This window comes from Salegentibacter maritimus, from assembly GCF_016236975.1.
Taxonomy (GTDB): Bacteria; Bacteroidota; Bacteroidia; order Flavobacteriales; family Flavobacteriaceae; genus Salegentibacter; species Salegentibacter maritimus.
This window is the reverse complement of sequence record NZ_JAEHNY010000001.1, coordinates 1-115,343: the sequence shown is the minus strand read 5'-3', so window position 1 is coordinate 115,343 and position 115,343 is coordinate 1. Positions and strand designations below refer to the sequence as shown.

Sequence of the window (115,343 nt, the reverse complement as noted above, 5' to 3'; positions counted from 1 at the left end):
TTAAATTACGTTTATTTGCAGCCGTTAAAACAACAAGCCATCATAAAGCTTAGCTGTGATAGCAGCTACGGTTCTATGAAATAGTGGAAAAATAAATTGGGGAGATACTCAAGCGGCCAACGAGGGCAGACTGTAAATCTGCTGTCTTTCGACTTCGCAGGTTCGAATCCTGCTCTCCCCACTTATCAATTCAAAATTCCGAATTCTTGATTCAATGTTAGCTTTGAATTTTTGAATTTTAGATCTTGAACTCAATGCGGGAGTAGCTCAGTTGGTAGAGCGTCAGCCTTCCAAGCTGAATGTCGCCGGTTCGAACCCGGTCTCCCGCTCTTAATTGAATATAGGGTTTTGATCCTGTTTTAATTTATTTTTCCGGTTTGAGAGTAATTTAGATATCCGTAAGCCAGTTTTGGTTTATGGTTTTTCTTGTTTGAACCGGTGAACTTTGAAGGTGTAACTTTCGGCTTGCCGACGTAGCTCAGGGGTAGAGCGTTTCCTTGGTAAGGAAGAGGTCACGAGTTCAATTCTCGTCGTTGGCTCTAGATTGTATTAAATTGAACACTAATATATAACTAAGATTAAATAAGTATTAATTATGGCAAAGGAAACTTATGATCGTTCCAAACCGCACCTTAATATAGGTACAATTGGACACGTAGATCACGGAAAAACTACTTTAACAGCAGCGATTACTAAAGTAATGGCTGATGCTGGATATTCAGAAGCTAGTGCTTTTGATCAAATTGATAATGCTCCTGAAGAAAAAGAAAGAGGTATTACAATTAACTCTTCTCACGTAGAGTATCAAACTGCTAATCGTCACTACGCTCACGTTGACTGTCCTGGTCACGCCGATTATGTGAAGAACATGGTTACTGGTGCTGCTCAAATGGACGGTGCTATTCTTGTGGTTGCTGCAACTGATGGTCCTATGCCACAAACTCGTGAGCACATCCTTCTTGGACGTCAGGTTGGTATTCCAAGAATTGTTGTATTCTTGAACAAAGTGGATCTTGTAGATGATGAGGAGCTTTTAGAATTAGTTGAAATGGAAGTTAGAGATCTTCTTTCTTTCTATGAGTATGATGGTGATAATGGTCCTGTAATTTCTGGATCTGCACTTGGTGCTCTTGAAGGTGATGAGAAATGGTCTAAGACTGTTCTTGAGCTTATGGAGGCTGTAGATAATTGGGTTGAGCTTCCTCAGCGTGATGTTGATAAGGATTTCTTAATGCCTATTGAAGATGTATTCTCTATTACTGGACGTGGTACTGTTGCAACTGGTCGTATTGAGACTGGTGTAGCTAACACTGGAGATCCTGTAGAGATTATTGGTATGGGGGCTGAAAAACTTACTTCTACTATTACTGGGGTTGAGATGTTCCGTAAGATTCTTGATAGAGGTGAAGCTGGAGATAACGTAGGTATCTTGTTAAGAGGTATTGAGAAAACTCAGATTTCTAGAGGTATGGTAATTACTAAGCCTGGATCTGTAACTCCTCACGCTAAATTTAAAGCAGAGGTTTATATCCTTAAAAAAGAAGAAGGTGGACGTCATACTCCATTCCATAATAACTATCGTCCTCAGTTCTACGTACGTACAACTGACGTAACAGGAACAATTAGTCTTCCTGATGGTGTTGAAATGGTAATGCCTGGTGATAACCTTACTATTACTGTTGAGCTTCTTCAGACAATCGCTATGAATGTAGGTCTACGTTTCGCTATCCGTGAAGGTGGTAGAACAGTAGGTGCTGGACAGGTTACTGAAATTTTAGACTAATTATAGTTTATAATAAATAGGTTTCCCGCGATGGGCGGGAAACCTTCCTTTATACATACGGGTTTAGCTCAGTTGGTAGAGCACTGGTCTCCAAAACCAGGTGTCGGGAGTTCGAGCCTCTCAACCCGTGCAAAATACCTTAAGAATCACATGGCAGGAATTGGCAATTATATATCAGAATCTTACAACGAATTAACAAACCACGTTACCTGGACAAGCTGGTCTGAAGCTCAAAGGTTAACGATATTGGTTGCGGTATTTTCTATAATCTTTTCCCTGGCTATTTGGGGTATAGACACCGTTTTTAGTTCGGCTATCGAGCAATATTTTGAATGGATTAAATCTTAAAAAATATTAGCATGGCAGAAGGAAAAGAAAAAAAATGGTATGTAGTTCGTGCTGTTAGTGGTCAGGAAAATAAGGTTAAAGACTATATTGAGAAAGAGGTGAACCATCTTGGGATGGAAGACTATCTTGATCAGGTTTTAGTTCCCACCGAAAAAGTTATTCAAATTAGAAATGGTAAGAAAGTAAATAAAGAACGTGTTTACTTTCCTGGCTATGTAATGATACAGGCTAATCTTGATGGTGAGATGCCTCACGTAATTAAAAATATAAATGGCGTTATCGGTTTTTTGGGTGAAACAAAGGGAGGAGATCCTGTTCCGCTTAGAAAGTCTGAGGTAAATAGAATGCTTGGCAAAGTAGATGAGCTTTCTGTGAAAACTGATAATGTTGCTATTCCTTTTACTGTAGGAGAAACCATAAAGGTTATTGATGGTCCGTTTAACGGATTTAACGGTACAGTTGAAAAGGTTAATGAGGAAAAGCGTAAGCTTGAGGTGATGGTGAAAATCTTTGGAAGAAAAACACCATTGGAATTAAGTTATATGCAAGTAGAGAAAGTATAAAGATTTTAGTTACATATTTTTTGATGGTTTTTTAAAGCTTCCACTCTAACAAACTATCACCTTAAAAATTTATAAAATGGCAAAAGAAGTAAGTAAAGTTGTAAAACTACAAGTTCGCGGAGGTGCTGCTAACCCATCACCACCAGTTGGACCTGCTTTAGGTGCTGCCGGGGTAAATATCATGGAATTCTGTAAGCAATTCAATGGTAGAACCCAGGATAAACAAGGTAAAGTATTGCCTGTTGCGATTACGGTTTATTCAGATAAGTCTTTTGACTTTGTGATTAAAACTCCTCCAGCTGCAGTACAATTGTTGGAAGCATCTAAAAACAAAAAGGGTTCAGGCGAACCAAATAGAAAGAAAATAGCAAGTGTTTCTTGGGATCAGGTTAGAACTATTGCAGAAGATAAGATGCAGGATTTGAATGCCTTTACCGTAGAATCTGCAATGAAAATGGTTGCTGGAACAGCTCGTTCAATGGGAATAACTGTAAAAGGTGATGCACCGTTTTAATCCAAAAAGAAATTAAAAATGGCAAAATTGACTAAAAAGCAAAAAGAAGCCCAGTCTAAGATCGAGAGCAATAAGGCTTACTCGGTTGCGGAAGCTTCTGCTTTAATTAAAGACGTTGCTAACGAAAACTTTGATGCATCTGTGGATTTAGCGGTTCGATTGAACGTTGATCCTAGAAAAGCTAACCAAATGGTGAGAGGTGTTGTAACCCTCCCACATGGTACTGGTAAAGATGTAAAAGTACTTGCGTTAGTTACTCCAGATAAAGAAGAGGAGGCGAAAGAAGCCGGAGCCGATTATGTAGGTCTAGATGAGTATTTAGATAAGATAAAAGGTGGATGGACAGACGTAGATGTTATTATTACAATGCCTAGTGTAATGGGTAAATTAGGGCCTTTAGGACGTGTACTTGGACCTAGAGGGCTTATGCCTAACCCAAAAACAGGAACAGTAACAATGGATGTTGCTAAAGCAGTATCTGATATTAAGGCTGGTAAAATCGACTTTAAGGTTGATAAAACCGGTATTGTTCACGCTGGAATTGGTAAGGCATCATTTGACGCCGAAAAACTTGCTGGTAACGCAAGAGAATTATTAACTACTTTAGTGAAGTTGAAACCTCAGGCAGCTAAGGGTGTGTATATTAAAAGTATCCACATGTCTTCTACAATGAGCCCGAGCGTTCAGGTTGATACTAAAAGGTTCACTGAGCAATAATAGTATAGATTATGACAAGAGAAGAAAAATCAATAGTAATTGAAGATTTAACTGCCCAGTTAACAGATAATTCTGTTGTTTATTTAGCAGATATATCTGGCCTTGATGCCGGAACAACTTCAAACTTGCGTAGAGCTTGTTTTAAAGCTAACGTAAAGCTGGCTGTAGTTAAAAATACATTGCTTGCTAAGGCTATGGAAGCTTCAGGGAAAGAATTTGGAGAACTTCCTTCAGTTTTAAAAGGCAATACATCCATAATGTTTTCTGAGACTGGTAATGCACCAGCCAAAGTAATCAAAGAATTCAGAAAGAAAAACGAAAAACCACTTCTTAAAGGTGCTTTTGTAGACGAAGGAATTTATGTAGGAGATGACTACCTTGACACCCTTGTGAATATCAAATCTAAGGAAGAAGTTATTGGGGATATCGTTGGCTTATTACAATCGCCTGCTAAGAATGTTATCTCAGCACTTAAGTCTGGTGGTGGTAAATTATCTGGAATCCTTAAGACACTTTCTGAAAAGGAAGGATAGATTAGTACGCACTTTTTAACAATTATAAATTAAAGAACTTTTTAAAAACGATAGAAAATGGCAGATTTAAAAGATTTCGCAGAACAATTGGTTAACTTAACCGTAAAAGAAGTAAATGAGTTAGCTGATATATTAAAAGAAGAATACGGTATTGAGCCTGCTGCTGCTGCAGTAGCTGTTGCTGGTGGCGGTGCTGCTGGTGGTGGTGAAGAAGCTGAGGAGCAAACTGAGTTTGATGTAATCCTTAAAGCTCCAGGTGGATCTAAACTAGCTGTTGTTAAGCTTGTAAAAGAGCTTACCGGTCTTGGTCTTAAAGACGCTAAAGCATTAGTAGATGGTGCTCCAGCTCCAGTAAAAGAAGGAGTTGCTAAAGACGAGGCAGAAGCGCTTAAATCACAGTTAGAAGAAGCAGGAGCCGAGGTTGAGCTTAAATAAGCTTGACGAAAGCAATATTATTTAGGTTTAGACCTCAGGATTCGCTCCTGAAGGTCTAAACCCTTTTGCGTATATAGGGGATTCCCTATAGCGCGCCCGTTTTTTTATAAATTATAATCCGTCCATTGATGTTAGCAAAGCAAACTGAAAGAGTAAGTTTCTCTTCTGTAAAGAACAGACCTGATTACCCGGACTTTCTGGATATCCAGATAAAGTCTTTTCAGGACTTCTTTCAATTAGAAACCAAATCAGAAGAGCGGGGAAATGAAGGTCTCTATAATACCTTCCTGGAAAACTTCCCAATTACGGATACCCGTAATCAATTTGTACTAGAATTTTTAGATTATTTTGTGGACCCGCCAAGATATTCCATACAGGAGTGTATTGAGCGTGGTTTAACATATAGTGTGCCGCTTAAGGCTCGATTAAAACTATACTGTACCGACCCTGAACACGAAGATTTTGAAACCATCGTACAGGACGTATATTTGGGAACTATTCCTTACATGACCCCTAGTGGTACCTTTTGTATCAATGGAGCAGAACGTGTTGTAGTTTCTCAGCTGCACCGTTCCCCCGGAGTTTTCTTTGGACAATCCTTCCACGCAAATGGAACAAAACTTTATTCTGCCCGTGTAATTCCTTTTAAAGGTTCCTGGATAGAATTTGCTACCGATATTAACAGCGTAATGTATGCTTATATCGATAGAAAGAAAAAATTACCTGTTACTACACTTTTCCGTGCTATTGGTTTTGAGCGCGATAAAGATATTTTAGAAATCTTCGATCTTGCTGAGGAGGTTAAAGTTTCAAAAACAGGACTTAAAAAAGTATTAGGTCGTAAGCTAGCGGCCCGTGTATTGAACACCTGGTATGAAGATTTTGTTGATGAAGATACGGGAGAGGTAGTTTCAATAGAACGTAATGAGATCGTTTTAGATCGTGATACAGAACTTGAAAAAGAGCATATAGAAGAAATTCTTGAAACCGGAAGTAAAACTATTCTTCTTCATAAAGAAGATAACCAAACCGGTGATTATGCTATTATTCATAATACATTGCAAAAAGACCCTACCAACTCTGAAAAGGAAGCGGTAGAACACATTTATCGTCAACTGCGTAACGCAGAACCGCCAGATGAGGAAACTGCACGTGGTATTATCGATAAATTATTCTTCTCAGATCAGCGTTACAGCCTTGGGGAAGTAGGTCGATACAGAATGAATAAAAAATTAGGTCTTGATGTTGCCATGGATAAGCAAGTGCTTACCAAAGAAGACATCATTACCATAATTAAATACTTAATCGAGCTTATTAATTCTAAAGCAGAGATTGATGATATTGACCACTTGTCTAACCGTCGTGTTAGAACTGTAGGTGAGCAATTATCTCAACAATTTGGAGTTGGTCTTGCTCGTATGGCACGTACCATTCGTGAAAGAATGAACGTTCGTGACAACGAGGTATTTACCCCGATAGATTTGATTAATGCGAAGACACTATCTTCTGTAATCAACTCTTTCTTTGGTACCAACCAGTTGTCTCAGTTTATGGACCAAACCAACCCTCTTGCAGAGATCACACATAAGCGTAGGCTTTCGGCACTTGGGCCAGGTGGATTATCAAGAGAAAGGGCAGGTTTCGAGGTACGTGATGTTCACTATACACACTACGGAAGGCTTTGCCCAATTGAAACTCCTGAAGGTCCAAACATTGGACTTATTTCTTCACTTTCAGTTTACGCTAAAGTGAACGGAATGGGCTTCATTGAAACACCATACCGTAAGGTGGAGAACGGAAAAATAGATGTTTCTCAGGAAGCTATCTATTTAAGTGCAGAGGAAGAAGAAGACAAGAAAATTGCCCAGGCTAACATTCCGCTTAAGGAAGACGGTACTATAAATACAGACAGGGTAATTGCACGAATGGAAGGAGACTTCCCTGTGGTAGATCCCAAGGAAATACATTATACCGATGTTGCACCAAACCAAATTTCGTCAATTTCGGCTTCTTTAATTCCTTTCCTTGAACACGATGATGCAAACCGTGCCTTGATGGGATCTAACATGATGCGCCAGGCACTTCCATTGCTTCAAGCCGATTCTCCAATTGTGGGAACAGGATTAGAGCGCCAAGTAGCTACAGATTCTCGAGTATTGATTAATGCTGAAGGAGAAGGGGAAGTAGAATATGTAGATGCAAGAAAGATTATCATTAAGTATGATAGAACGGAAGAAGATAGAATGGTGAGCTTTGATAGTGATTCAAAGAGTTACGATCTTATAAAATTCCGTAAGACTAATCAGGGTTCTTCTATTAACCTTAAACCAATTGTTAGGGTTGGAGATAGAGTAACCAAAGGCCAGGTCTTATGTCAGGGTTATGCTACCGAAGCAGGGGAACTTGCATTGGGTAGAAATATGAAGGTTGCCTTTATGCCCTGGAAGGGTTACAACTTTGAGGATGCGATTGTGATTTCAGAAAAAGTGGTAAGAGAAGATATTTTTACTTCTATCCACGTAGATGAGTATTCACTTGAAGTTCGTGATACCAAATTAGGTAACGAGGAATTAACTAACGATATTCCTAACGTTTCAGAAGAGGCTACAAAAGATCTTGATGAACACGGGATGATTAGAATTGGTGCAGAGGTTAAACCCGGTGATATTCTTATTGGTAAGATTACTCCAAAAGGAGAAAGTGACCCAACACCGGAGGAAAAATTACTTCGTGCGATTTTTGGAGATAAAGCGGGTGATGTTAAAGACGCATCGCTTAAAGCTTCTCCGTCTTTAAACGGTGTGGTAATAGAGAAAAAACTCTTTGCCCGCGCAATTAAAGATAAGCGTAAGAGAGCTCAGGATAAGGAAGATGTTGCGGCGCTTGAGAAAAAGTACGATGCTAAATTTGCCAATTTAAAAGCTGAACTTGTAGATAAGCTATTTGCTATTATAGGTGGAAAAACTGCTCAGGGAGTTCAAAATGATCTTGGGGAAGAGGTAATGCCAAAAGGTAAGAAATATACCTTGAAAATGCTTAACTCGGTAGACGATTATACGCATTTAACCCACGGTACCTGGACCACAGACGATCACTTAAATTCATTGGTAGCAGATCTTATCCATAATTATAAGATTAAGGAAAACGACCTTCAGGGTAACCTTAGAAGAGAGAAGTTTACTATTTCTGTAGGAGATGAGCTTCCTTCTGGTATTCTTAAACTAGCTAAAGTTTACATTGCTAAAAAGCGTAAACTAAAAGTAGGTGATAAAATGGCGGGACGTCACGGTAACAAAGGTATTGTTGCCAGAATAGTTCGCCAGGAAGATATGCCATTCCTTGATGATGGTACACCGGTTGATATCGTGTTGAACCCACTTGGGGTACCTTCACGTATGAACATTGGTCAGATCTACGAAACTGTACTTGGATGGGCAGGTCAAAAGCTAGGTAAGAAATATGCTACCCCAATTTTTGATGGGGCTACCATAGACCAGATTAATGAGCTTACAGACGAAGCCGGAATCCCAAGATACGGGCATACTTATCTTTATGATGGTGGAACAGGAGATCGTTTTGACCAACCTGCAACGGTAGGGGTGATCTATATGTTGAAATTAGGACATATGATTGAAGACAAGATGCACGCCAGATCTATTGGACCATACTCGCTTATTACACAGCAACCACTTGGTGGTAAAGCACAATTTGGTGGACAGCGTTTTGGTGAGATGGAGGTTTGGGCACTTGAGGCTTATGGAGCATCCAGCACCCTGCGTGAAATCTTAACAGTGAAGTCAGATGACGTGATAGGAAGGGCCAAAACTTACGAATCTATCGTGAAGGGAGAGCCTATGCCAGAACCCGGCCTACCGGAATCTTTTAACGTACTTATGCACGAATTAAAAGGTCTTGGTTTGGATATTAAATTAGAAGAATAAAATACTGTTTATAAAGGGGCGTTTAGGCGCCCCGTCAAACAGATTTTTCACAATAATTATAGCAGCAGTTATTATGGCTAGAAATAATGATAAGAATACAGTAAAGAGATTTGATAAAATCTCTATCGGTTTGGCTTCCCCGGAATCTATCCTCGCAGAATCTCGTGGTGAAGTTCTTAAACCGGAAACTATCAATTATCGTACGCACAAACCTGAACGTGATGGTTTGTTTTGTGAGCGTATTTTTGGTCCTGTAAAGGATTACGAATGTGCCTGCGGTAAATATAAAAGAATACGTTACAAAGGAATTGTTTGTGACCGTTGTGGGGTAGAGGTAACCGAAAAACAAGTACGTAGAGACCGTGTTGGGCACATTAATTTGGTAGTTCCTGTAGCACATATCTGGTATTTCCGTTCTTTACCAAATAAAATTGGATACTTGCTTGGTCTTCCGTCTAAGAAATTAGATATGATTATTTACTACGAACGTTATGTAGTAATTCAACCGGGTATCGCTAAGAATGAAGAAGGAGAAGCATTAAAGAAAATGGATTTCCTTACGGAAGAAGAGTATCTAAATGTTTTGGATAGCCTTCCGCAGGAAAATATGTATTTAGAAGATAACGACCCCAATAAGTTTATCGCTAAAATGGGGGCCGAATGTCTTATTGAAATATTAAGAAGAATAGATCTTAACGAACTTTCTTACGAGTTAAGACACAAGGCTAATAACGAAACTTCAAAGCAACGTAAAACCGAAGCGCTTAAGCGTCTTCAGGTTGTAGAAGCTTTCCGTGATGCCAATAACAATCGCGAGAACCTTCCGGAATGGATGATTATGAAAGTGGTTCCTGTAATTCCACCAGAATTACGACCTCTTGTACCTCTTGATGGTGGACGTTTCGCGACTTCAGATTTAAATGATCTTTATAGAAGGGTGATTATTCGTAACAACCGTCTAAAAAGATTAATGGAGATCAAAGCTCCTGAAGTGATTTTACGTAACGAAAAACGTATGCTTCAGGAATCTGTAGATTCATTGTTCGACAATACCAGAAAATCTTCAGCGGTAAAAACAGACTCTAACCGTCCGTTAAAATCGCTTTCAGATTCGCTTAAAGGTAAGCAGGGACGTTTCCGTCAAAACTTACTTGGTAAGCGTGTAGATTACTCTGCACGTTCGGTAATTGTTGTTGGACCTGAGTTGAAAATGCACGAATGTGGTCTTCCAAAAAATATGGCGGCCGAGCTTTACAAGCCTTTTGTAATTAGAAAACTAATTGAAAGAGGAATTGTAAAAACAGTAAAATCTGCCAAGAAAATAATAGATAAAAAAGAGCCGGTAGTTTGGGATATCCTTGAGAACGTTCTTAAAGGACACCCAGTATTACTTAACCGTGCTCCTACGCTACACCGTTTAGGTATTCAGGCTTTCCAGCCAAAACTTATTGAAGGTAAAGCAATACAATTACACCCATTAGCCTGTACTGCATTTAATGCCGATTTTGATGGTGACCAGATGGCGGTGCATTTACCGTTAGGGCCTGAGGCTATTCTAGAAGCTCAGTTATTAATGCTTGCTTCTAACAATATTCTTAACCCGGCAAATGGTTCGCCAATTACAGTACCGTCTCAGGATATGATTCTTGGTCTTTATTATATGACCAAGTCTAGAAAATCTACAGACGAGGTTAAGGTGAAGGGTGAAGGTCTTACTTTCTATTCTGATGAAGAAGTAGTAATTGCTTACAATCAGAAAAGAGTAGATCTTAATGCCGAAATTAAAATTCGTGCGAAAGATTTTAACGAAGTAGGTGAATTAACTTACCAAATTATAGAAACTACTGTTGGTAGAGTACTGTTTAACCAGGCGGTGCCAGAAAAGGTAGGTTTTGTAAATACTGTACTTACCAAGAAAAACCTTAGGGATATAATTGGTGAAGTATTGGCTAAAACAAGTGTTCCTGAAACCGGAGAATTCCTTGATGCAATTAAGGAAATGGGATATGGATACGCTTTCCGTGGTGGACTTTCCTTTAGTTTAGGTGATATTATTATCCCTGCTGAGAAACAAACCATGATTGATGAAGCCAATGAACAGGTTGAAGGTATTGTAGGAAACTATAATATGGGTCTTATCACCAATAACGAGCGTTATAACCAGGTAATTGATATCTGGACATCTACCAATGCCGGTCTAACCGAGTTGGCTATGAAACGTATTCGTGAAGATAAGCAAGGATTCAACTCTGTGTTTATGATGCTTGACTCTGGTGCTCGTGGATCTAAAGAACAGATTCGTCAGCTTACCGGTATGCGTGGTCTTATGGCCAAGCCTAAGAAATCTAACTCTGGTGGTGGTGAAATTATTGAAAACCCAATTCTTTCTAACTTTAAAGAGGGTCTTTCAATTCTTGAATACTTTATCTCTACTCACGGTGCACGTAAAGGTCTTGCCGATACCGCACTTAAAACTGCCGATGCAGGTTATCTAACCCGTAGGTTGGTAGACGTTTCACAAGATGTTATTGTAAATGAGGAAGACTGTGGAACTTTAAGAGGAGTAGAAGTTAAGCCACTTAAGAAAAATGAAGAAATTGTAGAATCGCTTGGAGAACGTATTTTAGGACGTATTTCTCTTCACGATGTTATAAACCCTTCAAATAACGAACTTTTAGTCGCTTCGGGTGAAGAAATTACTTCTGAAATTGTTAGTAAGATTGAAGATGCACCAATTGAGAGTGTAGAGGTAAGATCTCCATTAACCTGTGAGGCTAAAAAAGGAATTTGTGTAAATTGTTACGGACGAAACCTTTCTACCAATAAATTGGTGCAAAGAGGTGAAGCTGTAGGTGTGGTTGCTGCGCAGTCTATTGGAGAGCCCGGTACACAGTTAACGCTACGTACTTTCCACGTGGGAGGTATTGCCGGTAACATTTCAGAAGATAATAAACTTGAGGCTAAATTTGCCGGTATTGCCGAAATTGAAGACCTTAAAGTTGTAAAAGGAGAAGCTCCCGATGGAAGCCAGGCTGAGATTGTGATTTCAAGAACTGCCGAACTTAAAATTAAAGATGAAAAAACCGGAGTGGTATTGAGCAACAATAACATTCCATACGGTTCTCAAATCTTTATCGATAACGGTGCTAAAGTATCTAAAGGTGATGTGATTTGCCAATGGGATCCATATAACGGTGTTATTATTTCAGAATTCGCCGGTAAAATTAAATATGAAAACGTTGAGCAGGGTGTTACCTACCAGGTTGAAATTGATGAGCAAACAGGATTCCAGGAGAAAGTAATTTCTGAATCCCGTAACAAAAAGCTTATTCCAACTTTACATATTCTAGGTAAAAAAGACGAAGTAATTCGCTCTTATAACCTTCCTGTAGGGGCTCACCTTATGGTAGACAACGAAGAGAAAATTGGCGTTGGTAAGATTTTGGTTAAGATTCCTCGTAAATCATCTAAAGCAGGTGATATTACCGGTGGTCTTCCAAGGGTAACCGAGTTGTTTGAAGCTCGTAACCCATCTAACCCTGCTGTAGTAAGTGAGATTGATGGTGTTGTTTCTTTCGGAAAAATTAAGAGGGGTAACCGTGAAATTATCGTTGAATCTAAACTTGGAGAGGTTAAGAAATACTTAGTGAAGTTATCTAACCAGATCCTTGTTCAGGAAAACGATTATGTTCGTGCAGGTATGCCACTTTCTGATGGTTCTGTTACTCCAGAAGATATTCTTAATATCAAAGGACCAAATGCAGTACAGCAATATCTTGTAAACGAAGTTCAGGAAGTTTACCGACTACAGGGTGTGAAAATTAACGATAAGCACTTTGAGGTTGTTGTTAGACAAATGATGCGTAAGGTTAGAATTCAGGATCCGGGAGATACTATTTTCCTTGAAAACCAGCTTGTTCATAAATCAGATTTCATTGAAGAGAACGATAAAGTATTCGGAATGAAAGTGGTAGAAGATGCTGGGGATTCAGAAAACTTAAAACCGGGTCAAATCGTTTCACCAAGAGAGCTTAGAGATGAGAACTCTTTGTTAAGACGAGAAGATAAGAACCTGGCCACTGCAAGAGATGTAACTGCTGCAACCGCTACACCGGTTCTTCAGGGTATTACTCGAGCATCGCTACAAACAAAATCGTTTATCTCGGCGGCTTCCTTCCAGGAAACTACCAAAGTATTGAACGAAGCAGCTGTAAGCGGTAAGATCGATAAACTTGAAGGATTAAAAGAAAATGTAATTGTAGGACATAGAATCCCTGCAGGTACAGGTATGCGTAAGTACGATAGCATTATCGTTGGTTCTAAAGAAGAATTTGACGAAATGATGGAACACAAGCAAGAAGTTAACTATAACTAATACCAGTAAAAGAGCCGCATTTGCGGCTCTTTTCTTTTTATAAGATGAGGAATCCCGATCTAAAGTCGGGATTTTTTGTATTTTTATATATGCGATAAAGCAAGTGCTCCGGTGTTTTCGCCGGAATCTTTTAAATAAAATTCAAATTAATACTATGAGTGAAGAAAGTAAGAAACCTAAAAAAGGTCAAATAAATATAGAATTGGATGAAACAGTAGCAGAAGGAACTTATTCTAATTTAGCAATCATCAATCATTCAGTTTCAGAGTTTGTGGTAGATTTTGTAAACATTATGCCCGGGAAGCCTAAAAGTAAGGTGAAATCGAGAATTATTTTAACGCCACAGCATGCAAAGCGCTTATTAAAAGCTCTAGGCGATAATGTACATCGTTTTGAAAAAGCTCACGGTGAAATTAGAGATTATGAAAAGGCACCAATGCCTTTAAATTTTGGTCCTACCGGCCAGGCTTAAAAAATTCAATTTACTAAAAGAGGCTGTCTGAAAAGTCTATCCTCGTCAAGCTGATCTTGTTTTAGCTTCTAACATGTTTTTAATTAGCAATAGTTAGATCCCCGATAAAGAATCCGGGGCAAGCTCTGAAATAAATTCAAGATGACGGTTTTAAAACCTTTTCAGACAGCCTCTTTTTTATTGACTTCAAAACAAACATCACTTTGGTGATTTTTAAAAGTATTCATCAAAAAGGAAAAGTAAAATCCCGGTTAATCTCCATTTATTTTTTAGTTATATCAGTATATTGTGAAGAATATAAAGAATTGGCAACAAGCTGAAAAAACGACGACCCAAAATGGACATAAAAACAGATTGGAATAAAATAAGACAGCACTTTAATAAAAGTTTCAGTTCGAACTTTTATGTTTCGGTTGCATCCGTTGACACAGAAAATAATCCGACTGTGACACCAATTGGTTCGTTGTTCTTGAACGACAATCAAACAGGCTTTTACTTTGAAAAATTTCCGTCAAAATTACCTGAACACGCAAAGCACAATCCAAAAGTATGCCTGCTCGGAGTAAATAGTGGACGGATTTTTTGGATTAAAGCGTTGTTTAAGGAAAAGTTTTCGGACTTCCCAGCGATTAAACTCTACGGAGAGTTTGGCGAAAAAAGAAAGGCGACTGAAAAGGAAATTGCTCGACTGAACCGCAGAATGAAAATGACAAACGGACTGAAAGGCAACACGTATTTATGGAAAAAAATGGAGTTTGTCCGAGAAATAAAATTTACAAGAGCCGAAAAAATCAACCTCGGAAAAATGACAGCCGAATTATGAAAAAAGCCAGTTGCCAACAATATATCCTATGAAAAGCCCTAGTAGAGTTCTTTAAAGTTAATATTTTATTTTCAATTACTTCATATTGTTGATTTTGAGGTGTTGAATCGTTGATAATTCCGATAGGATTATCAATCATTCAATACCTGTATAACTTGCTCGGCATCCTATATGTGATACACGCATCTTGGCGGTTCACTGTAAGCTTCCCTTAAAATCCAACTGTTTAAAAGTTTAATATATTTTATAAATTTAAGCTTATATATTCCTTAAAAATGGAGAAAAAAGCTTTCACTTCCCAACCCACTAAACGAATAGCCGCTATAGACCTTGGCACCAACTCTTTTCACGCAGTTTTGGTAGATATCTATCCCGATGGAAGTTTTCGAACGGTTAATAAGCTTAAAGAGATGGTTAGCCTTGCCGAAAAAGGTCTGGAAGATAGATTGAGTGAAGAAGCCATAAACAGGGGATTGGAGGCTCTTAAACGAATTAAATTATTATGTGATAGCTATAAAGTAGAAAATATTCTTGCCTATGCTACCAGTGCCATTCGGGAGGCCGAAAATGGAGGTGATTTTATTAAAGAAGTAGGAGAGCAAATTGGAATTAGGGTACGGGCCATTTCTGGTAAAATGGAAGCTGAAATGATTGGCCTCGCTATAAAACACAGTATTGCTTTGACTAAGGAGCCGGTGCTTATGATAGATATAGGCGGCGGAAGTGTAGAATTTATTATTGGGAATCATAACGAATTTATTTATTACAATAGTTTAAAATTGGGGGTTGCCAGGATGACTGCCGAGTTTATAGAATCAGACCCTATTGAAGAAAATGATATTAAAAAGCTTCAGGATCATTATAAAAAAGAACTACCTGAAATATTGAAGTTGGCCAAAAAGCATAAAGTGAAAACTATTATAGGCTCTTCAGGAACTATGGAAAATATTGGTCAAATGGTTGCCGGCAGGTCATCTTTAACTGCCGAGAGGAGTCTAAACGAACTTGAATTTACGGCAAAAAACTTTCAGGAATTGTATTCCGATTTTATAAAACTCGATAGAAAACAGCGTAAAAAGGAAAATGGCCTTGAAGAAAAGAGGATAGATATTATTAATGCCGGGATGATTTTGGTGCAATTTCTTATTGAAAAATTAGGGGTTGAAAATATTAAAATTTCTGAAGCTGCACTTCGTGAAGGAATGATCTTAAATTTTATTGAAACCAAAAAAGACCAACTTAACCTGGATCTTGTCGCCAATTTTAAAGATCCAAGACGTAGAAGTGTTTACGAATTACTTAGAAAAACCAACTGGATTAAAGCACATTCCCGGCATGTTGCTAATTTCTCATTACAACTGTTTGATGTTTTTAAGGAAGAATTGGAGTTAAAGGAATCTGATAGGGAATTATTGGAATACGCCAGTTTAATGCATGATATTGGTTATTATATTTCCTATAGAAAGCACCATAAACACGCTTTATATCTCATTAAATATTCAGACTTACTGGGTTTTAAAGAAGATGAGATTAATATTATGGCCAATGTGAGCAGGTATCATAGAAAGTCTACGCCACATAAGCGGCATAAGCCATATAAACAATTAAGTAAAAAGCTACGAAAAAGGGTTAAAAAGCTTTCGGCAATTTTAAGGCTTGCCGATGGTTTAGATCGTAGCCATTATCAAAACGTACACAAGCTTGAAATAAATAATAAAAAAGAAACTATAGAGCTTTTACTTACTACCCATAGCGACCCCGAACTTGAAATATGGGGTGCTTTAAGAAAGGGCAGCTTGCTGGAGAAACTTACCGGTAAGAAACTTAAGATTTTTCAGGTGTTGGAAGATTGAAAATAAATTAGTCTTTATATTTTTTAAAATAAATCCTGGCTGCCTTCATCACACGCGGTGCAAGAATTAAGGTGGAAATCATGGTTGGAATGGCCATAAAGGCAAAGAAGCTATCAATTAGGTTAATCATCATACTTAAAGAAGTAGTGGCCCCAACAAGAATACTGGCAATGTAGAAATAGTTGTAATAATGTTTGTTTTCGGCACCGGCCAAATAGGAGAGACATTTTGTTCCGTAGTAAGAAAAAGAAAATAGAGACGAAATACTAAATGCCGAGATACAAAGCAATAAAAGATAATCTCCAACATAAGGAATAGAATCTTCAAAAGCCGCTGCTGTTAGGCTCACTCCATTCTCATCTGAGGTTTGCCATATACCTGTTACCAAAATGCAAAGCGCGGTTAAGGTGCATACTACTAGAGTATCTATGGCAGGTCCCAACATAGCTACCAATCCTTCTCTAACAGGTTCAGAAGTTTTACTTGCTCCGTGTGCCATTGTTGCGGTTCCTATTCCGGCTTCATTAGAAAAAGCACCTCTTCTTATTCCTAAAATAATCAAACCACCCAGCATACCGCCTAACATAGGTTCTCCTCTATAATTTTCGGCAGCAAAAGCATCTGTAAATATGGATGAAAAATAATAGGGGACTACATCATAATTCACAATCAAAATAATAATTACCGAAATAAAATAAAGCACTACCATAGACGGCACTAGTTTGGAAACGGTTTTACTTATTCGTTGCAAACCCCCAAGAATAACTACCGAAGTAAGAATAACCAGAATAAAACCTATTATAAGATTGGTGCCAAAACCTGTAGGAATATTATTGGGTTCTAAAAGAATGTAATTTATAGCTTCGGTAAGTTGGTTTACATTAAAGACCGGGAGTGCCCCAATAAGACCGGCAACACTAAAAAAGATGGCCAAAAACTTCCACTTTTTACCGAGGCCTTCTTCAATAAAATACATAACCCCACCTTGTATATTTCCCTGGGTGTCTTTGCCTCGGTACATAACCGCCAGGGTATTCGTGAAAAATTTGGTAGCCATCCCAACTACTGCGCTTACCCATAGCCAAAAAATTGCACCGGGTCCTCCAAGAGCTATTGCTACAGCCACACCGGCAATATTTCCCATTCCCACGGTAGAGGAGAGAGCGGTAGAAAGTGATTGAAAATGATTTATTTCCCCAGGATCATTAGGGTTGTTATATTTTCCTCTAAGTAGATCTAATGAATGCCCTAAATATCTAAACGGAAGAAAATTAGATAAAATAAGCAAGTAAAATCCGCCGCCAATTAATAAAATTACCAGGGGAAGTCCCCAAACTGCCGCTGCGAATTGGGAAATGAGTTCGTCTAATGCATCCATAAAGCTTGATTACGGCCAGAATATATGAAATTAAGTCCTATCTAACACAGCCCTTTAAAATGTTTCTTGAGAGTTTTGTGTTAGTTTTTGTAAATCAGTTATTTAAAATTCAGAGGTGAAATGAAATTTAATAGACGGATATTTATCGCGAGTCATTTGCAGCGAAAATTGAGAATCTGCCAAAAACACTAATTGTCCCTTCTTATCTTTTGCCAGAAATTTTGATTTTAGCCTTTTAAAATCTTTAAATTCTTCGCTTTTTTCATCTTCGGCTTCTATCCAGGTTGCTTTATAAACGTTTAGGTTTTCGTAGGTACATTTGGCGCCATATTCGTGTTCTAATCTATATTGAATAACTTCAAACTGAAGGGCTCCTACGGTTCCTATAATTTTTCTTCCGTTTAACTCAAGCGTAAAAAGCTGCGCAACCCCTTCATCCATCAACTGGTCAATCCCTTTAGCCAGCTGTTTAGATTTCATAGGATCGGCATTGTTTATATACCTAAAATGTTCTGGTGAGAAACTGGGGATTCCTCTATAATTAAGCTTTTCTCCTTCGGTAAGTGTATCTCCAATTTTAAAGTTTCCCGTGTCGTGTAGTCCAACAATATCGCCGGGATAAGAAACATCAACAATTTCTTTCTTTTCTGCGAAAAAGGCATTTGGACTGGAGAACTTTAGATTTTTATTTTGGCGTACGTGCAAGTAGGCTTTATTTCGCTCAAATTTACCCGAAACAATTTTTATAAACGCTAATCTATCGCGGTGTTTGGGATCCATGTTGGCGTGAATTTTAAAGACAAAACCGGTAAACTTATCTTCATCGGGTTTTACCAGGCGCTCTTCACTTTCTTTAGATCTTGGGGTAGGGGCAATATTAATAAAGCAATCCAGTAACTCCCTAACTCCAAAATTGTTTAATGCCGAACCAAAAAATACGGGTTGCAGGCGGCCTTCCAGGTATGCATCTTTATTAAATTCAGGATATACACCCTGGGCAAGTTCAAGTTCATCCCTTAAATTGTTTGCCGCGCTATTTCCAATTAGGTCATCCAATTCGCCAGAATTTAAATCGGAAATTTCAATAGTATCTTCAATATCCTTTTTAGGATCTCCGGTAAAAAGGTTTACATTTTTCTCCCAAATATTATAGATTCCTTTAAAGTCGTACCCCATTCCAATAGGGTAGCTTAAAGGTGTAACGGTAAGATTTAATTTTTGTTCAATTTCATCAAGTAATTCAAAAGCATCTTTTCCTTCTCTATCCAATTTATTGATAAAAACAATCATGGGGATGCTTCGCATTCTACAAACTTCCACTAATTTTTCAGTTTGTTCCTCCACACCTTTGGCAACATCTATAACCACAATCACGCTATCTACAGCTGTTAAAGTTCTAAAGGTGTCTTCAGCAAAATCTTTGTGTCCCGGGGTATCCAGGATATTGATTTTTATATCTCTATATTCAAAAGCTAAAACCGAAGTAGCAACCGAGATACCTCTCTGGCGTTCAATTTCCATAAAGTCACTGGTAGCACCTTTTTTTATCTTATTAGATTTTACCGCCCCGGCCTCCTGTATAGCACCTCCAAAAAGGAGTAACTTCTCGGTAAGCGTGGTTTTACCGGCATCGGGGTGGGAAATAATTCCAAAGGTTCTTCTTCGATTTAATTCTTTTTGAAAACTCTTCATCTGTAAAAATATTAATGGATTCTCCTTCTACTACAAGGTAAAAATGAAGAAGCCGCTGTGATAATTGTTAATTACCGGAGTTTACGCGATCATTGAAATTTAATGCTCCGAGATCTGTCTCGGGGTAATTTGCCTCCAAATACTTAAGCGCCGCAAAAGTACTATTATTTTGAGGAAAAGTAGGGATAATTTAAATGGTGGTTTTATAAAATATTTCCGGATGGGCATCAAAAAAACATTAAAAGCTTCCGGCTTTGAAAACATTCATTAATTTTACATTATGGGGCATTTTTTGAAAATAATAATGGTTTTTTTAGCCATTTTTTTAGTTAGTTTGAATTTTTATGGGCAATCTACCAGGCAGCAAATAGCAAAGGGGAGCTATGTTATTAATATGGGAGTTACCCCACAAACTGCCGAAAACTCTTTGCAAGCCTATGGGTTGCTATATACTTTGTTGAAAAATCAAAAACTTGAAGTAAAATGGGTTATTAATCCAAATAAGCTAAAAGATGGTACAGATTTTACCTATGGGGGCAAAAACTTTAAAGGTGGTACATTTATAATTCCGGTCTCCTATATAACCGAAGATGTAAAGAAATTAATTACTACCTGGGAAGAAAAAGGAATTGTAGGCCTATTTTTGGAAGAAGATATTCAGGTTCCCGTTTTTACCAGTTTATCCATAGCTCCACAATGGACTTTAGATAGAGAAAACGGTTATATTGCTGTACCTTTCTTTAAGGCTGCCAATATTCCTGAACAAGCTTATGGTGGGAATGATAGCCGAAATTGGAAAACACCGAAAGACCTGGGTGTTTGTGATGATATTTTTGTGATGCCCCACGCTGATCCGCGATTTCATTCTCATAAGAACCTGTATGTTTGGAACAGAAAATATAAAGGCGCAATTTGGGCTGGGTGCCACGCTGTAAGTATCCTGGAAAATCTTACGGGCAATATAAAATCAGAAGATAGTGACAGTACAGCATTTATTCAGCTGAACTTTTTAAGCGCCGGTTTTCCCGGAGCTCAAAGTGCTGGGTTGATTCCATATAGGAAGCATAGCCATGGAACTCCGCCCTTTCAAAACTTATTCCCAGCAGACCCGGTGGCGCAATATATGGGTAGCCCCGATAAAGCGCATCTTAATGGTTCAGAAAGAATCTTTTTGCCCAAAAAAATAAACAGATGGCGTAAAGAAACAAAGAAAATTGTAATAGATGCCGATGCTCCTGATATTCCTGAGATTTCTGAAGATACAGCGATAATTACTGCCTACGGACACGCATATGGGAACCCTAAAAATGGATTGGTAATGTATCAGGCCGGGCATAGTATATATGGTGAAAATCCCGAAAATATTGCTGCTATACGAGCCTTTTTTAATTGGAGTTTTTATGCAGCAGAGGTGAAAAGAAGGGAAAACGCCTTGGAATTTAAAAATAGTAAAGGTGTGCCAATATTGGATACTAAGGTTGGTGACGATCTTATTACAGCATTAAAGCTAAACCCCATTCATTTTGATTTGGATAAAGCTGAAATTAGGCTTGCTGATAAACCGGCCCTGGACAGTATTGCTGATTTCATGAAGGATCATCCGGCACTTTTGTTAGATATAAGATCCCATACCGATAGCCGGGCGAATGATGTTTATAACCTCCAACTTTCGGAAAAAAGGGTGAAGGCTACTATTCAATATTTAATTGAAAAAGGCATCTCGGGTTCACGTATTTCGGGAAGAGGCTATGGCGAAACGGCATTGCTTAATCACTGTGGGAATAATACCGAATGTAATGAAGCGGAGCACAGAAAAAATAGAAGGTCAGAATTCATTCTAAGTATAAATTGTGATGTATATTCCCGAAAAGGATTTTAGTAGTTTTTTATAATCCTATTTGAGAATTAAAATTGCAACATAATTTTAGGAAATGTGGACTTGTAAAAGCCAAACTTCATTTCGTACATTTGGCATTCAAAGAAAAACATGGGAACAGATAACGTAGTATTAGTTAACGAGAAAGGCGAGCAAATTGGCTTGATGGAAAAGATTGAAGCACACGAAAAAGCCTTGTTGCACCTGGCATTTTCGGTTTTCATTTTTAACAAAAAAGGTGAGTTGATGATTCAACAGCGCGCCCTGGATAAATATCATTCTCCGGGTTTATGGACCAATACCTGCTGTAGTCACCAACGCGAGGGAGAAAGTAATGTAGCTGCCGGAAAAAGAAGACTTCAGGAAGAAATGGGCTTTAGTACCGAGTTGAAGGAGGTTATGAACTTTATTTATAAAGCTCCTTTTGATAATGGGCTTACAGAACATGAATTCGATTATATCCTGATTGGAAACTATGAAGATGATCCTAAACCCAATCCAGATGAAGTAGCTAGCTGGAAATGGATGAGTCTCGATGAAATAAAATCTGATATGAAGACAAATCCGGAACTTTATACCGAATGGTTTAAGATTATTTTCGACAAATATTATTCAAGTATTAAATAATGAGGTTAAGTGTACATAGAAAAGCTCACTTTAATGCGGCACATAGGCTTTATCGAAAAGATTGGAGCGATGAGAAAAACCTGAAAGTTTTTGGGAAATGCAGCAACCCTCATTATCACGGGCATAATTATGATTTAATTGTAAAGGTTACCGGTGAAATAGATAAGGAAACGGGTTTTGTAATGGATTTAAAACGACTTAAAGATCTTATTTATGAAGAGGTGGAAGTGCCTTTTGACCATAAGAACTTAAATAAAGAAGTTAAGCCGTTTGATGAACTAAACCCTACAGCTGAAAATATAGCCGTGATAATTTGGAACAAGATCAGAAAACGATTGAAGCCTGAGTTAGATCTGGAAATAACGCTTTACGAAACCCCCAGAAATTATGTAACCTATAAAGGAGAATAAATGGCACTAAAACTTGGCGATAAATTACCCCGATTAACTTTAAAAGATCAGGAAGGAGAGAACTATCATTTTTCGAGATTGGAAAATACGGCACTGGTTGTATTTTTTTATCCCAAAGATTTTACTCCGGGCTGTACTAAAGAAGCATGTAGTTTTAGAGACCATTATCAGGAATTTCAGGATTTGGGGGCTGAGGTTGTTGGTATAAGTACCGATAATGAAAACTCCCATAAAAAATTTGCTTCAAAATATAAGCTTCCTTTTGTTTTGCTTTCAGACAAGGAAAAAAGGGCAAGAAAGGCTTTTGGTGTAAAACCGGGTTTACTTGGTTTGCTCCCGGGGCGTGAAACTTTTGTATTTAATAAAGATAAAAAGTTAATTCATAGGTTTAATAGCATGGGGGCTTCACAGCACATTCCCGAGGCACTTAACTCCCTAAAGAAAATTCAAGGAAAATAATTTTTGATTACCTGGTTATTTGTATCGAAAAATATACTAAATTCGCAGCCGAAATTTAAGTGATATGGCAAGTAAAAGATTATTGAAAAGAGATGTGAATTATGTAATGGGAGACATTATTGATGCTGCATATATACATCAAATGGCTAACCCTGACGACGCATCTAAGACGGAAGCGATTGTAGATGAAGCTATCTCTAATTTTGACGAATTGATCGTTAAGATCAATCAAAAAGATGTTGAGAATAAAAAACAGCATTTTAAGGCAATAGAAAAGGAGCTGGAAGTGAAAGCTGAAGCCCTTATTGCAAAGATTAATGCGTTATAGAATTAACCGGCCGATGTAGCTCAGCTGGCTAGAGCAGCTGATTTGTAATCAGCAGGTCGTGGGTTCGAGTCCCTCCATCGGCTCTTAAGAAAAAACCTCCCTTTTTCGGGGAGGTTTTTTTATGCAGTTTTTTCTGGGCGCGAGAGGTGGAGTTTTTTCGTTCTTAAATTGAACGCTTGTTTGGATTAAACTGAATTTGATCACTTGTTCAGTCCAGATTGTTTTAGCCTCCAAATCATTCATATCTTTAATCCCGAATCAAAAATATGGCAGGTTTTTGCGCAGCCCCAGTCATACTATTCTGAGACAGAAGTCTCATATTGTAATTTTTCCTGTTGTCCTTTTGCTTTTTTAATACTTCTATTTAATAAAATACTGATGACCAGCGCTATAATTATTAGCCCGGTGAAAACATAAAACACCGGAATATAACTTCCTGTTCTTGTGTAAATTTGCGATACCAGGGTAGGGCCAATAAGTCCGCCTAAAGACCAGGTGGTTAATAAATAACCGTGAATGGCACCCAGTTCTTTGGTTCCAAAGAGATCGCCTATAAAGGCAGGCAGATTAGAAAAACCACCGCCGTAACAACTTACCACCAAAAAGATAAAAATTTGGAATATAAACGCCGAAGTAATAACTGGGAGGGTGGTAAAAGCAATTAGCTGAATTATAAAGAAGACAATAAAAACTTTTGGCCTGGAAATATAATCTGAAGCCGCAGCCCAGCCTAATCTACCTCCGCCATTAAATATTCCCATGAGGCCAACCATAGTGGCAGCCGAGGCGGTTGAGAGGCCTGCAATACTTTGTGCCATGGGAGAAGCTACCGAGATCATCATAATACCTGCGCTGGTATTGATAAGCATCATAGTCCATAACATCCAAAAATGTTTGGTTTTAACCGCCTCTCCTGAGGTGGCCTGGGTTAAATCTTTTTTAATCTTTTTAGTTCCATCTTTTATAAGCTCCTTCATTCGGGCAGGCATCCAGTTTTTGGGTGGGGGAGCAATATAGGATGCGCCAAGCATCATTAGTGCAAAATAGGAAGCTCCCAATACATAGAAAGTGTAACTAATCCCTATAGACTCTATTAGATTTGCTGCTATTGGGGCGGTTGCTAAGGCACCGGTACCAAAACCAAGCACTGCCATTCCAGTTGCCAAACCACGTTTGTCTGGAAACCATTTTACCAGGGTAGAAACCGGTGCTATATAACCAATACCCAGTCCCAGGCCACTTAATAAGCCATATGATAACAGAAAACCTGTTAAGGAATTCATAGAGATAGCTAAACCGGAACCTGCCTGGCCTAAGCTAAATAGAACAGCGGCAAGCATAGCCGATTTTCTTGGCCCGCTTCTTTCTACAAATTTTCCGAATAAGGCTGCTGAACCTCCGCCCAAAACCATCATAATTGTAAAAGCAGTGGTAACCGAAGCCATAGACCATCCTTTAATATCTACAAGTGGTTGTGTATAGACGCTGTAGGCATAGGCGGCGCCAATAGAAATGTGAATAGAAACTGCTGAAGCTGCAATTAACCAACGATTTTTCTTAGTAGTGTCCATTTGTAGATGATGTTTTTAATAAAATGATTGTTTTGTATGTAATACGATAACAAGTATAAGTTTTTATTGTGAAAATCTATATGAAATGCGCTTATTGTTGAAAATTAATAATAAAAAAAGTCCGTAGTTAATTAACTACGGACTTTTAAAATGATTAGATGTAGACTGAATTAGCTCACTGTCTCCTCATCTTTGCTGGTTTCTTCAGACTTTATATTTTCAATCTCTTTTTGTTCAGTCTTTCTCTCCTTTAAGAATTTTTTTAATTCTTTTCCGTACATAGATTTTTTAACCTTTGGCTGTAAAGAATTATAAATAGTATCAAGGTATTTGATATTCGCATCAAAAACTTCAGACAATGCTAAATATGGAGCTACTTCAAGGTTATTATTATTAATGGCGAAATTAACGGTGTAGAGATATTTTCTTTTAAGAAGGCTTTCATACTGCTTGTTTAACTCAATCAACTTTTCCTCATTTTCTGATTGCTGTGCTTCAAAATTCTCTTTTATTAACTCCAGGTTTTTATCGTTAAAGCGACTCATCATTTTACGATACTCTTCCAACTTTTCCTGATTTTTTGCACCGCTTATTTTTGCATCGGTTACAAAATTCTCTAGTGTGGTGTTAATGGTTACCTGGCCTTCTTCTGCAAAGAAATCTATGCGATCGTCGTACTGCGAGTTATCTATTTTTTTAAGATAAAGGTACATTACCTGCGGACTTTCAATAAAAGTTTCAAGTGTAATATTGGAATTACCGCTAACTTCTACAGAGTCCACATCCAGCATTAGTGTATCTTCTATTTTCTGAAGATAAACGGTTCCTTTTTTAAGGCCTTCAATATTGGCATTTACAGTAAGATTACTTTTTTTATTGTTACAGGAAATAAGGGTTATAACAGCTATTAAAAGAATGCTTATTTTTTTCATCTTTTTTATAATTTTCTTTCTTCTATCCAGTGCTTGTTGTAAGCTGATATTTACTCAATAATAGAGGTTTATGCTTAAATGTTTGTCGCCAGGTAGCTAACTCAGCTCAGCTTTGGGCGGCAAATATCTTATAAATTTCTATTTAAAACTAACTCCCGGCGGCGATTTGCATTAAAATAGTAGTTAGAATTGCACCATAGGTTCCTACTACATATCCAAAAACAGCCAGCAATACACCTACTGTGGCAAGTGAGGGGTGAAATGCTGCTGCAACCACGGGTGCAGAGGCTGCGCCTCCAACATTTGCCTGGCTTCCAACTGCAAGGAAAAAGTACGGAGCTTTAATAAGTTTTGCCGTTGTAAATAGAAAAATAACGTGAATAGACATCCATATTAAGCCAATACCTATTAGCCCAGGATTGTCGAAAACCATTCCGAGGTCCATCTTCATACCAATGGTAGCTACAAGTATATAAATAAAAATACTTCCTATTTTACTGGCTCCTGCACCTTCATAAGTTTTTAGTTTTGTAAAGGAAAGACCAATTCCAATAGCTGTAGCAATGGTGATCATCCAGAAAAATGTAGAAGAAAAGGAAGAGAGTGCGCTTTTGCTATCCTGAAAAATTTCAAAATTAGAGGATAAGTATACCGATATTTCATCGGCACCCCAATGGGCAATTCCAACAGCAACAAAAGCAAGGGCTAACATCACCATGTAATCTGCTAAGCTGGGATTGCGGGTTACACTTTCAGCGTAAGTGGAGACTTTGTTTTTAAGTTCGGTTATTGCTGAATTATCAGCTTTTAGCCAGGTATCAATTTTTTCACTTTTTCCAATCCCCATTAGTAAACCTGCCATAAGTAAATTGGCAACTACTATATCTACCAGTACCATACCACCGTAGAGTTCAGGGTTGTATTCGTAAATTTCCAGCATCGCAGCCTGGTTGGCTCCCCCGCCAATCCAACTTCCCGCAATGGTAGATAGGCCACGCCAAATAGCATCGGGGCCAACACCGCCAACAGTTTCAGGAGAAATAGCTGAGACGATTAAAATAGCAAGTGGGCCACCAACAATAATTCCCACGGTACCTGTAAAAAACATGATAAGAGCTTTTGGGCCAAGATTAAAAATTGCTTTTAAATCTATACTAAGGGTCATTAAAACCAGGGAAGCAGGTAAAAGATAACGGCTGGCCACAAAATAAAGCTGGGAGGTGCTGTCGTCTATTAATCCTAACGAATTAAAGATTGCAGGAATTAAATAGCACATTAAAAGTGCGGGAACAATAGCATAGAATTTTTTCCAAAAACCCTCTTTTTTGGATGAAGTGATAAACACAAAACCCAGGGCGAGCATTAAAAGTCCGAATACTATAGCATCATTGGTGAAAATAGGAGTATCTTCCATTAATAAAAGGTTTTAAACGGCGGCAAAATACAATTTTTCTTAAACTCTTTTTAGGGATTATCGTTAATCCTGTAGATAGGATTTAAACAGTTCTTGTAAGCTTTTAGCAACCCCGTCTTCTTTGCCGTTATGGGTTACAATATTAGCAACTTCCAGAACTTCTTTTCGGGCATTTCCAACTGCTACTCCCATACCCACACCATTTATCATTTCTACATCATTGTAATTATCACCAAAAGCAACACTTTCTTCAATGCTCAAGTTAAAATGGTTTTTTAGTAAAAACTGAATCGCCGTAAGTTTTGATACTTCTTTGTTCGCAATCTCAAGATAGGTAGATTTAGAACGGTATAAATGTAACTGATCGGGGAAGTTTTGGGATAAAAAGTCTTTAATTTTATCTATGTGGGCTTCATCACCCATGGCCATAATTTTGTGTGCTCCTTTGTTTTCATTTTTCCATGAAGCAAGAACATCGGTATTGGCTTTTATCGCAGGTTTTACTTTGGTGTTGTTTTCTTCGCGCGCAGCCCATTGGTCGTATTCGGGAACATACCATTCATCTTTATGATACAGGCTTAAATGGCAATTGATGTTTTTGTTGAAATCACAAAGCTTATCTAATGTGTTAATTGGAATCTCAGTAGATGTTACCGCTTCTCCATTTACTAATATCAAGCCGCCGTTATAGCAAATTATGGGTTGCTCGTTTATATCCAGATCTTCCTGAAGGTGTCTCATAGCCGCCGGCATTCGGGCTGAAATAAGTACAAACGGCAGTTCGTTTTTTAAGCTTTTTATGGTTGAAATGGTGGTAGGAGATAAAACTCTATCGTGGTTTAGTAAAGTTCCGTCAATGTCAGAAAAAACTATTTTATATTGCATTATTCTTCTTTTTTATTCTTTGGATGTCTATTTGCTTCTTTTAGTGCTTTATTTAGCATCCACTCAATTTGCCCATTGGTGCTCCTAAATTCATCAGCAGCCCATTTTTCAATGGCTTTTAGCATCTTTTCATCAACTCTAAGTGCGAATGCTTTTTTATTACTCATTTCTCTTTTCTTTCCAGATTTTTAATAAAATCGTTTAAAACCGGAATTAATTCGGGATGCAAGGGTAATTCAGGATTATTATATGTCTGGTAGTTTTTAGTTAAATCATTAGAAGCTATTTCGCGAAAAACGTGGTTCATATTCTCCAATAATACTAATTCGGAATTAAGAGCTGCGTTATGTAGAATTTTGGCTTGTTCTTCTTTTACCTGGGCATCATTTGTTCCGTTTATCACCAAAACTGGAATTTTGAGTTTGGCAATTTCTTCTGAAGGATCATAATTTATCCAGGAGGCTAGAAACTTTTGTGCAGAAGGATTAAACATATTACTGAATATTTCCGGGTATTCTTTAGTGCTGCCCATTTTCTTTATTTCATCAAAACTCCTTTGCAGTTCAGCTTTAAATTGGGGCAATTGTTTAGTAAGTTGTTCTACCAAAATACGGTCTATACTTTCGCCGGCCCCGGCTAAAGAAATAAATGCATCAGCATGGTCTTTTGCAGCTATCATTCCAATTAAAGAACCCTGGCTATGCCCGGCAATAATATAATTCCTGAACTTGTTTTCTTTTTTGAAATACCTCAGAATATTTTCTACATCGGTTATAAAGTCGGCAAAGATAATTGATTCTAAGCTTAATTCCTGAGCTTTAAGGCTTCGTTTATCGAATCTAAAACTTGCTATTTCGTATCCAGCTAATTGATGTGCTATTTTTTTAGCAAAATCACTTTGCATCCCGCTTTGGTTACCGTCACGATTTGTTAAGCCCGAGCCTTGAATAAAAATCAGCAATGAAGGATTTTCAACATCAGAAGGCATTGTGAGAGTTCCATCGGTAAATTTATCTATAGCAATCTCTTCTTCAGAAAAGTTTGCCTCCTGGCCAAAAGCTACAGAGTTTGCGAGAAAAATTAAGAAAATGCTGAGTTTTAAGTTTTTCATTTTTTTTGGATAATCGAATGCTCCGAGGCTGGACTCGAAATAAAAAAATTTTGTATTCAAGACCTTGTGCGTTTGCCACGTGGTAATTTGCTTAGTGATTTAGTGTTCCGGCATTTACCACCGGGGTAGCATCTTTATCACCACAAAGTACCACCATTAAATTACTCACCATTGCGGCGCGACGTTCGGCATCAAGATCTACCAGTTCTTTTGCACTTAATTCGTGCAGAGCCATTTCAACCATTCCCACAGCGCCCTGTACAATTTTATGTCGAGCAGCTACAATAGCCGTAGCTTGTTGACGCTTTAGCATAGCGCTGGCAATTTCATTGGCGTAGGCCAGGTACCCAATTCTAGCTTCCAGAACTTCTATTCCGGCAATTTCTAGACGTTCTTCCAGTTCTTTTTCCAGGGCATCGCTTACTTCATTTACGCTAGACCGCAAGGTAATATCTTCATCTAAACCTTCATCTGCAAAATTATCATAAGGATAAAGGCTGGCAAGTTTTCTAACCGCAGCATCAGTTTGTACTACCACAAAATTTTCAAAGTCGTTTACATCGAAAGAGGCTTTGTAGGTATCGAGAACCCTCCATACCAGAATAGTGCTAATCATTACCGGATTTCCCAGTTTGTCGTTCACCTTTAAGCGTTCACTATCAAAATTTCTGGCCCTAAGCGAAATCTTTTTCTTGGTGTAAAAAGGATTTACCCAAAAAAGGCCGTTTTGTTTTACCGTTCCCTTATAATCTCCAAATAGTAGCAGTACCCTGGATTCATTTGGGTTTACCAGAATTAAACCGGGAAGAATAAATAATGCAACAATAATTCCCGCAATGAACCAGGGGTTAGTGGTCATAGCAAAACTTATAATGCTTCCAAAGAATAATAGTAAAAAAACAAACAGCATTATATAACCGTTTGATGCCTTGAGTTCTTTTTTCTGAGTCATGATATTTTAAAATTGGTTGATATTAAAATGATATCATAAAAGTATTTTTTTAATTTTAAACTAAAAAAGTTTTAACACATAAAAAATATGGCTTCATTATATTTGTAAAAATTCTACAGATGAAAAAAATAGTATTGTTTGTTTTTGTGTTATTTAGTATTAATGTGAGTTTTGCCAATGAAGCCGACTGGGGAAAAACAGGTCATCGTGCTACCGGTGAAATAGCTGAAAACTTTTTAAACAAAAAGGCCAAAAAGGCGATAAGTAAAATTTTAAACGGACAGGGTTTGGCCTTTGTAGCTAATTATGCCGATGACATTAAAAGTGATCCTGATTTTAGAAAATATGGTCCCTGGCATTATGTGAACCTGGCTCCGGATGAGGAAAAATATAACGAGAAAACTGCAAACCCTAAAGGAGATCTATATCAGGCTATTTTAAAATGTAAAGAGGTTTTAAAAAGCAAAGATGCAACCAAAGAAGAGAAACAGTTCTACTTAAAAATGCTGGTGCATTTTGTAGGGGATTTACATCAACCTTTTCATGTAGGAAGAGGAGCCGATAAAGGCGGGAACGATATTCAGGTGCGCTGGTACAATAAGGGCTCTAATATTCATAGGGTTTGGGATAGCCAGATGATTGATTCGTACCAAATGAGCTATACAGAGCTTGCTGCGAATAGTCGTAAACTTAGTAAGGCACAAATAAAAGAAATTGAAAAAGGCGAAATTATAGATTGGGTTTATGAGTCTAGAGAAATGGCAAATGAACTATATGATTCTGTCGAAATAGGAGAGAAATTAGGCTATAAATATATGTATAACTATATGCCAGAAGTGCTACAGCAATTACAAAAAGGAGGCATACGTTTGGCGAAAATTTTAAACGATATTTACGGTTAGATTACAATAAAACCATTAAAAGGCCATTGTATAACCTTGTTTACAATGGCTTTTTAGTTTATTTTTCTGAATGTAAGGTTAATTCTTGGTAGTACTTCTTTTTTAGTTTTTGGAAGTTGGTGTTTCCAAAAATGCTGCATCCTACCCTTCATAATTAACAGGCTTCCGTGGTTAAGATCAATACTTTCTTTTAAGTCTTTATTGGTTTTATGTTTAAGTTGAAATCTTCTAATACCTCCAAAACTAATTGAAGCGATTACAGGGTTTTTGCCTAAAACTTTCTCATCGTCGGCATGCCACCCCATACTATCGCTCCCGTCGCGGTAAAGATTGGCAAGGCAGGTGTTGAAGCTAAATCCTGAAAGCATTTCGGTTTTTTGTTTTAATTCCCATAATTCAGCTGAAAAATCCGTGGGATTTAATTGTAACCCGGAGTAGGTATAGGAAATTCCTTTTTCAGCATAAAATGCAGTTAAGCGGGGTTGGGGGATTTCTTTTCCAAATAATTTAATATTTTGCTGCTGCCAGCGAATTTCATTTACTAATTTTTGGAACAATAAATTAGCTTTCTCTTTATTAACAAAATTGGGGAAATACTCCAGCTCGGCATCTGGCAAACTAAAAACTTCAGACTTCATTTCTTAAAATTGTAAATAGAACCAGGCCCAATATATAAGAAAAAATTGTAGTGGGATTCTTAGAATTAAAGCCCATTTAGGGATTCCTGCTCCTGCTTTTTTAGAAGAAAGCATGTAGAAATGAACCAGTAGGAACACTAGCAGCATTAATATTATTCCATATATCGCAAGATCTTTGGTAACCGGAAAAAATAATGAAAAACCAAGAAATATTTCGGCCAGGCCGCTTAATAAAACCAATGCTTTGTGAGCAGGTAAATAGCGTGGCATAATGCGCATATACATTTTTGGTTTAATAAAGTGAATTATTCCGGCTACGATATACATCGTGCCCATAAGATAAAGGTGCCAGGGATATTGCATTTTTTAAAGATAAAAATATATCTGAAAGGATTGTAGGTTTTTATAGTATTATCTAACTTATACTAAAAATATTGCATATTTCCTAAAATTATAGTAGATTTATGGATTCTTCTATCTACTAACTTGCTGAAATATTGAAACATAATTATCCCTTAATTCTTTTTTGTTTACTAAGTGTTAATTTGCTTTTTGCGCAGAATACCGGGGCTATTTCTAAAGATAGCCTTGAGATTTTAGTTGATATTACCAGAGAAAACCTGCTTAAATATAATTATAAAGATGGGGTAGAGAATGCTTATCTTCTTCTTGAAGGTGCCGAAAACTCTGATGCCGATTATTATAAGTTTCACGCCCATAATTATTTGGGTAATGCTTATAACCAATTAAAGGATAATCAAAGAGCAAAATCTAATTACCTAAAAGCCCTGGATATTGCCCACAATCTCGAGAACGATACTTTATTAATTTATATTTACAATAACCTTGGCAATGTATATGCTGAAGAAAAAGGTAGTGCAAAAAAAGGGATAGCTTATTATAATAGGGTAATTGATTTGGCCGACAGTTTGAAAATTCCCGATAAAAAATTAGCACCTACCATAAATATTGCCTGGACTTTTATAGATGATGGTAAATACTCACAAGCTTATCCCTACCTTAAAGAGTCTCTAAGGCTGTTAGGGGACATTAAGAATAATAACACTCGTTCTCAACTGTATATGTTGTTAGGAAGGTATCATCATAAAACAAATAAACTAGACTCTGCTAGCTATTATTTTACCCAGGGATTACAACTAGCAGAAGCAGATTCTTTAATATTGCCGGCATCTTTAATTTGTAAAGATTTTGCGGCTATGTTGTTTGAGAAAGGTGAGTTTGAAGCGGCTTATAAAAGCCTGGAAAAATATGATAATTATAAGGCACAGTTATTTGAAAAAGATAAGCTGGCACAAATTGAAGCTGCTAATGCGCGTTTTGATGTAAATGAGTACCGCCGTAATCTTGAAATTTCCAAAAAAGAACAGGCTTACCAGGATGAATTAATAAGTAGATCTACCGAGAAGATCCTAATTATGGTGGTAGCTTCCCTAATACTTATTATTACCCTACTTATCTTAAATAAGATTAATCAGGATAGAAAAAAGCTTATCCATCAATTAAAAGAAAAGAATAACCAACTGGTAGACGCCCGTGATAATGCAGAACGTCTCTCTAAATTGAAAACCGAGTTTTTCTCTACAGTTAGCCATGAGTTGCGTACACCATTGTATGGCGTGGTGGGATTAGCCTCTTTATTATTAGACGATAAAAGCCTGAAAAAACATGAAAGTGATTTAAAGTCTTTGAAATTTTCAGCCGATTATCTGCTCGCCCTTATTAACGATGTGTTACAAATGAATAAAATGGAGTCTAAACAGGTAAAACTGGAGAATATTCCATTTAATTTAAAGGAATTAGTACTCAGTATTGTGAATACTTTTGAGTTTACCCGACTTCAAAATAATAATAAAGTACATTACTTTATAGATGAAGATATACCGGAAAATTTAATTGGTGATCCTGTGCGTTTGTCCCAGATACTTATGAACCTTGTTGGTAATGCGGTGAAATTTACCGAGAATGGAGATATTTATATTAGTATAAAATTGCAGGCCAGGGTAGATGATAGGGCTGTTATATATTTTGAGGTTAAGGATAATGGAATTGGTATACCAAAAAGTAAACAAAAATTAATTTTCGAGGAGTTTTCACAACTTAGGGCAGCAAATTATAATTATCAGGGCACTGGGCTGGGCTTGCCTATTGTTAAACGTTTACTGGAATTGTTTAACTCTCAAATTCATTTAAAAAGTAAGGAAGGTGAAGGCGCACTTTTTTGCTTTAGTCTTAGTCTTAAAGAAGATAAGGCTCCTTCTAAAGAAGCGGGTTTTGCCCATGAAGTTTATCTCGATAACCTAAAACGAGTACAAAAAATTCTTGTTGTAGATGACAATAAAATAAACCAGGTAGTTACAAGAAGGATTCTTGAAAAGCAAAATTTTGAATGTATTGTAGCTTCAAATGGGGTGGAAGCTATTGAAAAGGCCTCTGCTGAAAATTTTGATCTAATATTAATGGATCTAAATATGCCGGGAATTAATGGTATGGAAACTACCGAGCGTATAAGAGAATTTAATAAGTTAGTGCCAATTGTTGCCTTAACAGCTGTAGAAATAGAAGAGGTTAGAAATGAGATTTATGCTTCGGGGATGAACGATATTATTGTGAAACCTTATGATATAGAACGCTTCTACCAAATTGTTAACCGAAATTTGAGCGCTAATATTGAAGCTGTTTCTAAGAATTAAGCTTTTTATTTTCCATATATCTTCCCAAACTTCTGTAAAATAAAAAGGCCTGGAAAGCTGTTTCTTTCGTCATCCTGAACCCGTTTCAGGATCTAAGATGTTAGAAGCTGAAACGAGTTTAGCTTGACGATTACAAGACTTTCCAGGCCTTTTATAGAGTTTCTTTCTTAAAAGAAATTACTTTACCATTTCAAAACTGCGTTTTACGAAATTGGTAAGTTCTTCTCCTTTAAGTAAGTTTTGGGATAACCTGGCAAGATCTAACGAATGCTTAATTAAGCGATCCTGTTTCTTCTCGGTTTTAGTATTTAGAATCTCAGAGATTAACGGGTGATTGGTATTTACCACTAAATTGTACATTTCAGGCATATTGCCCATACCAAACATACCCCCACCACCGGTTTGCTGCATTTCCTTCATTCGGCGCATAAATTCTGGTTGGGTAATTAGTAATGGAGCGGCATCACTATCCATGGCTTCCATTTGTATGGTATATTTTTCCTTCGGAATAACCCTTTCAAAATCTCCTTTTAGTTTCTCCTTTTCTTCATCAGAAAGTTTAGACACTTTTTCTTCATCTTTTTTGATGAGGTTATCTACCTGATCTGAGTCTACACGAACAAAAGAAATTTTCTCTTTTTCACCTTCCATTTTTTGAAGCAGGTGAGATATAATTGGAGAATCTAATAACAATACTTCATATCCTTTGGCTTTGGCCGCATCAATATAACTATGTTGCTCATCCTGGTTTGAAGCGTATAATACCACAAGATTTCCATCCTTATCGGTTTGGTTATCTTTTATTTTCTCCTGCAATTCTTCAAATGTATAATAAGCATTGTCTACGCTTGGATAAAGGGCAAACTTCTGGGCTTTTTCATAAAATTTATCCTCAGAAAGCATTCCGTATTCAATAACAATTTTAATATCGTTCCATTTTTGCTCAAAATCTTCACGATTGTTATTGAAAAGAGATTTTAGTTTATCGGCTACCTTACGGGTAATATAGCTGGAAATCTTTTTAACAGCACCATCGGCTTGCAGGTAAGAACGTGAAACATTTAAAGGGATGTCTGGAGAATCTATAACTCCGCGAAGCATAGTTAAAAATTCAGGAACAATTCCTTCAACATTATCGGTTACAAAAACCTGGTTTTGATATAGCTGAATTTTATCCTTCTGTATATTCATATCCTGCGTCATCTTAGGGAAGTAAAGAATTCCGGTAAGATTAAACGGGTAATCTACGTTTAGGTGAATATGGAACAAAGGATCTTCAAATTGCATAGGATACAATTCGCGGTAGAAATTTTTATAATCTTCATCCTCTAAATCGGTGGGCTGTTTTGTCCAGGCCGGTGCAGGATTATTGATAATATTGTCTACCGTTTTGGTCTCTGGTTTTGCATCTTCAGGCGCATCTTCGGGAAGGGGTAAAGTTTCTTCCTTAGTACCAAATTTAATTGGAACAGGCATAAACTTATTATACTTTACCAATAATTCCTGAATTCTGTTTTCTTCCAGAAACTCTTCATCTTCTTCGTTTATATGAAGAATAATTTCTGTTCCCCGCTCTTTTTTGTCGGCATCTTCAAGGGTGAAATCGGTTGTTCCTTCACATACCCAATGTGCAGCCTGTTCGTCTTTATAAGACTTGGTGATAATTTCTACTTTGTTGGCCACCATAAAAGCAGAGTAAAAACCAAGACCGAAATGGCCAATAATTCCGCTGTCTTTGGCAGTATCTTTATACTTTTCAAGAAACTCTTCAGCTCCAGAGAAAGCTACTTCGTTAATATATTTTTCAACTTCATCTTTAGTCATTCCAATTCCCTGGTCTATAACGTGAAGTTTCTTGCCTTCCTTATCTACTTTTACCTCAATAACCGGGTTACCGTATGCTACATCGGTCTCGCCAATATCGGTGAGGTGTTTTAATTTTAAGGTAGCGTCAGTCGCATTAGAGATTAACTCCCTTAAAAAGATCTCGTGATCACTGTAAAGAAATTTCTTTATCAGTGGAAAAATGTTCTCTACAGAAACATTGATTTTTCCGGTTGCCATATATGTTTGTTTTAATAAATTTTAATGTTCTCTTTTTATAGTCAAAAAAAATACCATTAAAACTACGCTGACAAACTGGCATAAGTTGTAATGTGAAATTGATGAAAGCGTCTAAACTCCTGAACTACAAATTAACCAATAAGATTTTTAACAAACATTTTGTTTAATATTATGAAATAAAGATTAAACAAAATTATATCTTTGAAGAAAGAAAATTAATTATGGCTACAGCAAAAAAATCAACAACAAAAAAAACGTTAGATAAAGATAAGCTTATTTCCTTATATATGGATTACGTGCTGGAGGAAGAGAAGCGTCCAAAAACGGTTTATAAATTTTGTAAGGAGAATAAGATGAAGGAGGAGGAATTTTACAATTTCTACGGAAGCTTAGAAGGTTTGCAAAAAGGAATTTGGGAGCGTTTTTACGAGCATACTATCAATGTACTTCAGAAAAGCCCTGAGTTTGAAACTTTTTCTAGCCGCGAAAAAATGCTCACCTTTTTCTACACATTTTTTGAAATGCTAACCGCCAACAGAAGTTATGTTTTATTTTCTTTAAAGGAGCACGAGAACCAACTTAAAAACCTGCAGCAATTGAAAGGTTTAAGGAAAAATGTAAAATCTTTTGCGGCCGAGTTAATTGAGGATGCCAATGCAGAGAAAAACATTCAGGCATTGCAACAACCAGAAAAGATATTTTCGGAAGCGGCCTGGGTACAACTTATGTTCTTAATGAAATTTTGGATGGATGATAATTCTGCCCAATTTGAGAGCACCGATGTCGCCATAGAAAAGTCAGTGAATACGGTTTTTGATGTATTTGACAATACCCCGTTAGAAAGGGTAATAGATCTGGGGAAGTTTCTATGGAAAGAGAAAATGGCATAATAAAGCCTACATCTAGTAACTATGAAAACAATAGATAAAATACCAACAGGTAAAATTGGCCGTACTTCAAAACTGATGCAAACAGGGGTGAAGCTAGGGGGCAATTATCTTAAATATTACAGTAAAAAAGCTTTTAATCCCGATTATACAAGAGATGAGTTAGACCAAAGCAATGCCGATGATATTTATGATAGTCTTAAAAGCTTAAAAGGAAGCGCGCTTAAAGTAGCGCAAATGCTTTCTATGGAAAAAAGCCTTTTACCCAATGCCTACGTAGAAAAATTTAGTTTGGCTCAATTTAGTGTGCCACCGCTTTCTGCACCTTTGGTTAGAAAAACTTTTAAAAAATATAATGGGGCTTACCCTGAAGATTTATACGATAAATTTGCGAGTGAATCTGTTAATGCTGCCAGTATTGGTCAGGTTCATAAAGCCGAAAAAGATGGGAAAAAACTTGCTGTGAAAATTCAATACCCCGGTGTCGCAGATAGTATAAGTTCAGATTTGGCAATGGTAAAACCTATTGCTACCAGAATGTTTAATCTTCAGGGTAAAGATTCCGCAAAGTACTTTAAGGAGGTTGAAGGAAAATTATTGGAAGAAACCGATTATATCCTGGAGGTAAAACAGAGTAAAGAAATTTCTGAAGCCTGCGCACATATTCCCAATCTTAAATTTCCGAAATATTATGAAGAGTTGTCCAGTGAGCGAATTATTACGATGGACTGGATGAACGGAAAACATTTAAGTGAATTTGCAAAGGAAAATACCGACCAAAGCAAAGCAAATAAGGTAGGGCAGGCTCTTTGGGATTTTTATATGTACCAGATGCACGGTTTAAAAGAAGTACACGCCGACCCGCATCCCGGAAACTTCCTTATTGATAAAGAGGCTAATCTAATTGCTATAGATTTTGGCTGTATTAAAAAAGTGCCCGAAGATTTTTATGTGCCTTATTTTGAATTGGCAAATAAAGAAAATATTAATAATCCGGAATTTTTTAATGCTAAGTTATTTGAACTGGAAATATTAAGGGAAGACGATTCAGAGCGTGAAATTAAATATTTTTCAGCGTTGTTTTATGAAATGCTCAGCTTATTTACAAGTCCATTTCATGAAGAGAATTTTGATTTTGCAGACGAAATTTTTTGGAATTCAATTACAACTCTTAGCGAAAAATATAGCAATGATACCGAATTGCGAAAAATGAATGGAAATAGGGGAAGTAAGCACTTTTTGTATATAAACCGCACCTTTTTTGGTTTATACAATTTATTGCACGATCTCCAGGCGAAGATAGAGGTTAATAAGTTCCGCAATTATATGTCATAGTTGTTGGTTTTATTTATTGGTTAGGTTGTGGAAGAGCGTTGTTACCATCCCTACATGGTAATAGCGCTTTTCCTATTTCCAAACCTAACTGACTTATGAAATAAAAAGGCTGTCTGGAAAGCTTTTAAAAACGTCATCCTGGATTTATTTCAGGATCTAATAAGTCGATTACTATATTCAGGTTAGAAGCTGAAGACAAGTTCAACTTGACGGAAAAAAGCGTCCCAAACAGCCTAATTAAGCTATAGAGCCTAAAATTTTAATCTTTCATTTCCTCTGAAGCTTCAATATTTTCGGCTTCTTTTTTATTTTTCACATATTTTTCCAACCATTCATCCTGCTCCCAAAGCACATGCAAAACAGATTCTTTTGCGCTATACCCATGGCTTTCCTTTGGCAACATAACTAAACGTGCAGTAGCACCCAGCCCCTTTAAAGCGTTAAAATAACGTTCACTTTGCATAGGGTAGGTACCTGAGTTATTATCGGCTTCCCCGTGAATCAATAAAAGAGGTGTTTTCATCTTATCGGCGTGCATAAAAGGAGACATATTGTAATAGACCTCGGGGGCTTCCCAATAACTTCTTTCTTCACTTTGAAATCCAAACGGAGTAAGGGTTCTGTTATAGGCACCACTTCTGGCAATGCCTGCAGCAAATAAATTAGAATGTGATAATAAGTTGGCAGTCATAAATGCACCATAACTATGGCCACCTACGGCAACACGATCCCTATCTACGTAACCCATTTCGGCAACCGCATCTATAGCCGCTTTTCCGTTTGCTACCAACTGCTCTCTAAAACTATCGTTGGGTTCCTCCTTACCTTCTCCAATAATAGGAAAAGCCGCATCATCTAACACCACATAACCACGATTCACCCAATAAATTGGCGAACCATAATAAGGGTACGTGAAGTCGTTTGCATTTGAAGTATTCTGTGAAGCCGAATTTTTATCCTTGTATTCTCTTGGGTAAGCCCAAACGATCATAGGATGTTCTTCGGGATTTTCTTTGTCAAATCCGGCAGGAAGATAAAGTGTTCCGTTTAATTCTAATCCATCTTCGCGTTCGTAAGTAATTACTTCTTTGCTTACATTTTCAAGGCTTTTAAAAGGATTTTCGAAAGAAGTAATTTGGGTGATATCATCCTTTTTGTCAATATCCCTAATATAATAATTGGGATATTCGGTGGCCGATTCGATTCTTACCAGGATTTCCCCTTTTTCAATATCTAAAGCTTCTACAAGGGTTTCTTTTTTATCGTTATAATCAGATTGGTATAAACGTTCGGTTTTGCCATTTTCCAAATCTATTTTATCGGCAAAAGGGAATTGACCTTCCTCGCTATAACCTGCGCCCAGTAAGAAAGCATCTTCATCATCCAGTTTTAAAATACTTTGCCCGAATTCGTTTTTGGTAGTCACAAATCTTCCCGGGTCGCTGTAACGATCCTGATAGTTTCTATCAAAAATTATTTCAGGTGTTTCTGATGGTTTAGAGGGATTAAAGACGTAAGTCCTGGTATTACGGGTATTCCACCAATAATCGTTTGCTATGGCAATTTCATCATTGCCCCAGGTAATCCCTGAAAAACGATCTTTGGTTTTAAGGATTGAATTTCCTTCACCGCTAAAGGGCGCTTCTAAAACAAAAACTTCATCCCTAAATTCTACTTCAACCTCAGGATCTCCTTCGTCTAAGGCTTTTACATAAATCAGGCTGGCCGGTTTATCGCTACGCCACTGTAAATTTCTTCTTCCGGTTTGGGTAGCCATAAAACCTTTGGGAAGATCTTCCAATAAGGGCTCTTCGTTAACTTTGTTTACCAGTTCTCCGTTTGCAGTAAAAATGTTTGTTTCTGAAGGGAACCTGTAATAAGGAACCAAATAAGAAAATGGCTTTTTAATATGGTTCACCATTATATATTCCCCATTGGGAGAAAACGAAATGCTACTATACATTTTAGCATCCATCCATTTTTCTGAAGTACCGTCCAGGTTTACTTTTACCAATTCTGAACGTGCCAATTGCTCAAAATTATATTCGTCGTTTGGGTTTTTAAGTAAATCCTGGTAAGTTCGATTTTGCGCTTTTTCTCCATCGCTTACAGAAATAGTGGGACCCGTGGGAACCGCAGTTTCAGTATCTATTAAATCTTTACGATCTTCAGGAAGCATTTTCACCAAAATTGAAGAATTATCTTTAAACCAGTTTGTTGCATCCCGCATATTAGCATTAAGCTTTGCTTCGGTTAATTTTTGCGCCCTGGCATCTTTAAGGTGTAATACCCAAAGTTCTACTCCTTTATTGCTAGTATGGGTGAAAGCTATTTTCGATTCATCTGGAGACCAACTAAAATTAGCTAAACGAGCATTTTCTGGTAAGCCTTTTACCTGGGTGGCACTTTTTGCATCAATAGACTTTACCTTTAAGTTCTTATAATATCTTGCCCGGCTATTTATATTGGTAACGGGGTTAATTCGTAATCCGCCAAGTCTTAATTCTTCTTCGCTAAGCTCGGCGATAGACTTATATTGATCGCGATATAGAAATACCATCATTTCACCGTCACTATCTAAAATAGTTGAAGGGGCCAGGGGTACATCTACCAGTTCAAGAATCTCTTTGGGTGGTTTTTGGTAAGTTAAGTCTTCCTGGGCAATGAGTGCAGGAAAGCATAGCATAAAGCTAAAAATACTTAAGATAGTTTTTTTCATAAATGTGTGGTTTTTAAAATGGAATAAAAATGTGTAAAAGCATAATACTACTAATATTAACCCGATAATAAAGATTTAAATGTCTCATTAGCGCGGGTTATTTATTATATTGTATTCTTCATTTTTATTACATTTAATTCGACTAAAGTCTAAATATACTAAACAATAGAATATGTATCAATCTAAAATAGCCGGAGTTGGGAGTTATGTGCCAGAAAATGTTGTTACTAACGATGATTTGGCGAAAGTTATGGACACCAACGATGAGTGGATTCAGGAAAGGACCGGAATAAAAGAACGGCGTCATATTAAAAAGGGCGATGGTAATTCTACCGCTATCATGGGTGTAAAAGCTGCTAAAATTGCTATTGAGCGTGCTAAAATTGATAAGGATGATATAGACCTTATTGTATTTGCTACCCTAAGCCCCGATTATTATTTCCCAGGTTGTGGCGTTCAGGTACAGGAAATGCTGGATATTAATACCTGCCCGGCTTTAGATGTAAGAAACCAATGTAGTGGTTTTATATATGCGCTTTCAACGGCCGATCAATTTATAAAAACCGGAATGTATAAGAATGTACTGGTTATTGGTAGCGAGAACCATAGTGGTGGACTTGATTTTACTACGCGTGGTCGCTCGGTTTCTGTAATTTTTGGAGATGGAGCGGGAGCAGTGGTCCTAACCAGAAGTGACCATAACGGTGAGGGAATTCTCTCTACCCATTTGCATTCTGAAGGAAAACACGCCCTGGAACTTTCTTTAAAAGGACCAAGTACAGAGCATTGGGTTCCTGAGATTATAGCTGAAAATCCGCAGGGAGACGATATCCCTTATTATCCTTATATGAATGGTCAATTTGTTTTTAAAAATGCGATTCAGCGATTTTCTGAAGTGATTATGGAAGGATTAAACGCCAATGGCCTGGAAGTTAAGGATATTGATATGCTAATACCACATCAGGCAAATTTGCGTATTTCCCAATATATTCAACAGAAATTTAAATTAAGCGATGATCAGGTTTATAACAATATTCAGAAATACGGAAATACCACTGCGGCATCTATTCCTATTGCGTTATGCGAAGCCTGGGAGAAAGGAAAAGTTAAAGATGAGGATGTAGTAGTGCTTGCTGCTTTTGGTAGCGGATTTACCTGGGCAAGTGCGGTTATAAGCTGGTAAAGCTAATGTTGTTGATCTTAATAAATAAAAAAATGCTGTCTTTAAGCCTGTTTATTTAAAGACAGCATTTTTTATTGGTATGCATTTTTAGTTATACTTTTTTAAAGTATCTAAAAAGGTCGTAAATCCCAAAAACAATAAAGCCAACTGCCAGAATAGATCCAAAATTATCGGTTTCTGCGGCTGTTAAGTGGGTGTAGAGCCTATAAGTACCGTATACAAGAAAAATAATTCCCAATATTAAGTACCACTTGTTGCGTTTTCCTCCTTTGAGGTTACTCATCTTTATAATCTTTTGGGAAGGTTGTTTTTGCTATTTTTAAAGCTTCATCAAAATGATTTTTTACTACAAACAGCTGTACCTGCCCCGGTAAACCGCCACCAAATCCGGCGCGCAAGCCCGAATCAAAATCATTTCTAACCCGGGAAGAAATTCCGGCTTTATCAAAAATTTCCTGCAAGTATTGAACATTGGTTTCAGAACCTGTATACACGCGTACGTAAGATTCTTTTGAACTCATAATTTCTAGTTTTTAGTCCTATCTAAAGTACAAACTAAAATATAGCTCAAAGCTTATTTTAAATAGAGTTTAACGTTCTAGGCATTATAATACTTACTTTGCCAAATAGCTGAGCTAAAATTCTTTCCTTTCTTAATACCGTAAAAAATAGACAAACCCGCTACCCATTTAAATACAAAGAAAAATATAATAAAGAATTGTGTGGTGGTTTGCTGGGGAGAGAAAAGTCCGTCCGGGATGAGCAACGCAAGTAAAAAGCTAAAACCAAGCAAGACAAGTGTAAAATTTTCAAGATGCCTAAAAGGCCACATGATTAACTTTCTAAAAGGATGAAGATCGTTGCCCCATTTATGTACCAGGTAGAAATAATCGTTTCCCATGGGCACGAAAAGTAAGGGGTCGTCGGCATTTTCCAGTTTAAATAGCTTAGAAGGAGCTACAATTTTAAAGCCTTTTAAAGCAATTTGCTGTTCTTTTTCTAAAGCCTTGATTTTAGAAAGTACCTCATAAGGAATTTCCCCTTTAAAATAACTACTGTCTAAAAAGCGCAGGCGATAATCTATACATAATCTTTCAATATCTGAAAGATGAAATATTCTATGACTCTCCAATAAATCGAGGTTGAGGTTATTTATTTCATCATTACCTGTATAGATTTCATTTAGAATCTTGTCGTCTTTCTTTGCTTCTTTTTCAAAAATATCCTGTACTTGTTGTAATATATTTTCAGTAGAGATTCTTTTTTCACGAGACTTGTGCAATTGTACTTCAAGATTGGTACGTGGCAGATTTACTTTCAACTTCATTTTCTTTTTCTTTAGCATCTGTCACTAAATTAAGTAATTAAGATGATTTCTGCAATCCTATTTTCATTCTATAGTCTTTCGTGTTAAACCTATCACAATTAGATGTTTTTTAAAAATGTTTAATCTAAATAAAAATAAATTAGACAAATATTAAAACAAGCGGGTTCTTAAAGAAATGCTAAATCGTACATTCAAAAAAACCGAAGCATTTTTTATCTCGTTTATATCATAAACCATTTAAAAACTTTATTATGAAAAATTTAAAATTATTAGGATTTTTTTGTTTTCTATTTATTGGCGGGACTTTAATGGCCCAAAACGGAGCTACTATGGTGGGTGGTGCAGAGATGTATCCCAGCAAGAATGTTGTAGAGAATGCCTCGCAGTCTAAAGATCATACTACCCTGGTGGCGGCAGTGAAGGCTGCAGGTTTAGTTGAAACATTACAAAGTGAAGGTCCTTTTACCGTATTTGCCCCTACCAACACCGCATTCGAAAAATTACCTGCCGGAACTGTAGAAACATTGTTGAAGCCAGAAAACAAAGAAAAATTACAGGCTGTACTTACGTACCACGTTATTGCCGGCGATTTTAAGGCTAAAGATGTGGTAGCAGCTATTAAAAATGCCGATGGTAAAGCTACTTTTGAAACTGTACAGGGTGGAAAACTTTATGCAATGATGGAAAACGGTAAAGTAAAACTTAAAGATGCCTCAGGAAACGTAGCTACTGTGACACAGGCAGATGTTAATCAATCAAACGGAGTGGTTCATGTGATTGATACTGTAATTTTGCCCGGGAAATAGATTGTTTTTGAAAAAGAAAAATTAGGGCTGCCTGAAAAGATCTTAAAATCGCCATCTTAATTTTATTTCAATATCTAATTTGCTTACAATCAATAAGTAATTTAGAAGCTGAAAAATGTTAAGCTTGATCGAATTTGACTTTTTAGGCAGCTCTTTTTTGTTAATAAAATATCAAAGGAGCTAGAAGCTTTTTATAGTTCTCGGGGAAGATGTAATTTGCTCGCAAAATTGAAATTTATGAAGAAAATACAACTATTTATTACCTTAATTTTGGCGGGAGCCTTTATGATATCTTGTGGCTCTGGAAGCAACATTTCTAAAGATGCTGCCAGAAAATTAAAAGATTATAATACCTATTCTTTTTTGCCCAATAAAGATACAATTAAAGATAGATCGTATAATAACCATCGCATTCACGAGCTTATTATTTCTACAATTAACAATAACATGTCTGCCGAAGACTATGCCATAGATAATAGCAGGCCAGATGTGTTGGTGTATATTCATCCAATGTTTGATGAACGAGTAGCCGATGTTAATGCCGATCCTGTATATACAAATTTTTCCTATTACCGCCCGGGACTTTACATAGGTGATTATTATACAGATTATACCTACGATAATTACTTTACCATACAACGAATTACAGCAGGTGGGGAGATTAAACAAATACCTTACAAAGAGAAATCTATTGTTATAGATTTTATAGACAGAAAAACCAATCAAATTTTATGGCGTGGAACTGCCAATGAAGAAATTGGCTCAAAAAGATGGGAAAGGGATATAAGAAATTATATAGATGAAATTTTTAAAGAATTTCCTTAATTTTCTTTAATCCAGAATGAAAATTGGCTGTTTAAATAATTCGAACGTCATTCTAAACTTGTTGCAGAGTCAAAGTAAATGGCACTTGATTCAAATTAGAATCTGAAATAAATTCAGGTTGACGTAAGATCGAGACTTAAACAGCCAATTTTACATATAATTATCTCAATTCAGCCTGAAGTTCTTCTTCAAATCTATGCTGAAGTTTTTTCATCATTTTATCTACCTGTTTGTCGGTAAGGGTTTTGTTTTCATCTCTAAACTTGAAACTTACCGCATAACTTTTCTTCCCTTCAGGAAGGTTGTTCCCCTGGTAAACATCAAAAAGATCTACTTCTTTAAGAAGTTTCTTCTCTGTTTTTAGAGCGATCTCTTCAATTTCATTATAGGAAATATTATTATTTAATAGAAGGGCAAAATCACGTCTTACCTCAGGATATTTTGGAATGGCCTTAAAACTGGTCTTTCTATTCTTTGTTACTTCCAACAGGGCATCCCAATTAAAATCGGCATACAATACCTCCTGGTCAATATCAAAATGCTTTAATACTTTTTTCCGAATTACCCCAAAGGCAACCAAATTATTCTTAGCCGATGAGTAAACAAGCCCTTCAGAAAATACATCAGATTTTACTGCCGAAGATTTTAAACTATCAATTCCCAATCTCTGGAAAATAGACTGAATAACACCTTTTAATAAGAAGAAATCGGTTTTACCTAGACTAGAGTTCCAACGTTCCGCACTTCGGTCTCCGCTGATGAAAATAGAAAGATGTTTGTTTTCTACTCGGCTACCATTAAAATCGTGGTAAGTTTTACCGAATTCAAATAGTTTTAGGTTGCTGCGTTTTCTGTTTATATTATAGCTTACAGACTCCAGGCCCGAGTATAGCATAGACTGGCGTAGCACTGATAAATCCTGACTTAATGGATTTAACATTTCTACATTGTGAGAGGTGTTTAATTGTTCGCTTAACTCCGAGTAGGTTGGGGAAGTTAAAGAATTGGCCATAGTTTCGTAAAAACCCTGTCCTACCAGTTGGTTGGCAATTAAATTTTGAACCCGGTAATCTTCAAATTTAGAAGAATTGGCAACCGAAGCATTTAACTTGTCACCAAACTTAATATTGTTATAGCCATAAACCCTTAAGATTTCCTCAATCACATCGGCTTCTCTCTGTACATCTACACGATAAGATGGGATGGTAAGTCCCATTCCTGTTTCGGTAACATTGTTTACCCGAATTTCCAGAGATGCCAGTATAGATTTAATTGTTTCTTGTTGCAGGTTTTCCCCAATAAGCTTGTTTACCTTGTCAAAGGTTAGAAAAACCTGGAAATCTTCAATTTTCTTGGGGTATAAATCATCTATATCACTGGTAATTTCACCGCCCGCAATTTCCTTAATTAAAAGAGCAGCACGTTTTAAAGCATACTCGGTGATATTAGGGTCAATACCTCTTTCAAATCTAAAAGAAGCATCGGTATTAAGGCCATGCCTTTTTGCTGTTTTTCTAACACTAACCGGGTTAAAATAAGCACTTTCTAAAAATATTTGTGTGGTAACATCGGTTACCCCACTAGATGCCCCGCCAAATATACCGGCAATACAAAGTGGCTTTTCGGCATCACAAATCATAAGATCTTCCTCGTGTAGTTCTCGTTCTACATCATCTAAGGTGATAAATTTAGTCCCTTTTTCTAATGTTTTTACGTTAATTTCATTTCCGGCAATTTTTCCGGCATCAAAGGCATGCAGAGGCTGGCCCAGCTCGTGCATAACATAGTTGGTAGCATCTACCACATTATTTTTCGGGCTAAGCCCTATAGCTTTTAACCTGTTTTGAAGCCATTTTGGAGATTCTTCTACTTTTAGGCCTGAAATTGTTACTCCACAATATCTTGGTGCAAGTGCAGAATCTTCAACCTGAATTTGAATTTTAAGGCTTCTACTATCTACATGAAAACTACTAACTGATGGAGTAATAAGTTCCAGGTTTTTACCTTGTTGCGTATAACCGGCCTTAAGGTCTCTGGCAACGCCCCAGTGGCTCATGGCATCGGCACGGTTTGGGGTTAGGCCAATCTCAAAAACCTGATCGTTTTCCACTTCAAAAATTTCGGCTACGGGAGTACCTGGAATAAGGTCTTCTTTCATAACCATAATTCCTTCGTGACTTTGTCCAAGACCAAGTTCTTTTTCTGAACAAATCATACCAAAACTGGCTTCGCCTCTAATTTTCCCTTTTTTAATAGGCCAGGCATCTCCTTTTTCATCATACAGCACGGTGCCAATAGTGGCAACCGGAACTTTTTGTCCCGCGGCAATATTGGGTGCGCCGCAAACAATTTGTACCTGTTCTCCATTACCAAGATCTACAGTTGTAATTTGTAATTTATCGGCATTAGGATGACTTTTGCATTCCAGTACATGCCCCACTACAATTCCTTCAAGACCGCCTTTAATACTTTGAAAACTATTTAGGCCTTCTACTTCAAGACCAAGATCGGTAAGTAACTCCCCGGTTGCTTCCGGAGTTTCAGAAAGTTTAATGAATTGCTTAAGCCAGTTATATGAAATTTTCATGTCTCAATATTTTCAGTTGGCAAAGATAGTATTACGAATAGTTTTGACATAATTTCAAATTTTAATTTTATGACTTATTTCGTAATTTTTTAAATGAAAAAAGGAGCTTCCAGGTTGCTCCTTTTAACGCTAATTAAACTTAAACTAATAATTAAGCTTTTCTTTTAAACTCCATTTTATTTACGAGTTCCCAGTTCTGTGAACCTTCTTTTGGAATAAGAACTTGCCATTCTATGTGATCTTGGTCTTTTTTTGAGATTATATGTTTAGCTTGTTTTTGTTCGCCATTTTGGGTATAGTCTTCTATAAACTCATATTCCCCGTTGCCCTTTTCTTTTATGTGAATATCAGATACTTGAATTCCGTTTGGGTTCACAGCACTAATGTAGGCCATCTCGTAAGTGTCATCTAGCGCATCATAAGCCACGATTCTTTCGCAACAGGCAGTATTACCTTCTTTGGTATGTGTGACTCTTAAAACTGACTCGCCCGGTAAATAAGATATACTCTGCGTACTTTTTGGGATATCTACAGGTTGCCCATCTCTGTAGCCCGTTTGTGTTATTTCCCAGTCGCCCGTAAGAAAGTCTAATTTTCGATGCTTGTTTTCCAGACGTGCTAATTTTGAAAGTGAGGCCTGCTTCATTTCATTTCTTTCAGCTTCATCCTGTATATTTTCAGCTAACTCTGCTGCTTTTTTGAAATGTTTTTTGGCTTTTTCCTTTTCTCCTTTTTCCAACAATAAATCGCCATAAGAATCGTAAGGATTGGCCTGTTCAGGATATTCTTCTATTTGCGCCTTAAAAACTATTTCTGCCGTTTCAAGGTCTTTATTTTCCATCATTAACTTGTAGCCCAATAGATTTAAAGGTTCCTGCAAACCTTCATAGGCCACTGTTTTATGCTTTTCATACATTTTCATGGCTTCCTCAAGTCCATTACTTTTAATTTCCTGATACAATTTTTCGTCCAGGCTTGTTTTGTTTTCTTCCTGGGCAAATACTAATCCGCCACATAAAATAATGACCAGACTTATCAACTTTCTAAAAATTATTTCTTTTTTCATAATGACGTGTGTTTTGGTTTACACTTAAATTTACGCAATAATGGCTTTAAATAATTTTTGATCAATACAGTAAGTAGCTGTTAATTAGAGATCTAATTTTAATTTTATAGTTGGGAAGCCTTAGTTTTAGTAAGATGAAGGCCTATGGGAGGTTATGGGGAACTATTTTTAAATTTGGCAGGAATTAAGGGAAATTCAGTAGTATTTTTTCTGAAGTAAAGTTGATTTTTAGCTAATATAATTCCAGATATTTTTATGTTTTGCCAATTGTGCGTAGGTAAAACGAATCACTTTGTTCTTTTCCAGTGAAAGACTGGGATCTTCTTTTAGGATTTGCATTGCGTGATGCCGTGCTAGTTTTAGAACATCATTATCTTTTACAATATCCGCAATTTTTAGATTTAAAACCCCGCTTTGTTGGGTGCCCATAATATCACCGGGACCTCGTAATTTCAAATCAACTTCGGCTATTTCAAAACCATCATTAGTGGCGGTCATGGTTTCCAACCTGGTTTTGCTATCCTTAGATAATTTATGGCCGGTCATTAAAATACAAAAGCTTTGTTCGGCACCACGGCCTACACGTCCCCTAAGTTGGTGCAGTTGCGATAGGCCAAATCGTTCGGCACTTTCAATTATCATAACGCTGGCATTTGGCACATTTACACCCACTTCAATAACGGTGGTGGCCACCATAATTTGGGTTTCCCCGCGTACAAATCTATCCATTTCATAATCTTTGGCATCAGATTTCATTTGGCCATGTACTATAGAAATTTGCTCATTCGGGAATTCACGGGCTATACTTTCGTAACCATCCATAAGGTCTTTATAATCCATTTTTTCAGATTCCTGAATCAATGGGTAAACTATATAGATTTGCCGGCCTTTTTGTATTTCATCTTTAATAAATGCAAATACCTTAAGCCGGTTACTGTCGTAACGGTGTACTGTTTTAATAGGCTTTCTGCCGGGGGGTAGCTCATCAATTACCGAGATATCTAAATCGCCATAAAGGCTCATGGCCAGGGTTCTGGGAATAGGGGTGGCCGTCATGACCAAAATATGCGGCGGCACTTGGTTTTTTCGCCATAATTTTGCACGTTGTGCAACTCCAAATCGGTGTTGCTCGTCTATAACCGCGAGGCCTAAATTTTTAAATTTCACCTTATCTTCCAGTAAGGCGTGCGTACCAATTAGGATATCTATTTCGCCATTTTCTAATTTCTCGTGAATTTCGCGCCTGTCTTTCGTTTTAGTTGAACCGGTAAGTAAGTAAATACTGGTATCCAGGTTTTTACAGAGTTCTACAAGTCCGTTGTAATGCTGAATGGCCAGGATTTCGGTAGGAGCCATTAAGCAGGCCTGGAAATCATTATCTAAAGCAATAAACATAGACATAAGAGCTACAATGGTTTTCCCTGAACCTACATCACCCTGCAGCAATCGGTTCATTTGCGCCCCGCTTCCTAAATCGGCCCTAATTTCTTTTATTACCCTTTTTTGGGCACCGGTTAGCTCAAATGGCAAGTGGTTGTTATAGAATTCACTAAAATTTTGCCCAATCGCTTCAAAAACATAACCTTTTATTTTCTGTTTTTGCAACATATTTTTAATGAGCAATTGCAGCTGGATATAAAATAGTTCCTCAAATTTTAGACGGAATTGGGCTTTCGCCAATAATTCCTGGTTTTGTGGAAAATGCACATTAAATACTGCCTGTGCTTTTGGGAGCAATTTTAATTCTGAAGAAAGTTCTTCTGAAAGCGTATCATAGAATTTACCTTTGGTTTCAATAAAAAGCTGCTGCATTATTTTATGAACCACCCGGTTGCTAATTCCAGCTTTTGCAAGTTTTTCGGTAGAGGGATAAATAGGCTGCATTGCAGTGCGAAGCTGCTTTTTGTATTCCTCTACCAGTTCCATTTCGGGATGGGGCATGCTAAAAAGCCCGTTAAACCAATTGGTTTTCCCAAAAATAACATAAGGTGTATTTATCTTTAAATTCTCCCGAATCCATTTTTGTCCCCGAAACCAAACCAATTCCATTTTACCGGTTTCATCCACAAAGTCGGCTACCAGGCGTTTGCCACGTTTTTGTTCTACCGATTTTATATGCGTAATTTTTCCTACTACCTGTACTTCGGCCGAGTTGCGTTGTAATTCATTTATTTTATAAAAACGGGTTTTGTCCAGATAACGATTTGGGAAGAAATTTATTAAATCCTGATAGGTATGAATGCCAAGTTCTTTCCGCAGTAAATCGGCCCGGTTTGGGCCAACTCCTTTTAAGTAATCTATAGGCGTTTGCAGTATATTAGCATTCATGAAAACGAAGATATTAAAATCAGTTTTTTTAGGTTGAATTTCTTTTAAAAATAAATCTGAATTTTTCTAAAGCCTTCCTTTTCTATAGTTTTTGTAATTTGCAAGGGTAGATTTTTATTATGAAATACTTCCTTTTTAGTTGGCTATTTTGTTTTTCGTGGTGTACATATAGCCAGTCGCCAATAGCAGATTCGCTAGACCAAATAAACAGTATAAATTTTCAAAAAGCAGAAGCTGAAATCCTTGTTATTCCGAAGGAAAAAAGAATTACAGGCGTAGTAAAGTATAATTTTGAAATTTTAAAACCGCTAGATTCCTTTTACATAGATGCCAGGAGTATGATTGTAGATGAGGTATTGCTTAATGACGAGCCCGCAACATCAAGAAATAACGGAAAACGTATTTGGATAAAAAATAATTTAGCAGTTTCTGAAAAAAACACTTTGTCTTTAAAATTCTCGGCGCAGCCAAAGGAGGCCGTTTATTTTATAAATTGGGACATTCCGGAAGCAATAAATGCACCCAAACAAATCTGGACGCAGGGGCAGGGGAGATATACCTCTAATTGGCTGCCTTCCTTTGATGATCAGCGAGAGAAAATAGAGTTTGACATTTCGTACCGGTTTCCTGAAAGCCTGGAAGTAATGGCCAATGGAAAGCTTGTAGCTATTTCTAAAAACGATTCTTTAAAAAAGTGGGCCTTTGATATGCAGCGGCCTATGAGTAGTTATTTACTGGCTTTTGCAGCAGGCGATTATATAAAAGAAGAAACAAAATCTGCTTCGGGCGTTCCTTTGCAATTTTATATGCCGGTTAGCCAAAAGGAAAGGCTAGAGCCCACTTACCGTTATACCAAACAAATTTTTGATTTCCTGGAAAGTGAAATTGGTGTGGCTTACCCCTGGCAGAATTATAAACAGGCACCGGTATTGGATTTTCTTTATTCGGGAATGGAAAATACTACTGCAACGATTTTTGATAATGCTTTTATTACCGATTCTATAGCTTTTAAAGATAAAAATTATGTAGGCGTAAATGCGCACGAATTGGCCCACCAGTGGTTTGGAAATTTAGTGACGGCCCAAACAGCCAACGATCATTGGTTGCATGAAGGCTTTGCTACTTTTTATGCTTTGCTGGCAGAGCGGGAAATTTTTGGAGACGATTATTATTACTGGAAACTCTACCTATCTGCCGAACAATTAAAAGAGTTGAGCGATAAGGGTAAGGGTGAAGCAATCACCAAAGCTAAAGCAAGCTCACTTACTTACTACCAAAAAGGAGCCTGGGCTTTGCATATTTTGCGCGAAAAGGTGGGCAGGGAAGCTTTTAATACGGCCGTAAAGAATTTCCTTGTTAAATATAAATTTAAAAGCGCCACTACCAGTAATTTTATTGCTGAAGTGGAGGCAGCGGCCAATATTGATTTATCTGATTTTATATCAAATTGGTTAAATCAGACTGCTTTTCAGGGTTTTGTGGCCTTAAATTCTTTAAAAAACTCTGAATTTATAAAGAAGCATTTAGAAATCCTAGCATTGCAGGAAACACCCCTGGACAAAAAGGAGGCCGAACTGAGCAAGTCCTTAGATTTTCCGGTAAGCGATTATACCGGGCAGGAAGTGGTTTTTCAACTAGAGGGGCAAACTTCAGCAACAGCTATCAAGCTTTATAAAAAAGCATTTGCCACCAATAATGTGTATGTTAGGCAGGCTATTGCCAGTAGCATGGAGAGAATTCCGAAAGAACTAAAAAGTGATTTTGAATCTTTGTTAGACGACGAATCATACCTAACCAAAGAGATGTCCCTATTAAAGTTATGGATGAATTTTCCCAAAGAAATTGCTGCTTACTTAGATAAAACCAGGGATGTAAACGGCTTTAGTAATAAAAATGTACGTATGCTCTGGTTAACTTTAAATCTTATAAGTCCGGGTTATGAACCCGGGAAACAGCAGGAAAATTATCGTGAACTTTCAGGGTATACTGCAGTACATTATCCCCTGGAGGTGAGGGAAAATGCTTTTGGATATTTATATCAAATAAATAGTTTTACCACCCAGAACTTATTAGATTTATTGCAAGGAACCCAGCATCATGCATATAGATTTAGGGACTATAGCAGGCAATTGCTTACGGCTTTATTAAAGAAAGAAGAATATCGCCAAAAATTCTTAGCTTTAGATGAACGTCTTTCTCAAAAAGAGAGGGATTATTTGCAAACTAAATTTTAATCAATGCGGGCATTGGTGATATCTGGTGGAGGGAGTAAAGGCGCTTTTGCCGGCGGTGTTGGCCAATATTTGATAGAAGAATTAAAACGGGATTACGATCTTTACCTGGGAACTTCTACCGGGAGCTTATTAATTTCTCATTTGGCTTTAAATAAGTGCGAAAAGATTAAAAGAATTTATACTTCGGTAAACCAGGATAGTATTTTTAGTAACCGTCCTTTTCTTATAAAAAAACGTTACGGTTACGACCAAATTAGTATTAACCACTTTAGCGTAATTCGTAACTTTATTAAAGGCAAAAAAACATTTGGAGAAAGTAAAAACCTAAGAAAGCTTATAGCTGAAACCCTGACCAAAGACGAGTTTTTGAAATTAAAATTTAGTAAAAAAGATATTGTGGTTACGGTTTCTAATATTTCGCTTAATACGGTAGAATATAAATCTATTAAAGATTTTGAATACGAAGAATTTTGTGAATGGATTTGGATTTCCTGTAACTATACGCCTTTTATGAGCCTGGTACAAAAAGATGGTTGTGAATATGCCGATGGGGGCCTGGGAACCATGGTGCCTATCGAAGAAGCTATTAAGAGAGGAGCAACACATATAGATGCAGTTATATTACAAACCGAAGCCACTTTTTATAATAGAATGCCTTCCAAAAATGTGTTTGGTCTCATCACTAATTTATTTAGGTTTATGTTAGATAGAATAGAAAAGCAAAACATTCAAATTGGGAAATTTGCAGCAGCAAATAAAAATGCGACCATAAATTTTTACTTTACCCCTACGGTATTAACTACCAATTCCCTTATTTTTGATGAGAAACAAATGAAAACCTGGTGGAAAACCGGCTATACTTATGCCAGGGAAAAAAGCGAGGAAATAAACCAAATTGAACCTTAATGCGTGCACTGGTCATATCGGGTGGGGGAAGTAAAGGCGCTTTTGCTGGCGGCGTTGCTCAATATTTAATTCAGGAAGAAGGCAAGAAATACGATTTATTTTTGGGCACTTCTACCGGAAGCTTATTAATTCCGCATCTTGCCATGGGGAACATTGATAAGGTTTACGATATCTACACCAATGTAAACCAGCGTAAAATTTTTAGCATAAATCCTTTTGTGGTGAAGCGAAAGGAAGGGAGGGAGTATGTAACAATTAATTATTTTAATATGTTCTGGCAATTTATCAGGAAGAAAAGAACCTTTGGGGAAAGCCAGAATCTTAGAAAACATATTAAGCGTAATTTTTCTGAAGAAAACTTTAGCCAGCTTAAAAGCCAGGTGGGAGATGTAGTAGTAACGGTCTCTAATTTGTCTAAAAATCGCGTAGAGTATAAGTCTATCCACGATTTTACTTACGAGGATTTTTGCGATTGGATTTGGATAAGTTGTAATTATATCCCTTTTATGAGTTTGGCGAAAAAAGACGGATTTGAATATGCCGATGGTGGATTGGGATGCGTAGTGCCCATTCGTGAAGCCATTAAACGCGGGGCAACAGAAGTTGATGCTATAATCCTGGAAGCAGAAAATATGGAGTATAATAAAGTGCTTGGGAAAAATCCGTTTTCTTTAATGATAAATCTTTTTGGTTTTCTCCTGGATCAGGTAGAATATCACGATATCGTAGAAGGAAAACTTGCCGCTTTAAATAAAAAAGTAAAGCTAAACACCTATTATACCCCTACAAAACTAACGGAAAACTCCCTTGTTTTTAATAAAAAATTGATGGGTGAGTGGTGGCAACAAGGTTACGATCACGCCAAAGAAAAACATTTACAATTTTTGGCCACTAAAAGAAAAGGCTTTTTTGGTTTATTTTAAATAAAGCGTTTTACTTCATTTTTTAAATAAGCAAGTGCAGCTTCGGTTGGGGATTGCTTTTCTATCAGGTTTTTAAGGATTACTTTCCTTAATTTATCGGCATCGGTGACGCTTTCTTGTTGATTGGCTTTTCTAATAATGCCTATAGTCGCGTTTTTAGCTGTTTTTATATAGTCCCAGGTTTCAGTAGAAAGATAGATTTGTTGTGCTAGGTTATGCTCAAACTCCTGCTCAATAGTATGAATTAATAAGCGCTCGTAGGCTTCTTTATCATTAGAGTTTGGCTTTATTCTAAATAGTATTTTGCCGGGCGAAATCCTTTCTAAAAAGAGTGTCATTCTTTCGTAGGCTTGTAATTTTAGGGGTAGTGCCGTTTTTTGGGTTTCCCGGTGTAATAAGAAATTCCTTCTGTTTTGTTCATTTTTATTGTAAGAGCTAAAAAAATAAAAGGCTACTATTCCAACAATTAGGGCTGGAAGAATGGCTAATAGGATTTGCGAAAGTTCTATTTGATTCATTGGTTTTTATTATGGGGCGAAGTTTCTTTGGTTTCGGCCTCTTTAGTAATTACTTCTTTTCTTTTATAAATAGCGCCCAAACTGGGATCTTTCTTGTGAACATGAACACCCTCGAAAGGTACTTTTTCTTTATGATACGAAAAAGTACCTGCAAGGCTTTTTGCCAGGTTTTGGTCGCTAAGGTTTATTTCAACGTCATCCATGGTAAATTGGCAGGGATGTTCATAACCGCAGGCATGGGTCATTTCCAGCAGTTCCTTTCTGAATTTTGTGAAATAAAAATTAACACGCCGGGCTTTGTCTTTTATATTGATACCCGCCTGCAACCATTTGTTTTGTGTAGCAACACCGGTGGGGCAGGTATTGGTATGGCAGGATTGTGCCTGTATGCAGCCAATGCTCATCATAGCTTCTCGGGCTACGTTAATACAATCTGCACCCAGGGCAAATGCCATGGCGGCATTGGCAGGAAAGCCTAATTTTCCGCTCCCAATAAATACAATTCTATTAGCTATACCCTCATTTAGGAAAATTTGATATACATCGGTAAAAGCATAAATCCAGGGTAGGGACACGTGATCTGCAAAACTGGGTGGTGCAGCTCCGGTTCCGCCTTCACCACCATCAATGGTAATAAAGTCTGGACCTTTTTTTGTTTTAGACATAATAGAAGCTAACTCTTTCCATTGGTCCAGTTTTCCAACAGCCGATTTAATCCCTACGGGAAGGCCTGTTGCCTCTGCTATTTCTTCAATAAAGTCTACCAGCTCCTGGGTATTGCTAAAAGCAGAATGACTTGGTGGAGACAATACGTCCTTACCAATAGGAATATTTCTTATTGCTGCTATTTCTTTAGTAATTTTTGAAGCGGGTAAAACGCCACCCTTTCCAGGTTTGGCTCCCTGGGATAATTTAATTTCTATGGCACGAATCTCTTTGTTTTCATTTACCAGTTGCACTAGTTTTTCCATAGAGAAATTACCTTCATTATCTCTAACGCCAAAGTAACCTGTTCCAAAATGAAAAACCACATCAGCTCCTTTTTGATGATAAGGTGAGAGCCCTCCTTCGCCTGTGTTATGATAGGCACCTGCTTCTTTACAGCCTTCATTTAAAGCTGCAATGGCCCTGGCCGAAAGTGATCCAAAACTCATGGCCGAAACATTAATAATTGAGGCCGGCCTAAACGGTCTTTTTCTATTATTAAATTCGCCCATAACTTTTGCACAGGCAATAAAGCCCGGATCCAGGTTATTGGGATGATCTTCTTTAAGCTTTAAAGGAAGCATGGCATTGTTGATGAATATGTAGTGGGTAGAAAAAATATCCTGGTCGGTGCCAAAGCCTTCATAGTTGTTTTCATTTTTTGCCGAAGCATAGATCCAACCGCGTTCGCTACGATTAAAAGGGAGTTCTTCGCGATTACTTGCTACGATATATTGCCGTAATTCGGGTCCAATCCCTTCAAGAATATACCTAAAGTGACCAATAATTGGGAAGTTGTGTTTAATAGTATGTTTGCGGTTAAAGAATATATCTTTAATCGCTATGAAGGCAAAAAAAATTAAAACCCATCCCCACCAGGGAATTGAACTTAAAATATCTTCCATATAATTTATTTAAATAATCCGATACCGATTTAGAGCTACTTCTTCAACTTGGTTTTCCTAATATTTATTTAGGAAGAAAGCAGGCACTTCAGTTTAAATTGAATTGGCCCAAGCTAAAGTTTTTTCATTAGTAAAACAATAAAAACCCTTTAGATACTCGATTGTTTGTTCTTCTATTTCTTTTTCATAAGCTTTGGTTTGTATTCAAGGGGGATTGTAGGAATTTAAAGATATTAAAAACTAAGATAATCACTCTTCTAAATCTTGTTGTTTAAAACAAAGTAGAAATCGGGTTTATAATTTGTCTCATTTTGGTTAATTTCACGCATTTAAAAAATTAAAGAGATTGGAATCTTATATAGCCGAATTAAATGATGCACAACGCGCACCTGTATTGCAAAAGGATGGTGCCATGATTGTGATTGCAGGAGCAGGGTCTGGAAAAACTAGGGTACTTACATACCGTATTGCTTACCTAATGAGCCAGGGTGTAGATGCATTTAATATTTTGTCTTTAACCTTTACCAATAAAGCAGCTCGGGAAATGAAAACCCGTATTGCTAAAATTGTTGGAAACAGTGAAGCAAAAAATCTTTGGATGGGAACTTTTCACTCCATTTTTGCTAAAATCTTGCGTTTTGAAGCCGATAAATTAGGTTATCCTTCAAACTTTACGATTTACGATACCCAGGATTCACAAAGTGTAATTAGGTCTATTATAAAAGATATGCGCCTAGATAAAGACGTATATAAATATAAGCAGGTTTATAGCAGAATTTCTTCCTATAAAAACAGCTTAATTACCGTAAAGGCTTATTTTCAAAACCCCGAACTAAAGGAGGCTGATGCGATGGCTAAAAAGCCACGTTTGGGTGAAATCTACCAGGAATATGTAGAGCGTTGTTTTAAAGCCGGTGCTATGGATTTTGATGATTTATTGCTGAAAACAAACGAACTTTTAAATAGGTTTCCCGAAGTGCTTCAGAAATACCAAAACAGGTTTAGATACATTTTGGTAGATGAGTACCAGGATACCAACCACTCACAATACCTTATTGTAAAGGCCCTTTCCGATAAGTTTCAGAATATATGTGTGGTGGGAGACGATGCTCAAAGTATTTATGCCTTCCGCGGAGCAAACATTAACAATATCCTGAATTTTCAGAAAGATTACGAGAATGTGCAAATGTATAGGCTGGAACAAAATTACCGGTCTACCAAAAATATTGTGAATGCCGCCAACTCTATTATTGAAAAGAATAAAACCAAGCTGGAAAAAGTAGTTTGGACGGCGAATGATGAAGGACCCAAAATTGTAGTGAACAGGTTGCTTACCGATGGGGAAGAAGGCCGTTTTGTTGCCGGTTCTATCTTTGAAAATAAAATGCAAAATCAATTGAATAATGGCGATTTTGCTATTCTTTATCGAACCAATGCCCAAAGTAGGGCTATAGAAGATGCGCTTCGGAAAAAGGAAATTCCGTATAGAATTTATGGTGGGCTTTCATTCTACCAGCGAAAGGAGATTAAGGATGTGTTGGCCTATTTACGTTTACTTATAAATCCTAAAGATGAAGAAGCGCTAAAACGGGTAATAAATTATCCTGCCCGCGGAATTGGACAAACCACCATGGATAAATTAAGTATTGCTGGGAATCAATATGGAAAATCGATATTTGAAATTATTGAAAATATAGATCATCTTGATCTAAAGATTACTAAGAGTACTCGTACCAAGCTTGATAATTTCGTGAATATGATTAAGAGTTTCACGATTCTTGCTGAAAATGCCGATGCTTTTACCGTGGCCGATACCGTGACCAAAAAAACCGGTTTGGTTCAGGAACTAAAGAAAGATGGTACCCCAGAGGGGATTGCCAGGATTGAAAATATTGAAGAATTATTAAACGGGATTAAAGATTTTGTAGAGGGACAAAAAGAATTGGCAGATGCCAATGGGTCTTTAGCAGAATTTCTGGAAGATGTGGCGCTTGCTACCGATATGGATAAGGATACCGGTGATGACGATCGGGTTGCCTTAATGACCATTCACCTGGCAAAAGGCCTGGAGTTCCCGTATGTTTATATTGTTGGGCTGGAAGAAGATCTTTTTCCGTCAGGAATGAGTATGAACACCCGAAGTGAACTGGAAGAAGAGAGAAGATTGTTCTATGTGGCACTTACCCGCGCCGAAAAACAGGCTTATTTAACCTATACGCAATCACGCTATCGTTGGGGAAAATTAATAGATGCAGAGCCCAGCAGGTTTATAGAAGAGGTAGATGAGCAGTATGTAGATTATATGATTCCGCAAGATGATTATAAATACAAACCGCTTATTGATACCGATATTTTTGGCGATGAGGTTGATAAAAGTAAATTACGACAAACTAAACCTAAAAAGGGAACCCCGCCACCGGCCCATAAGCCCAGCGAATCTCAATTAAGAAAACTTAGAAAATTGAAGCCCGCCAGTCCCGAGCCTGAAAAAGCCAGAAATGAAATTAAACTGGAAGTTGGTAATGTTGTGGAACATATGCGATTTGGAAAAGGAAAAGTACTGGCTATAAGTGGTGTTGGACAGGATAAAAAAGCGGAGATTGATTTTGAAAATGGGGGGATTAAGAATTTGCTTTTAAGGTTTGCGAAATTAAAATTTATATCTTAAGCTTCGTTAAACTTCTGTTATATAAAGCCGCTTCAAGCGGCTTTCTTTTTATCTTCAAAAGAAAACTATGACTAGAGAAGGTAGTAAAGTTCAATGGAAATGGGGAAATGGTAAAGCGAGCGGAAAAGTGATTAAAACCTATACAGAAGAAATTACCAAAACCATAGATGGAAGTGAAATTACACGTAGAGGTGAGCCTGGGAATAAAGCCCTTTTTATTGAACAGAAAGATGGTAGTAAAGTGCTGAAGCTTGAAACTGAAGTTTCTCAAGAAGATTAATTAAAACCAATTTTAGAAATATCTGCTCGAAAATTTGTAAATTTTCGAGAATTAAAATTTATAACTATGGCTGAATTACTTAGAATTTATAATGAAAATCCAAGTCAGAAACATATTAATAAAGTTGTGGAGACTTTAAGAAACGGCGGACTAATAATTTACCCTACAGATACCGTATATGGTTTGGGGTGTGATATTACCAACACCTCGGCATTGGAGAAAATTGCACAAATTAAGGGGGTAAAGTTGGAAAAAGCTAATTTCTCGTTTGTATGTGAAGATCTTAGCAATCTTTCAGATTATGTGAAGCAAATAGACTCTGCCACTTTTAAAGTGCTTAAAAGGAACCTTCCCGGTCCTTTTACCTTTATTCTGCCTGGAAACAGTAACCTGCCAAATGTTTTTAAAAAGAAGAAAACCGTGGGAATTAGAGTTCCCGATAATGCTATTTGTAAAAGTATTGTTTCTACTTTAGGAAATCCTATTGTCTCTACCTCAATCTACGACGAAGATGAGGTACTTGAGTATACCACAGATCCCGAATTGATTAAAGAAAAATGGGACCATTTAGTAGATCTTGTTATAGACGGTGGTTATGGAGATAATATTCCTTCTACAGTGGTAGATTTAACTTCTTCCCAACCGGAAGTGATAAGAGAGGGAAAAGGTAGTATCGAAAACTTATAGTTTAAATATATTTTTTAGTAAGAATAAAAAAGGCCCTCTAAATTTTTAGAGGGCCTTTTCATATTTATTAGAAATTAGGTCTTATTTAGCAGACTTCATTCCTTCTTCGATCATTCCGTAGAATTGGTCTAACTTAGGAAGAACTACAATTCTTGTTCTTCTATTTTTAGCACGACCTTCAGCAGTTTCATTTGTAGCAACAGGAACATAGTAACTTCTACCAGCGGCAGTCATTCTTGCTGGCTCTACACCAAATTCGTCCTGAAGAACTCTAACTACAGAGGTAGCTCTTTTTACACTAAGATCCCAGTTGTCTTCAAACATAGCTGTTTTGATAGACTGATCGTCTGTATGGCCTTCTACCATAAACTCGATGTCTGGCTTGTTTTTAACTACAGTAGCAACTTTACCAAGTACTTCTTTGGCACGACTGGTAACATTGTATCTACCACTATCAAATAAAAGCTTATCTGAAATAGAAACATAAACTACACCTTTTTCAACATTAATTTCAATGTCTTCATCGGCCATATTACCTAAAGCACCTTTTAAGCTGGTTACTAAAGCTAATGTTACAGAATCTTTTTTGCTAATGGCATCACGCATAGATTGGATAGCCAAATCCTTTTCTTTAATGCTTTCTAAAGAACGTTCAAGGTTTTCTGCTTCTTTCTTAGAAAGAGTTGCCAGATCGCCAACGTTGTTAAGCAGTGCCGCATTGGTGTTATTAAGTCTTGAAATTTGTTGGTTAAGGTCTTGTTTGTCCTCTAAACATGCATTTAACTTAATAGTAGCAGTGTTTAACTCGTCTTGAGTTTGTTTTTGTTTTTCTTCAAGCTCTGCATATTTCTTGTTAGATACGCAAGAGGAGAACAAAAGAACGGCAGTAGCCGATAAAAGCATAATTCGTTTCATAATCTTGTAATTGTAATTAATGTTAGATGTTTCAAAAGTATCAAAAAAAGTAAAGCAGAAAAAGAAGCTTTAGCATAAGTTTGATTCCTTTTATTTTAATTTTAAAAATTCTTTTCTACGTAAGCAAAAATAAGACCAAATAATGGATTTTGTAAGGAAATAATGCTTGTTTTTTATTAGGTTCTTTCGTTTTGATCGAATTTTATTAAAGTTTGAATAGAATCCTGCATGGGCCTTAAGGATAGCGTAAAAATGAGAGAACTTACCTTCTGCAATAAATTTGATTCCTGCTACTCCATCAAGAACCATTCTAATAAACAATATACCATACACATTTGGTGTCGGTATGTTTTTTAAAAGCATATACAGGCTATTTCTAAAATTGAAAAAGGTTTTTTTGGGATTCATGCTGTCTAAGGTTGCACCACCCACATGGTAAACGGCAGAATTGCCACAAGATTTTATTTGATAGCCTAAATTTTGAATACGCCAGCATAAATCAATTTCTTCCTGATGCGCAAAAAAATCCTCATCTAGTGCACCGACTTCCCAATAAACATTTTTACGTATTACCAGGCAGGCACCACTGGCCCAAAAAATAGATGCATCGTCATTGTATTGCCCATGGTCTTCTTCCAAACTGTCAAAGATCCTGCCCCTGCAAAAGGGATAGCCGTATTTATCTATATATCCTCCCGCAGCCCCGGCATATTCAAAATAGTTTTTTCTTTTAAAATCCAGGATTTTAGGTTGAACAGCCGCGGTTTTAGGCTGATTTTTAAAAATTTCTATAATAGGTTTTAGCCAGTTTTCGGTAACTTCTACATCGCTGTTTAGCAATACAAAAATATCTTCATTTAATTTAGAAAGTGCCTCGTTATAGCCTTTGGCAAATCCGCCATTTTCTTTGTTCTGAATAATTTTTACCCCAGGAAATTTTTCCTTTAAAAGTTCTATAGAGTCATCTGTAGAAGCATTATCGGCCACGTATATATTGGCTTCTTCTGAAAAGCGAATTACCGAAGGCAGGAATTGTTCTAGCAAAGCGCGTCCATTCCAATTTAAAACCACTACCGCTATTGTCATTGTTTTTTATCTTTTTTCAGCTGTAAAATAATCTGGGATTTCGGGCAGAAATTGATACTTTTCTTCTTCGTAGTCCAGTTTGCAAAAATAATGTTGCAGGCCGTTGGTAAGCATTAAATAGTCTGCTTTTAAACTTAAATTGTACCGGGCAATTTGGTCAAAAACTTCCTGGGTAATTTTTATATGTGGAGCTTTGCACTCTACCACTACTTTTATTTTTCCGTTAGGATAAAAAACTACGGCATCATAACGTTTGCTTAGCTTCCCCAGTTTAAGCTGCTTTTCAACATTAATATGGTTTTTAGGATATTTCTTTTCTGAAATAAGGAATCTTACCACGTGTTGTCTCACCCATTCTTCAGGGGTTAGAATCACAAATTTTTTCCTGAGTTCATCAAAAACGGCTACTTTATTTTCACTATTTTTGAACCGAAACGAGTATTTGGGAAAATTAAGCGCTAACATAGGCCAAAAGTAAAAAAGAAAACCACAGCGCGGCAAGCTTCAGTATAATTTAAAATTAAAAAATCCTTCACCTACATGGAAGAAGCAAAAGAGATTGTAAATAATATTCAAAAAGGAACTGTATCTCCGCTTTATTTTTTAATGGGCGAAGAACCCTACTATATAGATAAGATCTCAGATTTTATAGCACAAAATTTACTGGCGGAGGAAGAAAAGGGTTTTAATCAAATTATTATGTATGGTCGAGATACCAACATAGATGAAATTGTAAGTAATGCCAAGCGCTATCCCATGATGGCCGAAAGACAGGTAATTATTGTAAAGGAAGCGCAAGACCTATCGAGAAGTATAGAAAAACTGGTAGGTTACGCTGAAAACCCGCAGGCTACCACTACGTTGGTTTTTTGTTATAAATACAAAAGCCTTGATAAGCGTAAAAAGCTTTCTAAGGTTTTAAAGAAAAATGCAGTTTTATTTGAGAGTAAACGTCTTTACGAAAACCAGGTGGCCGATTGGATTATGAAGACTTTAAAGTCAAGAAATTATACTATTTCGCCCAAAGCCGCACAAATGCTGGTAGAGTTTTTAGGAATTGATCTTGGGAAAATTGATAATGAACTTAATAAACTTCAACTTATTACCCCTGAAGGTACCCAAATAACTCCAGAGCTTATAGAGCAGAATATAGGAATAAGCAAAGACTTTAATAATTTTGAATTGCGAAAAGCTATTGGAATGCGAGATTCTTTAAAGGCACATCGCATTGTGAATTATTTTGCACAGAATCCTAAAGACAATCCAATGGTGGTAACCATTTCCTTGTTATTTTCCTATTTTTCTCAAATTATGCAGTATCATGGGCTACCCGATAAATCTAAAGCGAATGTGGCCAGGCAGCTTAAAGTACACCCTTATTTTGTAGGCGATTATATAGCTGCGGCAAAAAATTATCCTATGAAAAAAGTAAGCCAGGTAATTGGACTTTTGCACGAAAGCGATGTGAAGGGAAAAGGTGTGGGAGCGGTGAATATTTCTCACGGAGATTTGCTCAAGGAATTAATGGTAAAGATCTTAAACTAATATGAGTAAAATAAATACGTGGATTAGTGCTGCCAGGTTAAGAACATTGCCACTTTCTATATCAGGGATTATTGTGGGAACCACTATAGCAGTTAGTGAAGGTGTTTTTAACCTTGTCGTTTTTAGTCTTGCACTGGCAACAACACTGGGTTTGCAGGTGCTTTCCAATTTTGCAAACGATTATGGAGACGGTGTTAAAGGAACAGATAATGAGGATAGGGTGGGGCCACAACGTGCTTTACAAAGTGGCTTAATTACTCAAAAAGAAATGTTGCAGGGAATTATTATCACCACTATTGTTACCCTGCTTTTTGCTATACTACTTATCTATGCCGCTTTTGGAAAGGAAAATTTAGGCTATGCTTTGTTTTTTTTCTTTTTGGGAATAGCTGCAATAGCTGCCGCTATTAAGTACACCGTTGGTAAATCGGCATACGGATATCGTGGATTGGGCGATGTTTTTGTTTTTCTTTTCTTTGGAGTTGTGGCCGTGTATGGTTCTTATTTTTTATATGCACACCATTGGAGCTGGTTGGTATTGTTACCTGCTTTTAGCATAGGGCTTTTAAGCGTGGGGGTTTTAAACCTTAATAATATGCGCGATCGCGTATCAGATGAAAAGGCGGGGAAAATTACACTAGTTGTAAAATTAGGAGCTAAAAAAGCCAAGACTTATCACTATTCGCTTATCCTGGCTGCTATCTTTTGCCTAATTTTATTTACCGTGCTTAGTTTAGAAAGTATAAACGATTTTCTTTATATCCCGGCTCTCGTTCCATTAATCCTTCATCTTAAAAGAGTGGTGGAGAATGAAAATGCAATACTCCTGGATCCCGAATTAAAAGTTTTGGCACTTTCTACTTTTGCCACTTCCATACTTTTTGGACTTGGACAGGTTTGGTAGCAAGTTTAACAAAATTATATATTTGGTGATTTGAAGTAATTTTTATTGAATGCTTAAATTAGAAAAAACCATAAAAACTAAGTTATGAAAATCACTTTTTACGGACAGAGTTGTTTGGGAATTAAAATTGGGGATATCCATGTATTGGTAGACCCATTTATTACCGGTAATGAGTTGGCAAAGGATAAAATTAATATTAAGAATATAAAGGCCGATTATATCTTGTTAACGCACGCTCATCAGGACCATACCTTAGATGCAGAGGAAATTGCGAAAAATACCGGAGCTGTAATTGTAAGTAATTTTGAAATTGCCAATCATTACGAAGAAAAAGGCATAGAAGTTCACCCTATGAACCACGGAGGTAATTGGGAGTTTGAATTTGGAAAAGTGAAGTATGTAAATGCCGTACATACCAGTTCTTTTCCAGATGGAAAATATGGTGGCCAGCCCGGAGGTTTTGTGATAGAAGGGGAGCATAAAAATATCTATATTGCCGGAGATACGGCGCTAACCATGGATATGCAATTAATACCCCAACATACCACCCTGGACTTAGCAATTCTTCCTATTGGAGATAATTTCACCATGGGAGTAGAAGACGCTATTATTGCCAGTGATTTTGTAGAATGTGATAAAGTTTTAGGCTGCCATTACGATACTTTTGGCTACATTGAAATTAACCACGAAGAAGCTAAAAGAAAATTTTTTGATGAAGGTAAAGACTTAATGCTGCTGGAAATTGGAGAAAGTTTGGAGCTTTAGTTACAACTTAGCTAAACAATAAAAATATATGCAGGCAGAATACAAGAAGTATGTCTTAAAATTTAAACGCCCCAGCGGAACTTCGCGGGGCGTTCTTACTACTAAAGAAACCTGGTTCCTAAAAATTACCGATGCCGGTAAAACCGGGTATGGAGAATGTGGAATTCTTAGAAGCCTTAGCGTAGACGACAGGCCAGATTATGAAGAGAAACTACAATGGGTTTGTAACAATATTAATTTAGGCGAAACTATGCTTTGGGAAGAATTAAAAGAATTTCCCAGCATTCAAATTGGGGTAGAAATGGCTTTTAGGTCTTTACATTCAGCCAATCCTTTTGAGATATACCCTTCTGAATTTACCCGTGGGAAATCGGCAATACCAATTAACGGATTGATATGGATGGGCGAAAAGCCCTTTATGAAGTCGCAAATTCAGGAAAAAATTGAAGCCGGTTTTGATTGTATTAAAATGAAGATTGGTGCCATAGATTTTGAGGCCGAATTGGAACTTTTAAAATATATAAGAACCGAATTTTCTCCTGAAGAAATAGAGTTACGCGTAGATGCTAATGGAGCTTTTAAACCTACCGAAGCTTTGGAGAAGCTAAAACGCTTAAGTGAATTCCAGTTACACAGTATAGAGCAGCCCATTAAACAGGGGCAAGTGGAAGAAATGGCTCAATTATGCGAAGAGACTCCGCTTCCTATAGCTTTAGACGAAGAATTAATTGGTGTTTTTGATGTAACGAAGAAGAAAGAATTGTTACATACAATAAAACCGCAGTATATTATTTTAAAACCTAGCTTAATTGGAGGTTTTAAAGGTGCTCAAGAGTGGATTGATCTTGCCGGAAAGCAAGATACTGGCTGGTGGATTACCAGTGCCCTGGAAAGCAATCTGGGGTTAAATGCAATTTCTCAATTTACCTTTACCAAAAATAATAAAATGCCGCAGGGCCTGGGAACGGGGAGTTTGTATACTAATAATATAGCATGTCCGTTAGAGGTCACTAAAGGAAATATTCAATATAACCCAACAAAAAATTGGGATTTTAATTTTTAAACCATGTATATAGCTGAAGCTTTTAAATATCGCCACGAATTTTGGCGATACATCATTGGAACAATATTGGTTGTTGGTGGAGTTCTTATAGGCCAAATACCTTTAGGTGTAGCTATTTTTCTGGAGCGGGGAATGGAAATAGCATCGATGACTGAGGGAGAACTTATGCGGGTTTTAGATTCTAACTTTACATTATTTCTAATCCTATTAACTTTTGCTGCAGGATTGGGAGTCCTGATTTTGGTAGTAAAGTTATTGCATAACCAAACCTTAAAGTCGCTTACCACCAGCCGTAAAAAAGTTGACTGGGGACGCGTTTGGTTTGGTTTCGGGCTTGTAGCTGCTTTTACAATTAGTGTTACTTTGATAGAGTATATGCTAAGCCCTGAAGACTTTTTGGTGAATTTTAAACCGGTTCCTTTTGCTATTCTTGTGGCAGTTGCTTTAGTAATGATTCCGTTACAAACCAGCTTTGAAGAATATTTATTCCGGGGATATTTTATGCAGGGCCTGGGGGTATTGGTCAAAAATCGTTGGGTACCTTTACTGGTAACTTCAGTTTGCTTTGGAGGCTTACATTTTTTTAATCCTGAAGTAACCCAAATGGGAAACTTAATCATGGTTTATTACATAGGTACAGGGTTTTTACTGGGAATTATGACATTAATGGATGAAGGTATGGAATTGGCTTTAGGCTTTCATGCCGGAAACAACCTTACCGCAGCCTTGTTAATTACGGCCGATTGGACTGCATTCCAAACCGAATCTATTTTTAAGGATATTTCCGATCCAACTGCCGGTCTTGACGTGTTGGTGCCGGTATTTATAATATACCCTCTTTTCCTTTATATCATGGCCAAAAAATACGGTTGGAGCGATTGGAAAAATAAACTTTTTGGTCGCGTAGAAAAGCCTGAAGTAATAAAACCTGTTGAAGAAGTTTAAATTTATCATTACAATTTATTAACTTTCAGTATAGAGGAATGTAACATATTTGGTTTTAAATATGGCAGATAATTATAAATTACCGGAAACGCATCCAGATTTTAGGCTGAATAAGCGACATTTTACCAATGCCGAATTACATTCTATTGCTTATAGTTTTATAAAGGAAGGAGAAGCTTTTGAAGAAAAAGTAGGAAGTTTCCTGTTAGATTGGATCAAGCCTTCTAAGTATGTAGAAGTAAAAACATCGGGTTCTACCGGAACTCCAAAAGTGATAAGAATTAAAAAGGAGTTTATGATTAATTCGGCCATAGCTACTTCCCGGTTCTTCGACCTACCCGAAAAGACAACTGCTTTATTGTGTTTACCCGCTAGCTATATTGCCGGAAAGATGATGCTGGTGAGGGCAATGGTATTAGGTTGGCATTTAGATATGGTACCGCCTTCCTCCAACCCCTTAGATCAGGTTTTTAAGCGATATGACTTTTGTGCCATGACCCCGTTTCAATTAGATAATTCGGTGGGGCGTTTACATCTTATAAAAAAATTAATTGTGGGAGGTGGGGCAGTTTCCCCAAGATTGCAAAAAATGGTAAAAGATGTAGATACTAAAGTTTACGAAACTTATGGAATGACAGAGACGGTTACCCATATTGCCGCCAAAAGATTAAATCCGTCAAAAAACAAGAAAAAGTCACGCGTATTTAAGGTTTTGCCTAATATTAATATTTCAAAAGACGATAGGGGTTGCCTGGTAATTAAAGCTCCTAAACTTTCAGATGATATTATCGTTACAAATGATGTAGTTGATATTCTTACCTATAAAAAGTTTAGATGGCAAGGCAGGTTAGACAATGTAATTAACTCGGGAGGAATAAAACTGCACCCTGAGCAAATAGAGAAAAAGCTTTCAAAAATTATAGATCAGCGCTTATTTGTAATTGGGATGCCCGATGATTCTTTGGGAGAAAAATTGGTGTTATTTGTTGAAAACGAATTTTCTGAAGCTCTTTTGGCTCAATTACAGCAAGAGATTAAAGCTTTAAAAAGCCTGGAGAAATACGAACGACCAAAAAAGATTTATCTTATCGAAAAATTTGAAGAAACTCACACCGGGAAAATACATAGAGAAAATACGTTTAAAAGTAAGATGAATTAAGTATCTTAATTTAATACCAAACAAAATCTTCTTATTGCTGCATTTTCATTGAATAGTCCATAGAATGCTTACCAGAGCCATAAAATAGAAAAAACAGGCTTAAAATTAGTACGATGCTAGCTTCTAACAATCTGCCAGGCTGCATAACACCTATAAAGTTTATGGCAATGGCACCAAGAATAATTGGTAATTGAACAATAATGGCCCAACGTGTAAGTAGGCCAACCGCTATAAGTACACCGCCAATTAAATGGGCAAAAGCTACATAATGCACCGTAAACATGGTGCCTCCGTAACCTTCAAGAGGCTTTATAAGGGCTATAAGGGTTTCTGTTTGAGAAATAAAGTTGATTCCTTTTATAAAAAGAAAAACTCCCAGGGCAATTCTTAATATATCAATGAAATAATAAGTGTGCGCATTTGCCCACTTATTGAGGGATTTTACGCTTGTCATATCTCTAGCTTTAAAGTTATATAGCCTTAAGTTACTGAAAATTAATGATTTGTTGTGGTAATTATTTGTTATTATTTTATTGGCACCACTAAATTACTAAAGAATGTAATACCCCGAAGCTTGCCTCGAAATTAAAAATTTGTTTCCAAAGAATGCCTTGTGGGCTTGCCCTGGGTAGTTTACTTATAAGTATAGTAAATGGCTTGTTAAGAGGTCAAAAGTATCAATTTTTGAATCTAATCACTTCTTAATAAGCCATTTTTAAAAGTAGCTCGTGCTACTTATTTTAATTCACCTCGATATAAAACTCTAGGTCATTTACTTTAATTTCTTCGGGAGCTATTTTGTAGTTTAAGTTTTGCCATTGGTTAGTAGGATTAATCCTTATTTCTTTTCCATCTATAAAAATATCGACAGGCATTTTGAAATCTTCAACATCTGTCACCCATTTAACCTGTGTTTTTCCATTCTCTTTTCTGAACTGCAAATTAGGTAGGGCAGCATGTCTTAGATATTGGTCAAATATTGGTTGTAAATCTACTTCAGTTGCTTCATTAAAGAAATTTTCGGTAGTTCGGGTATCAATAATTTGATGCTTATAGGTTTCAGTATAATCCTTTAAGGTCTTCCACCATAATTCATCGTTATCATAAATACTACGAATGGTATTTAACAAATTAGCTCCTTTAAAATACATGTCTCCGGAGCCTTCGCTATTTACGCCGTAATCGCCAATAATTTTTGAGGTATTCCCAAGTCCGCTGCGGGTGCCTTTAAGGTATTCCTGCGCTTCTTTTTTACCCCAACGGCACTCTATATAAACTGCTTCAGAATAAGAAGTGAAGCCTTCATGAATCCACATATCGGCAATATCTCTAGCGGTAATACTGTTGCCATACCATTCGTGACCCGATTCGTGAATAATAATAAAATCCCATTTTAGACCAATCCCGGTCCCCGAAAGATCATTGCCTTTATAGCCCATTTTATATTCATTTCCGTAGGCCACAGCACTTTGGTGTTCCATACCCAGGTAAGGGGTTTCTATTAGCTTAAAACCATCTTCCACAAAAGGATATTCACCAAATTTTTCGTAGAAGCAATCCATCATGGGTTTTACCTCTTTAAATTGCTTTTTAGCTTTTTCCAGGTTGTAGGGTAAAACATAATAGTCTAAATCTAGATCTCCGTAGGATTCTGAAAAATGCTCGTAATTTGCGATGTTAATCATCACGTTGTAGTTATTAATAGGGTTTACGGTTTTCCAGCTCCATTCGGTAAAGCCGTTATCCAAATCTTTTTCACCTAAAAATTGACCGTTAGAAACATTCATTAGTCCGTTTGGAACGGCTATATCCAGTTGCACTTCCTCTGGTTCGTCACTTTGATGATCTTTATTTGGATACCAAAGGCTTGCCCCGGTTCCCTGCACGGCTACGCCAATCCAGGGATTGCCATTTTCATCTTTGTCCCATACAAAACCACCATCCCAGGGTGCATTTTTTGCCACAATAGGCTTTCCGGAATAATAGAACTGAATTTCGCCCTGTTCATCTGTTTCTACCAAATCATCTAATTCGATAAAAACCGCATTATGTTTACGTTTAAAATCTAAGGCTTTATTGTTTTGAAGAATAGAATCTACGTTCATGTTCTCAAAAAGATCTATTTGAATAGTCGAAAGATTTTCTTCAGCAATAAAGCTAATGGTGTTTGAGCCCGAAATAAATTGTTTTTCGGGTTCTACCTTAAGCTTTAAATGGTATTTCTGAACGTCAAAAGCACGTTCAGGTCTTAGAGAGCCCCTTAAGGAATCGGCTTCGGTATATTTACCGTCTTTGTTGCTTAAAACCTGGGCACTTAAATTGAGTGTAAGTGTTAAAAGTATAAAAGTTAATAGGCTTGGTTTCATTATTTGTTTATTATGATTTGAAATAAAAAAAAAGGAACTAATCTGTGTAAATTCGAAATCTGATTTTTGAATGATTAAAATTTGAATTCCTCTTTAACCCTTCAATAATTAGAAGTTTTTTTATCTCTTACTTTTCAGAAGCATTCCAGAAATATATTCCCCCTTTGAAGCCTGTCCTGAATTCACTTCGGGAGGGCAGGGGGCTTGTAATTTCATGTTTGTATCACTCCTAAGTTAAAATCCTTTTCAATAGGCGCATGGTTGGCGGCTTCAATCCCCATAGAGATCCATTTTCTGGTGTCTAAAGGATCTATTACAGCGTCTGTCCATAGTCTTGCGGCCGCATAATAGGGAGAAGTTTGTTCGTCGTAACGTGATTTTATCGCATCAAAAACTTCTTTTTCTTTTTCCTCATCAACTTTTTCGCCTTTTTTCTCCATGGCAGCGGTTTCAATTTGTGCTAAAACCTTTGCTGCCTGTGTGCCGCCCATTACAGCAAGCTCGGCACTGGGCCAGGCTACGATAAGTCTTGGGTCGTAAGCTTTTCCGCACATCGCATAATTTCCTGCACCGTAAGAATTGCCCATAATAACAGTGAATTTTGGTACTACCGAATTACTAACCGCATTTACCATTTTGGCCCCATCTTTAATAATTCCGCCGTGCTCACTTTTACTGCCTACCATAAAACCGGTTACATCCTGAAGGAAAACCAAAGGAATTTTTTTCTGGTTGCAGTTTGCGATAAAACGGGTGGCCTTATCGGCAGAATCGGAATAAATCACTCCACCAAACTGCATTTCTCCTTTTTTGGTCTTTACAATTTTGCGCTGATTGGCGACTATACCAACGGCCCAACCATCTATACGGGCGTAGCCGGTAATAATAGTTTGCCCATATCCTTCTTTATATTCCTCAAATTCAGAACCGTCTACCAGTCGGGAGATAATTTCCCTAACATCGTATTGATCGCTTCGCTTTTTAGGTAGAATTCCATAGATGTCTTCTTGCTTCTCTTTCGGTGCTACGGCTTTTTTATGGTTAAATCCGGCTTTATCAAAATCGCCCATTTTATCCATGATGTTTTTTATGCGGGTAAGGGCATCCTTATCGTCTGTAGCTTTATAATCTGTAACGCCGCTAATTTCACTATGTGTCGTTGCTCCTCCCAGGGTTTCATTGTCTATAGATTCTCCAATGGCAGCTTTTACAAGGTAACTTCCGGCAAGGAAAATACTTCCGGTTTTTTCTACAATAAGGGCTTCATCGCTCATAATAGGAAGGTAAGCACCTCCGGCAACACAACTTCCCATTACGGCTGCAATTTGAGTGATTCCCATACTGCTCATTACTGCATTATTTCTAAAAATCCTTCCGAAGTGTTCCTTATCAGGGAAAATTTCGTCTTGCATGGGAAGGTAAACCCCGGCGCTATCTACCAGGTAAATGATGGGGAGTTTATTTTCAATGGCTATTTCCTGGGCTCTCAGGTTTTTCTTTCCGGTAATAGGGAACCAGGCACCTGCTTTTACAGTAGCATCATTAGCGACTACAACACATTGATTCCCTGATACATAGCCAATCTTTACCACTACGCCTCCTGAAGGACAGCCACCGTGTTCTTTGTACATACCTTCACCGGCAAATGCGCCAATTTCTATAGCATTCGATTTATCGTCCAGTAAAAAATCAATACGTTCACGGGCTGTCATTTTCCCCTTGGCGTGGTGTTTTTCAATACGTTTTTCACCTCCTCCCAGCTTTACGCGTTTAAGTTTATGATTTAATGAAGAAACCAAAAGTTTGTTATGATCTTCATTCTTATTGAATTTCATATTCATATATTGTAAGTTTCGAGCTTTATTGTTATTAAATAAACTTGAATACTGCTAAAATTTTTATCAATTTTTCAGTAAAAAGCGAAAACTTCGTTCTCTTTTGGCTAAAATACAAAATAGGCTTTATTCTTAAAGTGGATTTTGAGGCTAAAATGTTCGATATTTGTACAAAACCTTTTATTATGGGAATGAATAAAAATACCATCTTCGCCTGGGCATCTTTTGCTTTGTTTTTAATTGGAGCCGCAATTATTTTATTAGGCGTACTTAAATATAGGGATTATGCTATTGGATTCTCGGTGGTGGGAATTGGTTTTTTTGCAATTTCCTGGGCTTTTAATGCTCTAAAAGGCAGGATTTAAGTTGAAATTATAAGCTATGAGTGCTGCAAAAGATCAACTGCTTAAGCATTTAAAAGGTGGAGAAGCTTTTGCTTCTTTAGAGAGTTTTATAGATGAAATTCCTTTTGAGAAACTGGGGGAGCGTCCCTATCAACTACCATATTCATTCTATGAACTTTTTTACCATGTGGTTTTTGCCCAAAAAGACATCGTAGATTATGCTATTTCAAGTGAGTACAAAGCTCCTAATTGGCCCGATGATTATTGGCCTGAACGGTTGGCGCCTGATAGCATGGAAGCCTGGGATAACCTCAAGAAGGAATATTTTGATAATAGGGTGTTGCTGGAAAAATTCCTGCTAGATCCCAAAAACGAGCTTAATAATCCGGTTATTAATTCTGAAGAGCATAGCTTGTTTCGGGAGGTGGTTCTGGTTATAGAACATACGGCCTATCACACGGGCCAAATGCTCATTGTTTTACGTCTACTGGGACTTTATAAATAGTGGGGTGGTGTGAGTTTTATTTTAGATATTTGCAAACTTAAACAGATTAAAAAAATAGTATATGGCAGATGATAAAAAAGTGATTTTTTCAATGTCTGGGGTAACCAAAACTTTTAAAAATGCGAATACCCCTGTTTTGAAAAATATATACCTTAGTTTTTTCTATGGTGCAAAAATTGGAATTTTAGGTTTAAACGGTTCTGGTAAATCTACTTTGCTTAGAATTATAGCAGGTGAGGATAAAAATTACCAGGGCGATGTGGTTTTTTCTCCCGGATATTCTGTTGGTTATCTGGAACAGGAACCAAAATTAGATGAAGAAAAAACAGTTCTTGAAGTAGTAAAAGAAGGTGTGGCCGAAACGGTTGCTATTCTTGATGAATATAATAAAATAAACGACCAGTTTGGTTTGCCTGAAGTATATGAGGATGCTGAAAAAATGCAGAAACTTATGGATAAGCAGGCGGCACTTCAGGATAAAATTGATTCTTCTAATGCCTGGGAGCTGGATACCAAATTAGAAATTGCGATGGATGCACTTCGCACTCCCGAGGCCGATAAAAAAATTGCGGTGCTTTCTGGGGGAGAAAGAAGACGTGTAGCCCTGTGTAGGTTATTGCTGCAGGAACCGGATATTTTACTGCTTGATGAGCCTACCAACCACCTTGATGCCGAATCTGTACATTGGTTAGAACATCATTTAGCCCAGTACAAAGGAACCGTAATTGCTGTAACGCACGACCGTTATTTCCTTGATAACGTTGCCGGTTGGATTTTAGAGTTAGATAGGGGAGAAGGTATTCCGTGGAAAGGAAATTACTCGTCCTGGCTAGACCAGAAGTCTAAACGAATGGCACAGGAACAAAAGCAAGCCAGCAAACGTCAAAAAACGCTTGAACGTGAGTTGGAGTGGGCAAAAATGAACCCTAAAGGTCGCCAAAGCAAGCAAAAAGCCAGGCTTAAAAATTACGATAAGCTATTGAGCCAGGATCAAAAGCAAATGGACGAACAGCTGGAAATTTATATTCCAAATGGACCAAGACTGGGTACCAATGTGATTGAAGCCAATGGCGTGAGTAAAGCTTTTGGTGATAAATTGCTATATGAAGCTTTAAATTTTAAACTTCCGCAGGCTGGAATTGTAGGGGTTATCGGTCCAAACGGTGCCGGTAAAACCACAATTTTTAAAATGATTATGGGAGAAGAGCAGCCAGATAAAGGAAGTTTTGAAGTTGGTGAGACTGCAAAAATCGCTTATGTAGACCAGGCACATTCTAACATTGATCCTGAAAAAACTATTTGGCAAAACTTTAGCGACGAGCAGGAATTAGTTATGATGGGTGGCCGCCAGGTAAACTCAAGAGCTTATTTGAGCCGATTTAACTTTAGCGGAAGCGAACAAAATAAGAAAGTAAATATGCTTTCTGGTGGAGAACGCAACCGACTTCATTTAGCGATGACGCTTAAAGAAGAAGGTAACGTGTTACTGCTTGATGAGCCTACCAACGATTTAGATGTAAATACCCTTAGGGCGCTGGAAGAAGGTTTAGAAAATTTTGCTGGATGTGCAGTAGTTATATCTCACGACCGTTGGTTCCTGGATAGAATTTGTACACATATTTTAGCCTTTGAAGGAGACTCTCAGGTTTATTTCTTTGAAGGAAGTTTCTCTGATTATGAGGAGAATAAGAAAAAACGTTTAGGTGGCGATATTATGCCGAAACGTATTAAATATAAGAAATTGGTGAGATAAGCCAATTTCACCCTGAATTTATTTTAGGTTCTAAAATGCTTAGTAACAATAACTTTGATCCTGAAACAAGTTCAAAATGACGTTAATTTGATTTATAAATAAAAGCCTCACAGTTTTTTAAATCTGTGAGGCTTTTTTATACTATTCTCTCTCTGGTTTCTTTTTCTTCTTTGGAGGCATTGGACCACGAAGGTGAATTATGAGTCCGTTAAGGAAATTCCGAAGAAATTGATCGCCACATTCTACATATTTTGGGTGGTCTTCGGCTCTAAAAATAGCACCCAATTCACTTTTGGTAACTTTAAAATCTACCAAAGCACAAATTTTTACAATATCGTCGTCTCTTAATTTGTGAGCGACCCGTAATTTTTTAAAAATATCGTTGTTTGTTAATCCCATAGTGCAAAAATAGTTTTTCCCGGGTTTAGTTTTTAGTTTTTCAGGTTTAATTGGTTTTCAATGGCAGTAATTTTAGCTACATCGGCTTTGTTTTCTATTGTTGATTTGGCGTCTGTAAGAAAATTTTTAGCCTCATTATCAATTATTTTATAATAGTCTTTATGAATAGCTTTTTGATTTTTCAGGTAATAAAAGAGCATCCCCACTTTTTGTACGATAATAATATCATGTTTGCAATACGCTCTTATGGGAGCCAGAACCTGGTATAATAATTCTTTGAAATCCACACTTCGCATCTTTATTAGCACCTGGTCTTCAGTTTTTAAAAATTCGGTGTCTTTCTTTTGCATCCTTAACGCAAGTAGCTCGGTTAAATAGTCTATGGCATTTAAGGCGGTTCCGGGATCGTTAATGCCCGGCGACATAGCTTTTACTATAACTTCGGTAATTTGTTTAAATGCTAAAACGTAGTTTGTACTAACCAACTCGCCGCGTGCAAGGCTAAAATTAGACAGTACTTTTTTTATGGTTTCTTCGTCTAACTCTTTTTTTGATTTAAAAAGGGGGATCCCGTTTAAAATAAAAATTCCTTTTACGGGTAAGATTTCAATTTGTGTTTCTTTTTCCTTGCAAATATCCAGGAGGTTTTTTGAAGATAAATTTTGAAAATATCCGCTTTCCTGTGAATGATACTCGTACCAGTTCTTGGTTTCCGGAAAATCCTGAACTTCTTTTTTTTCATTCTTCACTAACAAATTTAATCGGCTCTTAGCCTGACGAAAAATGCGATCCAGGATATTGTTAATTTGAATACTTTGCGAAATATTGTGAATAAAATAGATAAAAGATCCTATACAAATAACAGTAAGAATAATTCCTACCAATACTGAAAAACCTGGTATTTGATGTGAATCTCCTTCGGGTTGAATTGAAACGGCCACAAAAATACAATAGAGTATTGTAGCCAGGTAGATCCCCAGGATAATTTGATGATTTTTATCAGAGATAAGTCCGGGTAGTAGTCTGGGCGAATAATTACTGGAGGCCTGGTTTAGTAAAACCATTACCATAGAAAAGCTAAAAACCATCATAGAAATAAGTCCGGTAATACAAGCGGTTAATATGCTTAATGCTGTATTTCCATTATTTACTACCAGCATTGGGATATGTTCTATCAGGTATTTTGAAATGCCTTTATTTTCGATATAGATGAGTATAAAAGCGAATAAAAAACCTAGAATAGCAAATACACTGGGGTAAAATGCAATTTTGCTTTGCAGGTTAAAAAGGATGATATAAATGCGATTAAAAAAATGCTTCATAGAATTTTTTGGAAAGGTACTTAAATATGCTTTAAGATAGGTTTCTTTATTCATTTTGCCAAAATGGCATTTATTTTCACCGTATAGATGTCAAAAAGACATGTTATTTGAATTGGAATTTAATTTGCTAATAGATTATCAGAAGAAGTAAAAAAATAAAGTTTAACAAAAATTATAAAGCTATGAGTTTAATTAAAAGAAATGAGGCCAACTGGCTGCCATCTGTTTTTGACGATATGTTTAAAACCGATTGGTTAGGAGGAACTACAAATGTGAACAGTATTGGAACCAGCATTCCTGCTGTAAATATTCAGGAAACCGACGACCATTTTAAAGTAGAGGTTGCCGCACCTGGTAAAACCAAGGAAGATTTCAACATTGAATTAGATAATGATGTTTTAACCATTTCTTCTGAAGAGAAAAAAGAAAGTGAAACTTCAGAAAAAAATGGAAGATACACCAGAAAGGAGTTTAGTTACAGTACTTTTAAAAGAGCATTTGGCTTACCAGATTCTGTGAATAGCGAAAAAATATCAGCTTCTTATGAAGATGGGGTTTTGGCGATAGAACTTCCAAAACGAGAGGAAGCTAAAGTGCAACCTAAACGAATGATTGATATTTCGTAATTTTAATAGTTGATTTAGTTAGTTAAAAAAACGTCCCTTAGCGGACGTTTTTTTTATGCGGGTATTTTACGTATTTAAAAATGCTTTAATCAAAGCCGGAAAAGGGATTTATGGGGTAAAGATATACGCAATTGTATTTTTATTCGTTAAAAAGAAACCGGGAACTCTATAATTATTTTATATAATATGATATATTTACCCACAAGAACAGACCTACTAAATCTATTTTTATGAACAAATATGTTGTACTAATTTTTATTAGCATTTTTTGTGTCTCTGTCTCTCAGGCACAGGAATATAGTTTTGGAATAAAAGGAGGTGCCAATTACTCTATGACCGGCGAAATTGACGGTAGTTCCTCGGGAGGTGCAGGTTTTTTTGATGGAGTTGTTGAAGGGCAACCCAAAGTTGGTTTCCATGCAGGGGTATTTTTTGAATTGAATTTTGGGAAGTTTTTTGTGCGTCCTGAGGTGATATTCAATTCTATGGAGATGGAATTCGAATTTCCCGCGCAAAATTCAATATACGCGGTAGAAAAGTTAAGTATTCCCCTCTTATTTGGATATAATGTTTGGGGGCCTATAGATGTTTATGCGGGGCCTGCTTATCAAAACATTATGAATGCCACCATTGAAGGTACCGAGCCGGTGAACCAAACTATAATTGTGCAAAACACCCCTCTTGCTGTGCAGGCCGGAATTAAAGCTAGCATAGGAAGGTTTGAATTGGGCGTGAGATACGATAGGTCTTTGGCAAGTCAGGAATCACAAGGCCTTGACTTTAATAATGGACAGTATGGTATTAATTTGACCGAATATGATGATTTAAGGGTAAACCAATTTCTATTAAGCCTTAGTTTTAAGATTGGCGACAGCGAATCTAATACAGGCCGAAGGAGGGGAAGAGGTTGTTATTTTTAAATAACATGTTTTAAAATAAAAAAAAGCCTTAATTGTTAATTTTTCAATTAAGGCTTTTTTTGTTGGTGTTTTTTATAAATATGACGGTTAAAATTATTAAATTGATAGGTGTATTTATATGCTTAATTTATTAAAATGAAAGATTTGTATTCCATAAAGCCAAAAAAGCGGAAACGCCTTATTTTAATATTAAGTATATTCTTTGCTCTTTTATTAATTACAGAATTTATAGAAAAACAGAATTTAAAAAGTATAGACCAGGATTTTTCTTCCCTTTATCAAGATAGGCTTTTACCTGCCTCCCAAATGTATGAACTCTCCAGGATACTCCACGAAAAAAGAATGTTTTTTGAAAATATTGAAGATGGTGGTGATTTTGTGGCCAAATTAAACTTAGAGGAAATTGAAGCTTATAATGCCCGGATTAATCAGCTAGTAGAAGAATATGGGAACACTTATTTAGTAGATAGGGAAGCTATTTATTTTGAAGAGTTTAATAAACATTACCAGGAATATCTAATACTGGAAAATACCATACTTAAAAATCTACAGGAGAACGATTATAATACGGCGCGTTATCTTATTAAAAAGAATACCAACGAATATTTTAAAATATTGGATTTAGATTTACATAATATGGCGCGCATTCAGCCAGAGGTAGGAGAAGAACTTTTGGCTCACTACAAATCTAACTCAGGTATGCATACACTCCTAAACTATTTTAAAATTGCTTTAACCATTCTAATTGGCATTTTTATCCTGCGACTTCTTGGTTTAGAAGAACTGCTTCGCCGTCCTAAACAGAAGTTTGAATTAAATTAGGCGTTTTTATTAGTGTTAATTGTAGGAATTTTCTTTAAAATTTTCAAAATTGTCAAGTTTTTTAATTTTTTTTCTTTTGTTTTTCTTTAATTAAAATGCTTTCTTTTTTTGGATAAAGATTGATTTTTATCAATAAAACGTTTCGTTTTTACGTATGCTTTTTTAGGGAGTGCTTATTTTTATTTTGAATGATAATGCTGATTAACAATGTTTTAGGTATTATATCGAAAAAACATCAAGTGGATGCTAATTATATGTAAATTTATGTAGGAATAAGATGCCTCCACCTTCTATTCCTATTTTCCCCCCCCAGCTACCCTTAATTTTAAAAAAATAAAATTTACTATCCCAATAGAATAGCAATAAAGCTATGCTAACGTATAAAATATAGAAGTCCCCATTTTCTATTTTATCTAAAATTGAACTTATTATTTCAGAATTAAAGTGAACCCCCGGTATCATTATAAATGGGACTCACTGTGACGAAGTCATGATAAATTTTGAAGATTTAAAATACTCTTACCACCCCCCGCAATAGATGAATTTTGAGCATTTTACAAAATGTTCTTCATCTAAACAATTACACTATTAATCTAATATTAAAATTGTGAAGGGGTCTTATTTTATTATTCCATTATCAGTTGTTATTCATTTAATGATTATCAATCTGAGTTTGTATTTTCTAACACCCGAAACTTATACCGAAACCTTGGCTATAAGTATCAATATTTCCTGGTTGTTAATAGGTGTTGGGCTAAATTTTTACAGCATTGATAGAAAAGAGAAATTTAGACATAAATTTCACAAGTTTTTACGGCACTTTTTTGTTTTTGTGCTTTCTTACTTTAGTGTATTAGCTTTCCTAAAGATTGACTTTGATCCGAAAAAACAAATTTTAGTTTTATTGTCGTTGTTGTTTTTCCTGTTGTTTTACAGGTGGTTCTTTTTTGAGATTAGAAAATTCTATCGTCAGGGTGGTGGTAACTCCTTGAAAGTGATAATTCTAGGAAATGACTCGAATTTAACTCGGCTTGAGAATATTTTTAATGATCCGGATTATGGGTATAGATACCTGGGGTATTTCCACAATAAAAAAGAAAAGCGGGCTGTAGGTAATTATCTTGGTAGTTTTGAAGATTGTTTTCGTTTTATAATAAATCAGGAGGTAGATGAGATTTATTGTTCAGTTAGCCGATTTTCTAAAGAAGAATTGCTTAGAATTAGAGCGTTTTCAGACAATCACTTAGCTAAATTAAAATTAATTCCAGATAATAAAGGGGTTTATTCAAGTTCTATGGAATTTGAAATTTTTGAAAACTTGCCCATTCTTAATTTAAGAAAATCCCCACTTGAAAAAAACTATGCAAAATATGGTAAGCGCATTTTTGATATAGTCTTTTCATCTTTTGTAATTATATGTATTCTTTCGTGGTTAATACCACTGCTTTTTATACTAAACCTTTTTGAGTCTAAAGGGCCGGTTATCTTTAAGCAATTACGTCACGGGAAAGACAAAAAGATTTTTTGGTGCTATAAGTTTAGGTCTATGGCCGTAAATACTGAGGCTAATAGTAAAATGTGTACACGTAATGATTTAAGAGTAACTAAAATTGGAAAATTTCTGAGAAAGACCAGCATAGACGAATTACCACAATTTATAAACGTGTTTCTTGGCGATATGAGTGTGGTTGGTCCCAGGCCCCATATGGAGCTTCATACCATAGAGTACGAGCATAATGTAGATAAATACCTGGTAAGGCATTTTGCAAAACCCGGTATAACCGGCTTAGCCCAGGTAAGGGGATATCGGGGCGAAATTATAAGAAAATCAGATATTATTAATAGAACCCGAATGGATATTTTTTACCTGGAAAAATGGACGGCATTATTAGACCTGAAAATTATTTACCAAACTATTTATAATTGTTTTTACGGCGAAGAAAAAGCTTATTAAATGTTAGCAATCCTTTTTATAAAATTAGTCACCTCCTATGAAAAATTCAACTCCACCCTTAGCGCTTGTCCCTAAAAAAAGCTTTCAATTGAAGATATTAATCTTTATCTCCATAATTTCACTAAGCTCTTGCGTGAATGTTAAGAAAGCCACCTATTTTAATGATATTCCCGATACCGAATTCAGGTCTAGATTTGAAAATATGGAACCTGTAATTCAGGAAAACGATTTGCTTAGTATCTCGGTTAGTAGTTTAAACCCTGAAGCTACCGAAGTTTTTAATGCATCTAATGTTTCGGTAACGCAAACTTCAACAGCTACAGGAACTACTACTCAGGCTTCAGGTTACCTGGTAGACCACGAGGGATTTATTAGGTTTCCAATTTTGGGTAGCCTAAAAGCAGCAGGAAAAACAAAACAGCAATTACGGGAAGAAATAACAGAAGAATTAATAGACCGAAAACTTTTATTAGAACCAATAGTAGACGTTAGGTACCTAAATTACCGGGTTTCAGTATTGGGTGAAGTAAAAAATCCTTCGGTTGTGACTATTCCTAGCGAAAAAGTAACCTTACTAGAAGCATTGGGACTTGCCGGAGATCTTACCGTTTATGCAAAACGCGACAATATTTTGCTAATACGGGAAGAAGGAAATGTAAAAAAGTTAGTCCGGCTTGACTTAACTTCGGAAGAAATATTTACATCGCCATATTATCATCTTAAATCTAATGATATTATTTATGTGGAAGCTAACAAATCTAAGGTCGCTTCTACAAGTAGAATCAATCAATGGTTACCTATTATCATTAGTACCCTCTCCCTCGCTGTCATTGCTTTTGACAGGTTCCTATAATTAAATAGCAAAGCCATGAAATACAATTCTAAAACAGGAAAAGAGGATAATCTTTTCAGGTACATCATAAAAACATTTTTTCCTTTTTGGCCTTTATTCCTGGTACTCATTGTGGTTTGTATTGCCGCAGCCTGGGGATATTTAAAATATACCACTCCGGTTTATGAGGCATCTGCTTCCATTATGATTAAGGACGAAAAGAAAGGGGTAGATGATTCTAAAATAATGGAAAGTATAAATCCTTTTGATTCCAAAAAGATTGTTGAGAATGAAATTGAAGTTTTAAAGTCCAGGGATTTAATGAAAGGCGTAGTGAAAAACCTGGGGCTTTATGCACCTATTTATGAAGATGCCGGAATTAAAACGAAATCGGCTTACACTTCGAGCCCAATTAAAGTGATTGTTGAAAACCCTGGGAAGATAGGCTTTGCAGATGAAGAACCTGAAAAGCATTTTTTTGAATATAACATTAAGAAAGAAAAGGTTATTTATTTAGGAAAGGAGTATAGTTTGAATACTTGGTTAAATATTTCTGGTGGGCATAGTATTATGTTTACCAGGAATGAAAACGTCAATAAAACAGCACAAGACCCTTTGTTTTTTTATTTATTGAATCCTAAAATAATTACTGCAGGTTTAATTGATGAATTAGATATAAGTACTTCCAATAAGCTTTCATCGGTAGTTAATTTAAGCATAAAGGATCAGGTGCCAGAAAAAGCCGAAGATATTCTTAATCAATTAATTTGGCAGTATAATCAAAAGATTGTTCAGGACCAGAATGAACTTGCGTTAAATACAATGACTTTTATAGATGAAAGAATAGAAAATGTAGAAGAAGATTTAGCCGAGCTTGAGTATAAAATACAGGAATATAAATCGAACCAGGGGGTAATAGATTTGAGTGAGCAAGGTAGGTTATACCTTGAAGATGTTGGTGAGAACGATAAGCAAATTTCTGAACTCGAGCTTCAGTTGGCGGTATTAAATAATGTTGAAAACTATGTAATCTCGAAAGGTAGCGCCGGGGGAATGGTTCCTTCTACACTTGGAATTAGCGATCCCATATTATCGCAGCTTATCGAGAAGCTGTATGACCTTGAAGTAGAATATGAAAGATTAAAGAAAACAACTGGGGAGAATAATCCGATTTTAATTTCTATTTCTAATCAAATATCTAAAATAAGGCCCAGTATATTAGAAAACGTAAAAAGTCAAAGACAGAATTTAGAGTCAAGGCTAAGTAGTTTAAATTCTAACAATATAAGGTTTAACTCTACTTTGAGGAATATTCCGGGAAAGGAAAGAACCCTTTTGGAAATAAACAGACGAAAAACAATTAAGAATAATTTGTTCTCTTATCTTCTGCAAAAGAGAGAAGAAGCAGCCCTGGCCAATGTGCCAACAAATGAAAATAGTGCGATGATTGATAAAGCTGAGGCTTCTATAAAACCGGTAAGCCCTAAGCCACTTTTCGCCTATTTAATTGCGATGTTTCTTGCTGTGGGAGCAGGTAGTGGGTATGTGGTTGGAAAAGAAATTCTTAGCGGCAAAGTTTTGTATAGATCAGATATTGAGGATCACACCAAAATACCGGTGATTGCAGAACTGTTTCACGCTAAAAATTCAAAGGCGAAGAAATTTACAAAACCAAAGGAGTTTGTGCTAATAGAACAGTTTAGGCAGTTGGGTGCGCGGCTGGGCTTATACCGTCAGGATATCCATGATAAGAGAATATTGGTAACCTCTGGAATTTCTGGGGAAGGGAAGAGTTTTGTGAGTTCTAATTTGGCTTTTAGCCTGGCCCAAACCGGAAGGCGGGTAGCGCTTGTTGATATGGATTTCAGAAAACATCATACATCAGAATTATTTGATGTATCTAATTCTAGCGGAATTATTGGTTACTTAAAAGGTGAAGAAACTTATAAAAATATTATTCATCCCTCTAAGGTTAACCCCAACCTTTTTGTAATTGGTACCGGAGCCAAAGCAGATGATTATACTGAAATTCTCCTAAACGGAAACCTGGCTTCTTTAGTGGATACACTGTCGAATGATTTCGAATATGTTATTATAGATACTGCTCCTGTAAATATTTTGGCCGAAGTAAACCTTATAGCAGAGTTTTGCGAAAAAACCTTATTGGTTATAAGGCACGGCTATACTTCAAAAGAATCTCTTAAAAGGCTGGACGAATCTGCAGGCATACAGGCCCTTAAAAATGTTTCTATAGTTTTTAATGGTCTAAAAAATAGAGGAATGATTGAAACCGATTATGGCTATGGTTATGATTTAAAACATAGAATGGCTTCTTATGCTAAACAATAGCGAAAGCAATATGATTTTATGGATACTTCTAATTAACCAGAACTATAAAGAATAATAGCCAGAATTTTGATTTTGGTTTCTCGTATGATAAAAAAAATCCTGGGTAATATAGTATTTAAAAATTTCTCCTACCTAACCATAGGTACTATTATAGCTCAACTTATAAGTTTGGTTACGGTACTTAAAATTACCAGTATTTTAAATCCTGATGATTATGGCCTGTTTACTTTTCTTATAGCTCAGGGAATGCTGTTATTAAGAATTGGGGATTTAGGAAATAGAAATATTGTAATAAGAACCATTGCCAGAGATTCATCACATACTAATGATTTATTGGTTAATGGGGCAATTCTAAGGGTACTGGCCATAATGGCTCTATCGTTTATTTACTACATTTATAATTATTACTTCGGAAGTTTATCGTTTAATAACCTGTTTTTAATTTTTGTTTTCTCGCTGTTTGGTTGCTTTGCAAATTTATTTGAATTAATCTTTCATGGAAATCAAAAAATGCTGCCTTCTGCGGTTATTAATCTAACCTATAGCCTTATTTGGTTTGTAATTGTATTTTTTATTCTCGACGAAGGCATAAGTATTAGCTTCATTTTTTTGCTTTATATTTCAATAACACTGGTAAAGGCTATTCTTTACTTAGCTTTTATTAAATATTATAAGTTATTTAAAGGCAAGGTTCAGAACTTTAGGGTTTCTGCTAAGCAAATAATTAAGGAAAGTTGGCCGTATTTTGCGATGATTCTTATTCTATTGCCTTTAACCAGTCTTGCCAACAATTTTTTAGATATAAATTCTACCAATAACGAAATTGGATATTTTAATTTATCTGAAAGATTGTTAGGCCCTATATCACTGGTAGTGGGAATGTCTCTAAGTGCTATATTTCCAAATTTATCGGCCATGTGGAGTAATAACAGGTCTAGATTCTATAAGTATTTATCTATTGGTTTTGGGGTGTATATGATTGCCTCTATGCTTATTTGCTTCATATTTACCCTTTTCTCTAAAGAAATAGTGATATTATTATTTCCTGATGGATACTTACCCGCAATTAAAGTCTGCCAAATGCAGGTGTGGTATTTATTTTTTACATCGGTAGATAGTATGGTAGGCGTAGTACTGGGAGCAGCAAATAAAGAAAAGCTTATTTTAAGATTTAGTATTGTTTACTTTCTAGTATGTACTCCCGTACTCTTTTTTAGTAGTAAATATGGTGCGCTTGGAATTTCTTATGGCTATGTAGTTTCTTACGGTGCCTGTTTAATTTATGTATGGCTCACATTTAAAAAATCTTTAAATATAAAGATTAAGTACGACCTTAGAATTTGGTTACTCGCTATAAGTTTATTTGTAATATCATACTATCTAGCTTCAGGGATATCTTTATTCTATAAATTAATAATATGCTTTACTATTTTAAGCTTATTGCTTCCATATTCTTTTAAAATCTATAAGCCTTTATTTGTTAAATGAAAAGACATTTTGAAATAGCTTTTGTTTTCCTGCTGATTATTATTTCATTAAAATTTTTTGATGCACGTTTTTTAGATAATAGTCTTCTTAATTATTTATTGTTTTTAACCCTTATAGTTACAGTTTTTATTTCTGTTCCCTATGTATTACCGCCTAATAAAGGATTTGTTTTTCCTGTGCAGTTATTGCTTATAGCTATGTTTATTTCTATAATAATGGCGGGCTTATATTGGGATCAAAGCTTGTTGGATAGTCTAATAGCAGTAGCACCATATTTAATTGTATTTATTTTTTTTTATTTATGGCATATTCAATTTCCTGTAAATATTCTAGAAAAAATAATTGTATTTTATGGTTCACTGTACATCCTTTTATACGTATTCGAGTTTGTAACCAGTGGCACCGTTTATTTTGGAAAACCGCTGTGGGGAGATGAATTTTTAGTTTCTCGCGGAATTACAAGAATTATATTTCCGGGAGGCGGTGTGTTTGTTTTAACCAGTTTTATTGCGATTAATAAATTAACCTCCCAGGATAAAAACAGGTGGTTTTGGCTGCTTTTAGCAATTGCCGGAATTGTTATCCCGGTAATGCAGGTAACACGGCAATTTATAGTAGGAATACTTTTAATTTATCTATATCACGTAATAAGAAGTATTAGAATTTGGAAGAAATTAGTGGTATTTGCTTCTTTGGTTAGCATTATAATTTTTCTACAATATGTAAACCATCCAATTATTGATGGATTAATAGACTCTACCCGTAATGATGCTAATTTAGGTTCAAATTATATTCGTGTTTTGGCGGGAGAATTTTTTTTAACCGATTTCTCTCCGAATTTAAGCACTCAAATTTTGGGAAATGGGGTGCCGTATTTTGGAGTTTCAAATTTTGGCCTGTATGTAGACAGTTTAGGGGTAACACAGGAATATTTTTTATCTGATGTAGGTATTATAGCAGTCTATGTTATGTTTGGTGTACTCGCCATTATAGCATACTTACTTATTTTTATAAAAAGCTTTATAATTCCGCTTCCGGAAAATTTTCAATACTTAAAATACTATTTGTGGTTTATGCTTTTAACCAGTTTAACCTGGTATACTACTTACCACTATCACTATTTAATAATTACGGTTTACGTGCTATATATGTACCAGGCCGTTTATTTAGGGCAGGGAAATGATAAATCACAAGAGCCAGAGCCAGCTAAAGAGATAGATCGTGAAATGATGATTTCCAAATGAAAAATCCGGTTTTAACAGTAGCAATGCCAACCTATAATGCCGAAAGATATATTGGTGAAGCTATAGAAAGTGTGCTTAATCAAACATTCAGGGATTTTGAATTGCTAATAATTAATGATGGCTCTTTAGATGATACCCATAGCGTAGTTTCTTCATATAAAGACGCACGTATTAGATTGATTAATCTTGAAGAAAACAGAGGGGTAGCCCACTGTAGAAATCTTGCTTTGCAGCAGGCCAGGGGCGAATTTATTGCCTGGACAGATAGTGATGATCTTAACGAACCTACCCGATTTGAAAAACAACTGAATTTTCTACAAAATAACTTAGATTTTGGCGGCTGTGGTACCTGGCTTTCCAGGTTTAAAGACTCTAAAACGTATTATGTAACAAAGGCTTTTAAAAGTTCTGAAAAGATAAAAGCATCACTTCTATTTAAACCGGCCAGTGTTCCAAATGCAACCGCAATGCTAAGGTTATCGGAAATAAAAAAGTACAATTTAAAATATGATGAGGGGCTTCAAATAAGTGAGGATTACGATTTTATTTTTAATTGCTCTCAATATTTAAAGTTTTCTAATATCCAGGAAGTTCTATATCATTATCGCGATTCTGAAACCAGTATTATGAAATCCTTTGAAGATAGAGAAGAACAAACTTTTCATATTTTAAAAACAGTTTATAAGAAGGCTTTGGTAAATTTGGATATTCGTGCTTCCGAAAATGAATTGCGTTTACATCATGCTATTTGTTCAAGAAAAATGTTCTCTAAGTTTTCTCGTTTTCAGGAATGTTGTTCGTGGTTAGAAAACTTACAACTTGCAAACCATCAAAAAATGGTATATGATACTCAGGTATTTAATGATATTGTGGCCGAGCAATTTTTCTTTTTATCTAAAAAAGCTTCTGGTTTTGGTTTAAAGACCTTATCCTTCTTTGTTAAAAAATCACGAAAAAATTGCTGGTCTATAAAACCAATAGCCTGTTCTAAGCTAGCCCTTAGATGTGTTTTGAAATATGATAAATTTGAATTTAAATTAACATGAAAAGCTTATGGAAAGTTTCATTTAAGAGGAAATATTAGTTTTTTGATGATTGATATACTGATCTAATTTGTTGAGAATAGCACTATCCTGTGCAACATCAAATTTTCTTGCAAATAGATAATTTTTACTGGCTTGTTTTAATTCTTCAAAATCATTTTCTTTAAAAGTTACCGGTAGTTCAACATCATTTCTAAGCCAGTTAGTATAGGTATTTGTAGTTTTTATTTGCTCTTTTTCTTTTAGTTTATTTACAATACTCGCAAATAAAGTTTCATCGGGAACATGGGTATAAGCATGGTACTCTAAAAGGTCTGGGTTTTTCTTTAAATAATTAATTATTTCAATAACTGTTTCCACGGGGAGGGCCCACCAGGTGTCACCGCCTTTAGGTTCCAGGTAATTTGGGTGAATTCTTTTAGGCTTAAATACTGTATTAACTGTAGTTGTAAAACCAAGGTTTCTTAGTAGATAAAATATGTGTTTAAAATTACGAAGTGTTAAGAACCTGGAGTCGAAAATAGGAAAGATACCTCTATTTAAACGTTTATTGGGAAGGTGGAAATTATATCTTTCAAATCTATTTGCCCATTCCGGCCAAATATCTTTAATCTCTTCCGCTACAATGTAATTATTACCATAATTTGATTGATAAAAATTATAGATGTGTTTATTATTATTAAGTGGATAATCCTGCCCAGATAGAAGCACACAATAAGTGTTGGAAGTAAATTTTTTAATTACCTTATTAAGAAGAAGAAGTGTGACTTTACAGATCCCAATACTGGACCAGGGCGTTATCATTCTCTTTTCTTCTTCGATGAAGAAAACATTTTTATAATTTATAAATGCCTGTTTAAAAGGAACATCATCTGCAGTTTTGTCTATATGAACAAAAAAATAAACATTTTCTGCATCTAGTTTTTTTACCATTCTATGAAATTGAGATGGATTTTTGTGAGCGAGAATTAGGTAGCTTATGTTCATGGGTATTACTCTAAAGGCAATAGGTTTTATTATTTAATTACTTCTTTTCACTTAAGTAGGCGCTTTGGTAAGCTATTTAAATTTATAAAAAAAGGGGGGTATCTCAAATTATTTCTCTGATTAATAATAAGATATGATTTCCTTATTTAAGGTTTTTGTATAATTCTATAGATACCTGAACATTGAATTAAACATGTTAGAAATAGATACGGTTGGTGAATTTCGGCTAATACTAAGGCACTTTTAATTTGAAAAAGGAAAAGAAAAAAATACTTATACTGGGGTCTGCGCAGTTTGGTTATTCTACAACAACCTATAAATATTGTGAATATGCTAGGCATGATTTTGATATAACCTATGTAGGTTGGGATTACAAATTACCAAAAATAGAATTATCTCTTGTTAAAGTGAAATATGTAAGCAGAAAGGGCAACCTGTTAAAAAGAAATTTTAAACTTTTAAAGGCTTTTTATAAAGAGATTTCGCTGGGATATAACCTTGTGCTAACAACTTATGTAAGAGGAATTTCTTTGGTGAAACTTCTAAATCCGGGAGCTAAGGTTTTAATGTATGTAGATACTTTTGGCGTGATGCCAAATGCCAGCAAAAGATATGTCTATGATCTTATGCTAAAATTTGAAACCTCTTTCTTTAAAAATGTAGCAGTGATTAATAGTGGGCTCGGCAAACTTTTAAATAGAAACAAATATGAGATACTTCCGCTGGGTGGGGCAGTCTTCAATACAAATCATAAGTCTTTTGATAGCTTAAAACTATTATACGTGGGCACTTTTGATAATAGAAATATGATAGACTGCGTGAAAGGTTTCCACAAATTCCTGGAGAAAATAGGTTATAAGAATGATAGTATTAAGTTTGAAATTATTGGGGACGGGCCAAATAACGAATTAGAAGAACTAAAGGCTTATGTAGAGTCTTACAAGCTTTCACCTTATATAAGTATACTGGGGTATATACCTCAAAAAGATTTAAAACCTTATTTTGAGAATGCAAACATAGGTGTGTCTTATGTGCCCATATTGCCATATTACGAATATCAAACCCCCACCAAAACTTTTGAATATTTAATTTCCGGTTTGCCCGTAATCGCAACCGCGACTTTTGAAAATAAGAAAATTATTAGACCCTGGTCTGGAGTTATTGTTAAGGATACGCCAAATTCGTTTTGTGAAGGAATTATAAAGCTTCAGGAGAAAAAAAAGGAGTTTTGTAGTGAAAGAATTATAAAAGCATATTCCAACAATACCTGGGAGAATGCCGTGAAAAATCATTTTATTCCTTTGGTGAGAAAGCTTGCCAATTAGCATTCTTAAGAAGAAAGTAACAGATAATTATAGACCTTTTGAGAAATAATATTAAAAATTTTTACGCCTCTATCATTTCGAGGTTGTTTATTTTTTTGGGGCTTTCAAAAAGGCTTAAAAACAAGGCGCTTCGTGGGGATTTTATAATTTCGATTTACTTTCATGCACCTGATGCCTCCCTATTTGAGTTTTGCATTAAATGGTTGAAAAAAAACAAATTTATTTTTCTATCTGAAAAAGATATTTTGGCCATTGCAAATAACGAGAAATCCTTTCCGAAGGGGGGAGTGGTTATAACTGTAGATGATGGCTGGTTAAGCAATGAAAAAAATGTTATTGAAATAGCTCAAAAACACCAGGTGCCCATTACAATTTTTGTAGCTACAGATGCTATTGAACATGGGAATTATTGGTGGCCATATATTACAAAAGCCCGGGATTTAGGAATGGATTTTCCTTCCGTCAAAAAGTTAAAGCAGGTTTCAAATAAGGAACGAGAAAGGGTAGTAACCAACATAAAAAAGAGAATTAGTTTAGAAAGGCAGGCTTTAGATTTATCGCAACTAAAAAAGGCATCGCAATCCAGGTATATAAATATAGGTGCCCACACGGTTCATCATCCTATTCTTATAAATTGTGAAGATGGGGAGTCTTTCAGGGAGATTAAGAATTCTAAGTTTCAAATTGAAGAATGGTTGAACAGAAAGGTTGTTTCTTTCGCTTACCCCAACGGAGATTATTCCGAAAGGGAAATCAATTATTTACAAAAGTTGAATTTTTCTTCAGCATATACTACAAAGCCTGAATACCTTACTAAAGAAAAGCTTCAGAAAATTTATGAACTACCGCGATTCTGCATTTATGAAGGAATATCTAAAGCTGAAGCTATTTGCCGAATGATGGGGGTATGGCAGCGGTTTTTTAAAGATTAATAATTATAAAATACCATTCTGTAGAAGTTTATGAATGTTCTATATGTAACCAATATGTATCCTTCAGAAGCTACACCTTTTGAAGGAGTGTTCATCAAAGAACAGGTTGAGTATTGTCATAAAGTATATGGTATCAACTATAAACTGTTTGTTATTAATCGTTCCCGGCACAAATATTTAAATTATTTCAGCAGTATTTTTAAAATTAAGAATGTTATTTCTAAAGGTAATTTCGATCTTATCCATATACATTTTGGCCTGGCCGGGATTTTCTTACTACTAAATCCTTTAATTAAAGTACCTGTAATTGTAACCTTTCATGGTAGCGATATAATTTCATTTAAAAAAAGGGAGGGATTAATGCAGAAAATTAGCCAAATGGTTGCTGCCAGGGCCGATAAGATTATTATTCTAAATGATAAAATGGCCTCTAAACTCGGGAAATATCAAAATAAATCGGTTAAAATTCCCTGCGGAATAAATACAGAAATATTTAAAGTAACACGCAATAACTTAAAGAACAAAAAACTAGTAATTGGATTCCCTTCAGATAGAAACAGGGAAGTGAAAAATTACCCTTTGTTTAAAGCCGTGGTCAATATTTTGCTTGAAAAGGGATTTCAAATAGAAACTTTAGAATTTGCCAATTTCAGTAGAGTAGAAATGGCTCAAAATTTAAGCCGATTAGACTGTCTCTTAATGACCTCCTTTAGTGAAGGCTCTCCCCAAATTGTTAAAGAAGCTATGGTTTGTGGTGTACCCATTGTTACCACCAGGGTAGGGGATGTAGCAAATTTATTAAATGGAGTAAAAAACTGTGCCGTAGTAGATTCTTTTGATGCTTGCCTGCTGGCAGAAAAAGTATGTGAAATACTAAAATTAGCTCCCAAAGACAGGTTTACTAATGGTAGTGAAAAGATAACACAGTTGGCTTTAGATCAAGAAAAAGTTTGTTCTAGTATTTATGAGGTCTACCAAAGCCTTTTGGTTCAATAAATCAGCTTGCGGCAAACCAGGGCTTTTTAAAACGAATTTTCCAGTAAAAACTTGAAATTATGGGAGATAAAAAGAAAAAAATTATACTTATTTGTTCTGATGGGGGACATCTTGCCCAAATTTTAGAGTTAAGGGATATGTTTTTAAACTACAATTACCTAATTGTTACAGAAAAATCCCAGGCTACAATTCCATTAAAAGAAAAGTATAATATTAGATACTTAAAAGGCAGGTCCAAGGGACAAAAAAGAAATCTATCTTTTATTTTTAGTTTACTTGTAAATACTTTTCTCTCCCTAAAAATTTTAATGCAACATTATCCTAAAGTTATTATTACAACCGGAAGTCATACAGCCATTCCCATGTGTTTTTTAGGGAAATTGGTAGGAGCTAAGATTATTTGGATTCTTAGCTACGCCAGAATAAATTCAAGGGCTTTTTCGGCAGATATAATTTATCCGATAGCCAATAAATTTATAGTTCAATGGCCGGGAGTACAGAAATTTTATAAGAAAGCCATCTATCTTGGAGGGATATATTAATTATTCAGACTAACATTTTTACTATGATACTTGTACTATTAGGCACTTTTCCAACTGCTTTTAAACGGCCACTTGTTGAAATAGACAGGCTTTGTAGAGATGGCATTATAAACGAAAAGGTAATTGTACAAAGCGGGCATACCCGGTTTGATTCGAACTATTTAGACATGCGACCTTTTATTGCCCCCGATGAGTTGACCGAACTCTATAAACAAGCCCGACTTGTAATTACACAGGCCGGTACAGGATCTTTAATTAAAGGAATGAAGCTGCAAAAAAAGATAATTGCTATTCCCAGACTGGCAAAATATAAAGAAGTGGTAGATAACCATCAGGAAGAGATACTACAAGAGTTTGCTAAACAGAATTATATCTTACCCTGGACCGAAGATATTGCTTTGGAGGACATACTCCCCAAAGTAGATGCTTTTGAGCCAACAACCTACGTTTCCACGAAGCAAAATATAATAGATCATTTAGAAGAATATATCGATTCTTTGTAAAGATTTATAACCTTAAATAATTAGAACCTTATGATAAAAGTCGGCTTAATAGGTGCGGGAAAAATGGGCATCTCTCATTTATCAATTTTAGGTGCTCATCCAGATGTAGAGGTGGTTGGGGTATGTGAAACTTCTAAACTTGTGCTTAGTGCATTGGAGAAATATAGTAGCTTCAGCTGTTATACAGACTATCAACTAATGCTGGAAGAGGAAAAACCCGATGCAGTTTTTGTAGCTACACCTACCAAATTTCATTTTGATTTTGTGAAGGAACTTTTAGCCAGAAACATTCATGTTTTTGTTGAAAAACCTTTCTGCTTAAGTTCGGAACAAGGACTGGAGCTAGCTAGCCTGGCATCGAAGAAAAATGTAGTAAACCAGGTAGGTTATCACAATAAATTTATAGGCACTTTTAAAGAAGTCAAGAAATTGGTAGAAAATGGTGCCATAGGAGAAATTAACCATTTTCTGGGTGAGGCCTATGGGCCGGTGGTTACAAAGAAGAAAGAAGGAACCTGGCGTTCTAGTCCAACCGAAGGCGGAGGCTGCCTAATGGATTATGCCTCTCACGTAATAGACCTAATTAACGATATTCTATCGCCTGTAACAGCCTGTAAAGGAAGTATTCTAAAATCTGTTTACTCTAAAAAAGTAGAGGATGCCGTCTATGCTATATTGGAGCTTTCCAATAAAACCACCGGAGTACTTTCTGTAAACTGGAGCGACGAAACTTACAGAAAAATGTCTACTTCAATTACCATAAATGGCAATAAAGGAAAAATAATATCTGATGCCAACGAACTAAAAGTCTATTTTAAAGAAAATCAATGCCCTACAGGCTACTCTAAAGGTTGGAATGTAAAATATGTAACCGATTTAACCGAGCCGGTAAATTTTTACCTCAGAGGAGAAGAATATTCGGCACAGGTCGATTATTTTATAAAAGCCGTAAAGGGAACGGTTCCTAATAATGTAAATAACTTTCAAAGTGCCTGGCTTACCGATAGGGCTATTTCAATAATAAGGAATCAAAACTAAAATAGGATGGATAGAATATTATACGGAGACAATCAGTTTTTTGCGGTAAGTCATATTTCTGATGCCAAATCTATGGCGCAATCTATAAAATTTAAAACCGATGAAGCTATTATAAATACTATAGATACTGCCAGGGCATCGGGTCTCAATACCTTTATGTGTACAACTCATGATAGGATAGCCACTATTTGTGATATAATTAGGGCTAATCCCGGGAAATATGAAAACTTTAAAATTTATCCTTGTATGCCTTATGCCCATAAATATGCCAATGCCGTAACCGAATTGGGGATTCAAGGCACTATTAAGCAATATGTTCCCGGAAATTTCTTTGGTACCCTATTTAAAGGAGGAATGGCATTTGTGTCAAAAGATTTTCTAAAAATTATGGAGCTGCTTATCGATGCCGAAATGAAAATGTTTAAAGGAATTAATACCCCGGTTATTTTTCTGCAAAACGTAATCACCGATCTACTCTTAGGGTTGGGAATGGTTGAGGTGTTGAAAGGTTTTTACGATTATATCTTGAAAAAATACGATGCAGAGCCCGGATTTATCACTATGAATATGCCCAGGTTGCTAACTATGCTTGAAACCGCCGGAATAACAAATCCTATTATTTGTTTTTCCATGAATAAGCTTAATTTTAGAATGAGTGGAGGAAAAGGTTTATACGAAGAAACACTTAAAACTCGAAAATTTAGGGCCATTGCCATGCAAGTCTTAGGTGGTGGGGCAATCCCACCCAAAGAAGCCTTAGAGTATGTTTGTAAATTACCTAATATTGAGGCCATTCTTTTTGGAGCATCTTCCAAAGCAAATATTGAAAATACGGTAGCTACAATTCATCATTTTGACAGCCGGAAAGTAAATTTTTAGATAAGAAAGTTAGTAGAACAAGGGCATAACCCTTGCCAATTAATTGGCTCCCGGCTTTACTTCATCGTAGCTGCTATTTTCATTTCCTATACGCACCTCATCATAATAGATTACCTTTTGGGAAGAGGTTGGTGTCCATTCCCATTTATAAATACCAAATTTAAAATAAGGGTATTTTTCATCGTTATAAGTATTCGGCATATTTTGTCTGTCAATTACTTTTTTACCATCTTTCCACACCTCCAATACTCCGGTATTGGTATGGGAGTATTTAATATGCACTACCCAATCAACCCATTTATCTTTAGGTATAGTTCCCATATCTATATAGATAAGTCCGTCTGAATGTCCATTCTCCATAATACGATCGGTATCCCATCTTAACATCCATTTTAATTTACCTTCGGAAGCGATTAATGCATTGGAAGGGCTTCTGTTGGTAGCTTCTCCTTCATCGGCTTGAACATGCCATTGTGCAATAATTTCCCCGGTAGCATCAGTAGTATAGCTAGTTGGGAAAAATTGTGAAAAACCATACCAGCCCTCTTTCTTTGTTGTACTTTGAGCCTGGGACATTTCTGATCTATGACCACCCCAAATTTGAGGATCATTTTTTCTGATTTCAAATCTACCGGCAGTAGCACCTTTCCTTACAATATCTTTTTCAAGCTGAAAACTATGATTTTTGGCATATTCCAGGTAAAAATTTCCCGCCTGTGGATTTGTTTCCAGGACAATATTTTCAAAACTTTCCTCTAAAATTAAATTTGAGGAAATTTGATCTATAGGTAGGGGAGGGAAAAAAGTAAGCGTTTGCTTTTTACCAATGCTAAACTGATATCCCTGTAAAAAAACAAAGACCGAAAAAAGTAATAAATAGCAAATGTATTTCATGACAACATAGATAGTACCCGATAATCGTGATAATACACACAGACTTATCTCAAAATCGAAATGAAATCATTTAATACCGCTCGTTGGCTTGCTAACATTTTTCTAATGAGAAGCCTATAATAAATGGAGTTCTTCTGCTATGAAATAGGCATTAGCCCATTCTAACTGCATCTACATTACCGGTTTTTAATCAGTTATAGAAAATTTTGAGCTTTGAGGCTAAAGCTGTCTATAATCAATTATATAATTTCAAATCTATAAGTAAGATACTAAAAAAATAAATGACTTAACTGATAGTCAGTGCTTTGTGATTCGTTGAAGCGAGTAAAATTTAGGAAAGAAATGGCTAAACCTATGTTATTGTTGATTTGCTATTTAGAAAGCTTATGTGGGAATTTAAATTGGTAGGAACCGGCACGTGAACAGTACCGGTTCTTAGTTACCAAATATATTATTTACCAAATAGCTATTTTGCTTCTTTAGAAACGATTTCCACCAGCTCGTATCTAATAGAAGAACCACCGGCCGGAGGGTTTTTTATTTCTGTTTTTTTCACTTTAAGACCATATACAAAACCGGGCTCATAGTTAAAACCTTCAATACCATCAACAAAGTAAAAATTCTCCCAGTTTTCGGTACCAATCATATTACCTTCCTGAACAAGTAAACAGGTGCCTTCCATTTCTGCAACACAATTAACGGTATAACTGTTTACCATCATGTTAATTCCATTGTCTATTGTACTTGTACTAGTTGCAACCTCATCGTAACTACTATATCTATTACCTATTTTAACCTCATCGTAGTAGATGGTTCTTTGTGTTGAAAGATTTCCCCAAGACCATTTATAGACACCAAATTTAAAATAAGGATATTTTTCATCATTATAAGTATTTGGCATGTTTTGCCTATCAATTACTTTCTCGCCATCTTTCCATACTTCCAATATACCGGTATTGGTATGTGAATATTTAATGTGTACAACCCAATCAATCCATTTGCCTTTAGGTATGGCTCCAAGATCTATATAGATTAGTCCGTCTGAGTAACCATCTTCCATAATACGATCGGCATCCCATCTTAACATCCATTTTAATTTCCCTTCTGAAGCGATTAATGCATTGGAAGGGCTTCTGTTGGTAGCTTCCCCTTTATCTGCCTGTACATGCCATTGTCCAATTACTTCTCCAGAGGCATCAGAAGTATAATTAGTTGGGAAAAACTGTGAAAAGCCATACCAACCTTCACTTTGTGTAGTACTTTGTGCCTGTGACATCTCAGTTCGGTTACCACCCCAAATTTGAGTATCACTTTTTTTGATTTCAAATCTACCTGAATTAGCACCTTCTCTTACAATATTTTCCTCTAGCTGAAAACTATGGTCTTCGGCGTGTTCAAGGTAAAAATCACCCGATTGTGGATTCTTGTTTAAATCGGGGTTTTCAAAATTTTCTATATAAATTAAATTGCCAGAATCTTGATATAAAGGTGGTTCCGATTCTAAATCTATAGACTCCAGAGAGTCTTCGGCAGTAGTTTCTTCTAAGGTTTCATTATCCGGTGAACAGGCAGCTATGGCAAGTAACAAGACATAAAAAAGTTTTTTCATTATAAATAATTTAAATATTACTAATAGTTTCTAATCTTACACAGGTATTGCTTTATCAATAGACGAATAATTGGCTAATAGAACAATGGTATCATTTTCTAATATGCACTGAAAATTATCATCCATGATGTTAATTACTGTGTATGTTTTTAATTTTTGGATTATTTGATTTGTGCTATTTGATTTTTACACAATAAGAAATTGGTACAAAAAGTACGGTAATTAAGCATTTCATAAACTTGTAGGGATAGGGACATTTTACTATATTTTTTTTGCGAAAAATTTTGCGCGAAACTAATTATTAAAACCGATAAAACAAGTGATTTAATCATTTAAAAATGCTGTTAACATCTATAAATCAATTTTTTATGAAATATGTAAGAGAATACTTATGCTTCGGTATGTAAAGATATAGTCAATATTATGCCAGGAAATTTTAGCTTAATAATTACGAAATAAACCCGCTGAATTTAGAAGCATAACGCGGATAATTTTATTTACTAAGTTTTGTGTTTAATGCCGCAAAGGATAATTATTGTGTAGAGTTTTTGACTTTAGTGTGAGTATTTTCCACAGAAAAAAAATATGTATCGACAATAGCCGAAAAAATGTTGAGAGAAAGTAGGCTACAAAATAAAAATTTATTTGAAATTAACGTCTGAAGCTTTGTGTTGGAATTGAGCAAAAATAGATTCGGTAATTGAGCTGAAGGGTTAACCTGAGATGGAATGGACTTAATTAACCAATTTCTTTCTTAGCAGGCACTATATGTACTTTGTTAGCCAATTAAAATAATCCTTTAAAGCTCTTTAATTCGGGATTAAAATTATAGTCTATTTCTTCCTGATTCTTTTCGTTATAGCATACATCTAATAGCATCATCCCCAATCTTTTGTTTTGATATTCCAATATAAAATCAAAGGGATAATCTTCATGAAAAATTTTCTTAGAGTTTGCTACAGCTTTTAATAGGTTTTCTGAGTCTACGGGCAAGTCTAATATTTTTGATAGTACGAGTTTTATCTTTTTATCAGCTACAATATTTTTTTCAGTTTTTAGAATGCTACTTATCTCTGTATGGGCAGCTTGAGGAAAGTTTTTGGGTGTAGCTACCAGGCGATTCCAGAAAGAAATCAAAACGCTAAACAAGTTTGATTTTTTACTGTTATTGTTTTCGTGTGGCTTTTTGAGCTCTTCTTCTTTTTTATTTTCTAAAACCGAATTTAGATCCTTAAATGAATATGAGTTGGGAGCGGGCTCATTAACCAGATAAGAGTTGTTTCGCATAGGTACTAATCTGTTTTATAGTGGTTTAATATATGAAAAAAAGTGCAAGATTAAGATTTTTTATAAAATTAAATGATAAAGTTCCAAATTATTTATAGAAAAATAGATCTAGTTTTTAGTAAATAAACTTATTTTAAAATACCAGTAAGGTCTTATATTGTATAAAAAAGAGGTTGTTTGAAAAAAATGTTATTAGAAAATCTCACAGCTCACTAAAGACGAAATATTTTTTATCGTATAGAGTAAGCAGACTTCATTTCAATACTTATTAATTTATTGAAGCTTCAGTTTCAATATGGAGATACTAATTTTCAAAATTCTTCAAACATCCTCTTCCTTTTTATATAGTTTAATAGCTTACTCTAAATCAAACCTGTCCAGGTTCATTACTTTATCCCAGGCTTTTATAAAGTCTTTGATGAATTTTTCCTCTGAATCCATAGTTGCGTATACTTCAGCCAAGGCCCTAAGCTCCGAATTTGATCCAAAAATAAGGTCGGCACGGGTACCAGTCCACTTAACCTTATTAGTAGCACGATCGCGGCCTTCGAAAACGGTTTGAGAATCTGAAGTTGCTTTCCAGGTGGTTTTCATATCAAGGATATTCTTAAAGAAATCGTTGGTAAGCTGTCCCGGTCTCTCTGTGAAAATTCCATGCTTAGATTGATCAAAGTTTGCATTCAAGGAACGTAGGCCACCTACTAAAACTGTCATTTCGGGAGCAGTTAAAGTTAGCAATTGAGCTCTATCCACCAGCATTTCTTCAGCTGAGGTAGAGATTTTATCTTTCTTCTTAAAATAGTTACGAAATCCATCAGCATTTGGCTCCAGAGGTTCAAAAGCTTCAACATCGGTTTGCTCTGCTGTAGCATCAGTTCTCCCCGGAATAAAAGGTACATCTACATTGTGACCCGCTTCCTTAGCGGCTTTTTTAATTGCAACACAGCCTCCAAGTACAATAAGATCGGCAAGGGAAACTTTTTTATTTTCAGATTGAGCACTATTGAATTCCTGTTGAATACCTTCAAGTTTTGTTAATACCTCTTGTAGCTGCGGAGGATTATTGACTTCCCAATTTCTTTGTGGTTCTAAGCGAATACGTGCGCCATTAGCACCGCCACGTTTATCCGAGCCTCGAAACGTTGAAGCAGAAGCCCAGGCAGTTGATACTAATTGAGATACAGATAAGCCTGAGTTTAGAATCATTTTATGAAGCTCATCTACGTCTTTATCGTTTATTAAATCATGGTCTACAGCAGGTATTGGGTCTTGCCAAATAAGTTCTTCGGTAGGTACTTCCGGTCCCAGGTAGCGCGAGGTTGGTCCCATATCACGATGTGTAAGTTTGTACCAGGCTTTTGAAAAAGCTTCGGCAAATTCATCGGGATTTTCATGAAAATGTTTAGATATTTTTAAATATGCGGGATCTTCTTTTAAAGAAAGGTCGGTGGTTAGCATAAAAGGTGCGTGTTTTTTATTGGCATCGTGCGCGTCTGGAATAGTTCCGGCACCTGCACCATCTTTTGGTTTCCACTGGTAAGCACCGCCTGGTCCTTTGTGACATTCCCAATCGTATTTAAAAAGATTATCAAAAAAACTATTGCTCCATTTTGTGGGGGTTTGCGTCCAGGCCCCTTCAATTCCACTGGTTATTGTATTCTCTGCATTTCCGGTACCAAAACTGTTTTTCCAACCAAGTCCCATTTCTTCTATACCGGCTCCTGCAGGTTCAGCAGCCACATATTCATTGGCATCTGCAGCACCGTGGGTTTTTCCAAAGGTATGCCCGCCGGCAATTAATGCTACTGTTTCATAATCGTTCATCGCCATTCGGCCAAAAGTCTCTCTAATATCTTTAGCCGCTCCAATAGGATCTGGCTTTCCGTTGGGTCCCTCCGGGTTTACGTAAATTAGTCCCATGTGGGAAGCTCCTAATGGATTCTCCAGGTCATCCCCATTCTGGTATCGCTCTTTGTTTCCCAACCATTCACCTTCAGACCCCCAATAGATATCTTCTTCAGGTTCCCAAATATCTTCACGCCCACCGGCAAAACCAAAGGTTTTAAGTCCCATAGACTCAAGGGCCACGTTACCGGCAAGGATCATTAAATCGGCCCAGGAAATTTTATTACCATATTTTTGTTTAATTGGCCATAGTAAAAGTCTGGCTTTGTCCAGGTTGGCATTATCTGGCCAGGAATTTAAAGGAGCAAATCTTTGGGAACCAGAGCTTGCTCCACCACGGCCATCGCCAATACGGTAGGTACCAGCACTATGCCAGGCCATACGAATAAAGAACGGTCCATAATGGCCATAATCTGCTGGCCACCATTCCTGGCTGTCAGTCATAAGATTGGTTAGATCTTTTTTAACTGCTGCCAAATCAAGACTTTTAAAAGCTTCGGCATAATTAAAATCTTTATCCATAGGACTGGATAGATTGGAATGTTGCCTTAGTATATTCAGGTTTAAAGCATTTGGCCACCAATCTCTGTTAGTAGTGCCCATGCCCGCGGTTTTTTCTACTGCCCCTCCCATAAATGGGCATTTACTGGATTCATTTACGTCCCAAACTTTATGATTATCAGGATTTTTTGATTGATTTTTCTCCATAATTGAAAAGATTTAATGTTTAATATTTTAAAAATACTATAATTTTTACTTATGGTTATTTTATTTCTATATTAAATAACTATAGTGGTTAAGCGAAAACTATAGTAGACCATCGTACTGAAATTTATTCCAGTATTAAATACATATCAATATACTAAACCTAATCGTTTATTTAAAGGCGTATGTCCGGTAATTTGGATTGGGGAAAATAATTAAAGATGTTTGCTTTTTCTTATTAATTTAAGGGCGAAGTGGCTTATTCTATATCAAAGCTGAAATTGTTTTGGGTATTATACTTTTCCTGCTTTCCTATAGCTAATAAATAACGATCACAGGCAGCTTTTCTTAACCATTGTACTTTATAATCATTTTTTAGAGAGCTGTGGAGGGCAGCTTCTGTCGCTAGTTTTGAAGCTATCTTATAATCAATACTATCCTTACCATGATGATAAATGAAGGCTGCATAGAATTTATCTTGTGGCTTTTTTATGGTATATATTTTTCTAATATTTTTTACCTGGTTTAACCTTTTTAAGTCTCTGTGTTCTAACTTGCTAAAATAACTCAGAAAAGACCTAAGTTGCATTCTATCTTTTTGGTCGCTTTCGTAAGCAAATTTTAATTTCTCACTTAGGCTTCCCTGGTGAATTACAGCTTTATCATAAGGTCTAATAAGTGAAATGCACACTCCAGAGATACAAATCAGCATAAGCAATAAAGAGTTTCTAAAATAGTACGCTTTTATTGGCACCGCCAAAGGGTGTAATACTCCGAGGCTTGCCTCGAAATTAAAAATTTGTTTCCAACGAATGCCTCTTGAGCTTGCTCCAAGGTAGTTTACCTTTCTAAAAAGCTGAAGAAGTCTAAGCAGGATTAAAAAAACAGCAATTACTAAAATGACTGCTATTAAAATAAACTCAAAAGAATTGAAGAGATAAGAAAGCGTGGTAACTATTATTAGGCCTAAGAAAATAGTAAGTTTTCGCATAAGTTTGTTTTGCTTTAATAGAATAGTTATTTAGCAGAAATATGGATAGTAGTTTATAGAATGACGTTAGAGTTTTGTAAATGTTGCAGATGGTATAGGTCGTAATTTCCTGAAAACTTTACGAAATTATTTTAATTTCAGTTTGTTAATTACACTTATCTTGGCCCTTTAAACAAAAAACTATGGCTTCAGGAATATTTGCCCTTTTAGATGATATTGCAACTTTAATGGACGATGTTGCGGTGCTGAGTAAAGTGGCAGGAAAAAAAACAGCTGGTTTATTGGGGGATGATTTAGCCGTTAATGCCGAAAAAGCTTCAGGTTTTGTGTCTTCTAGAGAACTACCTGTGTTGTGGGCTATAACAAAAGGCTCTTTTTTAAATAAACTTATTATCTTACCACTGGCTTTCTTGCTTAGTGCATTTCTACCTTCAGCTATAACTATTATACTGGTTATTGGAGGTCTTTACCTGGCTTATGAAGGTGCCGAGAAAATTTACGAATATTTCTTTCCACATGCTCATAAAAAAGAGAAGCCAAAACTGGAAAAACTAAGCAAAGAAGAAGCATTAAGCCAGGAAAAAGATAAAATAAAATCGGCTATTTTAACCGATTTTATACTTTCGGTAGAGATAATTATCATTGCTCTTGGAGCTGTGGGAAATGAACCCTTATTAACAAAAGTGCTGGTAGTTAGTGTGATAGCTGTTGTAGCTACAGTAGGTGTTTATGGAATTGTAGCTTTAATTGTAAGAATGGATGAATTTGGTACTAAACTTATAAACCTGAATGAGGAAGATAACAGCTTTTCAGATAAATTTGGACGCTTTTTGGTTAGTGCATTGCCCAAGGTAATTAAGGGCTTATCTATTATTGGGACTATAGCCTTACTTTTAGTTTCGGGAGGTATTTTTGTACATAATATTCATTTTTATCATGATTTAATTGAAAATATACCCTTTCCCGGAATTATTGTAGAATTTTTAACCGGCCTGTTTGTTGGTTTTATAGTGCTACTACTTATAAATATAGCAGTAAAAATTTATAAAAGTTTTTCGCCGGAGTCCAACCAGTAGGTTAATTTAAGTTCTAGAATAGCTCTATAAATTGAATGCTAATAAAAAAGCCGGTTTACATTTTGTGTAAACCGGCTTTTAGTTACCTAATAGTTTGTATTATTTTTCTTGAAGTTCCAGTTTTGTTGCCGGAATTTCACTTACACCTTCTTTAAGGTAGCTGTCAAACCAACGCATCATTCTAAGCATAAAGTCATACCTGGCGGTAGCTTTTCTGTTTCCGTGGCCTTCGCCGGGGTAAAGTACCAGTCTAACAGGTGTTTCTGTTCTGGTTTTAAGATGGCGGTACAACTCAAAAGATTGTCCGGGATCTACACGGGTGTCTTCTTTACCGTGTAGTATAAGAAGTGGGGTTTCACCCTGATCTGCATAAAAAATAGGGCTACGTTCAAGGTAGAACTTATAATCCTCCCAAATTCGCTGACGACTATGTACAAGAAACATTTCTTCAGGAATATCACTGGTGCCCCATTTTGAAATATTGTTGCTAATACCTACCGACATTACCCCGGCAGCAAATCTTTTTGTATGTCGGGTAGACATCCAGGCAGTAGCATAACCTCCATAAGAACCACCGGTAACTCCTACTTTATTTTTATCAATATTATAATTTTCAATAAGATAGTCTATACCGTCTATAATATCATCAAACTCTTTTCCGGCAGGATCACCCTGACTGGATTTAGCGAACTCGGCACCTCTACCTGTACTTCCTCGGTAGTTAGGATAGAAAACTGCATATCCATTTGCCGCACCCACCTGTCCGGGCATACTGTATGCTGTAAGCCAACCATTGTCATAATGAGCTTCAGGACCTCCGTGTACTACAGTAATAAGGGGAGTCTTTCCCGATTTTTCTAAAGGATGAATTAAAATTCCCTGTAATTCAAGACCATCTTTAGCCTTGTAAGTAATCACTTCTTGTTTTCCTAACTTCCTGTCTTTTAACCAGGGATTAGAGTCTGTAATTTTATTAATTGACGAGTTTTTGGTATTTAAAACAAAAAGCTCTCTCGGATGTTCGGCTGCATTTGCAGTAAAAGCGATATGCTTATTTGTAGCCGCAGAAAACCCGGTGATATTTAGGTTTTGAGATGTGAAAACCTTGCTAATTTTATCATTAATATTCAGGTTGAATAAGCTACTATAAACTCCTTCACTTCCAAGTAAAGTAAGGTTTTTATTATCTTTCCAGCTAAGCGAGTGAAATTGCCCCTCAAAATCTTCCTGAAGCATCTGCGGAGTATCACCTGAGGTCTCAGCTATAAAAATACGACCATCAATAGGATCGTGCTTATCTTCACCGGCAATAAAAGCTATTCTTTTACCATTGGGACTCCAATCTATGGCTCCTAGTTTACCTTTATGCTCAACCTGGGCAGTAACTTTTAAAGTATTGGCGTCTACAAAATAAATCTTCTGGCTTGTATAAAAATCGTCAACCAAAGAAGAAGGTGCAGCGGTTACCATAAGATTAGAAGCTTCCGGGCTCCATTGTACCGAAGTTACATGGCCTTCTACTTCTAACTTGTTAGCATTCTTATTAGTAAGATCTACAATATATCCAGATGCCTGCTTTAAATTGGTTTCGTAGATCTCGGGTTGATAGGGAAGCATATTGTCCTCGTCTTTTTTAACTGCAGATACGAAAGCAAGCTTATTTCCGTTGGTCTGCCAGTTATAAGAAGAAATATTTCCTTCAAATTCATAAACTTTTTGTGCTTCACCTCCCTGAAGGCTAATTTCATATAAAGCCGTAGTCTTATCGTTTTCTTTTTTAGTGGTAAAACTAATACTATTATGTCCCGGTCTCCATTGTAGATTAGAAACGCTATATTCGGTTATAAATGGTGTAGTTGTTTTGGTTTCCGTATTATAAACGTATAGTTGGGTAGATGCAGGTACATTTTCTTTTTTAGGATTTGCCGGCACCAAAAGTTGGTAGGCTATATGTTCTCCGTCGGCAGAAATTACTGCATTTGAAATTTGACTGATGTTTGCTACATCTTCTGGACTAAGCCCACTTTGCTGAGCGAACAGTCCCTGAAAAACAAAGAATAAAACAAACGTAATAGATCTTTTCATGTTAGATTTTATTTTTTTAAAATTGTGTCTAAAGATATTGCAAAATGGCAAATTGCACAAGTAAACATTTAGTGGCTAAAGCTGCTTTTATGCTTATAAAACAGGCGCTTATTTGCTTATTTACTATCTCGATTTTATTTGCTTTTAAGCTTTAAATTTTATTTAAATAATTGCCTTTTGGGGTTTCTGGAGGATTAAAAGAATGATATTGTTATTTTAAATTGAAAAAAAGCTAAGAATTCTTTAAAAGTATAGGCTGTTAAGTTTAGGAATTTTTATTTTCGATTTTTTAAATTAAATAGAATAATACAAATTTATTTATTAAAAATTGATGAATAACAAAAGTGAGCCTTTGATTGATAAATGCTTAGCTTTTGTGTAATTTTATAAAAACCTCAATCTTATGAAGAACTTACTTGTGGCTATAGACCGACGTAAAGACGCGGAACAATTAATTGGACATGCTATAAAAATCGCAAAACTTACAGACGCAAAAATTTGGATTATCCATGTAATGGAGGGAGAACCTGATGATTTTTTAGCCAGGGAAGCGGGGCCGCAATATGTTTACGAGAAAAGGGCAAAAGAGCGTAAAGACTCCCAATTACAGATTGAAAGTTGGGTTGAAGAGGTAAAAGAAAAATATAGTATAGATATAGAAGGTTTCTTGATTCAGGGGGAGGTAGTAAAATCTATAAAGAAGATTGTTGCAGAGCGTAATATAGACCTGGTTTTGGCTGGTCATAAAAAGAGGAACTTGCTTTACTCATTATTTACAGCCAATAAGAAGAAAGACCTTATAGACGATCTTAGGATTCCGTTGTTGGCAATTCCTTTGCCTTAAACTAGTTTTAGTTTTAATTAAAAGATAAGGCTGGCCATTATTTATTTTTGGCCAGCCTCTATAATTGATTCACTTTTAGAAGTATAGAATACATTTTAATCTATCTTTCTAAAATTTCCCTGTCCATCAAACTCCAGTTCAATACCATTGGCTAATTCAATTTCCTGCTCTTTTTTCTGTTTTTCCCATCCAATTACCTGTACATCAGCATAATTTTTTTCTAAATAAGAAATGATTTTTGAAGGTAGCGCTTCAATTGGTATAACGGTGTTATCCTGACTTTCTATCTCAATAATATTTCCATCTTCATCAAAATCCAGTTCAACGCCGTTTGCGAGTTTTACTTCATATTTTTCGTCCTCCCATATTTGCCAGTTACTATTTTCCTTTATTTCCACCGTATTTGATGAAAAGTGTTGTTCAATAAAACTCTTAGATTTTGAAGGTAAATTTTTGGCGTCTGCCTGTGCAAACATTCCAAAAGAACAGAGTGCGAAAAATCCTGATAAAATTACTTTTTTCATAATAATTGTTTTTTAAATTCTATGCGAAGTAAAGGTTGAAAACTGGAAAGAATTAGGAACAACCGGAGGTGTAATCTTAAAATTTTCTCAAAATTTGTAACTCGATAATAGAGGTTTGCCACCTATAATTATTGAGAAATAGAGGCCTGCCTTAAGATAAAAAAACTTCTATTTATTAATGCCTTGTTGGCTTTCTGTAGATAATTTATCTTTAGAAAAAGATCAAAATAGGGTAAAAAAATAATGTTTCCCATTTCTTTTCAGTTTTGTTCTTCATATTTGCATTCTATGGAGAATTGCAAAAAAAGATGCAATTTTGAATTTTTTAATTTATATCGCCTTTTTATATGTCTTATATCTTTAAAATGTCAAACAGAAGAATGAAGCTTAAATATTTAGTTTTTACTTGCATATTCCTAATTTCTGGTTTTTGTCTTAGTGCTCAGGAAACAACTTCAAATAGTTTTGGGAATGGAATAATTAATTCAGTGGCAAAAGATAGTTCCTTCAGTATTAAATTTGGAGCACGTTTCCAGTCATTATATATAAGCAATTGGAAAAATTCTGAATTGGAAGGTTTTAAATCGGAAAGTTCGAATTTTCTTATTCGTCGTGCCCGTTTAAAATTTAATGGATTTGCTTATTCTCCAAAGTTAGAATATAAGATCGAATTAGGTTTATCTAATAGGGATATTTCAGGAGCTTCTAAATTTACAAGTGATGCCCCAAGGTATGTGCTTGACGCTGTTTTAAAGTGGAATTTCTACGAAAATTTTGTGCTCTGGGCAGGACAGGCAAAACTACCGGGAAACCGTGAAAGGGTGGTTTCGTCTGGGAACCTTCAGTTTGTAGATAGATCTTTGTTAAATGGCCAGTTTAATATAGACCGGGACCTTGGTTTACAATTGCACCATAAAATAGACCTTGGTAACCAGGTAGTGATAAAAGAGGCTTTTGCTCTTTCGCAGGGGGAAGGAAGAAATGTGGTTACAGGAAATTTGGGCGGTTATCAATACACCGGCCGTTTAGAGGTTTTACCATTTGGAGAATTTAAGGATTATAGCGAAGCCTCGTTGGAAAGGTACGAAACCCCTAAACTAGCAATGGGAGTTACCTACGATTATAATGATAAAGCCGTGAAGACCCGTTCTAATATGGGGGAATATATGTTTACCGAGAATGGCTTGCACCGTACCGATATTACTACCTTTTTTGCAGATTTTATGTTTAAGTATAAAGCTATTTCGGTACTTGGAGAGTTTGCGCATAGGGATGCCGATAATCCAATTGCAATAGAAGAAGATGGCACGCCTACCGGTGCCGTTGTAAATGTTGGTAATTCCTTTAACCTCCAGGCAGGCTATTTATTGGACAATAACATTGAGTTTGTAGGGAGGTTTACCAATGTTCATGAGACTATTGCCGGGGCTCATTTTCCAAATTTAAATCAATATACATTAGGTGTCTCTAAGTATATATCAAAACACAAGCTTAAAGTACAAACAGATATAAGTTTTAACGATAATCCAGATCCGGGAATGAATCAGGTGGTATATAGGTTGCAAGTAGATTTGCACCTGTAAGATTAAACTTATCTGTATTTGAATGTAATTCGTATTCTTTTTTGTTGAAACCTCATTAAAATTGACTTTATATCATGAAAATTTTAATTATTGAAGACGAACTGGATATGCTGCAGAACATGAAAGATTTTCTGGAAAAAGAAAATTTTGTTGTAGAAACTGCCACTAGTGTCTTTGAAGCACAAAATAAAATTGGGGTATATGCGTACGATTGTATTTTGCTTGATATAAACTTAAAGGATGGAAGTGGTTTTAGCCTTTTAGAAGATCTCAAAAAAAAGGAAATAGAGGATGGGGTAATTATCGTTTCTGCAAGAAATTCCCTGGACGATAAACTCGAAGGACTTAACCTGGGGGCCGATGATTACCTGGCGAAACCTTTCCATATGTCCGAATTAAACGCGAGGGTAAAGGCAGTACTAAGAAGGAGCCATTTTAGGGGAAATAACATAATTAAGCTTGGAAATCTTTGTATAGATATAGACGAGCATCAAGTAGATATAGATGAAGAGGTATTGGCTTTGAATAGAAAGGAATTTGAAATTTTGTTATTTTTTGCATCCAATAAAAATAGGCTTGTTAACAAATCGGCACTGGCAGAGCATGTATGGGGCGACCATATAGACCAGGCTGATAATTTTGAGTTTATCTATTCCCAAATTAAAAATTTACGCAAAAAACTAAATGCCGCCGGAGCAAATATAGAGATTAAAGCGGTTTACGGTATTGGTTATAAATTGGTAGAAGGGTGAAATTATTAAATTATACTACCAGTTATTTTTCAGCAATACTATTAATTCTTTTAGCAATATGGGCTGTGATATTTTATGTAGAAATGCTAGATGAAATATACGATAGCCTGGATGATGGTTTAAATAACCAGAAGATGCTAATTATAAACCGCGTAAAAAATGATCCCGAAACTATAAAGCAATTAGATTTTAAAGAAGCTAGTTATAAGATTAAAACAATTAATAAGGAGCAGGCATTAAGGTTTAAAGATTCTTATCGCGATACGCTTATGTATATGCACAACGAAGAAGATTTTGAGCCGGTAAGGTTGTTAGAAACTGTGTTTAAAGAAGGGGATGGGTTCTATAAGTTGCAAATTTTTACTTCTATGGTAGAAGAAGACGACCTGATAGAAGACCTCTTATTTTCACTTATATTACTTTATATAGGTCTAATTTTAAGTATTGTTTTACTTAACAATTGGATCCTTAAAAGAGTTTGGAACCCCTTTTATAATCTTTTACAGCAACTTAAAAATTTTAGACTCGAAAAAGATCAAAAAATACTTACTATTTCCTCTAATATAGAAGAATTCAATTTACTGAATACGCGCATAGAACAAATGCTGGAAAAATCTATATCTAGTTATAATAGTCAAAAGCAATTTATTGAAAATGCAGCGCACGAGCTGCAAACCCCTTTGGCCATAAGTATTAACAAACTGGAGCTACTGGTAGAAAATGAAGAGCTTAATGAGCAGCAAATAAAGTTAGTGGCTTCGGTTTTAAATAATTTGGAAGGATTAACCCGAATGAACAAATCTTTGTTGTTACTTTCTAAGATAGAAAATCGGCAATTTCCCGATGAACAGGAGATAGACTTTGTAGATTTGGTAACCAACCTTAAAAAAGATTATAAAGACCTGGCCAGCCATAAGGAAATGGAGATTAAAATAGAAGTGACTTCATACTTAAAGCATACCATGAATAAAGATCTGGCAGGAATTTTAGTCTCTAATTTACTTAAAAATGCCATTATACACGGTAAAGAAGGGAGTGAAATTATTATTGAGATCTCTCAAAATAGTTTTAGAATAAGTAATGTTTCCAACCGGAAAGCCTTAGATGAATCAAGGTTATTTTCACGTTTTCAGAAAAATTCTGAGTCTGCAAACTCTAATGGAATTGGATTGGCTATTGCACAAAGCATTGCCGAAAAACACCAAATTGAACTAAGGTACTCCTTTACAGAAAAGCATAATTTTCACCTTGATTTTTAAAGTCTCTGCTACCTTGTTCTTCATAGTTCCAGTTTTTTCGGTTTTTGTGTTTCATTTTTAATTGAAAATATTAAAAATGAAAAGACGATTTTTATAGCCTGGATTATAGCTTTGAGGTTTATAGCTTGCAGAAATGATGATTTAAGCAATGCTAATATTCTTTCTAGCTAAAACTTAAAAGAAGCAAGTGCTTGTTAAACTGGGGGCTGAAGATTTTTTATAGGTCGAGGTATGTAGTTTTCAATAAAAATGAATTACATAGATAGACTAAAAAAGGCTGTCCAATTTTTTGGACAGCCTTTAATTTTCCCCTATAAGCTAATCAGGGCAGGTTTCTATCAAAAATAATAAAGGTTTAAAGCTCTTTTACTGTAATATTTTTCCAGTAAACCTTAATACCACCACCATCATGTATTTGAAGGGCTATTTTTCCATTTGCCTCTCCAATTTTCTCATCAGAAAAATCAACCATTTCCACGCCGTTTAGCCAGCTGGTTACCTGGTCGCCTTTTACTTTTATTTTTAACTTGTTCCATTCACCGTATTTAAGGGCATCTTCTTTTTCCTGATCTGGCTTAATAAGCCAACCACGACCGTAAGATTCATAAATCCCCCCTGTGTGTAGGTTAGGTGGGGCTACTTCTACCTGCCAACCGGCTATTTTTGTACCTTCAATTTCAGACCTTATAAAAACACCGCTGTTACCATCGGCCTCTTGTTTAAACTCCAGGTTTAGTTCAAAATCTTTGTAATTGTTATCTGTAGCAAGGTATCCATACTCTTTATCTGGACCACTTTCAGAAATCAATAAACCATCTTCAACATACCATTTTTCGGTACCGTGTATTTTCCATCCATCCAGATTTTCTCCATTAAAAAGTTCCTTTCCAGATTGACAACTTGTAAGTGCGATGCTTAGTAAAATAGCAACTAAACTAATTTTTTTCATGTTCTATTATTTTAATACTTAATTAGCCATTTAGTACATGGCAGGGGTAAGGTTATAATTTTTTAATTTTAATATTTTTAAACCAAATTGGGCTGGCGTGATCTTGTAAACCAATATAGCCAGATTTAAATTTTGCATAGTCGGGACTATCTTTCCATTTTCCGGAGTCTCTTTTCTTCTGCCATTCTTCAGATTGTGGATTAAAAGAAAGCAACATTTCTCCGTTTAGCCAGTGTTCTACACGTTCTGGGGTATATACTATTTTACTGGTATTCCACTCTCCTACAGGGTTTAATTGTTTCTTAGTTGTATCAGGTTCATACATGGCATAATCGGCTGCTGTTTTGTTGAGCGGTTTTAATTCTGAAAGATTTTCAGTATGGCCCAGGCTCTTGTTGTAACCGGTAAGATCGTGTATGTTTTCGTAGTTTTCGTCGTCTATAAGCTGGTATTCCGGAGCTACTTTTGCCGGATTTGCATAGCCTTCTTTTACGTGATAAAAAATACCACTATTACCACCTTCTGGAATTTTCCACTCTAGGTAAAGTTCAAAATTATCAAACTCTTCGGCACCATAAATAATATCTCGCCCTCCTGTGTAGTCTTCTTCTTTGCCCAATTTGGTTTTATAGGTTAATACACTGTCTTCTATTACCCAACCCGGTGGCATTTCTTCTTCACCATATCCTCTCCAGCCGTCCAGGCTGCTACCGTCAAATAAATACTGCCAATCTTGATCTTTTTGCTGAACTTCAGCAGTATTTTCCTGGCTCTTAGTTTCGGATTGCTCCTGTTTTTTATCTGAATTTTTACAAGCTATGGTTGAAGCTGCCAACAGCATGCATATCATTATTTTTTTCATTTGGTATTTTTTAAGTTGAAATCGGGCAGGGAATACTTTTAAGATTCTACTACCCGTTTCTATTTTATTCCAGTTTAATTAGTGTTATTGGTTTAACCTAATTTCATTTTTTCCGGATCCCAGTTTATAAATTCATTCTTTTTATAGCTTTCATTACATAATAAAGCCGGTGCGGCTGCACGGAACCCAAAAGCAGGATCTTGGGCTACCGAGCCATTTTCACGAATTGCCATAAAGAAATTGGCAAAATGGTCATAATGCGCTCCTTTGTAGCCATCTTCTGCCCGGTAAACGGTTTCTAAAGGTGGAACCAGCTTTTTACGATCTGGCCTGCCTGAATTTTCTTTTGCTTTTTCTGCCAGGAAAGGATCATCACTTCCTCCACCGGCATTGCGCTTTAATGTAAGGCTGTCCCAGGCTATATCCATAGAACCTTTACTTCCTACCAGTTTTAAGAACGTACTTCCGCTGGTACCGTCAACAAAATTACAACGCAAGGAAAGGTTAAATGCCGGGTGTTGTTTTGTATCGGGGTAATCAAACATTCCTAAAAGTACATCCGGTACTTCACGCCCGTCATCCCAGTGGCGCAATCCACCGGTTGCCGCAATTTTATTGGGGCCATACGAATTGGTAATAAAATGAAGACTGGAGAATAAATGCACAAATAGGTCGCCGGCCATACCCGTACCGTAGTCAAGGTAATTTCTCCATCTAAAGAACCTTAAAGGGTCAAAAGGCATGTCTTTGCTTATAGAAGTATACTTCTCCCAATCTACGGTTTGGGTAGAGGCATCTTTGGGGATTGGATACTGCCAGGCACCCAAGGCCGAATTCCTGGCCCAAAAGCCTTCAGCATAATTAAGCGTTCCTATAGCACCGGCTGCCAATAGTTCTCTGGCCTTTTCATTACCCAAAGAAGACATTCCCTGGCTACCTACCATGTAGATTTTTCCAGATTTCTTCCAGGCTTTTATGATATCGTTTCCTTCTTCTACACTATGTACCATTGGTTTTTCACAGTACACGTGTTTACCTGCATTAAGCGCATCAACACTCATTTTTTTGTGCCAAAAATCGGGGGTGCCAATTATTACCGCGTCAATATCACTGCGGTTTAGCACTTCCTTATAATCTTTGGTAAGGAACAAACTGCTGCCCCAACGTTTTTTAGCATCTTCTAAACGCCCATCGTATAAATCACATACGGCCACAAGTTCTATATTCTCGTGCTTTAATGCCGTATTGGTATCGGCAACACCCATTCCCCCGGCACCAATTAAAGCGATTTTAAGGATTTTGTTTGTTGAAGTCTTTGCAGCTCTATTCAATAAATTTACTTCTTTCGCTTCTGCAGCAAAACTGGACGGGATTACGGCCGCAGTTGCGCCCACTATTCCTAAATTCTTAATAAAGGAACGTCTGTTATTTTTCAT

General features: G+C 36.2%; 100 protein-coding genes and 5 tRNA genes. 65 read left to right on the top strand and 40 right to left on the bottom strand.

Annotation, left to right across the window (positions count from 1 at the left end):
* The first annotated feature begins 98 nt into the window (after positions 1–98).
* From I6U50_RS00525 to I6U50_RS00450, 16 genes are all read left to right on the top strand, one after another.
* A tRNA-Tyr gene (locus I6U50_RS00525) sits at positions 99–181 on the top strand.
* Positions 182–256: 75 nt separating this feature from the next.
* Positions 257–329, top strand: a tRNA-Gly gene (locus tag I6U50_RS00520).
* Between the two features lie 138 nt (positions 330–467).
* Positions 468–539, top strand: a tRNA-Thr gene (locus I6U50_RS00515).
* A gap of 56 nt (positions 540–595) precedes the next feature.
* Entirely contained in the window at positions 596–1,783 is a 1,188-nt protein-coding gene (gene tuf, locus I6U50_RS00510) for an elongation factor Tu (protein ID WP_198637472.1), read from the top strand.
* Between the two features lie 57 nt (positions 1,784–1,840).
* Positions 1,841–1,913: transfer RNA gene (locus I6U50_RS00505), tRNA-Trp, on the top strand.
* 20 nt (positions 1,914–1,933) lie between these two features.
* Positions 1,934–2,131: a preprotein translocase subunit SecE gene (gene secE / locus I6U50_RS00500; RefSeq protein ID WP_193710512.1), complete on the top strand. Its 198-nt coding sequence runs from the start codon at positions 1,934–1,936 to the stop codon at positions 2,129–2,131.
* 11 nt (positions 2,132–2,142) lie between these two features.
* Positions 2,143–2,694 (top strand): transcription termination/antitermination protein NusG, encoded by a 552-nt coding sequence (nusG, locus tag I6U50_RS00495; protein WP_193710513.1) that lies wholly within the window; start codon positions 2,143–2,145, stop codon positions 2,692–2,694.
* A 76-nt stretch (positions 2,695–2,770) separates the two neighbouring features.
* Positions 2,771–3,208 (top strand): 50S ribosomal protein L11, encoded by a 438-nt coding sequence (gene rplK, locus I6U50_RS00490; RefSeq protein ID WP_057482053.1) that lies wholly within the window; start codon positions 2,771–2,773, stop codon positions 3,206–3,208.
* A gap of 18 nt (positions 3,209–3,226) precedes the next feature.
* Positions 3,227–3,925: a 50S ribosomal protein L1 gene (gene rplA / locus I6U50_RS00485; protein WP_198637471.1), complete on the top strand. Its 699-nt coding sequence runs from the start codon at positions 3,227–3,229 to the stop codon at positions 3,923–3,925.
* 11 nt (positions 3,926–3,936) lie between these two features.
* A complete protein-coding gene (rplJ, locus tag I6U50_RS00480; RefSeq protein WP_193710515.1) occupies positions 3,937–4,458 on the top strand; it encodes a 50S ribosomal protein L10 in 522 nt (173 codons plus the stop codon).
* 57 nt (positions 4,459–4,515) lie between these two features.
* Positions 4,516–4,893 (top strand): 50S ribosomal protein L7/L12, encoded by a 378-nt coding sequence (gene rplL, locus I6U50_RS00475; protein ID WP_057482050.1) that lies wholly within the window; start codon positions 4,516–4,518, stop codon positions 4,891–4,893.
* Between the two features lie 128 nt (positions 4,894–5,021).
* Complete coding sequence (rpoB, locus tag I6U50_RS00470) at positions 5,022–8,834, top strand: DNA-directed RNA polymerase subunit beta (protein WP_198637470.1); 3,813 nt, start codon at positions 5,022–5,024, stop codon at positions 8,832–8,834.
* A gap of 73 nt (positions 8,835–8,907) precedes the next feature.
* Entirely contained in the window at positions 8,908–13,209 is a 4,302-nt protein-coding gene (rpoC, locus tag I6U50_RS00465; protein ID WP_198628254.1) for a DNA-directed RNA polymerase subunit beta', read from the top strand.
* Positions 13,210–13,363: 154 nt separating this feature from the next.
* On the top strand, positions 13,364–13,681 hold the full coding sequence (locus tag I6U50_RS00460; protein WP_198628253.1) for a DUF3467 domain-containing protein: 318 nt from the start codon (positions 13,364–13,366) through the stop codon (positions 13,679–13,681).
* Between the two features lie 337 nt (positions 13,682–14,018).
* Positions 14,019–14,504: a pyridoxamine 5'-phosphate oxidase family protein gene (locus I6U50_RS00455; RefSeq protein ID WP_198637469.1), complete on the top strand. Its 486-nt coding sequence runs from the start codon at positions 14,019–14,021 to the stop codon at positions 14,502–14,504.
* Positions 14,505–14,779: 275 nt separating this feature from the next.
* Positions 14,780–16,357, top strand: a complete 1,578-nt coding sequence (locus I6U50_RS00450) for a Ppx/GppA phosphatase family protein (RefSeq protein ID WP_198637468.1) — start codon at positions 14,780–14,782, stop codon at positions 16,355–16,357.
* A 7-nt stretch (positions 16,358–16,364) separates the two neighbouring features.
* Here the strand turns inward: I6U50_RS00450 and I6U50_RS00445 are convergent, their stop codons facing one another.
* Together I6U50_RS00445 and I6U50_RS00440 are read right to left on the bottom strand one after the other, a co-directional pair.
* A complete protein-coding gene (locus I6U50_RS00445; RefSeq protein ID WP_198637467.1) occupies positions 16,365–17,735 on the bottom strand; it encodes an alanine/glycine:cation symporter family protein in 1,371 nt (456 codons plus the stop codon).
* A 102-nt stretch (positions 17,736–17,837) separates the two neighbouring features.
* Positions 17,838–19,427 (bottom strand): peptide chain release factor 3, encoded by a 1,590-nt coding sequence (locus I6U50_RS00440; protein ID WP_198637466.1) that lies wholly within the window; start codon positions 19,425–19,427, stop codon positions 17,838–17,840.
* Positions 19,428–19,707: 280 nt separating this feature from the next.
* On the opposite strand from I6U50_RS00440, the gene I6U50_RS00435 reads away from it, so the two are divergent.
* The 6 genes from I6U50_RS00435 (at position 19,708) to I6U50_RS00410 (ending at position 23,210) form a co-directional block, all read left to right on the top strand.
* Positions 19,708–21,306, top strand: coding sequence for an OmpA family protein (locus I6U50_RS00435; protein ID WP_198637465.1), 1,599 nt, complete (start codon positions 19,708–19,710; stop codon positions 21,304–21,306).
* A 108-nt stretch (positions 21,307–21,414) separates the two neighbouring features.
* A complete protein-coding gene (gene idi, locus I6U50_RS00430; RefSeq protein ID WP_198628247.1) occupies positions 21,415–21,930 on the top strand; it encodes an isopentenyl-diphosphate Delta-isomerase in 516 nt (171 codons plus the stop codon).
* Positions 21,930–22,340 carry a 6-pyruvoyl trahydropterin synthase family protein gene (locus I6U50_RS00425; protein ID WP_193710526.1) on the top strand — a complete coding sequence of 137 codons (411 nt, stop codon included), beginning with the start codon at positions 21,930–21,932 and terminating at the stop codon, positions 22,338–22,340. Before idi ends, I6U50_RS00425 begins: the two co-directional genes overlap by 1 nt.
* Positions 22,341–22,799: a peroxiredoxin gene (locus I6U50_RS00420; RefSeq protein WP_198637464.1), complete on the top strand. Its 459-nt coding sequence runs from the start codon at positions 22,341–22,343 to the stop codon at positions 22,797–22,799.
* Positions 22,800–22,863: 64 nt separating this feature from the next.
* Positions 22,864–23,127 (top strand): hypothetical protein, encoded by a 264-nt coding sequence (locus I6U50_RS00415; protein WP_193710528.1) that lies wholly within the window; start codon positions 22,864–22,866, stop codon positions 23,125–23,127.
* 9 nt (positions 23,128–23,136) lie between these two features.
* A tRNA-Thr gene (locus tag I6U50_RS00410) sits at positions 23,137–23,210 on the top strand.
* 213 nt (positions 23,211–23,423) lie between these two features.
* Here the strand turns inward: I6U50_RS00410 and I6U50_RS00405 are convergent.
* From I6U50_RS00405 to I6U50_RS00375, 7 genes are all read right to left on the bottom strand, one after another.
* On the bottom strand, positions 23,424–24,698 hold the full coding sequence (locus I6U50_RS00405) for an L-lactate MFS transporter (protein ID WP_198637463.1): 1,275 nt from the start codon (positions 24,696–24,698) through the stop codon (positions 23,424–23,426).
* 170 nt (positions 24,699–24,868) lie between these two features.
* The gene (locus I6U50_RS00400) at positions 24,869–25,630 is read right to left on the bottom strand and encodes a DUF4369 domain-containing protein (RefSeq protein ID WP_198637462.1); all 762 of its coding nucleotides are present in this window, start codon (positions 25,628–25,630) and stop codon (positions 24,869–24,871) included.
* 148 nt (positions 25,631–25,778) lie between these two features.
* Complete coding sequence (locus I6U50_RS00395) at positions 25,779–27,044, bottom strand: DUF819 family protein (protein ID WP_198637461.1); 1,266 nt, start codon at positions 27,042–27,044, stop codon at positions 25,779–25,781.
* A gap of 63 nt (positions 27,045–27,107) precedes the next feature.
* A complete protein-coding gene (locus tag I6U50_RS00390; protein WP_198637460.1) occupies positions 27,108–27,929 on the bottom strand; it encodes an HAD family hydrolase in 822 nt (273 codons plus the stop codon).
* Entirely contained in the window at positions 27,929–28,096 is a 168-nt protein-coding gene (locus I6U50_RS00385) for an Arc family DNA binding domain-containing protein (protein ID WP_070053311.1), read from the bottom strand. Before I6U50_RS00385 ends, I6U50_RS00390 begins: the two co-directional genes overlap by 1 nt.
* The gene (locus I6U50_RS00380) at positions 28,093–29,040 is read right to left on the bottom strand and encodes an alpha/beta hydrolase family protein (protein ID WP_198637459.1); all 948 of its coding nucleotides are present in this window, start codon (positions 29,038–29,040) and stop codon (positions 28,093–28,095) included. The genes I6U50_RS00385 and I6U50_RS00380 overlap by 4 nt, the downstream gene beginning before the upstream one ends.
* Positions 29,041–29,131: 91 nt before the next feature.
* Positions 29,132–29,992 carry an SPFH domain-containing protein gene (locus I6U50_RS00375; RefSeq protein WP_198637458.1) on the bottom strand — a complete coding sequence of 287 codons (861 nt, stop codon included), beginning with the start codon at positions 29,990–29,992 and terminating at the stop codon, positions 29,132–29,134.
* Positions 29,993–30,111: 119 nt separating this feature from the next.
* Between I6U50_RS00375 and I6U50_RS00370 the strand changes: the two genes are divergently transcribed.
* On the top strand, positions 30,112–30,894 hold the full coding sequence (locus I6U50_RS00370; protein WP_198637457.1) for a S1/P1 nuclease: 783 nt from the start codon (positions 30,112–30,114) through the stop codon (positions 30,892–30,894).
* Positions 30,895–30,947: 53 nt separating this feature from the next.
* Here the strand turns inward: I6U50_RS00370 and I6U50_RS00365 are convergent, their stop codons facing one another.
* Together I6U50_RS00365 and I6U50_RS00360 are read right to left on the bottom strand one after the other, a co-directional pair.
* A complete protein-coding gene (locus I6U50_RS00365) occupies positions 30,948–31,532 on the bottom strand; it encodes an alpha-ketoglutarate-dependent dioxygenase AlkB family protein (protein WP_198637456.1) in 585 nt (194 codons plus the stop codon).
* Positions 31,533–31,535: 3 nt separating this feature from the next.
* A complete protein-coding gene (locus I6U50_RS00360; protein WP_198628238.1) occupies positions 31,536–31,895 on the bottom strand; it encodes a DoxX family protein in 360 nt (119 codons plus the stop codon).
* A 182-nt stretch (positions 31,896–32,077) separates the two neighbouring features.
* Here I6U50_RS00360 and I6U50_RS00355 point away from each other — a divergent pair, with 182 nt between their 5' ends.
* Positions 32,078–34,243 carry a response regulator gene (locus tag I6U50_RS00355; RefSeq protein ID WP_198637455.1) on the top strand — a complete coding sequence of 722 codons (2,166 nt, stop codon included), beginning with the start codon at positions 32,078–32,080 and terminating at the stop codon, positions 34,241–34,243.
* Positions 34,244–34,420: 177 nt separating this feature from the next.
* Here the strand turns inward: I6U50_RS00355 and htpG are convergent, their stop codons facing one another.
* The gene (gene htpG / locus I6U50_RS00350) at positions 34,421–36,307 is read right to left on the bottom strand and encodes a molecular chaperone HtpG (RefSeq protein ID WP_198637454.1); all 1,887 of its coding nucleotides are present in this window, start codon (positions 36,305–36,307) and stop codon (positions 34,421–34,423) included.
* A gap of 221 nt (positions 36,308–36,528) precedes the next feature.
* Here htpG and I6U50_RS00345 point away from each other — a divergent pair, with 221 nt between their 5' ends.
* Entirely contained in the window at positions 36,529–37,197 is a 669-nt protein-coding gene (locus tag I6U50_RS00345; RefSeq protein ID WP_198637453.1) for a TetR family transcriptional regulator C-terminal domain-containing protein, read from the top strand.
* A 21-nt stretch (positions 37,198–37,218) separates the two neighbouring features.
* Positions 37,219–38,529, top strand: a complete 1,311-nt coding sequence (locus I6U50_RS00340) for an ABC1 kinase family protein (RefSeq protein WP_198637452.1) — start codon at positions 37,219–37,221, stop codon at positions 38,527–38,529.
* Positions 38,530–38,788: 259 nt separating this feature from the next.
* Here the strand turns inward: I6U50_RS00340 and I6U50_RS00335 are convergent, their stop codons facing one another.
* Positions 38,789–41,248 (bottom strand): S9 family peptidase, encoded by a 2,460-nt coding sequence (locus I6U50_RS00335; RefSeq protein ID WP_198637451.1) that lies wholly within the window; start codon positions 41,246–41,248, stop codon positions 38,789–38,791.
* 172 nt (positions 41,249–41,420) lie between these two features.
* Between I6U50_RS00335 and I6U50_RS00330 the strand changes: the two genes are divergently transcribed.
* Complete coding sequence (locus tag I6U50_RS00330) at positions 41,421–42,431, top strand: 3-oxoacyl-ACP synthase III family protein (protein WP_193710542.1); 1,011 nt, start codon at positions 41,421–41,423, stop codon at positions 42,429–42,431.
* A gap of 91 nt (positions 42,432–42,522) precedes the next feature.
* Here I6U50_RS00330 and I6U50_RS00325 read toward each other — a convergent pair whose 3' ends face one another.
* The 3 genes from I6U50_RS00325 to I6U50_RS00315 form a co-directional block, all read right to left on the bottom strand.
* Positions 42,523–42,714 (bottom strand): hypothetical protein, encoded by a 192-nt coding sequence (locus tag I6U50_RS00325; protein WP_193710543.1) that lies wholly within the window; start codon positions 42,712–42,714, stop codon positions 42,523–42,525.
* On the bottom strand, positions 42,707–42,952 hold the full coding sequence (locus I6U50_RS00320; protein WP_198637450.1) for a putative signal transducing protein: 246 nt from the start codon (positions 42,950–42,952) through the stop codon (positions 42,707–42,709). Before I6U50_RS00320 ends, I6U50_RS00325 begins: the two co-directional genes overlap by 8 nt.
* Before the next feature lie 77 nt (positions 42,953–43,029).
* Entirely contained in the window at positions 43,030–43,758 is a 729-nt protein-coding gene (locus I6U50_RS00315) for a hypothetical protein (protein ID WP_198637449.1), read from the bottom strand.
* A 251-nt stretch (positions 43,759–44,009) separates the two neighbouring features.
* Between I6U50_RS00315 and I6U50_RS00310 the strand changes: the two genes are divergently transcribed.
* Both I6U50_RS00310 and I6U50_RS00305 read left to right on the top strand, forming a co-directional pair.
* Positions 44,010–44,564: a fasciclin domain-containing protein gene (locus tag I6U50_RS00310; RefSeq protein ID WP_198637448.1), complete on the top strand. Its 555-nt coding sequence runs from the start codon at positions 44,010–44,012 to the stop codon at positions 44,562–44,564.
* A 237-nt stretch (positions 44,565–44,801) separates the two neighbouring features.
* Positions 44,802–45,389 carry a DUF4136 domain-containing protein gene (locus I6U50_RS00305; protein ID WP_232804666.1) on the top strand — a complete coding sequence of 196 codons (588 nt, stop codon included), beginning with the start codon at positions 44,802–44,804 and terminating at the stop codon, positions 45,387–45,389.
* A gap of 160 nt (positions 45,390–45,549) precedes the next feature.
* Here I6U50_RS00305 and pheT read toward each other — a convergent pair whose 3' ends face one another.
* The 3 genes from pheT to recG form a co-directional block, all read right to left on the bottom strand.
* A complete protein-coding gene (gene pheT, locus I6U50_RS00300) occupies positions 45,550–47,976 on the bottom strand; it encodes a phenylalanine--tRNA ligase subunit beta (protein ID WP_198637447.1) in 2,427 nt (808 codons plus the stop codon).
* Between the two features lie 151 nt (positions 47,977–48,127).
* Positions 48,128–49,042, bottom strand: coding sequence for a hypothetical protein (locus I6U50_RS00295; protein WP_198637446.1), 915 nt, complete (start codon positions 49,040–49,042; stop codon positions 48,128–48,130).
* Between the two features lie 228 nt (positions 49,043–49,270).
* A complete protein-coding gene (recG, locus tag I6U50_RS00290; RefSeq protein ID WP_198637445.1) occupies positions 49,271–51,370 on the bottom strand; it encodes an ATP-dependent DNA helicase RecG in 2,100 nt (699 codons plus the stop codon).
* Between the two features lie 119 nt (positions 51,371–51,489).
* Between recG and I6U50_RS00285 the strand changes: the two genes are divergently transcribed.
* From I6U50_RS00285 to I6U50_RS00275, 3 genes are read left to right on the top strand one after another with little or no spacing between them, the layout of a single operon-like run.
* Positions 51,490–53,604: a M1 family metallopeptidase gene (locus I6U50_RS00285; protein ID WP_198637444.1), complete on the top strand. Its 2,115-nt coding sequence runs from the start codon at positions 51,490–51,492 to the stop codon at positions 53,602–53,604.
* A 3-nt stretch (positions 53,605–53,607) separates the two neighbouring features.
* Positions 53,608–54,510 (top strand): patatin-like phospholipase family protein, encoded by a 903-nt coding sequence (locus tag I6U50_RS00280; RefSeq protein WP_193710552.1) that lies wholly within the window; start codon positions 53,608–53,610, stop codon positions 54,508–54,510.
* Entirely contained in the window at positions 54,510–55,433 is a 924-nt protein-coding gene (locus I6U50_RS00275) for a patatin-like phospholipase family protein (RefSeq protein WP_193710553.1), read from the top strand. Before I6U50_RS00280 ends, I6U50_RS00275 begins: the two co-directional genes overlap by 1 nt.
* Here I6U50_RS00275 and I6U50_RS00270 read toward each other — a convergent pair.
* Positions 55,430–55,951 (bottom strand): DUF7935 family protein, encoded by a 522-nt coding sequence (locus tag I6U50_RS00270; RefSeq protein WP_198637443.1) that lies wholly within the window; start codon positions 55,949–55,951, stop codon positions 55,430–55,432. The genes I6U50_RS00275 and I6U50_RS00270 overlap by 4 nt on opposite strands.
* Positions 55,948–57,561 carry an FMN-binding glutamate synthase family protein gene (locus tag I6U50_RS00265; RefSeq protein WP_198637442.1) on the bottom strand — a complete coding sequence of 538 codons (1,614 nt, stop codon included), beginning with the start codon at positions 57,559–57,561 and terminating at the stop codon, positions 55,948–55,950. Before I6U50_RS00265 ends, I6U50_RS00270 begins: the two co-directional genes overlap by 4 nt.
* A gap of 346 nt (positions 57,562–57,907) precedes the next feature.
* Between I6U50_RS00265 and I6U50_RS00260 the strand changes: the two genes are divergently transcribed.
* From I6U50_RS00260 to I6U50_RS00250, 3 genes are all read left to right on the top strand, one after another.
* Entirely contained in the window at positions 57,908–60,229 is a 2,322-nt protein-coding gene (locus I6U50_RS00260) for an ATP-dependent helicase (RefSeq protein ID WP_198637441.1), read from the top strand.
* 67 nt (positions 60,230–60,296) lie between these two features.
* A complete protein-coding gene (locus I6U50_RS00255; protein ID WP_198637440.1) occupies positions 60,297–60,509 on the top strand; it encodes a hypervirulence associated TUDOR domain-containing protein in 213 nt (70 codons plus the stop codon).
* A 66-nt stretch (positions 60,510–60,575) separates the two neighbouring features.
* Entirely contained in the window at positions 60,576–61,196 is a 621-nt protein-coding gene (locus tag I6U50_RS00250; protein WP_198637439.1) for an L-threonylcarbamoyladenylate synthase, read from the top strand.
* Between the two features lie 81 nt (positions 61,197–61,277).
* Here I6U50_RS00250 and I6U50_RS00245 read toward each other — a convergent pair whose 3' ends face one another.
* The 3 genes from I6U50_RS00245 to I6U50_RS00235 form a co-directional block, all read right to left on the bottom strand.
* On the bottom strand, positions 61,278–62,111 hold the full coding sequence (locus I6U50_RS00245) for an OmpA/MotB family protein (RefSeq protein ID WP_198637438.1): 834 nt from the start codon (positions 62,109–62,111) through the stop codon (positions 61,278–61,280).
* A gap of 90 nt (positions 62,112–62,201) precedes the next feature.
* Positions 62,202–63,197 (bottom strand): glycosyltransferase family 2 protein, encoded by a 996-nt coding sequence (locus I6U50_RS00240; RefSeq protein ID WP_198637437.1) that lies wholly within the window; start codon positions 63,195–63,197, stop codon positions 62,202–62,204.
* A 6-nt stretch (positions 63,198–63,203) separates the two neighbouring features.
* A complete protein-coding gene (locus I6U50_RS00235; protein ID WP_198637436.1) occupies positions 63,204–63,662 on the bottom strand; it encodes a type I restriction enzyme HsdR N-terminal domain-containing protein in 459 nt (152 codons plus the stop codon).
* A 75-nt stretch (positions 63,663–63,737) separates the two neighbouring features.
* Between I6U50_RS00235 and holA the strand changes: the two genes are divergently transcribed.
* The 6 genes from holA (at position 63,738) to I6U50_RS00205 (ending at position 69,578) form a co-directional block, all read left to right on the top strand.
* Complete coding sequence (holA, locus tag I6U50_RS00230; RefSeq protein ID WP_198637435.1) at positions 63,738–64,742, top strand: DNA polymerase III subunit delta; 1,005 nt, start codon at positions 63,738–63,740, stop codon at positions 64,740–64,742.
* A 1-nt stretch (position 64,743) separates the two neighbouring features.
* Positions 64,744–65,646 carry a 1,4-dihydroxy-2-naphthoate polyprenyltransferase gene (locus I6U50_RS00225; RefSeq protein WP_198637434.1) on the top strand — a complete coding sequence of 301 codons (903 nt, stop codon included), beginning with the start codon at positions 64,744–64,746 and terminating at the stop codon, positions 65,644–65,646.
* A gap of 84 nt (positions 65,647–65,730) precedes the next feature.
* A complete protein-coding gene (locus I6U50_RS00220; RefSeq protein WP_193710565.1) occupies positions 65,731–66,411 on the top strand; it encodes a metal-dependent hydrolase in 681 nt (226 codons plus the stop codon).
* A 28-nt stretch (positions 66,412–66,439) separates the two neighbouring features.
* Positions 66,440–67,474, top strand: coding sequence for an o-succinylbenzoate synthase (locus I6U50_RS00215; RefSeq protein WP_198637433.1), 1,035 nt, complete (start codon positions 66,440–66,442; stop codon positions 67,472–67,474).
* Positions 67,475–67,477: 3 nt separating this feature from the next.
* On the top strand, positions 67,478–68,419 hold the full coding sequence (locus I6U50_RS00210; protein WP_198637432.1) for a CPBP family intramembrane glutamic endopeptidase: 942 nt from the start codon (positions 67,478–67,480) through the stop codon (positions 68,417–68,419).
* Between the two features lie 61 nt (positions 68,420–68,480).
* Complete coding sequence (locus I6U50_RS00205) at positions 68,481–69,578, top strand: AMP-binding protein (protein ID WP_193710568.1); 1,098 nt, start codon at positions 68,481–68,483, stop codon at positions 69,576–69,578.
* Positions 69,579–69,609: 31 nt separating this feature from the next.
* Here I6U50_RS00205 and I6U50_RS00200 read toward each other — a convergent pair whose 3' ends face one another.
* From I6U50_RS00200 to I6U50_RS00190, 3 genes are all read right to left on the bottom strand, one after another.
* Entirely contained in the window at positions 69,610–70,032 is a 423-nt protein-coding gene (locus tag I6U50_RS00200; RefSeq protein ID WP_193710569.1) for a DoxX family protein, read from the bottom strand.
* A 286-nt stretch (positions 70,033–70,318) separates the two neighbouring features.
* The gene (locus tag I6U50_RS00195; RefSeq protein WP_198637431.1) at positions 70,319–71,944 is read right to left on the bottom strand and encodes a M1 family metallopeptidase; all 1,626 of its coding nucleotides are present in this window, start codon (positions 71,942–71,944) and stop codon (positions 70,319–70,321) included.
* 212 nt (positions 71,945–72,156) lie between these two features.
* Positions 72,157–73,785 carry an acyl-CoA carboxylase subunit beta gene (locus tag I6U50_RS00190; protein ID WP_198637430.1) on the bottom strand — a complete coding sequence of 543 codons (1,629 nt, stop codon included), beginning with the start codon at positions 73,783–73,785 and terminating at the stop codon, positions 72,157–72,159.
* Positions 73,786–73,964: 179 nt separating this feature from the next.
* Between I6U50_RS00190 and I6U50_RS00185 the strand changes: the two genes are divergently transcribed.
* The 3 genes from I6U50_RS00185 (at position 73,965) to ettA (ending at position 76,381) form a co-directional block, all read left to right on the top strand.
* Positions 73,965–74,144, top strand: a complete 180-nt coding sequence (locus I6U50_RS00185) for a CAL67264 family membrane protein (protein WP_193710572.1) — start codon at positions 73,965–73,967, stop codon at positions 74,142–74,144.
* A gap of 16 nt (positions 74,145–74,160) precedes the next feature.
* Positions 74,161–74,628 carry a DinB family protein gene (locus tag I6U50_RS00180; RefSeq protein ID WP_198637429.1) on the top strand — a complete coding sequence of 156 codons (468 nt, stop codon included), beginning with the start codon at positions 74,161–74,163 and terminating at the stop codon, positions 74,626–74,628.
* A 61-nt stretch (positions 74,629–74,689) separates the two neighbouring features.
* The gene (ettA, locus tag I6U50_RS00175; protein ID WP_198637428.1) at positions 74,690–76,381 is read left to right on the top strand and encodes an energy-dependent translational throttle protein EttA; all 1,692 of its coding nucleotides are present in this window, start codon (positions 74,690–74,692) and stop codon (positions 76,379–76,381) included.
* Positions 76,382–76,522: 141 nt separating this feature from the next.
* Here ettA and I6U50_RS00170 read toward each other — a convergent pair whose 3' ends face one another.
* Both I6U50_RS00170 and I6U50_RS00165 read right to left on the bottom strand, forming a co-directional pair.
* Entirely contained in the window at positions 76,523–76,780 is a 258-nt protein-coding gene (locus tag I6U50_RS00170; protein ID WP_198637427.1) for a DUF1456 family protein, read from the bottom strand.
* Positions 76,781–76,812: 32 nt separating this feature from the next.
* A complete protein-coding gene (locus I6U50_RS00165; protein WP_317192000.1) occupies positions 76,813–78,156 on the bottom strand; it encodes a DUF2254 domain-containing protein in 1,344 nt (447 codons plus the stop codon).
* A gap of 128 nt (positions 78,157–78,284) precedes the next feature.
* Between I6U50_RS00165 and I6U50_RS00160 the strand changes: the two genes are divergently transcribed.
* From I6U50_RS00160 to I6U50_RS00120, 9 genes are all read left to right on the top strand, one after another.
* Positions 78,285–78,728, top strand: a complete 444-nt coding sequence (locus I6U50_RS00160) for an Hsp20/alpha crystallin family protein (RefSeq protein ID WP_193710577.1) — start codon at positions 78,285–78,287, stop codon at positions 78,726–78,728.
* 230 nt (positions 78,729–78,958) lie between these two features.
* Positions 78,959–79,648 carry an outer membrane beta-barrel protein gene (locus tag I6U50_RS00155; RefSeq protein WP_193710578.1) on the top strand — a complete coding sequence of 230 codons (690 nt, stop codon included), beginning with the start codon at positions 78,959–78,961 and terminating at the stop codon, positions 79,646–79,648.
* 135 nt (positions 79,649–79,783) lie between these two features.
* The gene (locus I6U50_RS00150; RefSeq protein ID WP_198637425.1) at positions 79,784–80,470 is read left to right on the top strand and encodes an MCP four helix bundle domain-containing protein; all 687 of its coding nucleotides are present in this window, start codon (positions 79,784–79,786) and stop codon (positions 80,468–80,470) included.
* A 607-nt stretch (positions 80,471–81,077) separates the two neighbouring features.
* A complete protein-coding gene (locus I6U50_RS00145) occupies positions 81,078–82,424 on the top strand; it encodes an exopolysaccharide biosynthesis polyprenyl glycosylphosphotransferase (protein ID WP_198628207.1) in 1,347 nt (448 codons plus the stop codon).
* Between the two features lie 88 nt (positions 82,425–82,512).
* Positions 82,513–83,277, top strand: coding sequence for a polysaccharide biosynthesis/export family protein (locus I6U50_RS00140; protein ID WP_232805842.1), 765 nt, complete (start codon positions 82,513–82,515; stop codon positions 83,275–83,277).
* Positions 83,278–83,292: 15 nt separating this feature from the next.
* A complete protein-coding gene (locus tag I6U50_RS00135) occupies positions 83,293–85,605 on the top strand; it encodes a GumC family protein (RefSeq protein ID WP_198637424.1) in 2,313 nt (770 codons plus the stop codon).
* Positions 85,606–85,689: 84 nt separating this feature from the next.
* Positions 85,690–87,093, top strand: a complete 1,404-nt coding sequence (locus tag I6U50_RS00130) for an oligosaccharide flippase family protein (RefSeq protein WP_193710583.1) — start codon at positions 85,690–85,692, stop codon at positions 87,091–87,093.
* Complete coding sequence (locus I6U50_RS00125) at positions 87,090–88,337, top strand: hypothetical protein (protein WP_198637423.1); 1,248 nt, start codon at positions 87,090–87,092, stop codon at positions 88,335–88,337. Before I6U50_RS00130 ends, I6U50_RS00125 begins: the two co-directional genes overlap by 4 nt.
* Positions 88,334–89,383, top strand: a complete 1,050-nt coding sequence (locus I6U50_RS00120; protein ID WP_198637422.1) for a glycosyltransferase family 2 protein — start codon at positions 88,334–88,336, stop codon at positions 89,381–89,383. Before I6U50_RS00125 ends, I6U50_RS00120 begins: the two co-directional genes overlap by 4 nt.
* Positions 89,384–89,404: 21 nt before the next feature.
* Here the strand turns inward: I6U50_RS00120 and I6U50_RS00115 are convergent, their stop codons facing one another.
* Positions 89,405–90,367 (bottom strand): beta-1,6-N-acetylglucosaminyltransferase, encoded by a 963-nt coding sequence (locus I6U50_RS00115; protein ID WP_198637421.1) that lies wholly within the window; start codon positions 90,365–90,367, stop codon positions 89,405–89,407.
* Positions 90,368–90,615: 248 nt separating this feature from the next.
* On the opposite strand from I6U50_RS00115, the gene I6U50_RS00110 reads away from it, so the two are divergent.
* The 7 genes from I6U50_RS00110 to I6U50_RS00080 all read left to right on the top strand — a co-directional run bounded on the left by I6U50_RS00110 (position 90,616) and on the right by I6U50_RS00080 (position 96,582).
* Complete coding sequence (locus I6U50_RS00110; RefSeq protein ID WP_198637420.1) at positions 90,616–91,692, top strand: glycosyltransferase; 1,077 nt, start codon at positions 90,616–90,618, stop codon at positions 91,690–91,692.
* Between the two features lie 203 nt (positions 91,693–91,895).
* Positions 91,896–92,624: a polysaccharide deacetylase family protein gene (locus I6U50_RS00105; protein WP_198637419.1), complete on the top strand. Its 729-nt coding sequence runs from the start codon at positions 91,896–91,898 to the stop codon at positions 92,622–92,624.
* A 30-nt stretch (positions 92,625–92,654) separates the two neighbouring features.
* Positions 92,655–93,620, top strand: a complete 966-nt coding sequence (locus tag I6U50_RS00100) for a glycosyltransferase family 4 protein (RefSeq protein ID WP_198637418.1) — start codon at positions 92,655–92,657, stop codon at positions 93,618–93,620.
* 59 nt (positions 93,621–93,679) lie between these two features.
* Positions 93,680–94,162, top strand: a complete 483-nt coding sequence (gene pssD / locus I6U50_RS00095) for a PssD/Cps14F family polysaccharide biosynthesis glycosyltransferase (RefSeq protein ID WP_198637417.1) — start codon at positions 93,680–93,682, stop codon at positions 94,160–94,162.
* A gap of 23 nt (positions 94,163–94,185) precedes the next feature.
* Positions 94,186–94,665, top strand: a complete 480-nt coding sequence (locus I6U50_RS00090; protein ID WP_198637416.1) for a glycosyltransferase — start codon at positions 94,186–94,188, stop codon at positions 94,663–94,665.
* Positions 94,666–94,695: 30 nt separating this feature from the next.
* Positions 94,696–95,703 carry a Gfo/Idh/MocA family protein gene (locus I6U50_RS00085; RefSeq protein WP_198637415.1) on the top strand — a complete coding sequence of 336 codons (1,008 nt, stop codon included), beginning with the start codon at positions 94,696–94,698 and terminating at the stop codon, positions 95,701–95,703.
* A 6-nt stretch (positions 95,704–95,709) separates the two neighbouring features.
* Complete coding sequence (locus tag I6U50_RS00080; RefSeq protein ID WP_198637414.1) at positions 95,710–96,582, top strand: hypothetical protein; 873 nt, start codon at positions 95,710–95,712, stop codon at positions 96,580–96,582.
* Positions 96,583–96,621: 39 nt separating this feature from the next.
* Here I6U50_RS00080 and I6U50_RS00075 read toward each other — a convergent pair whose 3' ends face one another.
* The 5 genes from I6U50_RS00075 to I6U50_RS00055 form a co-directional block, all read right to left on the bottom strand.
* Positions 96,622–97,476 carry a polysaccharide lyase gene (locus tag I6U50_RS00075; protein ID WP_198637413.1) on the bottom strand — a complete coding sequence of 285 codons (855 nt, stop codon included), beginning with the start codon at positions 97,474–97,476 and terminating at the stop codon, positions 96,622–96,624.
* A 466-nt stretch (positions 97,477–97,942) separates the two neighbouring features.
* A complete protein-coding gene (locus tag I6U50_RS00070) occupies positions 97,943–99,085 on the bottom strand; it encodes a heparin lyase I family protein (RefSeq protein ID WP_198637412.1) in 1,143 nt (380 codons plus the stop codon).
* 786 nt (positions 99,086–99,871) lie between these two features.
* Positions 99,872–100,372: a hypothetical protein gene (locus I6U50_RS00065; protein WP_198628192.1), complete on the bottom strand. Its 501-nt coding sequence runs from the start codon at positions 100,370–100,372 to the stop codon at positions 99,872–99,874.
* A 357-nt stretch (positions 100,373–100,729) separates the two neighbouring features.
* Entirely contained in the window at positions 100,730–102,985 is a 2,256-nt protein-coding gene (katG, locus tag I6U50_RS00060; protein ID WP_198637411.1) for a catalase/peroxidase HPI, read from the bottom strand.
* 256 nt (positions 102,986–103,241) lie between these two features.
* Positions 103,242–103,973 carry a hypothetical protein gene (locus I6U50_RS00055; protein WP_198637410.1) on the bottom strand — a complete coding sequence of 244 codons (732 nt, stop codon included), beginning with the start codon at positions 103,971–103,973 and terminating at the stop codon, positions 103,242–103,244.
* Between the two features lie 182 nt (positions 103,974–104,155).
* On the opposite strand from I6U50_RS00055, the gene I6U50_RS00050 reads away from it, so the two are divergent.
* A complete protein-coding gene (locus tag I6U50_RS00050) occupies positions 104,156–105,049 on the top strand; it encodes a DUF808 domain-containing protein (protein WP_198637409.1) in 894 nt (297 codons plus the stop codon).
* Between the two features lie 99 nt (positions 105,050–105,148).
* Here I6U50_RS00050 and I6U50_RS00045 read toward each other — a convergent pair whose 3' ends face one another.
* A complete protein-coding gene (locus I6U50_RS00045; RefSeq protein WP_198637408.1) occupies positions 105,149–107,134 on the bottom strand; it encodes a S9 family peptidase in 1,986 nt (661 codons plus the stop codon).
* 403 nt (positions 107,135–107,537) lie between these two features.
* On the opposite strand from I6U50_RS00045, the gene I6U50_RS00040 reads away from it, so the two are divergent.
* Entirely contained in the window at positions 107,538–107,978 is a 441-nt protein-coding gene (locus I6U50_RS00040) for a universal stress protein (RefSeq protein WP_198628187.1), read from the top strand.
* A gap of 95 nt (positions 107,979–108,073) precedes the next feature.
* Here the strand turns inward: I6U50_RS00040 and I6U50_RS00035 are convergent, their stop codons facing one another.
* Positions 108,074–108,502, bottom strand: a complete 429-nt coding sequence (locus I6U50_RS00035) for a PepSY-like domain-containing protein (protein ID WP_198637407.1) — start codon at positions 108,500–108,502, stop codon at positions 108,074–108,076.
* A 488-nt stretch (positions 108,503–108,990) separates the two neighbouring features.
* Here I6U50_RS00035 and I6U50_RS00030 point away from each other — a divergent pair, with 488 nt between their 5' ends.
* From I6U50_RS00030 to I6U50_RS16055, 3 genes are all read left to right on the top strand, one after another.
* Positions 108,991–110,085 carry a porin gene (locus tag I6U50_RS00030; protein WP_317191999.1) on the top strand — a complete coding sequence of 365 codons (1,095 nt, stop codon included), beginning with the start codon at positions 108,991–108,993 and terminating at the stop codon, positions 110,083–110,085.
* 74 nt (positions 110,086–110,159) lie between these two features.
* Complete coding sequence (locus I6U50_RS00025; protein ID WP_198637405.1) at positions 110,160–110,837, top strand: response regulator transcription factor; 678 nt, start codon at positions 110,160–110,162, stop codon at positions 110,835–110,837.
* Positions 110,834–112,096 (top strand): sensor histidine kinase, encoded by a 1,263-nt coding sequence (locus I6U50_RS16055; protein ID WP_317191998.1) that lies wholly within the window; start codon positions 110,834–110,836, stop codon positions 112,094–112,096. Before I6U50_RS00025 ends, I6U50_RS16055 begins: the two co-directional genes overlap by 4 nt.
* 355 nt (positions 112,097–112,451) lie before the next feature.
* On the opposite strand, the gene I6U50_RS00015 is transcribed toward I6U50_RS16055, so the two are convergent.
* The 3 genes from I6U50_RS00015 to I6U50_RS00005 form a co-directional block, all read right to left on the bottom strand.
* A complete protein-coding gene (locus I6U50_RS00015; protein ID WP_198628183.1) occupies positions 112,452–113,045 on the bottom strand; it encodes a 3-keto-disaccharide hydrolase in 594 nt (197 codons plus the stop codon).
* A 52-nt stretch (positions 113,046–113,097) separates the two neighbouring features.
* Positions 113,098–113,907: a DUF1080 domain-containing protein gene (locus I6U50_RS00010; protein ID WP_198637404.1), complete on the bottom strand. Its 810-nt coding sequence runs from the start codon at positions 113,905–113,907 to the stop codon at positions 113,098–113,100.
* A 92-nt stretch (positions 113,908–113,999) separates the two neighbouring features.
* Positions 114,000–115,343 (bottom strand): Gfo/Idh/MocA family protein (locus tag I6U50_RS00005; RefSeq protein ID WP_198637403.1); only part of this gene is annotated, 1,344 nt, incomplete at its 5' end.

Bases quoted from the DNA above. Each gene is read 5' to 3' on its own strand.
- tuf (WP_198637472.1), top strand. From the start codon at position 596: ATGGCAAAGGAAACTTATGATCGTTCCAAACCGCACCTTAATATAGGT.
- secE (WP_193710512.1), top strand. From the start codon at position 1,934: ATGGCAGGAATTGGCAATTATATATCAGAATCTTACAACGAATTAACA.
- nusG (WP_193710513.1), top strand. From the start codon at position 2,143: ATGGCAGAAGGAAAAGAAAAAAAATGGTATGTAGTTCGTGCTGTTAGT.
- rplK (WP_057482053.1), top strand. From the start codon at position 2,771: ATGGCAAAAGAAGTAAGTAAAGTTGTAAAACTACAAGTTCGCGGAGGT.
- rplA (WP_198637471.1), top strand. From the start codon at position 3,227: ATGGCAAAATTGACTAAAAAGCAAAAAGAAGCCCAGTCTAAGATCGAG.
- rplJ (WP_193710515.1), top strand. From the start codon at position 3,937: ATGACAAGAGAAGAAAAATCAATAGTAATTGAAGATTTAACTGCCCAG.
- rplL (WP_057482050.1), top strand. From the start codon at position 4,516: ATGGCAGATTTAAAAGATTTCGCAGAACAATTGGTTAACTTAACCGTA.
- rpoB (WP_198637470.1), top strand. From the start codon at position 5,022: ATGTTAGCAAAGCAAACTGAAAGAGTAAGTTTCTCTTCTGTAAAGAAC.
- rpoC (WP_198628254.1), top strand. From the start codon at position 8,908: ATGGCTAGAAATAATGATAAGAATACAGTAAAGAGATTTGATAAAATC.
- I6U50_RS00460 (WP_198628253.1), top strand. From the start codon at position 13,364: ATGAGTGAAGAAAGTAAGAAACCTAAAAAAGGTCAAATAAATATAGAA.
- I6U50_RS00455 (WP_198637469.1), top strand. From the start codon at position 14,019: ATGGACATAAAAACAGATTGGAATAAAATAAGACAGCACTTTAATAAA.
- I6U50_RS00450 (WP_198637468.1), top strand. From the start codon at position 14,780: ATGGAGAAAAAAGCTTTCACTTCCCAACCCACTAAACGAATAGCCGCT.
- I6U50_RS00445 (WP_198637467.1), bottom strand. From the start codon at position 17,735: ATGGATGCATTAGACGAACTCATTTCCCAATTCGCAGCGGCAGTTTGG.
- I6U50_RS00440 (WP_198637466.1), bottom strand. From the start codon at position 19,427: ATGAAGAGTTTTCAAAAAGAATTAAATCGAAGAAGAACCTTTGGAATT.
- I6U50_RS00435 (WP_198637465.1), top strand. From the start codon at position 19,708: ATGGGGCATTTTTTGAAAATAATAATGGTTTTTTTAGCCATTTTTTTA.
- idi (WP_198628247.1), top strand. From the start codon at position 21,415: ATGGGAACAGATAACGTAGTATTAGTTAACGAGAAAGGCGAGCAAATT.
- I6U50_RS00425 (WP_193710526.1), top strand. From the start codon at position 21,930: ATGAGGTTAAGTGTACATAGAAAAGCTCACTTTAATGCGGCACATAGG.
- I6U50_RS00420 (WP_198637464.1), top strand. From the start codon at position 22,341: ATGGCACTAAAACTTGGCGATAAATTACCCCGATTAACTTTAAAAGAT.
- I6U50_RS00415 (WP_193710528.1), top strand. From the start codon at position 22,864: ATGGCAAGTAAAAGATTATTGAAAAGAGATGTGAATTATGTAATGGGA.
- I6U50_RS00405 (WP_198637463.1), bottom strand. From the start codon at position 24,698: ATGGACACTACTAAGAAAAATCGTTGGTTAATTGCAGCTTCAGCAGTT.
- I6U50_RS00400 (WP_198637462.1), bottom strand. From the start codon at position 25,630: ATGAAAAAAATAAGCATTCTTTTAATAGCTGTTATAACCCTTATTTCC.
- I6U50_RS00395 (WP_198637461.1), bottom strand. From the start codon at position 27,044: ATGGAAGATACTCCTATTTTCACCAATGATGCTATAGTATTCGGACTT.
- I6U50_RS00390 (WP_198637460.1), bottom strand. From the start codon at position 27,929: ATGCAATATAAAATAGTTTTTTCTGACATTGACGGAACTTTACTAAAC.
- I6U50_RS00385 (WP_070053311.1), bottom strand. From the start codon at position 28,096: ATGAGTAATAAAAAAGCATTCGCACTTAGAGTTGATGAAAAGATGCTA.
- I6U50_RS00380 (WP_198637459.1), bottom strand. From the start codon at position 29,040: ATGAAAAACTTAAAACTCAGCATTTTCTTAATTTTTCTCGCAAACTCT.
- I6U50_RS00375 (WP_198637458.1), bottom strand. From the start codon at position 29,992: ATGACTCAGAAAAAAGAACTCAAGGCATCAAACGGTTATATAATGCTG.
- I6U50_RS00370 (WP_198637457.1), top strand. From the start codon at position 30,112: ATGAAAAAAATAGTATTGTTTGTTTTTGTGTTATTTAGTATTAATGTG.
- I6U50_RS00365 (WP_198637456.1), bottom strand. From the start codon at position 31,532: ATGAAGTCTGAAGTTTTTAGTTTGCCAGATGCCGAGCTGGAGTATTTC.
- I6U50_RS00360 (WP_198628238.1), bottom strand. From the start codon at position 31,895: ATGCAATATCCCTGGCACCTTTATCTTATGGGCACGATGTATATCGTA.
- htpG (WP_198637454.1), bottom strand. From the start codon at position 36,307: ATGGCAACCGGAAAAATCAATGTTTCTGTAGAGAACATTTTTCCACTG.
- I6U50_RS00345 (WP_198637453.1), top strand. From the start codon at position 36,529: ATGGCTACAGCAAAAAAATCAACAACAAAAAAAACGTTAGATAAAGAT.
- I6U50_RS00340 (WP_198637452.1), top strand. From the start codon at position 37,219: ATGAAAACAATAGATAAAATACCAACAGGTAAAATTGGCCGTACTTCA.
- I6U50_RS00335 (WP_198637451.1), bottom strand. From the start codon at position 41,248: ATGAAAAAAACTATCTTAAGTATTTTTAGCTTTATGCTATGCTTTCCT.
- I6U50_RS00330 (WP_193710542.1), top strand. From the start codon at position 41,421: ATGTATCAATCTAAAATAGCCGGAGTTGGGAGTTATGTGCCAGAAAAT.
- I6U50_RS00325 (WP_193710543.1), bottom strand. From the start codon at position 42,714: ATGAGTAACCTCAAAGGAGGAAAACGCAACAAGTGGTACTTAATATTG.
- I6U50_RS00320 (WP_198637450.1), bottom strand. From the start codon at position 42,952: ATGAGTTCAAAAGAATCTTACGTACGCGTGTATACAGGTTCTGAAACC.
- I6U50_RS00315 (WP_198637449.1), bottom strand. From the start codon at position 43,758: ATGAAGTTGAAAGTAAATCTGCCACGTACCAATCTTGAAGTACAATTG.
- I6U50_RS00310 (WP_198637448.1), top strand. From the start codon at position 44,010: ATGAAAAATTTAAAATTATTAGGATTTTTTTGTTTTCTATTTATTGGC.
- I6U50_RS00305 (WP_232804666.1), top strand. From the start codon at position 44,802: ATGAAGAAAATACAACTATTTATTACCTTAATTTTGGCGGGAGCCTTT.
- pheT (WP_198637447.1), bottom strand. From the start codon at position 47,976: ATGAAAATTTCATATAACTGGCTTAAGCAATTCATTAAACTTTCTGAA.
- I6U50_RS00295 (WP_198637446.1), bottom strand. From the start codon at position 49,042: ATGAAAAAAGAAATAATTTTTAGAAAGTTGATAAGTCTGGTCATTATT.
- recG (WP_198637445.1), bottom strand. From the start codon at position 51,370: ATGAATGCTAATATACTGCAAACGCCTATAGATTACTTAAAAGGAGTT.
- I6U50_RS00285 (WP_198637444.1), top strand. From the start codon at position 51,490: ATGAAATACTTCCTTTTTAGTTGGCTATTTTGTTTTTCGTGGTGTACA.
- I6U50_RS00280 (WP_193710552.1), top strand. From the start codon at position 53,608: ATGCGGGCATTGGTGATATCTGGTGGAGGGAGTAAAGGCGCTTTTGCC.
- I6U50_RS00275 (WP_193710553.1), top strand. From the start codon at position 54,510: ATGCGTGCACTGGTCATATCGGGTGGGGGAAGTAAAGGCGCTTTTGCT.
- I6U50_RS00270 (WP_198637443.1), bottom strand. From the start codon at position 55,951: ATGAATCAAATAGAACTTTCGCAAATCCTATTAGCCATTCTTCCAGCC.
- I6U50_RS00265 (WP_198637442.1), bottom strand. From the start codon at position 57,561: ATGGAAGATATTTTAAGTTCAATTCCCTGGTGGGGATGGGTTTTAATT.
- I6U50_RS00255 (WP_198637440.1), top strand. From the start codon at position 60,297: ATGACTAGAGAAGGTAGTAAAGTTCAATGGAAATGGGGAAATGGTAAA.
- I6U50_RS00250 (WP_198637439.1), top strand. From the start codon at position 60,576: ATGGCTGAATTACTTAGAATTTATAATGAAAATCCAAGTCAGAAACAT.
- I6U50_RS00245 (WP_198637438.1), bottom strand. From the start codon at position 62,111: ATGAAACGAATTATGCTTTTATCGGCTACTGCCGTTCTTTTGTTCTCC.
- I6U50_RS00240 (WP_198637437.1), bottom strand. From the start codon at position 63,197: ATGACAATAGCGGTAGTGGTTTTAAATTGGAATGGACGCGCTTTGCTA.
- I6U50_RS00235 (WP_198637436.1), bottom strand. From the start codon at position 63,662: ATGTTAGCGCTTAATTTTCCCAAATACTCGTTTCGGTTCAAAAATAGT.
- holA (WP_198637435.1), top strand. From the start codon at position 63,738: ATGGAAGAAGCAAAAGAGATTGTAAATAATATTCAAAAAGGAACTGTA.
- I6U50_RS00225 (WP_198637434.1), top strand. From the start codon at position 64,744: ATGAGTAAAATAAATACGTGGATTAGTGCTGCCAGGTTAAGAACATTG.
- I6U50_RS00220 (WP_193710565.1), top strand. From the start codon at position 65,731: ATGAAAATCACTTTTTACGGACAGAGTTGTTTGGGAATTAAAATTGGG.
- I6U50_RS00215 (WP_198637433.1), top strand. From the start codon at position 66,440: ATGCAGGCAGAATACAAGAAGTATGTCTTAAAATTTAAACGCCCCAGC.
- I6U50_RS00210 (WP_198637432.1), top strand. From the start codon at position 67,478: ATGTATATAGCTGAAGCTTTTAAATATCGCCACGAATTTTGGCGATAC.
- I6U50_RS00205 (WP_193710568.1), top strand. From the start codon at position 68,481: ATGGCAGATAATTATAAATTACCGGAAACGCATCCAGATTTTAGGCTG.
- I6U50_RS00200 (WP_193710569.1), bottom strand. From the start codon at position 70,032: ATGACAAGCGTAAAATCCCTCAATAAGTGGGCAAATGCGCACACTTAT.
- I6U50_RS00195 (WP_198637431.1), bottom strand. From the start codon at position 71,944: ATGAAACCAAGCCTATTAACTTTTATACTTTTAACACTTACACTCAAT.
- I6U50_RS00190 (WP_198637430.1), bottom strand. From the start codon at position 73,785: ATGAATATGAAATTCAATAAGAATGAAGATCATAACAAACTTTTGGTT.
- I6U50_RS00185 (WP_193710572.1), top strand. From the start codon at position 73,965: ATGGGAATGAATAAAAATACCATCTTCGCCTGGGCATCTTTTGCTTTG.
- I6U50_RS00180 (WP_198637429.1), top strand. From the start codon at position 74,161: ATGAGTGCTGCAAAAGATCAACTGCTTAAGCATTTAAAAGGTGGAGAA.
- ettA (WP_198637428.1), top strand. From the start codon at position 74,690: ATGGCAGATGATAAAAAAGTGATTTTTTCAATGTCTGGGGTAACCAAA.
- I6U50_RS00170 (WP_198637427.1), bottom strand. From the start codon at position 76,780: ATGGGATTAACAAACAACGATATTTTTAAAAAATTACGGGTCGCTCAC.
- I6U50_RS00165 (WP_317192000.1), bottom strand. From the start codon at position 78,156: ATGAATAAAGAAACCTATCTTAAAGCATATTTAAGTACCTTTCCAAAA.
- I6U50_RS00160 (WP_193710577.1), top strand. From the start codon at position 78,285: ATGAGTTTAATTAAAAGAAATGAGGCCAACTGGCTGCCATCTGTTTTT.
- I6U50_RS00155 (WP_193710578.1), top strand. From the start codon at position 78,959: ATGAACAAATATGTTGTACTAATTTTTATTAGCATTTTTTGTGTCTCT.
- I6U50_RS00150 (WP_198637425.1), top strand. From the start codon at position 79,784: ATGAAAGATTTGTATTCCATAAAGCCAAAAAAGCGGAAACGCCTTATT.
- I6U50_RS00135 (WP_198637424.1), top strand. From the start codon at position 83,293: ATGAAATACAATTCTAAAACAGGAAAAGAGGATAATCTTTTCAGGTAC.
- I6U50_RS00130 (WP_193710583.1), top strand. From the start codon at position 85,690: ATGATAAAAAAAATCCTGGGTAATATAGTATTTAAAAATTTCTCCTAC.
- I6U50_RS00125 (WP_198637423.1), top strand. From the start codon at position 87,090: ATGAAAAGACATTTTGAAATAGCTTTTGTTTTCCTGCTGATTATTATT.
- I6U50_RS00120 (WP_198637422.1), top strand. From the start codon at position 88,334: ATGAAAAATCCGGTTTTAACAGTAGCAATGCCAACCTATAATGCCGAA.
- I6U50_RS00115 (WP_198637421.1), bottom strand. From the start codon at position 90,367: ATGAACATAAGCTACCTAATTCTCGCTCACAAAAATCCATCTCAATTT.
- I6U50_RS00100 (WP_198637418.1), top strand. From the start codon at position 92,655: ATGAATGTTCTATATGTAACCAATATGTATCCTTCAGAAGCTACACCT.
- pssD (WP_198637417.1), top strand. From the start codon at position 93,680: ATGGGAGATAAAAAGAAAAAAATTATACTTATTTGTTCTGATGGGGGA.
- I6U50_RS00090 (WP_198637416.1), top strand. From the start codon at position 94,186: ATGATACTTGTACTATTAGGCACTTTTCCAACTGCTTTTAAACGGCCA.
- I6U50_RS00085 (WP_198637415.1), top strand. From the start codon at position 94,696: ATGATAAAAGTCGGCTTAATAGGTGCGGGAAAAATGGGCATCTCTCAT.
- I6U50_RS00080 (WP_198637414.1), top strand. From the start codon at position 95,710: ATGGATAGAATATTATACGGAGACAATCAGTTTTTTGCGGTAAGTCAT.
- I6U50_RS00075 (WP_198637413.1), bottom strand. From the start codon at position 97,476: ATGAAATACATTTGCTATTTATTACTTTTTTCGGTCTTTGTTTTTTTA.
- I6U50_RS00070 (WP_198637412.1), bottom strand. From the start codon at position 99,085: ATGAAAAAACTTTTTTATGTCTTGTTACTTGCCATAGCTGCCTGTTCA.
- I6U50_RS00065 (WP_198628192.1), bottom strand. From the start codon at position 100,372: ATGCGAAACAACTCTTATCTGGTTAATGAGCCCGCTCCCAACTCATAT.
- katG (WP_198637411.1), bottom strand. From the start codon at position 102,985: ATGGAGAAAAATCAATCAAAAAATCCTGATAATCATAAAGTTTGGGAC.
- I6U50_RS00055 (WP_198637410.1), bottom strand. From the start codon at position 103,973: ATGCGAAAACTTACTATTTTCTTAGGCCTAATAATAGTTACCACGCTT.
- I6U50_RS00050 (WP_198637409.1), top strand. From the start codon at position 104,156: ATGGCTTCAGGAATATTTGCCCTTTTAGATGATATTGCAACTTTAATG.
- I6U50_RS00045 (WP_198637408.1), bottom strand. From the start codon at position 107,134: ATGAAAAGATCTATTACGTTTGTTTTATTCTTTGTTTTTCAGGGACTG.
- I6U50_RS00040 (WP_198628187.1), top strand. From the start codon at position 107,538: ATGAAGAACTTACTTGTGGCTATAGACCGACGTAAAGACGCGGAACAA.
- I6U50_RS00035 (WP_198637407.1), bottom strand. From the start codon at position 108,502: ATGAAAAAAGTAATTTTATCAGGATTTTTCGCACTCTGTTCTTTTGGA.
- I6U50_RS00025 (WP_198637405.1), top strand. From the start codon at position 110,160: ATGAAAATTTTAATTATTGAAGACGAACTGGATATGCTGCAGAACATG.
- I6U50_RS00015 (WP_198628183.1), bottom strand. From the start codon at position 113,045: ATGAAAAAAATTAGTTTAGTTGCTATTTTACTAAGCATCGCACTTACA.
- I6U50_RS00010 (WP_198637404.1), bottom strand. From the start codon at position 113,907: ATGAAAAAAATAATGATATGCATGCTGTTGGCAGCTTCAACCATAGCT.